This is a genomic window from Rhizobium mulingense, from assembly GCF_029194105.1.
Taxonomy (GTDB): domain Bacteria; phylum Pseudomonadota; class Alphaproteobacteria; order Rhizobiales; family Rhizobiaceae; genus Rhizobium; species Rhizobium mulingense.
In genome coordinates this window covers 1-114,801 of sequence record NZ_JARFVE010000007.1, presented here as the reverse complement: position 1 = coordinate 114,801, position 114,801 = coordinate 1, and the positions used below count along the sequence as shown (strand labels likewise).

The window sequence follows — 114,801 nt, the reverse complement described above, 5'->3', positions numbered from 1 at the left end:
CCACCAACAGCGCCAGCCTGTCCCGCGGCCACGGCCACTGACCGAATTCGCGCAGCGAGGCTTCGTCGATGTCAACCACGCGGACCGGCATCGGTTCGAAGCTTCTCGGAAGCAGCCGCTGATATTCGTCGAAGGTCACCCCGCGGATCAGCTTGAAAATCCCGGGATCGTCGGCCCGCAGCATTGTCAGCGCCGCCACGATCGCCAGGCCGATAACCACACCGATTTGCTGCGCGCGTGCCATCATCTCACCGACTGTCCCTCCCGCCGCCGACGGAGCGGCCTGCGTCTGCCGGCAGACAGGCTACGCCGCTTTCGGCCCGAATGCCATTCACGCACGCATCCCGGACGCTCCGTTTTCGACCCCTGGCCCTTCGTCTTTCCACTCAGCCGATAAGGAGCGGCCTTCAATGAGCCCCCCGGCTGCGATTTTTGGCCAGGCTTTTACCAGGATGACAAGGCTTCGACCTTGCCGGGCGCCCGGCGAAATGTTCATGTAGCGATCGAAAATCGCACGCTTTTTCAAGAGAAGGGTAAGGGTCGCCGTGATTTCCGAATCCGCCGCGCGCCGCAGCGGCTACTGGCTGATCGTCGTCGTGCTGGCCATGCTGGCCGGGCTGCCGCTTGCCGTCTGGCTCGACATCAGCGATCTCTCGGGAAATACCTTGCGGCGACAGGCGCGTGACATGAGTTCGCTGATATCGAGCATTCGCTCCTATTATTCGGCGAACGTCGTCGGACGTGTTTTGGCCGCGCATGCCAGCGGTGCGACCGCCGGCACGGTCGTCTCCCACAACTACCGCAATATTCCAGGCGCTATCCCGCTGCCGGCAACACTTTCGCTGGAGCTCGGCGGCGTCATCAAGGAACAGCAGGCCAATATCACCTATCGTTTCGTCTCCGACCTGCCGTTCAAGAGCCGCGCATCCCACGGGCTCGACGACTTCGAAAGACAAGCGCTCGCGGCGCTGCGCACCAATCCGCAACAGACGCTGAACGATCTCACGCGTGTCGGACTGACCGATACCCTGCGGTTCATCACCCCCGTTGTCATGGGTCAGGCCTGCGTTGCCTGCCACAACAGCCATCCGGAAAGCCCAAAGACCGATTGGAAGGTTGGCGATGTGCGCGGCATTCAGGAAGTGATCATCCGGCAGCCCTATGCGAGCAACGTCTTCGCCTTCAAATACCTGCTTTGCTACTTTCTTTTTGTCGCCATCATCGGCCTCAGCTTCATTCTGCTGCAACGGCAGCAGGCGCGCGCGATCCATAACGCCAACCAGGACCTGGAAGCGGCCAACGAATTCCTCGCCAGCGTCTCGCTGAAGATTTCACGCTACCTCTCGCCGCAGATCTACAAGAGCATTTTCAGCGGGCAGAAGGACGTGGTGGTCCATACCGAGCGCAAGCGCCTGACGATCTTCTTCTCCGACATCAAGGATTTCACCGCGACCACCGAGCGGCTACAGCCGGAAGCGCTGACGGAGATGCTCAACGAATATCTGACCGAGATGTCGAACATTGCCCTGGCGCATGGCGGCACGGTGGACAAGTTCATCGGCGACGCCATGCTTGTCTTCTTCGGCGACCCGGAAACGAAGGGGCCGGAGGAGGATGCGAAAGCCTGCCTGCGCATGGCCGTCGACATGCAGCGCCGCCTCGGCGAACTGAAGGACAGATGGCGCAGAAACGGCACCGAAGAGCCTTTCGTCGTGCGCATGGGAATCAACAGCGGCTATTGCAATGTCGGCAATTTCGGCAGCAGCGACCGCATGGACTATACGATCATCGGCGCGGAGGCCAATCTCGCGGCCCGCCTTCAATCGATCGCCCAGGGCGGGGAGATCGTCATCAGCTACGAAACCTATGCGCTGGTCAACGAGATCGTCGATGCCCATCCGCTGCCGCCGATCACGATGAAGGGCATACAGCGCGAGATCGTGCCCTATGCTGTGGACGGGCTGACGCTCGGCGCGGATCATAAGAGCCGCGTTCTGAGTGAACATCTCGCCGGCCTCGACCTGCATCTGGATATGAGCCGGGTGGAGCCTGCCGACCGACTTCGGGTCAGGACGGCGCTCAAGGAGGCGATTGCAGCTCTGGATGAAGCCCTGCCGGAGTCGGCGCGATCGAGACAGGATACCGGGCCGGTGTGATTTTTCCGCCTGCCTCCCATATCCGTCTGGACTTCCCCGACCCGATCTGCTATCCCGCATCACCAATCGCAAGGCTGCGGCCGCGCGAACGTTATTTTTTTGCCCCTGGCGCTGCGCCGCCTCAGGCATCAACCAAACCAAAGGAACGTGATTCTCGTGCAGGTACTTGTCCGCGATAACAATGTCGATCAGGCTCTCCGCGCTCTCAAGAAGAAGATGCAGCGCGAAGGCATTTTCCGCGAAATGAAGATGCGCGACTACTACGAGAAGCCGTCGCAGAAGCGTGCCCGCGAAAAGGCCGAAGCTGTTCGCCGCGTTCGCAAGCTGGCCCGCAAGCGCGCCCAGCGCGAAGGCCTGGTCGCACGCTAAGCGTTGCCGTCGTTTTTTCGACGTTTTCAGATGCATTGTGGCGGGGGCGATTGGTTCGCCGCCGCCTTTTTAGTTTGCCGCTGAAGATCGCATATCCCAGGATCGGATATGCCGCATGGGGAAAGCGAGCCCGAATGGCTGTTACCACCTTCAATCCGTCCCGCGCCTGGCGCCTGCAGAAAACCGCATTGCTGCCCGCTGTGGCGCTGGCCGCCATGTTCGGCCTTGCCGGCTGCGAAACGACCAATACGACCGACGCCGTGATCCGCATCGACAAGGCTCAGGGGTCGGAAGAGAACATCGCGTCGCTGACGGCGGTCATCAACGCCAACCCGAGGGATCCCGAGGGCTACAACGTCCGCGGCTCCGCCTATGGCCGCAGCGGCCAATTCCGTCCGGCGCTGAACGATTTCAACACGGCGCTGCAGATCAATCCGCGCTTCTTCCAGGCCTATGCCAACCGCGCCCTCGTCTATCGCAACATGGGTCAGCAGGCCCAGGCGATCGCCGACTATAACGCCGCGCTGCAGATCAACCCGAGCTATGACGTCGCCTATATCGGCCGCGGCAATGTCTATCGCATGGCCGGTCAGGACAACCAGGCGTTCAACGATTTCGACCGGGCGATCCAGCTCGGCACCACCGACGGCCGCGCCTACCACAATCGTGGCCTGATTTATCAGAAGCGCAATCAGCAGGATAAGGCGATCGACGACTTCTCGAAAGCAATCTCGCTCGCACCGAACTCGCCCGAGCCCTATAACGGCCGCGGCATTTCCTATATTGCGCTGAACGACGACGACAACGCCTTTGCCGATTTCAACCATGCGATCGAGCTCAACGGCAACATCGCCGAATCCTGGGCCAACCAGGCACTCGTCTACGAACGCCGCGGCGACAAGGCCAAGGCCGCCCGCTCCTATCGTCATGCAATCGGACTTGACCCGAAATACCAGCCGGCCCGCGACGGTCTCGCTCGCGTCGGCGCTCCAGCCGGCTAAGAGATGTGCATTGGGGCGGCCGGACCATCGGATGCTCCAAACCTTCCCGTTGCGAGAATCTCCGGCGGAGCCGCCTCACCTGTGACCGGCCCGATGCGCGTGCAGCGACCGCCCCTGACGTCGACGCTGTCATGAAGGCGGCTGCATCGTCTTGAAAAGAAAGGCGGAAGAAACATCCGTCGTCTTCGATAGCATGTCATACGATGTTGCAACCCGCTCTTGCTCCCCCTAACATGTCGCTGCTTCGATAGCCCCCTATCGGGCGTTGGAAAACGTGTTGAGGGCGTTTTGCGAGAGATACGGATCTTTGCGTTCCTGACCGCGAGCGAAAACTGTTGCGGGCAGCGCCCGCCCCAGCCCCGCGCAACGTCCGAGCGACGCAAGGGATGCGGCCATGTTTTGTGCTCGGCGATTTTATCCTTCGCTCGATGGGACTCGATGGATTGTGCGATGGCGCAGGCGGCGTGGCGCATTCAATGAAGATCGTTGCGCTGTTCTTTCCAAAGGCTTCGATCGGCACCTATCTCGTTGCCATGGCGGTGGCGATCGCGCTGCCGATTTTCGCCTTCGTGGCGCTGCTTCTGCTGCAGCTGGAGGACAACCAGCGTTCGGCGCTGAAGCGCGAGACGGTGCAGGACGCGCTTGCCCTTTCGCGCATCATCGACCGCCAGCTTCAGGACATGGCAACGACGCTGCGGCTGCTGTCGAGCTCGCCGGAACTTGAAAACGGCGATCTCGCCTCCTTCCACGAGCGCACGGAAACGGCTCTCCGCAACAATTCGCTCTACGTGCTTGCGGTCGACCGCACCGGCCGGCAACTGCTGAACACACGCCGGCCTTTCGGCACGCCGCTCGGAGAGATGGCAAATATCGCTGCCCTCGATGCCGCCATCAAATCCGGTCGCATCGAGGCATCCGATGTTTTTCGCGGCAGAACCAGCGGCGATTGGGTCTATAACGTCACGCTCCCGCGGGCGGCGGATGATCCGGTCGCCGCCCTCATCATCACGCAGGATGCCAAGGATCTCGGCAGGGTGGTGACGACTCAGGGCCTGGCTCCCGGCTGGTCGGCCGCCGTCATCGATCAAAGCGGTCACGTGGTCGTTGCCGCAGGCCCCGCAGCCCTGGAACCTGGCACGCCCTTCGATCCGCGCATCCTGCCGGCGCTTGGTTTCTCCCGCGGTGTGTTCGAAGACAAAACGATCCTGCCTCACATGCTTCTCGGTTATGCTCAAATTCCCGGCTGGTCATGGAAGACGGTGATCTGGGGGCCGGTAGCACAGGCTTCGATCCTCAGCACCTGGCGCTTCCTCATCATCGGCGGCGTGGCGCTTGTGCTCGTCGCGGTGCTCGCCGCCTATGCCGTCGCGAGGCAGGTGCGCACCACCATCCGCGATATCGCCGAAATGGCAAAGCGTATGGGCGACGGCCACATTGTCTCGCCGGTCGAGACCAGCGTCATCGAGGCGAACCAGGTGGCGATCGCCCTGTCGAATGCCTCCTTCGACCGCAGCCAGACCGAGGACCGGCTGCGTTTCGTCATGCACGAGCTCGTCCACCGCACGAAAAATCTACTGACGCTTGCCCAGGCAATGATGCGCCAGCTCGCCAAGCAGGCCGACAGTGTCGAGACCTTCCAGGCCGCTGTCGCCGACCGCCTCGAGGGGCTGGTGCGCTCGATCGAGCTCCTGACCAGCGAGCAATGGGGAGGCGTGTCGCTGCGGCGGGTCGTCGATATCCATCTGCAGGCCTTCCCGCAATCGCGTGAACAGATCGAAATCACAGGTGAGGATTTCGTCCTGAAGCCGGATGCGGTGCAGAATCTCGGTCTGGCGCTGCATGAGTTGGCCACCAATTCGGTGAAATACGGCGCGCTTTCCGTTCCGCAAGGCCGTGTCCGCTTCGAATGGCGCGATGTCAGGGAAGAAAACAAGCCGGATGCCCTGCTCCGCTTCACCTGGCAGGAGCGTGGCGGCCCGCCGGTGATAGAGCCATCACGCACGGGCTTCGGTACGACCGTTATCAAAGCTCATGCGGCCTCCGCCTTCCGCGGCACAGTTGAGGTCGATTTCTTGCCTGAAGGCCTGTTGTGGGTGTTGACCGCGCAGCGCGCCACGCTGGAACGGGACTGACCCATGTCACCCGGAGGCGCGCAGGGGTTCCTGAAAGCCAAAGCGCCGGACCGCATCCCATAAATCACGTTTCATGCGGCGTGCTTCAGCCTCCCGGAACAATCGCCACCTGCACCCGTTTCGAACAGGTCGTTCCCAAGGAGAAAGACCATGTTCAAGCAAACCATCATCGCAGCCGCGGCTCTCACGGCCGCAGCCTGGGCAAGCCCGGCGGGCGCGGAAAACTATGTCACGCTTGGCCGCCTGGTCTGCGGATCGGATGGCGGCCAGGGCCTGATCATCACGTCGCAGAAGAACCTGATCTGCACCTACACGCCGGCATCCGGCGGCGCCAAGGCGGTCTACGCCGGCAAAATCGAGAAGTTCGGCCTCGACATCGGTCAGACCGGCAAGAGCGTGATGATTTGGCAGGTTATGGCGAAAACCGGCACGGATATGCCGCAATACGCCTTGGCCGGTGAATATTATGGCATCGGGGCGGATGCGAGCATCGGGGCAGGCGCCGGCGCCAAGGTGATCGCCGGCGGCACGAACAAGGCTTTCATGCTGCAGCCGTTGAACGTGCAAGCCCAGGAAGGACTGAACCTGGCGATCGGGGTTGAAAAGATGACGCTCGTACCGGGCGATGTATGACCGGAGGAGCGTTGTTTGCGGCAAGGTGAGACCGAGCTTGCATTGCACGGACCGGCCGCCATGAATCAAACAGCCGCCCAATCGGCGGCTGCATCTGGCTCGATCAATGCAAAATCGCCTTGTTGATATCCTCGGTCATTTTCTTCGCATCGCCGAGCAGCATCATCGTGCCGTCCTTGTAGAACAGCGTATTGTCGATGCCGGCATAACCGGAGCCGAGTGAGCGCTTGACGAACAGGCAGGTTTTTGCCCGATCGACGTCGAGGATCGGCATGCCGTAGATCGGCGAGGTCTTGTCGTCGCGCGCGGCAGGATTGGTGACGTCGTTGGCGCCGATGACATAGGCGACGTCGGCCTGGGCGAATTCCGAATTGATGTCCTCCAGCTCGAAGACCTCGTCATAGGGAACATTCGCTTCGGCGAGCAGCACATTCATGTGGCCAGGCATGCGGCCGGCGACGGGATGAATGGCATATTTCACCTCGACGCCGTTCTTCTTGAGGTTGTCGGCGAGTTCACGCAAGGCATGCTGGGCCTGGGCAACCGCCATGCCGTATCCCGGCACGATGATGACCTTCGACGCATTCGCCATCAGATAGGCCGCGTCCTCGGCCGAGCCGAGCTTGACCGTCCGGTCCGAGGTGTCGGGTCCGCCGGACGCCGTCTCGCCGCCGAAACCGCCGAGAATGACGGAGACGAAGGAACGGTTCATGCCCTTGCACATGATGTAGGAGAGGATTGCGCCGGAGGAACCGACGAGCGCGCCGGTGATGATCAGCGCCAGATTGCCGAGCGTGAAGCCGATGCCGGCCGCAGCCCAGCCCGAATAGGAATTCAGCATCGAGACGACGACGGGCATATCGGCGCCGCCAATCGGCACGATCAAGAGAACGCCGAGCGCCAGCGACAGCGCCACAATGGCCCAGAAATCGAAATGACTTTCGGTGACGGCAAGCCCGATGATGAACAGAATGATTAGCGCTAGCAGGGCCGCATTGATCACATGCCGGTAGGGCAGCAGGATCGGCTTGCCGGACATGCGCCCGTCGAGCTTCAGGAAAGCGATGATCGAGCCGGTGAAGGTAAGTGCCCCGATCGCCACGCCGAGCGCCATCTCTACACGCGCCTCGGTGTGGATATGACCGATCTCGCCGATGCCGAACGAGGCCGGCGTATAGAGCGCCGAAGCCGCGACCAGGACGGCCGCAAGTCCGACCAACGAATGAAAGCCGGCGACGAGCTGCGGCATCGAGGTCATGGCGATGGTGCGGGCGACATAGGCGCCGACGCTGCCGCCGATGGCAAGCCCAAGGATGATCAGCACAAAGCCGCCGAAGTCAGGCGTCGCCAGCACCAGCGTCGTCAGGATAGCGATCCCCATGCCGACCATGCCGTAGAGATTGCCCTTGCGGCTGGTGGCCGGATGCGAGAGACCCCGCAGCGCCAGGATGAACAGAACACCGGAGACGAGGTAGAGAAAGGCTGCGATATTGGTCATCGGTCGCTCACCGGTCCTTCTTGCGGTACATCGACAGCATCCGCTGCGTGACGAGGAAGCCGCCGAAGATGTTGACCGAAACCAGCACGAGGGCGACGAAGCCGAAGCCGGTCGCAAGCCCGCTCGTCGAGATGCCGACCGCCAGAAGCGCGCCGACGACAATGACAGAGGAGATCGCATTGGTGACGGCCATCAGCGGCGTATGTAACGCCGGCGTCACCGACCACACGACGTAATAACCGACGAAGATCGACAAGACGAAGATCGCGAATTGAAAGACGAAGGGATCGATCGCCCCGCCAGTAGCGGCACTCGCCGCTTCCGGCGCCTGGGCCGCCGCCGTGACGACGGCGGTCACCGCCTGGTCGAGCTGTTCCAGCGCCCTGTCCATTGCTTCACTGGCCATCAGATGTCTCCCTTCTTCGCGCCGCCGAAGGCGGGATGAACGACGTCGCCGGCATAGGTCAGCATCGTCGCCTTGACGAGCTCGTCGTCGAGGTTGACAACGACGCTGCCCGTTTCCTTGTTGACCATGGTCTCGAGGAAGGTGACGAGATTCTTGGCGTAGAGCGCCGAGGCGCTTGCTGCAACCCGGCCCGGCATATTGGCAAAACCGATCACCTTGACGCCTTCGACATCGGCGATTTCGCCGGCAACGACGTCCTCGATATTGCCGCCGCGCTCGACCGCAAGGTCGACGGCGACAGCACCCGGCTTCATCGAGGCGAGCATGGCGCGTGAAACCAGACGCGGCGCAGCGCGGCCGGGGATCAATGCCGTGGTGATGACGATATCCTGCTTGGCAATATGTTCGGCCACGAGTGCGGCCTGCTTGCCCTGATAGTCGGCCGACATTTCCTTGGCATAGCCGCCGGCCGTTTCCGCCGCCTTGAACTCCTCGTCCTCGACGGCGATGAACTTGGCGCCGAGCGAGGCAACCTGTTCCTTGGCGGCCGGGCGCACGTCGGTGGCCGAGACCGCAGCACCCAGGCGCCGCGCCGTGGCGATCGCCTGAAGACCGGCGACGCCGGCGCCCATGACGAAGACCTTGGCGGCCGGGACGGTGCCGGCTGCCGTCATCATCATCGGCATGGCGCGGTCATAAACCGCCGCCGCTTCGATGACGGCCTGGTAACCGGCGAGATTAGCCTGGGACGAGAGCACGTCCATCGATTGGGCGCGGGTAATGCGCGGCATCAGCTCCATCGCGAAAGCCGAAAGCCCAGCGCCGGCGAGGGCCGCGATCGCCTCCTCATTGCCATAGGGGTCCATGATGGCGATCACCACGGCGCCGCTTTTATAGGATGAGATTTCCTGTTCGCTCGGACGGCGCACTTTGAGCACAACGTCGGCCGAAGCGGCATCCGCCGAACTGCCGATCCTGGCGCCTACTGCCTCGAACTCTCGATCAGGGATACGTGACCCCGCCCCCGCGCCGGCTTCGACGACGACGTCAAAGCCGAAACTCTTCATTTTCTTTACTGTCTCGGCCGAGGCCGCGACACGCGTCTCCCCGCCGGCAATTTCCTTTGCAACGAAAACGATATTGCCCAACTGCCCCCTCCTCCGGGTCAGCCAGACCGCCGCAGGCTTCCCTGCGCAGGCCAAGCACCTAAGCATGTCGCGCAAAACTGTACGGCGGTTTTGCGATAACGACGTGCCAGAAAATTCAGACCTGAAGCGCGAGGAGCGAATCTGAAAGATCGCGACGCGCTTCAGTCACAAAGCTGCGGAAAAAGCCCCTCCTCCCCTTACCGCGATCAGCGGACCAGGAAGATGCCGGCAGCGAGAAGAATGATGAAAACGAAGAGGCCACCGAGAAGGCCGGCGCCGCCGAAGAACCCGGCTGTCATGGCAAGCAGCAGGACGATGAGAAGCATCGAGCCGTATTTCGTGGCCGCGATGAACATGTCGTAGGTCTTTTCATGTTCCCGGTAATCCATCGGCGCGCCGGTCTCGACCGGTCCGGTATGATGTTCGGCCATAAATATCGTCTCCCTCAAATGCCTCTGCGCTGCCTGATTCCCTCGCTTATGCCGAGGGAAATCCCTGCCTGCAGGAATTACACAATGAGAGGCGAAAGCGCAATGCATGAGAATGCCGCAGCCAACGCATGTCGCTCCCGAGCGGAAAGAAGCATGAGCGCGACGACTGCGGTGGTGTCGTCGCCCCCTTTTCTCACTCGGATGCTTTCTTCGCGAGAGTAGACGAAATCAGAGCGGCAGGTCTGTGCCGAGTTCGCCTTGCGGGACGAAACGCGCCGTCGGGATAATGGTAAGCGGCGGCAGGGTGTCATTCGGATTGCGCGAAAACATCATGCGCTGCTCGCTGGCACTGGAGATGAAGAAGGGGTAACGCGTCAGAAGCTTGCGCCCGACTTCAATCACGTTGGTCGCCATCAGCGTCACGTCAACCCCGTAACTCTCCGCCAGCCGACCGGGCACAATGGTATCGGCATAGAAAACCCGCTTGTAAAAGGCGGCATGCGGGGGCCGGACGGACTGAATAACGCGGTCCGCGCGGAAATATGCTGCCGCAACGATGGCGGGTCTCAGCGTCAGATAGGGAACCCATGGCATGTTGGCGGTGAGCTCCGGATCGGCCGCGAAACGCGCCGGGTCGATCAAGGTCAGCCCAGCGTCCAGAAGTTCGTCCATCGCCTCGGGAAAGGCCTCTCCGGACCGGCTGATACGATGCTCGGGTGTCACATAATGAATTCGGATCGTACTGACCAGTTCACCATAATAATACAGTCCGAAGATATAGGCATGGCTGTCGAAATCGACCTCGTCCAATAGGCCTTCCGGGGCAAGCGACAGCGCGCCATGGGCCTTGTAAGCCTTGTAGCGCAGCCGCTCCACCTCCTCCATGTCTTCGCTGCTTTCGACGCGGCGGTACTCGACATGATCCAAGATTTCCAGAATTTTTGTACTGAAATCGCTACGACTGAATAGTATTTCCGACATTTCCTCGATCCGCTCGTTAACGGATCATTAATCATATGCCAGTGTGATTTAGGCAAGAAAATCTGATAATTCGGGCTGTTTATAAAATATTAAGGTTAACGGCGCGGGGGGATCACTGCGGAAAGGCGGCCGCTGCGGAGCGCTCAGGCGACCTTGTTGCGCCGGCGCTGGACGGGGCGGCGACCGATGCCCTGCTGCAGCAGCGGGATGTTCTGGGAAGGCACCGCCTGAGAGAAAACATAGCCCTGGACGAGATCGGTGCTGCGGTGCTTGTTGAGCAGCGCGAGCTGCTCCTCGGTCTCGACGCCCTCGATGACGATCTTCAGGCCGAGTTCGCGGGCGAGATGGACGGTGCCGCGCAACAGTTTGAGACGGCGGGTATCCTCGACGATGTTGCGCACGAAGGAACGGTCGATCTTGACGATATCGAGCGGCAGCGTGTCGAGATAGCTGAGGCTGGAGAAACCGGTGCCGAAGTCGTCGATGGCGATGGTAATGCCGCGGGCCCTCAGCTCCGCCAGAATGGCGCGCACGGCCTGCGGCTCGTCGATCAGGCAGCTTTCGGTGACTTCGAGATGCAGCCGCGCCGCATCGAGACCGGAATGAGCCAGCGCATCGGCGACCACCGAAAGGATATCGGCATCGCGCAGGTCGCGCGCCGAGAGGTTGACCGAAACGGCGATATGGTCCGGCCAGCTCATGCACTCCGTGCAGGCCTTGAACAGGACGAAACGGGTGATGTCGGAGATAATGCCCATCTCTTCGGCAAGCCGGATGAACACGTCGGGCGGGATCGAGCCCTTCTCCGGATGCACCCAGCGGGCCAGCGCTTCGGCGCATTCTATCCGTGTGCCATCAGCTCGGAACATCGGCTGGAAGACGAGATGCAGCGCCTGCGCCGAAACCGCTTCGCGCAGGTCAGCCTTCAATTTCTGCTGCTCGATATAGCGCCCGTCCATCTCCCGTTCGAAACCGGATATGCCGCCCTTGAGGCGGGACTTGCTTTCGAACAATGCAAGATCCGCCTTGACGCTCCACTCGTCCATCGCAAAGGCCGAGCTTTCGAGGATCGCGTAGCCGGCGCTGAGCGAAACGAGGAAGGTCAGCTCGTCGACCTCGTAATGGCCCTGGATCGCGGCGTGCACGCGGCGAATCGAGAGCTCGAGCGCGGTGGGCTCCTTCGCATGTGGGAAGAACAGAATGAACTGATCGCCCATCAACCGGCCAAGGATGGCATTGCCGCAAGCCTGCTTGATGCGAGCGGCGATGGCGCAAAGCAAATGGTCGCCGGTGACGTGACCACGCATGTCGTTGACATGTTTGAACTCGTCGATATCGAGGACCATGAAGCCGAGCGGGCCGGACTTGCGCGGGTGTCTGGCGAGATATTCCTGTACCAGCTGTCCGAAATATTCGCGGTTCGGCAGGCCGGTCAGCGCATCGAAGCGGACCATGTGCATGATCTTCTGCTCCGCCTTCACCCGGCTCGAAACGTCTTCGAAGATCAGAACGGCGCCGCCGTCGGCCCTCCGGCTGGCGGAGAATTCGAGCGACAGGTCCTCGGGGAAATGGATGAGCGTGCGTGACAGGTTGCCGTCGGCGACCTGGGTGAGCTGGCGCAGGATGAGCTCCGGCTGCGAGGCATCCATGAAGCTGTAGCGGGCGCCGTAGCGCAGCACGGCGCCGAGCTCGCGGTCCTTCAGCCGCTCAGGCGCACCGATCTTCAGAAGTTCGCACGCCTTGCGGTTGATGACCTGAACGCGGTTCTCGGCATCGACCATGACGAGACCATGCGGCATGTTGTTGAGCGCCGTATCGAAACGGTCGGCAATGATGGTGATTTCCCGGCGCGCGATGACGTTCTCGTAAAGAAATTCGCGCACGCCGTTGGCCATCGCCCGCGTCGTCAGCCAGAAGGGGATAAGGAAGATCGACAGCACCCCGCGATAGAAATCCATTGCCAGCAGGCTGCAGACAATCATCGGCAGGCAGCAGAAGAACGTCTGAAGGTCGACCGCGAAGCGCGAGCCGTAGTTGCGACCGACGACGGAAACCATCGTCGCCATGGTGACGGAAATGCAGGCAAGTTCGGCAAAAGAATCGTGGACGACGAAGATGGCGTAGCCGCTGGCAAAGCCAAGCAGGGCCGTGGTGCAGGCCCCGCTGGCAACGAGAATCCGTTCCCAACGCTCGATTCCGGCAGGCGACAAGCTCTCCTTGTCGACACGATCAAACTGCCGGAAGATGGCCATGCGGGCGGTGAAAACCAGAAGGAAGGCAACCGACAGCGGAATGTAGATGAAAGATTGTGTTTTGGCGGCGACGGCAAGGCACGTCGCAATATGTACGATCACGCCGACAAGAAGCGTCATGCGATTCCCGGAAAGGGAACTCACAAACGATAGATACACATCTAAAGGGACCCTGTTCGGGCTATCTGGCTTCATCCACACTTTCCCTGTGCGCGGGAATTCTAGTGGCAACCCTTTAAAAATTGATTTCAATCGAATCAAACATTTGGTCAAATTTTCTAAAACCCAAGGATGAGCGCCACAGCCTCGGCGTGATATTGCAGCCTTTTCGCGAGATTGTTGAAATAATCATCCACGCCTGGGTTGTTAAAATAACTGCCGGCCCCTGGGGCCGGCCATCTAAAGCGCCGCCTCAACCCCGAAAATCGGAATCGTTTTCGGAAAAATCCGAAGCGCGCGCGGAAATGACGAGACGGCGCTGTACGACTATGCGCCTATGCGCGGCATTTATCCTTCCAATTTCGAAGGTCGTGGTCTACACCGATTCCAAAGAGGGGAAAGCTGCCGAATAACGGCAGGACAAGAATAAGGGAAACGCATGTCGGGACTTCTGGCGGCAAGCCGGCTGATCGATTCGGTCAGTCGGATCATGGGCAAACTTTCCGAATATATGGTGCTGTTCTGCTGTCTGATCAGTGCCGGAAATGCCATCGTCCGCTATGCCTTCAACTACAGTTCGAATGGCTGGCTGGAAATCCAGTGGTATCTGTTCGCCTTCGTCGTCATGCTCGGCGCCTCGCATGCGCTGCGCAACAATGAGCATGTCCGTGTCGATCTGATCTATGGCGCCGTGTCCGACAAGGCGAAGATCTGGATCGACATCGTCGGCCTCATCCTGTTCCTCATCCCCGTCTGCATCTTTCTCACCTGGCTCTGCTGGCCCTTCTTCGCGCTGTCCTACCGGCAGGGAGAAATATCGGGCAATGCCGGCGGATTGATCCGCTGGCCCGTCAAGCTGATCCTGGTCGCAGGCTTCGGCCTGCTGTCCCTTCAGGGCGTTTCCGAGCTGATCAAGCGGATCGCCGCCCTCACCGGCCATATCAGCATCGACACGAAATACGAAAAGCCGCTGCAATAGCGCCCCCGGGGAGGAACGGATTTGTTTGATTTCGGCATTATTCCGCCGGCCATGTTCCTGGGCATGGTCATCTTCATGCTCTACGGCTTTCCGGTCGCCTTTTCGCTCGCCGCCGTCGGCCTGTTCTTCGGCATCATCGGCATCGCCACCGGCCATTTCAGCGAAGCCTTTCTGCAAGCGCTGCCGCTGCGCTTTTTCGGCATCGTCTCCAACGACCTGCTGCTCGCCATTCCCTTCTTCACCTTCATGGGCGCGGTATTGGAACGCTGCGGCCTTGCCGAGGATCTGCTCGAAGGCACCGGCAAGCTCTTTGGCGGAATTCCCGGCGGCCTCGCCTATGCCGTCATCCTCGTCGGCGCCGTCCTCGGCGCCATCACCGGCACGGTGGCCGCCTCCGTCATCACCATGGGCGTGATCTCGCTGCCGATCATGCTGCGCTACGGTTACAGCCCGCGCCTTGCCACCGGCGTAATCGCCGCCTCCGGCACCATCACCCAGGTGATCCCGCCCTCGCTCGTGCTCGTCGTCCTCGCCGACCAGCTCGGCAGATCGGTCGGCGACATGTATCTCGGCGCGATCGGCCCCTCGATCCTGCAGGTGACGATCTTCGTCCTCTTCATTCTGGTGATGTCGATCATCCGGCCGAAATCGATGCCGCCGCTGCCGAAAGAGGTGCGCGGCGATCTCAACTGGGCGCTACTCGCCAAAGTGCTGATGGGCATGGTGCCATCGATCGTGCTGATCTTCCTGGTGCTCGGCACGATCTTCATGGGCCTTGCGACGCCGACGGAAGCCGGCGCGCTCGGCGTCGTTGGCGCCATGCTGCTCGCCGCCTTGCATCGCCGTCTCACCTGGCCGCTGATCCGCGAGGCGATGACGTCGACCACCCATATCACGTCGATGGTGGTGATGATCTTGATCGGCTCCACCTGTTTCAGCCTGGTCTTCCAGGGCATGGACGGTTCGCGCTGGATCGAGCACATGCTGTCGGGCATCCCAGGCGGCCCGGTCGGCTTCCTGATCTTCGTCAACATCTTCATCTTCGTGCTCGCCTTTTTCCTTGATTTCTTCGAAATCGCCTTCATCGTCATCCCGATGCTCGCCCCCGTCGCCTCCAGTCTCGGCATCGACCTGATCTGGTTCGGCGTGCTGATCTGCGTCAATATGCAGACGAGCTTCATGCATCCGCCCTTCGGCTTCGCGCTCTTCTATTTGCGTTCGATCGCCAGCAAGGACGTCAAGACATCCGATATCTATATGGGCGCTCTGCCCTGGGTCGGCATGCAGATCATCCTGGTGGCAATCGTGATCTTCTGGCCGCAATCGGTCACCTACTGGCTGGACCATGGCCCGAAGGTCGACCCGAATTCGATCAAGATCGAAGTGCCGGGCTTCGGCGGCCAGCTCGGCCTGCCGCCGTTGGGCGGGGGCGGCAATGGCGCGCCGCAGCTTCCGGGCCTCGCCCTGCCGCCGCTGAACGGTCTGCCGGGATCGCCGCCACCTGCCAAATAACGTGGAAAAGCAAAACCCCCGGACGGAAAATCCGGGGGTTTTGCTGCCGGCCCTCATCAGGCGTCGGCGAATGCCGCTGGCGGAAAGCTTAAAGCTTGCCGGCCCGCTGCTGGATCATCATGAACGTATCGAAGGTGTATTCCGAGAGCTGCATCCAGAGATAGGCATCACGCTTGAAGGCCGTCTGGTCCTCGTAGATCTTCTTGAAATACTGGTTCGTGCCCGAGATCTCATTGTAAATGCCGGTCGCCGCCTGGAAGCAGGCCTCCATGATCTCCTGGCTGAACGGGCGCAGCGTCGCCCCTTCCGCAACCAGTTGCTTCAGCGCAGTCGGGTTCTTCATGTCGTATTTCGCCAGCATGTTGGTGTTGGCGAAGGCGCAGGCATCGGTGAGCGCTGCCTGATAGTGCTTCGGCAGGCCGCTCCATTTTTCGAGATTGAAGAAGGCGTGCACCGTGGGTCCGCCTTCCCACCAGCCCGGATAATAGTAGTACTTCGCCACCTTGTGGAAGCCGAGCTTCAGGTCGTCATAGGGGCCGACGAACTCGGCCGCATCGATCGTGCCTTTTTCCAGCGCCGGGTAGATGTCGCCGCCGGCGATCTGCTGCGGGATGACGCCGACCTTCTCCATGATGCGGCCGGCGAGGCCGGCGATGCGCATCTTGACGCCCTTGAGGTCATCGAGTGTATTGATTTCCTTGCGGAACCAGCCACCCATCTGCGCCCCGGTATTGCCGGCCGGCAGCGCATACATGCCCTGCGTGGCGTAGAATTCGTTCATCAGCGTGTTGCCGTTGCCCTCATAGAACCAGGCATTGGTCAGGCGGCTGTTGAGGCCGAAGGGAATGGCCGTGCCGAAGGCATAGGCCGGATCCTTGCCGACGAAATAATAGGAGGTGGTATGTGCCGCCTCGACCGTGCCGGCAGCCACCGCATCGACGGCCTGCAGGCCCGGCACCACTTCACCGGCTGCGAAAGGCTGGATGGTGAAATTGCCGTCTGTCGCGGCGGCAACATGCTTGGCGATATCCTCGGCCCCGCCATAGATCGTGTCCAAGCTCTTCGGAAACGACGACGTCATACGCCATGCGATCTTCGGATTCTCTTGCGCGATCGCAGGCGCTGCCAGCGCCGTTGCGGCAACGGCGCCGGCGCCGGCGGTTCCCGCCTTCTTGAAAAACGAACGACGATCCATCAAAAACCTCCCGTATAGATGGCACTGCGCGGCCAATCCATCCCTACCCGCAGCGAGGGCAGAGCTAAGCATGGAGGGGGCCGCGATTCAAGCTTTAGTCTATTAGCCTTTGGCATCAGGATAGCAATAGGTAGCGCGCGAGGCGCCTATCAAAATCAGCAGCTTAGCGCGAGCCCCCGAACCGCGGCGCCGTTTTCGGCGCAATTGGTCATCGGACAAAGCCAGGCGTTGACTTCACCGCCGTTCTAGCGGCAAAAACGACGAGCAGAAGATTTTACCGGTGCAAACATGACGAAACCGATCGTTGCCATTCCTGCCGATATCCGCAGCTTCGACGGCGCAACCTGGCATGCCGTACAGCATCAATATCTCAGTGCCGCATTGAATGCGGCCGGCGTCATGGCCTTCTTGATTCCCGCCTTTGAGGCAGGCTACGATTCCGACGCGGTGCTCGACCGCATCGATGGTCTGCTGGTATCAGGCTCAGCCAGCAATGTGCATCCCTCGCTTTACGGCGCCGAGGCGACCGACCGGGACGGCCCCTTCGACCGCGCCCGCGACGCCACAAGCCTGCCGCTCATCCGCCGTGCCATCGACCGCGCCATCCCGCTGCTCGCCATTTGCCGTGGCATTCAGGAGCTGAATGTCGCTCTCGGCGGCTCGCTGGCAAGCGAGATCCACGAGCAGCCCGGCATCTGGGACCATCGCCGGCCGGACGGTGTCGACCGTGACGGCATGTACGCCATCCGCCAGACTGTCCACGTCAAGGAAGGTTCCTGCATCGCCGGCATCCTCGGCCCGGGCGATATCCGCGTCAATTCGCTGCATCGCCAGGCGATCGCCAGGACCGCGCCGCGCCTGCAGGTGGAAGCCACCGCCGAAGACGGCACCGTGGAGGCCGTTTCCGTCATCGATGCCAAGGCCTTCGCCGTCGGCGTGCAATGGCATCCGGAATATTGGGCCGAAACCGACAAGACATCGAACCGGCTGTTTGCCGCCTTCGGCGACGCCGTCCGCAGTTATGCCGCCGCCAAATTGCCAGCGGCAGCGGCGCAGGCAATCGCCTGAAGAGGCCAAAAGCGCCTTGCATCAAATTTGATTCATGCGACTTTGATTCATGCGACGCGCTTTAGGCCCTTGTTTTTACGCATGTCGTTGTCCCGGAGCCGCTGCACACGTCCGGGCGACATGCATAAGAACTCACTTTCCCTCGGCCTTTTGCGGCGTCTCCGGCACCGGCGTCAGCGCCGTCCCCTTCTCGAACCAGGCAATCAGATTGTCGGCCACGAGATCGGCCATAGCATTGCGCGTGGGCACTGAGGCTGAGGCGACGTGCGGCAGCAGCACGGCATTGGCCGGTTCCATGAGCGTCGCCGGCACGGTTGGCTCTTCATAGAAGACGTCGAGGCCGGCCGCGCCGAGCGCGCCTGACGCAAGGGCCGCACTCAGCGCCTCTTCATCCACCGTCCAGCCGCGGCCGACATTGACGAGGATGCCGTTCGGACCGAGAGCGGCGAGGATATCGGCATCAATCGTCTTATGCGTCTGCGGCGTCTTCGGAACGATGGCGATCAATGTGTCCACCGCCTCGGCCAGTCCCTTCAACGTTGGGTAATATTCATAGGGGGCATCGGCATGGCGCGATCGGGTGTGATAGCTGATCTTCACCTTGAACGGCTCCAGCCGTTTGGCAATCTCGAGCCCGATGCGGCCGAGGCCGTAGAGGCCGACATGACGGCCCTTGAGCGAGAAACGCGACAGCGGATAGGCCGTGCCCGGCTTCCAGTTGCCCGCACGCAGCCATGCTTCGGCCCGCGGCAATTCGCGGATCGTATTCAAAAGCAGTCCGATCGCCGTATCGGCGACCTCGTCGTTCAGGACATCAGGCGTATTGGTGACGACGATACCCTTTTCGGCCGCGCGCTTTACGTCCATGCCGTCATAACCGACGCCGAAACTGGCGATGACCTCGACACCAGGCAACTGATCCATCCAGGCGCCGGGAAAAGCACCGGAGACGGCGACGCCACGGATGCGGCCGGCTGTCTCACCGTCGATCCCCAGCTTCTCCTCGCGGGCGGCGGCGATGATCTCAAAACGATCCTTCAGTCTTTCGAGAACACGCTCGTGTATCTTCCCAGGAACGAGAATGGCGATGCGGGACATGGCTTTTCCTCTTGGATGGGCTTTGTTCAGGCGCGGGGCCGATGGGGACTGGTCGACTGGCGAATGCGCATCTCCGGCTTGATGAGATGCATGCCGTCAGGTTCGTGACTGCCGGCGAGACGATCTAGAAGCGCGCGCGCAGCCAGGCGGCCGACTTCGGTCTGTCCGTTCCAGACGGTCGTCAGCGCCGGCGTGGCGATCGAGGCTTCCTCGAGATCGTCATAACCGGTGACGGAAATGTCGCGCCCCGGGACCAGGCCGGCACGGGCTATGCCGTTCATCAGCCCGATTGCGACGAGATCGTTCCAGCAGACGGCCGCCGTCGGCTGCTGCGGTAGCGAGAGGAAGTGCACCGCGGCCTCGAAACCGCCCTGCTTCGAGCGCGGGCCGGGAATGCGCAGGTTCGGATCGACCTCGATGCCGGCCTTGCGCAGCGCATTGACATAACCCTGGTAGCGGTCGCGGCCGGTGGAGGTCTGGTCGGTGCCGCCGATCATCGCGATCGAGCGGTGACCGAGGCCGATCAGGTGGTTGGTGGCAAGTGAAATGCCGTAACTGTCGTCACCGCGATAGGTCGGCAGCTCCAGGCCGTCCATCGAGCGAGCGACAAGGATTGCCGGCATGCCGTTTTCCTCCGCCAGCTGCAGATCTTCCGGCGGCGTGCCGATCGCCGGCGACATGATGACGCCGTCGCCGCCGAGCTGCAGGAGCGTCTCGATGAAGGTGCGCTGCTTTTCGACATTGTCGTAATGGTTGGAAAGGATGAAGGTGTGGCGGCTGCGATCGAGCTCGCTTTCGATCGCCTTCAGGATCTCGCCGTAGAAGGGGTTCATGATGTCGTGCACGACGACGCCGATGATGCCGGAGCGCGAGGTGCGCAGGCTGGCGGCACGGCGATTGTAGATGTAGCCGAGCGCGCGCGCCTGTTCCTTGATCTTCTCCCGCGTATTGCCGGCAACCAGCGGACTGTCGCGCAAGGCGAGCGATACGGTCGCCGTTGAAATGCCGAGCGTTTCGGCGATTGTCGAAAGCTTGATCTTCTGGACCACGTGTCCTCCTCCAGGCAGCACGCAAGACAGCAGACCGCATCGGAAAGCCGGCGCGGTCCCTTAAAATGTTTAATTAAAAGATTTAACAGGCGGAGGCAATTCGTCTTTTCAGCGAAATTTCAGTCTTCGTCAGGTTCTTCCAAAGGAAGCGCTTCGGCCTGCAGATTGGCGTCGATCGCCTTCAGCAGACGCACGAGATTGCGGATTTCCTTTTCTGAAAACTCCAGCGTCGCCAGCCTGTCGCAGGCCGCGGCCGCCATCTCGATCGCCCGCACGCTGTCACGACCGAGCGCCGTGAGATAGACCTTGGTCAGGCGCGCATCCTCGGCGTCGGGCTTGCGCTCGAGAAAGCCCTGCGCCTCCATGCGGCCGATGGTGCGGGTCATCGTCGGCGCCTTAACGCCGAGCTTTTGGGCAAGACCGCCCGCCGTCATGCCGTCGCTCTCGGCGAGCGAGAGAATGACGCCGTCCTGGCCGGCATAGAGGCCGCTTTCGAACAAGTTGCGAGAGAGCACCGTACGCATGGAACGAGCCGCCTGGGTCAGCGCCGGCGAGAGATCGACGAGCGTATATTCCGTCTGGTCCTTCTTCTTGGACTTGCTCTTCTTGCCGTCCTTATGCTTCTTTCCCATAGCCATCCCTTTGATCTTTAAGCCCCGACGCCGCTGCGATATGACATTGCCCAGGATCTCGTCATAAACAAGAGGCAACGACCGGATGATGACGCCTTCGCCCCGCTTCGACGAGAGCCACCCGGCCTCGGCCCCGCGCCGCCCCATCGCCGTGTTGCCGCTTGGCGCTCATGAGCAGCACGGCCCTCATCTGCCCTTCGAAACCGACACGCTGATTGCCCAAGGCATCGCCCAACGATTGAAGGCGGCCCTGCCCGCCGGCCTGCCGGTCACCTTTCTGCCCGCCGAATCGGTCGGCTACTCCATAGAGCATATGGATGTTGAAGGAACGAAGACGCTCGCTTTCGATGAGGCGGTTCACCAATGGCTAGGCATCGCCGAAGACCTGGCCACGCAGGATATCCGTAAATTGGTGATGCTGAACGCCCATGGCGGCAACTCGCCCCTGATGACCATCGTTGCAACCGAGGCCCGGGTCCGCTTTGCCATGCTGGCCGTGGCGACGAGCTGGACCCGCTTCGGCCTGCCGGATGGGGTGATCCCTCCCGGGGAAAAGGCGATCGGCATTCATGGCGGCGACATCGAGACCTCGGTCATGCTGGCGCTTCATCCTGACAGGGTCGATATGGCGAAGGCCGCAGATTTCCCTTCGCGACAGACGGAATTTGCCGAACGCTTCAAACATCTGCGCGCCTACGGGCCGCACGCCTTCGGCTGGAAGATGTCGGATCTCAATGCCGAAGGCGTGGCAGGCAATGCCGCGGCGGCGACGGCTGAAAAGGGCGAGGCGCTGATTGCCCATGCGGTGAGGGGCCTGGTGGAACTGCTGGAAGATGTCGACGCCTTCGACGTCGGCGAGCTCCGGTGAACACGACTGATTTTGCACGGGCAGATGACGTGATCTTATAACATTATAAAACCCTTTGAACTGCCGTGCCCATGCCATTATATGAGACCAACCGTTTAAGCAGCCGATCCAAAGCCGCTCGGCCGCACGCCTAATCCTAGAGGTTCTCATGACCGACGCGACAGCCACACAGAAGCCCATTCCCGTCACCGTGCTCACCGGTTATCTCGGTGCCGGCAAGACGACGTTGCTCAACCGCATCCTGTCGGAAAATCACGGCAAGAAATATGCGGTCATCGTCAATGAATTCGGCGAGATCGGCATCGACAACGACCTGATCGTCGAGTCGGATGAAGAAATCTACGAGATGAATAATGGCTGCGTCTGTTGCACGGTGCGCGGCGACCTGATCCGCGTCGTCGAAGGCCTGATGCGCCGCCCCGGCCGTTTCGACGGCATCATTGTCGAAACCACGGGCCTTGCCGATCCGGTGCCGGTCGCCCAGACCTTCTTCATGGATGACGACGTGCGCGCCAAGACCGAGCTCGACGCCGTTATCGCTCTTGTCGACGCCAAGCACCTGCCGCTGCGCCTGAAGGACAGCCGCGAGGCCGAAGACCAGATCGCCTTCGCCGACGTCGTCGTCATCAACAAGAGCGACCTAGTGACTGCGGAAGAACTTGACGTGATCGAAGACATTGTCCGCGCCATCAACCCGGCCGCGCGCGTCTACAAGACCAGCCGCTCCGGCGTCGAGCTTGCCCGTGTGCTTGATCAGGGCGCCTTCAACTTGGAACGCGCGCTCGAAAACGATCCGCATTTCCTGGAGCATGGCCATGACGACCACGTCTGCGGCCCAGATTGCGATCACGACCACCACCATCATGATCATGATCATGATCATGATCACGGCCATCATCACCATGGCGCCATGTCGGCGATTCATGATGTGACGGTGCAGTCGGTGTCGCTGCGCGGCGGTCAGATGAACCCGGAGCGCTTCTTCCCCTGGATCCAGAAAATCACCCAGACGCAGGGACCGAACATTCTGCGCCTCAAGGGCATCATTGCCTTCAAGGACGATCCCGAGCGTTATGTCGTCCAGGGTGTGCACATGATCATCGAGGGCGATCATCAGCGGCCGTGGAAGGAAGGCGAGAAGCATGAAAGCCGTCTCGTCTTTATCGGTCGCGATCTCGACCGCGAAAAGCTCGAGGCCTCCTTCAAGGCCTGCGAGGCAGCCGCCTGATGCCGACAGTTGCACCGCTTGATCTCGACGGCCACGTTCTGGCCGTCGAATTTTTAGGTGACATCCCCTTCTTCGCAAACGCAAACGGCACGTTTCATCGGCTGGACGGCGGCGAGAGGGTTTGCGAAGCCCATCAGGGCATGCTCACCGCCATCCGCGATCCCTACAGCGACAGCCTGATCTCGGGCGGCGAGGACGGCAAGGTGCTGCGCATTGCCGCCGACGGCAGCGTCAGCGAGCTCGCGACGGTGCCGCGCAAGTGGATCTCGCAGGTCGCAGCCGGGCCGCAGGGCGCCGTCGCCTATTCTCACGGCAAGAGCTCGCTCGTCCGCCTTGCCGACGGCACGATCAAGGAATTTCCGGAGGAACGCACGGTCGAAGGCATCGCTTTCGCGCCGAAAGGCCTGCGCATCGCCGCCGCCCGTTACAACGGCGTGTCGCTGCATTGGGTCGGCACGAGCGCCAAACCGGTCGATCTCGAATGGAAGGGCGCGCATACCGGCGTCACCTTCTCGCCTGACGGCAATTTTCTCGTCACCTCGATGCAGGAAAATGCCTTGCACGGCTGGAAGCTCGACAGCAAACCCGGCGCCGAGGCCCGGCACATGCGCATGACCGGCTATCCCGCCAAGGTGAAATCGTTGTCCTGGTCGGTGAAGGGCAAATGGCTCGCCTCCTCAGGCGCGCCCGCAGCTATCGTCTGGCCCTTCCAGGGCAAGGACGGCCCGATGGGCAAGGCGCCGCTCGAACTCGGCACCCGCGCCAATATCATGGCGACCTCGGTGAAATTCCATCCGCTGGAAGACATCCTTGCCATCGGCTTCATCGACGGCATGATTCTGGCCGTACGCATCGCCGACAGCAAGGAAGCGCTGCTGCGCCGCCCCGGCAAGGGCGCGATCACGGCGATGAGCTGGAGCGCAAACGGCAAGCTGCTCGCTTTCGCCTCCGAAGCCGGCGATTGCGGTGTCATCGATATTTCGGCGTGAGCTCCTGTTGCCGGCAATGGGCGACGCCGTGACCGAACCGGAGATCGTGGCGCTTGGCGCCGAGCATATGCAAGCGGCGGCGGCAATCAGGCGCGTCGCCCTGTGGCGGCAATTGCCCTGGCTGCCGGATCTGCATACGCCTGAGGAAGAAGAGCAGTACTGGCGCACGCATCTCCTGCCGAATTGCACCATCCTCGGCGCCGCAATCGGAAACCGGCTGGTTGGCGTCATCGCCTTTGGTGACGGTTGGATCGAACAGCTTTACGTTCTCCCCGATTTCCAGAATATCGGCATCGGCTCGCTGCTGCTCGGCTGCGCCCGGGAGGAGATGAACGAAATCAGGCTCTGGACGTTCCAGCGCAATAGCGGCGCCCGCGCTTTCTACGAGCGATACGGTTTTTCCGTCGAGGAAAAGACCGATGGTCTCGACAACGAGGAAAAGGAGCCCGACGTGCTCTATCACTGGCGCCGGCTTCCGGAGCGGACGCCTGGCCTACAGCCGTCTGATCCAGGGCCGTAGAACATCGGACTTGCCAAATGCCTTGGCCAGGCGAAACATGAACCGCGCGCAGGAAGTGGCTGCGCTGTCGCTGACAGAGGAAACGGGAATGCCGAAATCGACCGGCCTCGGTTTGGCCGAACAACAGCCACCTTCTCCGGACAATGCCTCCGTCTGGGCGATGATCCGCGCCGAGGCGGCCGAACTTGCCGTGCGCGAGCCGATCTTGCGACGGCTGCTGACCACAGAGGTAACGGATGCCACCGGCAACAATGAGATCATCGCCCGGGTGCTGGCGGCGCGGCTCTCGGTAACGCAGGTGGAAACAGGCAATCTGTTCGATCTTATCCTCTCCACCCTCACCGACGATACCATGCGGAAGATCGAAGCCGATCTCGCAGCCGTGCGCGAGCGCGACCCGGCCTGCACGACGTTCCTGCACGCGCTCCTCAACCTTAAGGGTTTTCATGCGCTGCAGACACACCGCATTGCCCACGCGCTCTGGAACGCCGGCCGGCCGGAAATCGCCACCTGGCTCGCCAATCTTGCCTCGCTGGTCTTCGGCCCGGATATCCATCCGGCCGCACAGATCGGCGCTTCCATCATGCTCGATCATGGCTCGGGCATTGTCATCGGCGAAACGGCAGTGATCGAGGACGAAGTGTCGATCCTGCAGAATGTGACGCTCGGCGGCACCGGCAAGGAAACCGGCGACCGCCACCCCAAGATCCGCCGGGGCGTGATGATCGGCGCCGGCGCCAAGATCCTCGGCAATATCGAAATCGGCGCCTTCAGCAAGATCGCCGCCGGCAGTGTCGTGCTGAAGCCGGTTCCCGAACATTGTACGGTCGCCGGCGTGCCGGCCACCCTCGTGCGCATCCACCGCGCCGACGAAATCCCGGCCGAGACGATGGATCAGAATATCTAGCTAGGTCTTTCCGAAATGTGCCTCGGTCGTTACGCGGCCTGCTGATTTCCAAGATGCACAGGCGCCGCAATCAGGCGGCCCGCACCGCGCCGATGATGTCCGCCAACAGACCGTGCAGCAAATCCCGGTAGCCGTTTCGGGCGGACGGGCCGCTCTCTTCCGAAGTCATGACGACCGTCAGATCGAGCGACGGCACGATATAGAGCATCTGTCCGCCGTAACCCCAGGCGAAATGCACCTGCTCGCCGCCGATCTGCCGTGTGAACCAGCCATAGCCATATTCGTCGCCCGAAAAGCGTGAGTTGGTCCGGTGCTGCCACGATTGGGAGATCCAGTCGGCCGGGATGACCTGGCGGCCTTCGGCGGTCTTGCCGCTGTTGCGATAGAGTTCGCCGAAGGCAAGCAGGGAGCGGGCGCTCATCGCCATCTGGTTGCCGCCGAGATAGATGCCCTGCGGATCGCGCTCCCATGCGCCGATGCGGAAACCGTCGACCGGACCCAGCCATTCCTGCGCCAGGGCCAGCGTCGACCGCCGGCTGACCTTGGTGAGAATGGCCGACAGCAGATGCGTGGATGCGGTGGAATAGAGCATTTCTCCACCGGGCTGATCGACGAAAGGCTGCGAAAGGGCAAAACGCACCCAGTTGCGCGAGGAGACCCAGCGGCCGTAATTCGGCCCCGACATGCGATCGAGCCCAGTCTGCATGGAGAGAAGATTGCCGATGGTGATGTCGTTGAGGCGCGGATCGGGTGATTCGGGCAGATCGGCCTTCAGGATCGATGCGATCTTCTGATCCGGCCCCTTCAGCAGGTCTTTGTCGATAGCGATACCGACCAGCGCCGAAATGATCGACTTCGAAGCGGATTTGATATTGGTCGATTCTGCCGGTGAATGACCGTGGAAACCGCGTTCGGCAAGCACCCGCCCGCCGCGCGCGACGATCACCACCTTGAGCGGCCGCATCGCCGGGTCATCAGCCGCCTGATCGAGACGCGGGTCAAGCCCGGTGCTGGCGCGGGCTACGCTCTGGGCAGTGGCCGGCGCCGTTGCGGCAAGCGGCAGAGAGAAAAGAAGCAGAAAGGAGAGAACACGGAGCATGCGGCGCAAGATAGGATATCTCAGCGATGTCTTCGCGGGCCGGCGGCACTTTTCACGCGATTGTGTTGCCGCGTGCGCCGGTGATCATGCGCCGCGTCGGCCGCCAAAAGGACAATCCGCGCCGCAACCACGGCAGGCCCGCTTGCCTCCATGATCAAACGGCGCGGATATTGCCGGCCGGGGTAAGGACGTTCCACCCCGGCCAGCCGATCGGCACAGCTTCAGGCGGCGCGGCGAACCGGCGCGCCGGCCAGCATGCGTCCGGACGGGACGATCACGCCGGCCGCGCCGTCAAGCCAGCCTTCCGTGAGCTCGAGCGCAAGAAAGCGCGAGCGTTCGAACGGACCCGGCATGACAAGATGGCGAGCCTTTTCGGCGAAGAAGCCGAAACGCTCGTAATAGGCGGCGTCGCCGACGAGCAGGACAGCGCCATGTCCGCGGTTCTTTGCCTCGAGAATCGCCGCCCGCATCAGCGCCGAGCCGACGCCCTTGCCACCGTGGTTGGGCGCAACGGCGAGCGGACCGAGCAGCAGCGCATTGATCGGCGTGCCTTCATCGTTGACGCCCGCCTCGATGTTCCAGAGCCGCACCGAGCCGATGACATGGCCGTCGCGATCGCGCGCGACGAGCGCGAGGCCTTCGGCCGGAATCCGGTTGCGGCGGATCTTCTCCGACGATTTCTTGCGGCGATCCGGCCCCATGACGCGGTCGAGCAGGTTTTCACGCGCAACGACATCCGACGGATTTTCGACGTCGATGGCGAAGGTGGTGGGCGCAAAGAATGCGCGGACAGAATCAAGAACAGCGGCCATCTCGGCCTCCCGTACCCAATACCGTTATCAGCGGCGATGAAGGAACATGTGAAGTTGCCGCCCCGGCTGGTTACCGGGCCGGCGGAAACGACCTTAGATGACGTAGGCCTTCAGCGGCTCGAATCCGTTGAAAGCGACCGCCGAATAGGTCGTCGTATAGGCGCCGGTGCCTTCGATCAGGACCTCGTCGCCGATCGAAAGGGAGATCGGCAGCGGATAGAGGTTCTTCTCGTAGAGCACGTCGGCCGAATCGCATGTCGGGCCGGCGATAACGCAGGGCTCCATCTCGTCGCCGTCGTGCTCCGTGCGGATCGGATAGCGGATGGCTTCGTCCATCGTTTCGGCGAGACCGCCGAACTTGCCGATGTCGAGGAAGACCCAGCGGGCATCGTCATTGTCCGACTTCTTCGAAATCAGAACGACTTCAGCCTTGATAACGCCGGCATTGCCGACCATGCCGCGGCCCGGCTCGATGATCGTCTGCGGGATCTGGTTGCCGAAATGCGTGCGCAGCGCCTGGTAGATCGACTTGCCGTAAGCTTCTGCGGACGGAACGTCGCGCAGATACTTGGTCGGGAAGCCGCCGCCCATGTTGACCATCTGCAGGTGGATGCCCTGCTTGGCGAGCGAGACGAAGACGCGCTTGGCATCGGCGAGTGCCGAATCCCAGGCATCGACCTTGGTCATCTGCGAACCGACATGGAACGAGACGCCGTAGGACTGCAGGCCGAGCTGATGGGCGTAGACGAGAACGTCGACGGCCATCTGCGGAACGCAGCCGAACTTGCGCGACAGCGGCCATTCGGCGCCTTCGCCATCGGTCAGCACGCGGCAGAAGACGCGGGCGCCGGGAGCGGCGCGCGAGATCTTCTCGACTTCCTCGTGGCTGTCGACCGCAAAGAGGCTGACGCCAAGCGCATGCGCGCGGGCGACGTCGCGTTCCTTCTTGATCGTGTTGCCGAAGGAGATGCGGGCAGCGGTCGCGCCGGCTTCGAGCGCCATTTCGATTTCGGCAACGGATGCGCAATCGAAATTGGAGCCGAGGCCTGCGAGCAGCTTCAGCACCTCAGGAGCCGGGTTGGCCTTGACGGCATAGTAGATGGCGCTGTCCGGCATGGCGTGACGGAAGGCATGGAAATTGTCGCGAACGACGTCGAGGTCAACCACCAGGCAGGGACCGTCGGGACGTCGGGTTGCGAGAAAGTCGCGGATGCGCTGGGTGGTCATATCGATTCCCTCTTCCAATTCCAGAGCTCCGGCATGAACCGGAGGACAAAGGGCATACGAAAACTCGCACTGGAACCAGCCGGTGGAGACCCCGGAACCATAGCAAGCGCTCGATGCGCGGATAGTGAACCAACGCCGCGATGCGGTGTAAGTTCGGCTTTGTCTGCCATGGATTGGAGGGAGAATCCCAACCGCACTTCCGGCAATGATGGTGTGCCTCTTCAGTAACCCCCGCTGATGGAAAGCAGGGAGAGAACAAAAAGGCCCGCACCGTCGTTGCTTCAGGCGTCCTCGCATTTTCCGGTTGGCCGGAATAGCGACTGGAGGGGTTAATTCCAGGTACCTTACCGATTTCCTCACCAATTCGAGGGTTCGGCGGACACCCATGGGCACGTGCGACTTTGGGCTGACGTGGAAATAAGAATATTCGCCTTCACAATCAAGCGTTTTTTTTGATCTGGGGGTCAAAAAAATAATTGAACAGATCGGGCCAATTTGTTCAACGTTTCGAAACAGCTTGGGGAAGCGCCATGGACACTCTGACCCGCATACGCGCCTTCATCGATGTCGTCGAGGCCGAAGGCTTTTCCGCCGCGGCACGGCGCACCGGTCGCTCGAAGGCGCTGCTCTCCAAATATGTGCGCGAATTGGAGGATGAGCTCGGCGCCCTGCTGCTCAACCGCACCACCCGGCAGTTCTCGATGACCGAAGCCGGCCACACCTATTATCGCACCGCTTCCGATATCCTTAAGGAGATTGACAACCTCGCCGATCTCGTGCGCGAGAACAATGCGCAGCTGAAGGGGAAGCTTCGCGTCTCGGTGCCGCGCACCTTCGTCGATGCCGACGTCGGTCAGTCGCTGATCGATTTCGCCCGGGAAAATCCCGACTTGTCGCTGGAGATCGCCGCCGACGATCGGTTCGTCGACCTGATCGAGGAGGGCTTCGATGTCGCGATCCGCATTACCAAGCTCGAAGATTCCGGCATGATCGCCCGCAAGATCTCCGATTTCCGCGTCCATCTCTGCGTCACGCCTGAATTTCTCGAGCGCCATCCCGATCTTGAGCATCCGAGCGACATTTCCAATGTCCCCTTCATCGTCGATACCAATTCGCGCACGCAGGGGAGCATTCGCTTCTACAATCCTGATAACACCACCTTCGCCGTCGCCGTCTCCGGGCCGATAGAGGTCAACAGTCCGCATGCGACATTGCGCGCAGCCCTCGCCGGCATCGGCATCGCTCTCATCCCCGATTTCATCGCTCGCAAGCCGATCGAGAGCGGGGAGCTGCTGACGCTGTTTAACGACTACATCCCGACCGACCGCGGCATCTATGCCGTCTATCCGCACCGGCGCTACCTGCCGGCCAAGGTGAGGATCTTCGTCGACTACCTGCACAACTGGTTCAAGAAGCATCCGTGAGGCTACGCCGAAAGACCCCCGACTGGGCGATCGGACGTCGACGATCGGCATCGACCGCAAGCCGGTCCCAATTCCGTCCCAATTTCTGGCAAGAACTCGGATCGAGCGAACAAGACAGCGGGACGCATGAAAAAATCCATACCATTGATAGCCGCGCTTCTTTCGCTGGCGCCGGCCGCCGCCCTTGCGCATCCGCATATCTTCGTGGAGGCGCGGCTCGAAGTCGTCGCCGGCGCCGACGGCAGCATCGAGGAACTGCGCAATGTCTGGCGCTTCGACGAGGTCTTCTCCTCCTCGGTCGTCATGGATTTCGACAAGAACACCGATCTGAAGCTGGAGCCGAACGAACTCGCGCAGGTTGGGAAAACGGTGAAGCAGTCGCTTGCCGATTACGACTACTACATGAATCTGACGGTCAACGGGAAGAACGTCACAGTCCAGCAGCCTGACATCATCCATGTTGATTATAAAAACGGCCAGCTCCTGATGTTCTTCGCGGTCAAGCCAGCGGAGAAGATGCCGCTCAAGGGCAGGCTCACTTTCGGCGTCTACGACCCGACGCTCTATACGTCGATCGACTTTCCGACAGACAACGAACTCTCCACGGTCGGCGACAGCTTCAAAGCCTGCAAACACCAGGTGGTGAGACCGGATGCCGACGAGGTGATCTCGCAAAACAAGCAGTCGCTGACCGACGCCTTCTTCAACGATCCCACCGGCACCAACATGTCCAAGCTCTTCGCCACCCGGCTGGAGATCACATGCTGATAAAACGCCCCCTCATCCTTTCCGCAGCACTGCTTGCGCTCGTGACGGCGGCAAGCCTTGCCCATGCGCAGTCGCCGCTCGGCATCGGCACGGCCGAACCGAGTTTTCAACCGACCGGTGGGCCGTTCGCACCGCTCTTCCTCTATGTGAACTATGAACAGCAGGCCTTCTACCGGGCGCTGACGGATGCCTTGAAGGGCATGCGCGAGGATCCGTGGCAGCTGACATCGCTGATCGGTCTTTCCTTCGCCTACGGCGTCTTCCATGCCGCCGGCCCCGGCCACGGCAAGGCGGTCATCTCCTCCTATATGATCGCCAATGAGGTCGAGCTGAAGCGCGGCGTGGTGATTTCCTTCATTTCGGCGTTCATCCAGGGTGTCGTCGCCGTGGCGCTAGTTGGCGGCGCCTGGCTGGTGCTGCGCGGCACCGGCATTACGCTGACGGCCGCGACCCATGCGATGGAAATCGCAAGTTTCGTCATGGTCATCCTCTTCGGCGGCTGGCTGCTGTTTCGCAAACTGCGCTCGATGGCGGGCAATTTGCCGCGCCGCCGGCTGATGGCCACGTCCGCCGGTCCGGTCAGCATGATGCTCGACTGGAAGGACAATGCGGCCGAACGCCAGGCCTATGCCTTCAACGGCAAGGCGCAGGCCGTGGAAGCCGGCCATACCTTCGTTCCCGGCATGGCCTGCGAGACCTGCGGCAATGCCCACGTGCCCGACCCGGCGCTGCTCGGCGGCGACAAGTTCAGCGCCCGCGAGGCCTGGTCGGCGATCGTCGCCGTCGGCCTTCGCCCCTGCTCCGGCGCGCTTCTGGTCATGACCTTCTCGCTGCTGAACGGGCTCTATCTCGGTGGCGTGCTGTCGGTCGCCGCCATGTCGCTCGGCACGGCGATCACCGTTTCCGTGCTCGCAACCCTTGCCGTCACCGCCAAGGGCGCTGCCGTCCGCCTCTCAGGACGCGGCTCGACCGCTTCGGTCTGGGTCGGCAACGCCATCGAAATCCTCGGCGCCGTACTTGTCATCCTGATGGGCGCCCTGTTGCTCGGCGCCTCCCTGCAGGGCTAGCCTTACTTGCCTCTGCCCCGCTGATAACGCGCCCGCAGCCAGAAGACCGCAAAAAACGCCATGATCAGGCAAATGCCGACGACGATCGCCAGCGCCGGCGAGAAATTGCCGATCCACAGGACGATGGTCGGCAAGAAATAGAGGACGAGGCCGGCGCCGAGCAGGATGATGGCGGCGGCGGTCGCCTGGGAGCGGCTCTCGGGGGTCACGCGAGCCTTTCCTTCTCCAGATCGGCGCGGATATCCTGCAGGCGACGGATCTGGCTGCCGGCGGCGTCGAAATTTTCAGGCGAAAGCCAGGCTTCGAAGGCATCGTTGATCAGCGGCCATTCGGCATCGATCATCGAGAACCAGGCGGTGTCGCGATTGCGGTGCTTGGAAATCATATGCTGGCGGAAGACGCCTTCGAAGCTGAAGCCGTAGCGCAGGGCCGTCGTCTTGCTCGCTTCGTTCTTGTTGTCGCATTTCCATTCGTAACGGCGATAGCCGAGATCTTCGAAGACGTGCTTGGCCATCAGATAGTGCGCCTCGGTGGAGAGCGGCGAACGCTTCATGTCGGCGCCATGCGCCACTCCGCCGATCTCGACGACGCCGTTTGCCGGGTCGGCGCGCATATAGTTCGCCATGCCGACAATCTTGCCGGTGGCGTTGTCGCGGAAGATATGGGTGAGCCAGCCGGACTTGGTGGAGACGGCCTCCAGCCAGTTGGCGAAATCCTCGATGCCGGAAAAATCGTCCTGCGCGAAATAGAGCAGCAGCGGGTTGATGCCCATGCCGCCGAGACCTTCCCACAGAGCTTCGAGATGCTCCGCCCGCCGATAGGGCTCGACGGTAACGAAGCGGCCCTTCAACGTCACCGGCGTCGGCGCCCGACAGCCTTTGAAATTCGCAAGATCGCGCATATCCACTCCCCTGTTCTGAGGAGTGGATAGGCCAGCCGCCCGACAAAGGCAACCGGCGTGGATGTTACTGTGACAAGGTCGTCTTGGCGGACGACACCGTCGCCTCGATGTGATCGACCAGCTGATCGGCGAGACCGAGCCGGCCGGCGAGCAGATCGAGATAACCGCGCTCGGCGCGCGAATCCGGATCGATGGTCAGCCGCGAGGCAGTATAGAGCTCGACACGCTGTTCTTCCGTGACCGCCGCGGCGACGAGCGCATCGATATCCGTCGGTGACGCGAGTTCGCGCTCGATGAAGGCGGCGGCCTCGCCACTGACGTCGGCGGCGGTGATCTTGTCCATGATGAGCGCACGTTCGGCGGCGTCGATATGGCCGTCGGCTTTCGCGGCGGCGATCATCGCGCGGATCAGGACCAGCACAAATTCGTTGCTGCCGGCGGGTGAGGCCGGTCCGAAACCGGATTCGGCCGGCGGCAGCAGAACCGGATTATTTGCCGATGGCGCATCCGACGGGGCTGCCGGCGCCTGCCCCGACTGGTAATTCTTGTAGGCCTGGTAGCCGAGGCCGGCAATTGCGGCAAGCCCGCCGATCGCCAGCGCGTTGCCGGCAATGCTGCGACCGGTCTTGGTACCGAGAAGCACGGCTGCGAGCGCACCGGTCTTCATCGGATTGTTCCGTGCCGTCTGCATGGCCTCGCCCGCCCTGTCGCGGACCGAACCGCCGAGACCCGGAACCTGCGAACCCAAGAACTGGTCGAGAAGCTTCTTCGCGTCGAACATTCCTCGTCATCTCCTGTTTGAGGCTGGAGCAGAACATAGGTTTGCGACGGTGGAAATACAAATATGGGGGCTCGCCGAAAAGCCACGACGGGGAGGAAAGGCTAACCTCCTGCCGACATCCCCCTTGTGGGGGAGATGTCCGGTAGGACAGAGGGGGTCCACATCCACCTAAGAAAATACGATCTCAGGCCTTCAGCGCTGCCGCTTCCGCCGCGAGCTTGGCAATGCCTGTCCAATCGCCGGCAGCGACCAGTTCCTTCGGCGCCACCCAGGAGCCGCCGACGCAGATAACGTTCGGCAGCGACAGATAATCATTGGCGTTCTTCAGCGAAATGCCGCCGGTTGGGCAGAACAGCGTGCCGGCAAGGGGTGAGGAAAGCGCCTTCAGGAAGGCGGCGCCGCCGGCCTGCTCGGCCGGAAAGAACTTCAGCACCTGGTAGCCTTCTTCGCGCAGCGCCATGACTTCGCTGGCGGTGGCAGCGCCCGGAAGCAGTGGCACGTCGGAATCGGCGGCGGCGTCGAGCAGCTCCTGCGTCGTGCCCGGGCTGACGATGAACTTCGAACCAGCCTCGACGGCGGCCCGCCAATGGGCGGCATTCAGGATCGTGCCGGCGCCGACTTCAGCACCCTCGACCTCGGCAGCGACGGCCCGCACCGCCTCGAGGGCCGCCGGCGTGCGCATGGTGATCTCGATTGCCTTCAGGCCGCCTGCGACGAGCGCGCGCGCCAGCGGCACCGCCGACTTGGCATCATCGACGATCAGGACCGGGACAACCGGCTGGAGTTTCAGGATGGAAAGGAGTTTCTCTGTTTTCTCGCCCATGGTCGCGCGACCTCCTTGAAACGATTGAAATTGCATCCCGAATAACGCCCCCGCCGACCCTTGTCGAGATAAAACCCGGCCGCATGAGAAGATGGGTATGAAATGCGGGTAAATTGGTCTACCGTTGCGGCGATCGTCACAAAAGGTTCACTGGCATGGCGAAAGAGATCGAGCGGAAGTTTCTGGTGCGCAGCGATGGATGGCGATCCGCCGTCGAGACGAAATCCGAGCTCAAGCAGGGTTACATCGCCTCAATGGACGACCGCTCCGTCAGGGTGCGCATCCTCGACGGCCGGAAGGCGAAGCTGACGATCAAGATTGGCCGCAGCGCCATCACCCGGGACGAATTCGAATTTGACATCCCGATTGCAGATGCCGAGGAACTGTTGGAGAATGCGGTCGGCATCGTCATCGAAAAAACACGTTACCGCGTTCCGTTTCAAGGTTTCGTCTGGGAGGTCGACGTCTTTGCGGGGGCGCATCGCGGGTTGGTGATCGCCGAAGTGGAAATGACGGCGGAAACCGACGACCCGGCCCTGCCCAGCTGGCTTGGCCGCGAAGTGACCGGCGATTTCCGCTATTCAAACCAGGCCCTCGCCACAGAATACGGGCACGACAGGCATGGCCTATCGCATTCGGCCTGATTGCGATTTCACCGAGGCATTCCGGAGCGTTGCGACCGAGCAGCTGGAAAGCGCCATCACGGTTCTTGAGGAGCGGCCGGACGGCGCGCATGAGGCGATCCATTCCTTCCGCAAGAACCTGAAGCGATTGCGCTCGCTCTACCGGCTCGTGGCTCGCGAGGTGCCCGAATTCCAGGAGCATGAAAATGCAAGGCTGCGCGATGTCGCACGCTCGCTGTCGGCAATCCGCGACGCAGCCGCTCTTATCGGCACGGCGCAATATCTGCAACAGTCGGCCCGTGAGCCAGAGGAGAACGAAGCGCTCGGCCGGATTGTCACCATTCTCGAAGGCCGCCGTGACTGGATGGCGGAGGCGGAAAGCGGCCTAGAGCAGCGGCTCGCGGAAACCTCGCACGTTCTGAAAGAAGCGATTGCCGCCGTCTATACAGTCTCATTTGATGGCGGTCACCGCAAGAATGCCCGCAAGCTGGCGAAGAGCTGGCGCCGCACCGCGCGAAAGGCCAGGGCAGCACTCGCCGCCTGCCACGGCGAGGCGTCGGCCGACGACTTCCATGTTCTGCGCAAACGCACCTACGATTATCGACTCTATCACGCCCTGTTGCGCGACATATGGCCGGGCGCGATGAAGGCCAAGCGCGATGCGGCCAAGGAGCTCGTCGAGGATCTCGGCCATATTCACGACCTGGCAGTGCTCTGCGAACTGGTGGAAGCCGAACCGCAGCTCTTCACCCGCAACGACGATCTGGCGCATCTGCTCGACGCCATCATTTTCCGCCAGCAGGAAGATCGGCGGCACGCGCTTGTCACGGCCGAAGCCATCTTCGCCGATGATCCCGACGAGGAAGCGCAGCGTATTGAGCTTCTCTGGCTGACGGCCGCAAGTTGAGCGGCGGCGTCATTATTCGATTGCGCCAGCGCTTCTGAAATTTCACAAGAAAGCCCATTGACCTCAACTGTTCTTGAGGTCCTACCCTCCGGTGGCTGAACCAGCAGACTTGACCGGAGGAAAAAATGATTGCCGAAAACGCCGCGATGCCAAAGCTGCTCGGGCTCTACGAGACCCATCTGACCGTTTCCGACCTCAAAACCTCCACGACTTTCTACCGGGATGTCGTCGGACTCGAACCGGCGGCCTCGTTCGAGGAGCGCAAAGTCGCTTTCCTCTGGGTGGACGACAGGAAGACTGGCATGCTCGGCCTTTGGGAAACCGGAACCGGACCCCTGCGGATGCGGCTGCATATTGCCTTCCGCATGACTGTCGAAGGCGTGCTGCAGGCGCCCGCCGCTCTCAAGGCAAAGGGCGTTGAACCTCTCGGCTTTACCGGCGAACCGGCGGCGGAGCCGGTGGTTCTCGGCTGGATGCCGGCCCTATCGATCTATTTCAAGGATCCGGATGGACACTCGATCGAATTCATCAGCATTCTCGACGACACTCCCAACCGAAGCTTCGGCGTGCGGCCGTTTTCGGAATGGAAGGCGAAGCATAATCGGTAACCGTCAAAGCCGCTATCGGCGAAGGCAATTGCGCGAGCCGCGGATTTTCTGTATTTCCCGGCCATGACCGACAGCCTGACACACACTAGCCCGTTCCTCGTAGCGGCGCTCTATCATTTCGTTTCCGTAGCGCGCTTTGCCAGCTTGCAGGCGCCCTTGCAGGCGCTTTGCGAAGAGAACGGCGTCAAGGGAACGCTGCTCTTGGCGCATGAGGGCATCAACGGCACGATCGCGGGACCGGATGTCGGTATTGGTGCCGTGCTTGCCTTCCTGCGTGCCCAACCGGAATTTGCGGGCCTGGAGCACAAGGAAAGCCGCGCGTCGAAAATGCCTTTCCTGCGGCTGAAGGTGAAGCTGAAAAAGGAAATCGTCACCATGGGCGTCGAAGACATCGACCCCAACAAGGTGGTCGGCACCTATGTGGCGCCTCAGGACTGGAACGCGCTGATTTCCGATCCCGATACGATCGTCATCGACACCCGCAACGAGTATGAAACGGCAATCGGCACTTTTCGCGGCGCGATCGATCCGAAAACGAAGACGTTCCGCGAATTTCCGGATTGGGTGCGTCAGAATTCCGGCCTGCACAACAAGCCGAAGATCGCCATGTACTGCACTGGCGGCATACGCTGCGAGAAGGCCACGGCTTTCATGAAGGCTGAGGGCTTCGACGAGGTCTTTCATCTGAAGGGGGGCATCCTGAAATATCTGGAGGAGGTTCCGCAGGAGGAAAGCCTCTGGGACGGCGCCTGCTTCGTCTTCGATGAGCGTGTGTCCGTCGAGCACGGGCTGAAAGAGGGTGAACACAAGCTCTGTCACGCCTGCCGCAATCCAATCAACGGCGAGGAAATTACCTCGCCGCTCTATGAGGAAGGCGTTTCCTGCAGCCACTGCTATCACACCCGTAGCGAAGAGGACCGGTTGCGTTACCGTCAGCGGCAGCATCAGATCGCGCTGGCAAGAAAACGTGGCCAGCGGCATATCGGCAACTGACCTGTTTCTGTTGGACGGGCTTGCTGTTCGAGAATTTCGTCGTCAGGCCGCGCCGAGATGGCGCTGGGCCGCTGGCTCCGCGGCGCGCAGCTCGTTGAGCATGTCGGTAATTCGCTCGGCCACCATCGGCTTTCCGAACAGATAGCCTTGCAGAGAGTCGCAGCCGAACAGGCGCATGGCGACCGCCTGCCCCTCGGTCTCGATGCCTTCGGCCGTCACCGGAATATCGAGCGAGCGGGCGAGCGCCACCGTCGCCTGCAGCATTTCGCGCTGGCGCTTGTCCTCGTTGACGCCCATCACCAGCGAGCGGTCGATCTTGATGCGGTCGAAGCCGAACTGCCTGAGATAACCGATCGAGGAGAAGCCGGAGCCGAAGTCGTCGAGCGCCACTTTCACTCCCAACCCCTTCAGCCGTTCGATCGACTGGCGGGTGCGCTGCGGATTCTGGATCATGTAACCTTCGGTGATCTCCAGCGTGATGCGGCTGGCCTCGATCTCCGTCTGCTTCAGGACGTAGCGCACATAATCAGTGAAGGCGGGATTTCGGAACTGGCCGGGCGAGACGTTGACCGAGACGTTGAGTTCCGGCCACTGCTTGGCCGTGTCGCAAGCTTTGCGCAGGACGAACAGGCCGAGCGATTCGATCAGCCCGCTGGTCTCGGCGATCGGAATGAATACTTCGGGCGAAACAGGGCCGTAGCCCGGGCGGTTCCAGCGCACCAGCGCCTCGACGCCAGTCAGCGCCTGCGTGGCTGCATCGACCAGCGGCTGATAGGCAAGCGTCAGGTCGCCGCTTTCAATGGCGATTCTGAGATCAAGTTCCAGCGCATTGCGCTGCTCGCGGTCCGCATCCATCGACGGATCGTAGAGCGTCATGCGCGCGCGGCCGGCCTCCTTGGCCTTGTACATGGCAAGGTCGGAGCGGCGCACCAGTTCTTCGCGATCGATCGCGCCGGCAGGCGACATGGCGATGCCGATGCTGGCGCCGACGACGACGACGCGGCGGCCGATCTCCAGAGGTTCGACCAGAAAATCGAGAATCTGCTCGGAAAGCTGCAGCGCGGCGGCATTCTCGCCGTCGGAGAGAAAGGCGATCGCAAATTCATCGCCGCCGATGCGGGCGAGAACCGCGCCTCGTGGGATCAGCACCTTAAGCCCGGCCGCGACCGCGCGGATCAACTGGTCGCCGGTGCCGTGTCCATAGCTGTCGTTGACTTCCTTGAAACCGTCTAGGTCGAGATAGAGGAGAAGCACATTGCGCTTGCTCTGACGGGCTTCGGCGACAAAGCGGTCGACGGCCAGCCCGAGACCTTCGCGATTGGACAGCCCGCTCAGCCTGTCGCGCAACACCTCCTCGCGGGCCCTGTTTTCCTCTGCCTTCAGGCGGCGGCCGGCGAGCCAGCCGATGGCCAGCAGCACCACGAAAAACAAGCCGACCAGACCGAGAGCCTCGATGACCATCGGCCGCACCTGCGCATAGGCGATATCCCCCGGTGCACGCGAGGTCCAGACGAGCTTGCCGAGCGTTGCCCCCATCGGATCGACGATGGGCACGAGATACTCGGCTTCGAAGCTCGGCGGCGCCAGCCGCAGGCCACCGATGACATAGGTCTGACCGAGCGCGCTCACCCTGTCCTCATCGAGATGCCGGGCGAAAATAAGATAGCGATGTTGACCGGCCGGCACATCGAGCGCCCCGGATTTTTGCCGCACCAGCGCCACGCCGGCAGCGGCAATCCCCCGTTTGGTGCGAACGAAGCCGACGGCCTGAGGCCTATCGGCCGGGCCGGCCGCCTTCACCGTGTCGAGCAGCGTCCAGAGAGAAGGCGCGAAGAAATCTAAGAGTGGCTCCTCCATCGGCTTGCCGTCGCGATAGGCTATGATCGACTTCTTCGCGTCATCGATGACGATCGCCATATCGAAAAGCGAGCTATTGACCGACATCTCGCCGTAGTTGCTGACCGTCCACGCCATTCCATCGGCTGCGTAAACCTTGGCGGCGGCGTCGTCCCAGGCGGCATAATCGTCGAGCGTCGCACCGAGCTGATCCTCAAAGGTCTTCAACGCGCCGATCGTCGTTTCACGCGAGCGCGCTTCATCAAGGACATTGGCATTTTCAGCCACGCGTTCGATTGCCGTCATCACCATGACGGTGGCAACCGCGACGATGACAGCAAAGGAGAACAGGACAGCCGTGACAGTGATGTGACGGCCTATTCCCGATCCCTTGCCCTGCAACTTTCCGAGTATCTGCATTACCGCTCCCTAACCATCGGACTTTGCCAGCCAAGGGTTCAGAAACGTTTAAGCAACCGCCTGTTGCAGATTTGGTCGGTCTATTTTTTTGCCCGCCGCCGGCCCGAAGGGGCCTGTGGCCGCCGGTAGAATTCGCGCTCAGACAGACCCCTGACCCGGCTTATGGTTTCCTTTCGGAAATTGCCGCGCGAGGTCGCGATACCATTTGCCGCTCTTCTTCACCGTGCGGCGCTGCGTCTCGTAATCGACATGGACGAGCCCGAAGCGCATGCGGTAGCCTTCCGCCCATTCGAAATTGTCCATCAGGCTCCAGGCGAAATAGCCACGCATCGGATAGCCGTCCTTGATGAGATCGGCCACAACGTCGAGATGGTCGCCGAGATATTCGAGGCGCATCGTGTCGTCGACCTCGCCATCGGCGACATCGGTATTGTCGCAGGCACCGTTCTCCGTGATATAGCACTCCGGCAGCTCGTAGCGGCGGTAAAGGCCCTCGACCAAGAGCTTCAGGCCCGGCGCATAGATTTCCCAGCCGATGTCGGTCTTGACGTCGCTTACCGGCGGCGCTTTCTCGGTCCAGGGAAAATCGCCCTTGCGCTCGGCATCGTCGGCGACGCGCTCTGGCGTGTAATAATTCAGCCCCCACCAATCGAGCTTCTGGCTGATGAGCTTCAGGTCGCCCTCCTCGACAACGGGCATGCGGTCACCGAGCGCCTCGACGAATGCCTTTGGATATTCGCCCTTGAAGACCGGATCGAAGAAGGCGCCGTTGTGGAACTGATGCGCGCGCTCGGCGGCGGCGAGGTCGGCAGGGCTGGTAGAGCCGGGAATGATCGAGGCAGCGTTGAGCACAAGCCCGACTGGCACGTTCGGGGCCTCCGAACGGATCGCTTCCACGCCGAGGCCGTGGGCGAGGTTTATATAATGCATGGCGTGAAGGGCGGCCTGCATGCTGCGCTCACCCGGCGCGTGGATGCCGTAGAGATGACTGAGCCAGACGATGCACCAAGGCTCGTTGAAGGTCGCAACGGCGTCAAGACGGTCGCCGAGGCGGTTCATCACCGTCTTGGCATAACGCTGAAAGGCATAGGCCGTCGAGCGCGCCGTCCAGCCGCCGTCACCGGCGAGCAGCAACGGCAGGTCCCAGTGGTAAAGCGTCGCGAAGGTCTTGATCCCGCGCGCCTTGCAGCCGTCGACAAGACGGTCGTAGAAATCGAGGCCGGCCTCGTTCACGGGGCCTGTACCGTCAGGGATGATACGCGGCCAGGCGATCGAGAAGCGATAGGCCTCGGCGCCCATCTCCTTGATGAGGTCGAGGTCCTGCTCCAGCCGGTTGTAATGGTCGCAGGCAATATCGCCATTGTCGCGGTTATGGACCCGGCCGGGCATATTGCAGAAAGCGTCCCAGATCGACGGCTTGCGGCCATCGGCCCTGCTGGCACCCTCGATCTGGAAGGCGGCGGTGGCGACGCCAAAGGTGAAACCACCGGGAAAGCGGCCTGCAAGCGTCTTGGCATCGATCATCTGTAATCCCCGTCTCTCACTATTCGGACTGACCGTCGGGCGGATTTAGCCAAGCCGCAAAGCAAAGTACAGGTCTCCGGGACGAAAAACTGCAACGTTGCAGTACGAAAGGCAGAGCGGCCATACGGCATTTTTTCTCGCTCTCAATTGCCTTGTTTTCCGCCCCAGCGCTTTCATAACGCGAATGTCAGCAGTCGTGACTTGCTGTCGCGCCCATGATCGCTACAGAGCGGAAGACATTCGTAAAACATGAAAGGAATCCAATGCTGTCTTCGATCCACCTGTTGCAGCCCCACCTGCTGAGCCTGCTGCGCATCGTCTCGTCGCTCGTGCTTTTCAGCTTTGGAACGCAGAAGATCCTGCACTTTCCGGCCGCGGCAAGCGTGCCGCCGATGGGCTCTCTCTCCTGGATCGCCGGGCTGATCGAACTTACCCTCGGCTTCCTCGTCCTTGTAGGATTCCAGACACGCATCGCAGCCTTCGTACTCTCGGGGCTGATGGCCTTCGCCTACTTTATCGGCCATGCGGGAAAGAGCTTCTATCCCGCGCAGAACGGCGGCGTCGCGGCGATCCTGTTCTGCTTCGTGTTTCTTTATCTGGTGGCGGCGGGCGCCGGGCCGCTCAGCGTCGACAGCCTGATGAAGCGCGACCGCGCTGCGGCCTGATGAATGACGGACGGGCCGAGGCGGTCAATGACCGCCTCGGCAATTTCGCGAGCTCCGTGCCGACCCAGGCGCGGATCGCCAAGCCTCAGAGCTTGATCCAGGCGCCGTTCTTCTTGGACGAGGCAACGCAAGCCTCGACGAAGGCCACACCCTTCACGCCGTCGTCGACCGTGGGATAGACCACAGCCTTGTCGACTTCCTGGCCTTTTTTGCGGGCGTTGATCGCATGCGCCGCTTCCGTATAGATCGTCGCGAAAGCCTCGAGATAGCCCTCCGGATGCCCTGACGGCACGCGCGAGACGCGACCAGCCGCCGCGCCTGCGCCGGCGCCGGCACGGGTGATCAGCCGCTTCGGCTCGCCGAACGGCGTGTACCAGAGGTAATTCGGGTCCTTCTGGGTCCATTCCAGCCCGCCCTTTGTGCCGTAGACGCGGACCATCAGACCGTTCTCATGGCCGGGTGCAACCTGGCTGCACCAGAGCATGCCCTTGGCCGGCTTCTCCGAGCCCTTCGCCTTGAAGCGCAGCATGACATGGGCATTGTCATCCAGCCGGCGGCCGGGGACGAAGCTGTCGAGATCGGCGGCCAGGCTGTCGAGTTCGAGACCAGTGATGAAGGAGGCGAGATTATAGGCATGCGTGCCGATATCGCCGGTCGAGCCGCCGACGCCGGACTGGGCCGGATCCGTGCGCCAGGCGGCCTGTTTCTGCCCGGTCTGCTCGACCGCTTCCGTCAGCCAGTCCTGCGGATATTCGGCCTGGACGACTCTTATATCGCCGAGTTCGCCGTTCGCGATCATCTCGCGCGCCTGGCGGACCATCGGATAACCGGTGTAATTATGCGTCAGCACGAAGAGCGCGCCGTTTTCGTCGGCGACCTTTTTCAGCTTCTTGGCATCGGCAAGGTTTGAGGTCAGCGGCTTGTCGCAGATGACGTGAATGCCGCGCTTCAGGAATTCCTTGGCTGCGTCGTAATGCACATGGTTCGGCGTGACGATCGACACCGCCTCGATGCCATTCTTCAGCTTCGCCTCGCGGATCGCCATCTCGCGGTAGCTGGAATAGGTCCGCGACGGGTCGAGACCGAGGTCGCGGCCCGACTGCACCGCCTTGTCAGGCGTCGACGACAGCGCCCCGGCGATAAGATCGTACTGATCGTCGATGCGCGCCGCGATGCGGTGCACCGCACCGATGAACGCGCCGGCGCCGCCGCCCACCATGCCGAGCCGGATGCGCGGCTCGCGGGTCTTTTCCGATGATGCTTCGATTGCCATTCTTGTCCTCCTGAAATCTTTTTCCCTTCTCCCCGGTGGGGAGAAGGTGGCCCGAAGGGTCGGATGAGGGGGCGGCACGACAGACATCGCCTTTCGCTTGCCGCTCAAGGCATTCGTCGTTATCGCTCCTCATCCCCCTCATCTGCCCTGATGGGCATCTTCTCCCCGCTGGGGAGAAGGGAAATGAAAAATTAAAGCCCCAGCATCCGCCGGTTCGCTGCCTGGTCGGTGCCGCTGCCGGCAAAATCGTCGAAGGCTTTTTCAGTGACGCGGATGATATGGGCGGCAACGAACTCCGCCCCTTCGCGGGCGCCGTCCTCGGGATGCTTCAGCGCGCATTCCCATTCGACCACGGCCCAACCGTCGAAATTATTGGCTGTCATCTTCGAGAAGACCGCGCCGAAATCAACCTGGCCGTCGCCGAGCGAGCGGAAGCGGCCGGCGCGTTCGACCCAGCCCTGATAACCGCCATAGACACCCTGGCGCCCGGTCGGATTGAACTCCGCATCCTTGACGTGGAACATCTTGATGCGGTCCTTGTAGATGTCGATATTCTCAAGATAATCCAGGCACTGCAGGACATAATGCGAAGGATCGTAGAGCATGTTGGCGCGCGGATGGTTCTTCACCCGCTCCAGGAACATCTCGAAAGTGATGCCGTCATGCAGGTCTTCACCGGGATGGATCTCGTAGCAGACGTCGACGCCATTCTCGTCGGCATGATTAAGGATGGGTGTCCAGCGGCGAGCAAGCTCGTCGAAGGCGGTCTCGACCAGGCCCGCGGGACGCTGCGGCCAGGGGTAGATGAACGGCCAGGCAAGCGCACCGGAGAAGGTCGCATGCGCCTTGAGGCCGAGGTTTTTCGACGCGGTCAGCGCCATCTTGACCTGCTCGACCGCCCATTGCTGGCGGGCCTTGGGATTGCCGCGCACCTCGGGGGCTGCAAACCCGTCGAAGGCTTCGTCATAGGCCGGATGAACAGCGACCAGTTGGCCCTGCAGGTGGGTGGAAAGTTCGGTGATCTCGATGCCGTTTTCGCGGGCCTTGCCGGCGAATTCGTCGCAATAATCCTTGGACGTCGCAGCCTTCTTCAGATCGATCAGCTGGCTCGCCCAGGTCGGCACCTGCACGCCCTTGTAGCCGATGTCGGCTGCCCATTTGGTGATTGCGTCCCATGAATTGAAAGGCGCGGCATCGCCCGCGAACTGGCCGAGAAAAAGGCCCGGGCCTTTGATCGTCTTCATGTCAGATTCCTCCCTGAATATCGACCGTAAACGTTTCTGGAAACTTGTAGCACGCAATTCGGCTGGCGCAAGGCGCCTCTTCGCCCTGGCTCTCGGATCTGGCGTGAGGCCGGATGCGATGCGGCTGCGAGCTAATCATGATGGGCTTTGGCGGGCAAGAGGTACGTGCAGCATTTTCGACTGCGCGCCGGAGGGAAGCAAAACCGCGCCCATCCTTTCGAATGGGCGCATATTTCCAATTGCTATCAGAAGGGTGAATCCGGGAAGTAGAAGTTCTTGGCATTCTCCTTGGTGACGAGCGTCGCGTCGAGGATGTAGTTACCGTGGACTGGGACCTGATCGTAGAGTGCGGCGGCCGTGAGTTCCATCGCCGTGCCGACCATTGCCGGCGGATAGAGAACGTCGACCGGGATCAGCTTGTCGCCGTCCATGACCTTCTTGACCATGTCCTTGGAACCGGCGCCGGCAACAACATACTGGATGTCGGTGCGCTTGGCCTGCTCGATTGCCTGCAGGACGCCGACGGCCATGTCGTCGTCCTGGCACCAGACGACGTCGATCTTCGGGTACTTCGTCAGATAATCCTGCATCACCTTGAAGGCATCGTCGCGGTTCCAGTTGCCGTATTGGCGGTCAAGGACCTTGACCTTCGAGCCGGCAATGCCCTTGTCGAAACCGTCCTGGCGCTGCTGGTCGATCGGGATCGGCAAGCCGCGGATGACGACGACTTCAGCCTCTGGCGTCTTTTCGGCAATATATTTGCCGGCGACTTCGCCGAGCGCCGGATTGTTGCCGGCGACATAGAGGTCGCGCACGGAGTTGTCGTTATTGGATGGTGCGCGGTCGACCAGCGCCACGAACTTGCCCTTGTCCTTGACTTCCTTGATGGCGTTGACGAGCGGATCCGGATCCGATGGCAGGATGACGAGGGCGTCGATACCCTGCGTATCAAGGTCCTGCACGGCATTAGCCTGTGTCGCGGCATCCGGCGAAGTCTTGACGATAACGTTCAGGCCCGGATGTTCGGCCATCAGCTTCTTGGCAATACGCTCGGCGTGGAACACGACCCCGGAAGTCCACCCGTGGTCGGCGGCCGGAATGGATACGCCAATCGTGTAGTTCTTGTCCTGGGCGTAGGCTGCACCGGCAAAAGCCACCCCCACAACCGCCAGACCCAACATGAGCTTGCGCATGCTATTTCCTCCCAAAAATATCAGGGACTTGTCCAATTCGAGCCGGGTGCCCTGTAAAGCCCGACCAATTCGAAAAGCCGGCTTGCCTTACGATTTGCGCACCAGTGACCGCTGCACCAGCATGGCGATGATGATGATCGCACCCTGGATCGCGCCGATCAGATATTCGCTGATGAAATTCGAAAGCAGCATGATGTTGCCGACGAGTTCGAGAATGAAGGCGCCACAGATCGTGCCCCAGACACGGCCGGCGCCACCCTTGAGAGCCGTGCCGCCGACAACGACGGCGGTAATCGCCTGCAACTCCCACAAGATGCCGGTGGTTGCCGAAGTGGAACCGAGACGCGGCACGTAGAGCAGCACGGCGATCGCAACACAGAGGCCCTGGATGACGAAGGCAATAGTGCGCACGCGATTGACCGCAATGCCGGAATAGCGCGCGACGTCACTGTTCGAACCGACAGCGACGACATGGCGGCCGTAACGCGTGCGGTACAGGATGAAGGCTGCAATCGCGGTCACGACGAGGATCACCACGATCGGAACCGGAAGACCGAGGATATTGCCGAAATAGGCCGGACGGTACAGCGTCTGGATGTCGCTCGAGCGCAAGGTGATCGCGCCGCCCTGCGACAGCCAGGTGGTCAGGCCGCGATAAATGCCCATGGTGCCGAGCGTGGCGATGAAGGGTTCGATCTTGCCGACCGTGGTGATGAGACCGTTGGCGAGGCCGCAAAGAGCCCCGGCAATGACCGTGAACAGCACGGCAGACGTCAGCATTAGCACCGGATCGGCAATGACGCCCGAATTGATCAGCAGGATCATCAGACTGGCGACGAAGGCCACCATCGAGCCGACGGAAAGATCTAGGTCTCCGGCCGAGATGACGAACGTCGCGCCGACGGCGATAATGGCGATGAAAGCGCAGCGGGTCGCGACGTTGGCCAGATTGGTGATGCCGATGAAATTCGGATTGACCAATGCGCCAACGATGAGAAGCAAGGCCAGGGCGGCAAAGGGTGCAACCGCGCGTAGATCGACGTCACGCCAGGACCTGCGCCGGATTTCCCTGGTCTCCTCGTTAACACTCATGTCCAAAACCAACCTCCCGTCCCAGACTGCCTGGGCATCTATCTATTGTCCGCTTCGGCCAAGTCCCGCTTCGCCCTCACGCGGCCGCCTTTTTTTTGAGCCCGGCGGCGTAGCGCATGATCTCCTGCTCGGAAATCTCGTCTCCCTCGAGCACGCCGACGATATGCCCTTCGCGCATTACCGCCACCCGCGTGCAGAGACCGATGACCTCCGGCATCTCCGAGGAAACGACGATGATCGACCGGCCGTCGCGGGCAAGCGCCGAGATGAAATGATAGATCTGCTGCTTGGTGCCGACGTCGATGCCGCGCGTCGGCTCGTCGATGATGACGATATCGGGATCGGTCTCCATGACCTTGGCAAGCAGCAGCTTCTGCTGGTTCCCGCCCGACATGCGACCGGCGATGATATTGCCGTCGCGAACCCTGATGTCGAAGCGTCGCTTGGCCTTCGCCAGCGCCGCCGCTTCGCTGCTCGGGCTGAGATAGCCATGGCGAGAATGCCGCCCGAGCGATTGCAGCGTCAGATTGGCCATCATGCCGGAACGCAGCAGCAGGCCCTTCGACTTGCGGTCCTTGGTCATGTAGGCAAGCCCGCAGCGATTGGCGGCATGCACGTCGCCGGAGGGAACGGTTTGCCCCTTGATGACCACTTCACCCTCAAGGCGGGTTCGCAGGCCGGCGATCGCCTCCATCAATTCAGTGCGGCCGGAGCCGATCATCCCGGAGAAGCCGATGATCTCGCCCTTGCGCACTTCGAAGCTCGCATCCCTGATATAACCCGTCGACACCGAAGAAACCCTGAGGACAACCTCCTCGTCGACATCGGGTTCGACCTTGGCGGGATAGAGGCTGGAGAGCTCGCGGCCAACCATCAGCTGCGCGATCGATTCCCCGTCGAGGATTGATGTCGGCGAGGTCTTGATCCACTGGCCGTCGCGCAGCACCGTCACCCGATCCGTCAATTCCATCACTTCATCGAGCTTATGGGAGACGAAGACGAAGCTGGTGCCCTGGTCGCGCAGCTTGCGAACCTGCTTGAAGAGCATGCTCGTCTCTTCCCGCGACAAGACGGCCGTCGGCTCGTCCATGAACACAACGCGCGCATCGCGGCTGATCGCCTTGGCGATCTCGACCATTTGCTTGTCGGCGATGGAAAGCGTGCTGATCAGCGCATTCTCATCGACATGTGAACCGAGCACGTCGAGGACTTTGCGTGTCTCGGAGCGCATATATTTGCGGTCGAGCACACCGAAACGCGTGACCTCACGCCCGAGGAACAGGCTTTCCGTCACGGTCAGATGTTCGGCGAGATTGAATTCCTGATGGATGATGACAATGCCGAGCGCTTCCGCCGCACCATTGGGTGGCAGGATAACGGGCTGGCCGTCGAGCAGAATTTCACCGGAGCTCGGCTGCTCAAAGCCGGACAATACCTTGACGAGGGTGGACTTGCCGGCGCCGTTTTCACCCATCAGCGCATGGATTTCGCCGGCACGGAGATCGAAATTGACGCTGAAGAGCACCTGCACGCCGCTGAAGGATTTGCATATGCGCCTGGCGGACAGCACCACGGGTGCGGTGTCGGCGATCTCCACGGTCATCATGCCCTCCCCAAGAGCGCCTTGCATCCGGCAGAACGCGCCGGCGCCGCTCCATCACCTTGAAGAACTAGCGCACATTTCCATTCTGAAAACCGTTCTCGATCCTCAGAGCTCTGCGCTTGCGGCTCCCGTCCGCTTTGAGTCTTATGTAAACCTTTACATCATGCATGTAAAGGTTTACATCGTGGATTTACACAGATCCGCTGAAGCTTGCCTTTGACCTCTCGGCGAGTCTGTGTAGTGTCGCGGCGAACAGCCCCAAGGCAGAGCGCAGTGTCGAATTCCACGCCCGCAACAATCGAAGACGTCGCCCGGATCGCCGAGGTCTCCATCGCGACGGTTTCGCGTGCGATCCACACCCCGGAGAAGGTCGCCAACTCGACGCGGCTTAAAGTCAATCAGGCGATCGCCGTCACCGGCTACACCACCAATGCCATGGCGCGCAGCCTGAGGCTCGGTCGCTCCAACATGATCCTGGTCGTGGCGCCGGACATCGGCGATCCCAATTTCTCCAACATTCTCGTTGGACTGGAGAACGAGGCGCGCGCCCACGGCTACGGCATCCTGATCGGCCACACCCAGAACGACGCCCAGCGTGGCCTGGAATATCTGAAATTCTTCAACTCCAACCAGGCCGCCGGGCTGATCCTCTTCACCGGCATCCTGCCCTTCGGCCATCAGACGATGACAGCCCGGTTGCCGCCGAGCGTCGGCGTTTTCGAACCGGTCTTCAACGGCGGCATTCCCTATGTCGGTGTCGACGATACCGAAGGCGCGCGAAAGGCGGTGGATCTGCTGCTGGCCGAAGGCCATCGCAAGATCGCCTTCATCGGCGATTCGCGCACCCGGCTTGCCTATGTCAGGCGCCGCATGGGTTACGATGCCGGCCTCGACGCCGCCGGCGTCCCGCCGGATCTCAGGATCGTGCTCGAAGGCGACGGCACGATCGAAAGCGGCCGGCATGCGGTCGAACAGCTCTTCATGCGCGACACGCTCCCGACCGCCTTCATGTGCGTGAACGACCAGACGGCAATCGGCGTCATGATCGGGCTCGGTGCGCGAGGTTACGACATTCCACGGGATTTCTCGGTGACCGGATTTGACGACGTGCCGCAGGCCGTCTTCATCTCCCCGTCGCTGACGACGATCCGTCAGCCGCGAACGGCGATCGGCAAACAGGCGATGGCGCTGCTGTTGGAACTCTTGTCCGATGGTCGGCCGGCCGAGACGGAAATCCTGCTGCGGCCGGATCTGGTGGTTCGAAACTCGGTCTCCGCACCGTCGCGCCAATGGTTGAAGCGCTGAAGACGTTATAATTGCCGGCTACAACGAGCTGCGCCGGCGACCGCTGGCCGCCGGCGCACCTTATCAGACGTAACGGTTGACGACGTTCTCGAGCAGTTCCTGCTGACCGGATCTCGGCTGCGGGTTGACGTTCTTGGTCTCGACCCAGTTGGTGATCTCATCCAGCGAGTATTCGCCGCGGAACAGTTTCTGCGCCTCGGCGGTTTCCCAGCCGGCATAACGATCAGCAAGCGGCTGCGACAGCGCCTTGTCCTCGATCATCTTGGCGGCGGCCTTCAGGCCGCGAGCGCAACAATCCATACCGCCGATATGGCCGATGAGCAGATCCGCCGGATCGAGCGACTGGCGGCGCAGCTTGGAGTCGAAGTTGGTACCGCCGGTCTTGAAGCCGCCGCCTGCCAGAACGTGGTAATAGGCAAGCGCCATTTCCGGAACATTGTTCGGGAACTGGTCGGTGTCCCAGCCGGACTGATAGTCGTTGCGGTTCATATCGATCGAGCCGAAGATACCGAGCGCATTGGCGAGCGCCAGCTCGTGCTCGAAGGAATGGCCGGCAAGGATCGCATGGCCCTGCTCGATATTGACCTTCACTTCGTTTTCCAGCCCATGCTTCTTGAGGAAGCCGTAGACGGTCGCGACGTCGTAGTCATACTGGTGCTTGGTCGGCTCCTGCGGCTTCGGCTCGATCAGGATCGTGCCCTTGAAGCCGATCTTGTGCTTGTATTCAACGACGAGGTTGAGGAAGCGGCCGAGCTGGTCGAGTTCGCGCTTGAGGTCGGTGTTAAGCAGCGTCTCGTAGCCTTCGCGGCCGCCCCAGAGCACATAGTTCTCGCCGCCGAGCTTCTGCGTGGCGTCGATGCAGGTCTTCACCGTCGCGGCGGCGAAAGCAAAAACATCGGGATCCGGATTGGTCGCAGCACCCGACATGTAGCGGCGGTTGGAGAAGAGGTTGGCCGTGCCCCACAGCAGCTTGGTGCCGGTCGCAGCCTGCTTCTCGGCGAAATAATCGACGATCTCGTTGAGGTTTTTGGTGTTCTCGGCGAAGTTCTTGCCCTCGGGGCGCACGTCGGCGTCGTGGAAGCAATAATAGGGTGCGCCGAGCAGTGAGAAGAATTCGAAAGCGACGTCGGCCTTGAGCTTGGCAGCCTTCATCGTGTCTTCGAACCACGGGCGCAGGAAGGTCTGGCCGCCGAAGGGATCGCCGCCCGGCCAGGTGAAGGTATGCCAATAGGCCACCGCAAAACGCAGATGGTCTTCCATGCGCTTGCCGAGAACGATCTCGTCCGGCTGGTAATGACGGAAGGCCAGCGGATTGGTGCTGTCGGGGCCTTCATATTTGATTTTCTGGATATCGCCGAAAAATCCGGTGCTCATGTCAGGTCTCCTTGGGTTCGTAGTTCAGTCTTGTCGTTTGTGCCGTCTGGCCTCCTCATCCGACCCTTCGGGCCACCTTCTCCACCAGGGGAGAAGGGAAAGAGGCACCGCCGCGAATCTCTTCTCCCCAGCGGGGAGAAGGTGCCGGCAGACGAATGAGGGGGCCGCTGGCTCCAGTTTCAATGCGCCAGCGATTTGATCGCCGGATAAATTGCCCGGTAACGCGTATAGGCATCCTCGTAAGCGCTGCTCAGCGCCGACACCGGTTCGATCGTGCCTGATGTCACCGGCGGCGTGCAGACGGAAATCGGATCGGCACCCGTTGCCGCGATCAGACCGAGGCGAGCAGCGCCGAAGGCCGCGCCGAAATCGCCGTCGGCGGGCAGGTCGACCGGAACGCCGAGGGCAGTGGCGATCGACGCCAGCCAGTAGCGCGAGCGCGAACCGCCGCCGATCGCCGTGACACGGGAGATGCCGGTGCCGGCCGACCGCAGCGCTTCGAGATTGTCGCGGATGGCGAAGGCGACACCTTCGAGCACGGCCTGGGTCAGCACGGCGCGGCTGCTTTCATGTTCCAGCCCGATGAAGGCGCCGCGGATGATGGCATCATTGTGCGGCGTACGCTCGCCGGAGAGATAGGGCAGGAAGGTGACGCCGGTCGGCGCCTTCAGCGTCTCGCCGAGTTCGCCGGTGAGATCGGCGGCCGACTTGCCGGTCACGTCGGAATGCCAGTTGAGCGCATCGGTCGCCGACAGGATGACACCCATCTGGTGCCAGGTATTCGGCAGCGCGTGGCAGAAGGCATGCACGGCGCTTTCCGGCTTCGGCAGATAGGAGCCGTTGGCGGCAAAAAGCACGCCGGAGGTGCCGAGCGAGACGAAGGCGGCGCCATCGCTGACGGTCCCCATGCCGCAGGCCGATGCGGCATTGTCGCCCGCGCCGCCGGCAACGACGACATTGCCCGATATGCCCCACTGTGCCGCGAGTTCGGAGCGTAGTCTGCCGGCCGGTGCCGTGCCTTCGACAAGCGTCGGCATCTGCTCCTCGGAAAGTTGAGTGGCGGCGAGCAGATCGGACGACCAGGCGCGCTTGCCGGTGTCGAGCCAGGAGGTGCCGGCCGAATCCGACATTTCGGAAATATACTCGCCAGTCAGCCACAGACGTAGATAGTCCTTCGGCAGCAGCACCTTAGCGATCTTCGCGAAAATGTCCGGCTCATGCTTCCTGACCCAGGCGAGCTTCGGCGCCGTGAAGCCGGGGAAAACGATATTGCCGGTGAGCGCGCGAAAGCGCGGATCGGCATCCAGGGCCGCGGCCTCGACATGGCTTCGCGTGTCGTTCCAGAGAATGCAGGGGCGCAGCACCTTGTCGGCGGCATCGATCAGCGTGGCGCCGTGCATCTGTCCGGACAGGCCGATACCCCTGACCGCGGCGAGTTCTTTCGGATGTTTTGCCTTGAGGCCGGCGACAGCCTCTTGCGCGGCGCGCACCCAGTGGGCCGGATCCTGTTCCGACCAGCCGGAATGCGGGCGCGAAACGTCGAGCGAACCGTTGGCCGAGCCGACGATCGTCTGATCGCCGTCGATCAGCATCGCCTTGACGCCGGAGGTTCCGAGATCGAGACCGAGATACATGGGGTTGCTCCTTTGCCGTTACGGCAGATTGTCTTTCAGGAATATATCGAGACGGATGCGCTCCTGAGCGTCGATCATTGGCAGCCCGTCCGCTTTGGCTTTCAAGACGCGGATGGCGCTGCGCACTTCATGGCCGGCGTCCTGATTGAGAATCGCATCGATCGTATTGTCGATAAGCGCCGCCCGCGTATGGGTGGTCAGTTCATGGGCGATGACGGTCAGCGTCCGGTCGACGGCCTTTTCCTTCAGCGCCCGGATGAGGCCGCGATTGCCGGCGCCGAGGCTGTAGACGCCGACAATGCCGGCATTCCTGGCAAGCGCGTCGGCGACGAGCATATGGGCGATCTCCGGATCGTCACGGCCTTCGAGTACCGGCAGGATTGCCAGATCGGGAAACTCCTCGGCCATGACCGCGGTGAAGCCCTCCAGCCGCTCGCGATGGTCACGCACCAGCATGGACCCGGCGAGCACGGCGATCTCGCCCTTTCGCGGCCCGAGAAAGCGGCCGAGCAGACGGGCGGCCGTGCGGCCGGCCGCGATATTGTCGACGCCGGCATAATGATGGCGCAGGGAGCCCGTAAGGTCGGACACCAGCGTGACGATGGGAAAGCCCGCATGCACCAGCCTGTCGACAGTGGCGCGCACCTCAGGTGCATCAGTGGCGACCATGGCAACCCCGCAAGGTTTTCCTTGAGAGAGCTCTTCGAGCACAGCAACGAGAGCCGCCGGATCGAAGGCCGGCACCTCGATGGTGCGAATATCGGTGCGCTCGGCAGCTGAACGCAGGATCGCTTGCCGGATTTCCCCATTAAGCCCGTGCATGAAGGAATTGTCGCTGGCCGGCAGGATGAACACCAGCGGATAGGTGCGGCCCTTGGCGAGATTGGCCGCAGCCACGTCTCTGATATAACCGAGCTCGCGGATCGCAGTCTCGACCTTTTCCCGCGTGACGTGGCGCACGCCCGGACGCCGGTTGAGAACCCGGTCGACGGTCGCAAGACTGACCCCGGCAGCGGCAGCGATATCGTGAACTGTTGGCCTCATCATTCCTCCTGACGAGACCATTAACGCCAATTTTGATGTACGTAAATCAAAAAATCGAGCGGGTGATTCGCCCATCACGTTTCCCGCGTCGCCGCCGGCCGGGAGCCGGTCAGCAGGACGATTATTGGCTGATCGCATAGAGGCCGGAAAACTGCAAACAAAAAGGCCCTCCGGAGAGGACCTTTTCATGGGGCGGCAGGCCGGAGGTCAGTGGCCGCCACCGCCTCCCCCGCCTTGCGGCGCGGGTTTCTGGATCATCGCGACTCCAAGGATCATCGCGACGAAAAGCGCGGTCAGGATCAGGAAGACATCGCTGAAGGACAGGATGACCGCCTGTTTGGTGGCAAGCCCGACCATCTGCTTGATCGCAACCGAGGCGCCATCCATGCCGTAGCTGTTGAAATTGGCGGCCATGTTGTTCATCTGGTCGATCGCCGCCGGATTGCCCCAGTCCATATTCTCCCGCAGCCGCTCATAGTGCACGTCCTGCCGGTTGGTCAGCACGGTATTGATGACGGCAAGGCCGACGGCGCCGCCGAGGTTTCTGGTCAGGTTGAACAGGCCGGACGCACCGCGGATGCGAGAGGGCGGCATTGTGCCGAGGGCGATGTTGTTGATCGGCACCATGCACATCATCAGCCCGAAGCCACGCAGAACCTGCGGGATGAAGAGCTCGTAGAAATCCCAATCAGCCGTCAGATGAACCATGATGTAGGTGCCGGCAGCGAAGCTGATGAAGCCGATCACCATCATCAGGCGCAGGTCCATCTTGGTCGACAGCCGGCCGGCGATCGGCGCCGTCAAGAACATCGCAAGCCCCGAGACGAACATTGTCTCGCCGATCATCAGTGAATCATAGCCCCGGATGCGGCCGAGATAGACCGGGTAGATGTAGGTGAGGCCATAGAGGCCAATGCCCATGACGAAGGAGAAGACCGAGCCGAAGGAGAAATTCCTGTTCGCAAAGGCCTTGAGATCGACGACGGGAAACTCCACCGAGAAGGCGCGGTAGAAGAAGACGATAGCCGCGGCACCCGAGGTGACGGCGGCAATCGCGATCGAACTGTCGTTGAACCAATCGTTCGAATTGCCCTCTTCGAGCACATATTCCAGCGTGCCGAGGAAGATGCCCATCGAGATCAATCCCCACCAGTCGAACTTTTTGAAGAGCGACAGCTCCGGCTTGTCGAAATCGATGAAGTTCCAGGTGACCAGCGTGACGATGATGCCGGGAACGATATTGACCAGGAATAGCCAGTGCCAGGAGAAGGCGTGGCTGAGATAGCCGCCGACGGTCGGGCCGATGGTCGGTGCCAGCGTCGCGATCAGTCCGATGATCGGCGAGACGATGCTGCGCTTCGACGGCGGGAAGATGGTGAAGGCGGCCGCAAACACCGACGGGATCATGCCGCCACCGATGAAGCCCTGGATGGCGCGGTAGACGATCATCTGGTCGATATTCGTCGCCGTCGCCGCAAGCGCGCTCGCCATGGTGAAACCGGCCGCCGAAATCGCGAAGAGATAACGCGTCGAGATGATGCGTGCCAGCGTGCCCGAAAGCGGGATCATGATCACTTCGGCGATCAGATAGGCCGTCTGCACCCAGCCGATCTCGTCAGAGCCGGCCGAAAGGCCGGCCTGGATTTCCGCAAGCGAGGCCGAGACGATCTGGATGTCGAGGATCGACATGAACATGCCGAGCACCATCGCGAAGAAGGCAATGAGCTTCCTCGGATCCATGCGATCCGCGGCATGGTCAGGTAACGCCGGAATCGTGCCCGTCGCTGCTGTCGCGCTTCCGGCCATCTGACCACCTCCGCCTTATTGAGGCTACTTGCTGGGCGCCGTACGGGTGTCGACGTCGACGACGACGCTGAGGCCCGCGCGCAGACGCCCGCTGTCGAGCGCCTCCTGCGGCAGCGCGATGCGCACCGGCACGCGCTGGATCACCTTGGTGAAGTTGCCCGTCGCATTTTCCGGCGGCAGCAGCGAGAAAACCGAGCCGGACGCCGGCGAGATCGATTCGACGGTGCCGACGATCGGATGGTCGTCATAGGCGTCGACATGGACGTTGACCTTCGAGCCGGCAACGAGATGCTGGATCTGCGTTTCCTTGAAGTTGGCGTCGATATAGAGCTCACGCACCGGAACGAGCGCCATCAGCCGCTGGCCGGGCGAGACGAGATCGCCTTCCTGGACCGAGCGATTGCCGACAATGCCGTCGTAAGGCGCCTTGAGCACGGTGAAGGAGAGATCGCGGGCGGCCTTGTCGCGCGAGATTTCCAGCGCCCGGACCGAGCCTTCGGCTTCCTTGCGCTGCGCCTGAAGAATGGTGATATTGGCCTGCGCGGCGGTGATGTTGGCGTCGCCGCCGGCAAGATTGGCTTTGGCCTGGTCGAGCGCGATATTGGCGTTGTCGAGATCGGCAGCGGTGCCAACCGACTTCGCCTGGAGCTCGCTCTGGCGTTTCTGGGTGATTTCGGCACCACGAACGGCCGCTTCGAGTGCCACCTTTTGCGCCCGCGCCTGCGCAAGGCTTGCATTGGCGCCTTCGATCTGCGCGTCGATACGCTGCAGTGAAAGCTGTTCGGTGGCGATCTGGGCCTGCGCCTGATCGAGGGCGTTCTGATAATCGCCGCTATCAAGCGTGGCAAGCACGTCGCCCGCTTTGACTTCCTGGTTGGCGACCACATTCACCTTAGCGACGTAGCCCGTGACCTTCGGCGAAATCGTTGCGATATCGCCCTCGATATAGGCGTCGTCGGTCGACACCATGAAGCGGCCGTTCGTCCACCATTCATAACCATACCAGCCGCCGCCCGCCAGAAGAGCGAGCACGAGGATCGGCAGCACCGGACTGCGGCGCTTCTTCGCAGCCGCGGGTGCTGCGACCGGAGCCGGCGCCGACTGCGCGGGGGCGGACGGCTTTTCCAGGGCTTCCGCCGTCGGAGCCTCCACAACAGCCGCGACCTCGGTCTTGACCTCTTCGGCTTCGGCCTTTTCGCTGACGATACGCGCGACGTTGCTTTTCTGGTTGCTCGACATGGGGGCACTACCGATCTTGGAGTAAATAATCGAACTGAACGGTTCGGTTCAGTTGACATAAACCTGTTTTACCGTCATATCAAGTGTATAGAACCAATCGGTTCGATTTCTTTAAGGAAAATACGAAACCGTGAACACGGTTAAGGAGAAATGACGCTGAAACCTGACAACGCTGCCGTCTTCAGCCCTCCCGTTAGCGGAGGCCGATTTGCTGCGGGCGAAGATCCGACAAAGCGCCAGCAGATCCTCGCCGGTGCCAAACGTGTCTTCATGAAGATGGGTTTCGACGCTGCTAGCATGAACGACGTGACGCGTGAGGCCGGCGTCTCCAAGGGAACGCTCTACGTCTATTTCACCAACAAGGAAGAACTGTTTTCGGCGATGATCGAAGCCGAGCGCGCCGCTTTCGTGGCGGCCGTGCGCACCGCGCTTGCCGAACATGACGATCCCGAAGCCGGCCTGTACGAATTCGGGATCAACTTCGTCACCCATATGACCGATGAAAAGGTCATCACTGCGATGCGCACCGTGCTCGGCGTCCGCGACCGCATGCCGGTGCTCTGTCAGCGCTTCTTCAAGGGGCCGGTCAATCTGCGCACTATCATGCGCGACTTCCTGGAACGGCACGTCGCGGAAGGTACGCTTGTCATCGACGACATCGATCTGGCCGCCGGTCAGTTTCTCGATCTTGCCAGCGGCAGTTTCTTCAAGCTGCGTCTGTTCGGCAGCATGGAGGAGCCGCCGAGCCGCGAAGAAATCGACCGCGTCATCCGCGGTGCGATCAAGGTCTTCATGGCGGCCTATGGCGCGCGCCGGCACCACACCGCCTGATACGCTTTCTTGACTGCTCGCTTGCATCGGCCAAAACTCCGCAAGAACGATCAAACCCCGCTTTCGACTTTTCTCTAAGGAACAAGCCGCAACCCCGGGGAGTGAAAATGAGCGCCATCGCACGGGCGATCTGGTTCATAGAGAGCCATTTCGAAAGCGACATATCGCTGGAAGAGATATCGGAAGCAGCCGGATTGTCGCGCTACCATCTGTCGCGCGTCTTCGGGCTGGTCACCGGCCATTCGATCAGCGGCTATATCAGGGGGCGGCGCCTCAGCCGCGCCGTACCCGCGTTGGTCAGCGGCTCATCCACCATCCTCGAAGTTGCGCTTTGCGCGGGCTACGGATCCCACGAAGCTTTCACCCGTGCCTTTCGCGACCAGTTCGGCATGACGCCGGATGCAGTGCGCAGAAAGGGGCACGCCCGTAACCTTGTCTTGCTGGAGCCGATCAGAATGGACCCCACTCACCTCAACGACCTTGAACCGCCCCGCTTCGAAACGCTGCAGCCGATGCTCCTTGCCGGCTTGCAGGAGACCTATCCCTACGGCGGCAATGCCGCCATCCCGTCTCTCTGGCAGAAGTTCAATGCCCATTTCGGCCACATATCAGGCCAGAAGGGTAATGTCGCCTACGGCGTCTGCACCCATATCGACGGCGAAGCGGAGAAATTCCGTTATATGGCCGCGGCCGAAGTCTCCGACGTCAGCGATCTACCGGCGGATTTTACGACGCTCAAGCTTCCAGGCCAGCGTTACGTGGTCTTCACCCATCGCGGCCATGTCTCCGGCATTCCTGCGACGATGAACCGGATTTTCGGCACATGGTGGCCGACTTCCGGCTTCGAACACGGCGCCACACCCGATATGTTCGAACGCTACGACGAGCGCTTCGACCCCTATACCGGCATGGGCGTCACCGAAATCTGGTTGCCAATCAGAGCATGATGTCGAAAATCGTGAGCGGTTTTCGGACGATATCATGCTCTAACCTCTTCAATATAGCACAGGATTCAAATTTAAGGCCGACCCGGCCTTAAATCATCCTGTTCTGAGGAATAAAATTCATATCGGTTTCGTATACCCCTTGCGGCGCTTGCGCGGCAGGCCGCCGACATTACATTGCGCGCGTCATTCATTCATGTGACGCAAAGGGGTATATGCTGATGCAGGACATCATGACGCTCATTCAGGATCCGGCCGCCTGGGTGGCGCTCATCACACTGGTGGTGATGGAAGTCGTTCTCGGGATCGACAACCTGATCTTCATTTCCATTCTGACCAACAAACTGCCGCCCGAACACCGGGAAAAGGCCCGCAAGATCGGCATCGGCCTTGCGCTGATCATGCGTCTTGCTCTGCTCGGCACCGTCGCCTGGATCGTCCAGCTGACCGAACCGCTGTTCGAAGCCTTCGGACACGGCTTCTCCTGGAAGGATCTGATCCTGATCGCCGGCGGCCTGTTCCTCGTGTGGAAAGCCACCAAGGAAATTCACCACAGCGTCGATCCGATCGACCATCAGGAGGATTTCATCGCGACGTCGGCAACGACCGGCTTTGCATCGGCGATCGGCCAGATCCTGCTGCTCGACCTCGTCTTCTCCGTCGACAGCATCATCACCGCCGTCGGGATGACGCCGCATCTGCCGATCATGGTGATCGCCGTCATCGCCGCAGTCACCGTCATGCTGGTCGCCGCCACCCCGCTTGCCAACTTCATCGAGCGGAACCCGACGATCGTCATGCTGGCGCTCGCCTTCCTGCTGATGATCGGCACGACGCTGATCGCCGAAGGCATGGGCTTCCACGTGCCGAAGGGCTACGTCTACGCCGCCATGGCCTTCTCGGCGTTGGTCGAGGTGCTGAACATGTTCGCGCGCAATGCCCGCAAGCGCAAACGCGAGGGCGCTCACTGAGACCGAAGCAAGGGGGCGCGTCGTAACCGGCGCGCCCCCTCCCAGCGTCGTCAGGCCCCTTGCAGGCGCGGTTTTTCTTGACGCGCCGGATTGAATATGGCCTAAGGCCAGCCGAACGGACGATCGGCGGATAGTGCGGGCGCATGCCCTTTTTCCGGCCGGTTTGCCGAAGATATCTGCATCCTTCCGGCCGAACGTCGCTTTCCCGTGAAAGCCGTCCGGCATTCATTGACGGGCACATACTATGACAGCTTCCGGCGTCCGCGTCCGCATCGCTCCCTCGCCGACCGGCGAGCCGCATGTCGGCACCGCATACATCGCTCTCTTCAATTACCTTTTCGCCAAGAAGCACGGCGGCGAGTTCATCCTGCGCATCGAGGACACCGATGCGACCCGCTCGACCCCGGAATTCGAGACGAAGGTGCTGGACGCGCTGAAATGGTGCGGGCTGGAATGGAAGGAAGGCCCCGATATCGGCGGCCCCTATGGCCCCTATCGCCAGTCGGACCGCAAGCCGCTGTACCAGCCCTACGCGCAGGAGCTGCTGGACAAGGGCCATGCCTTCCGCTGTTTCTGCACACCCGAGCGGCTGGAGCAGATGCGCGAGGCGCAGCGCGCTGCCGGCAAGCCACCGAAATATGACGGTCTCTGCCTGACGCTGAAGGCTGAGGAAGTCACCTCACGCATGGCAGCTGGCGAAACCACCGTCATCCGCATGAAAATCCCGACCGAAGGCTCCTGCGACTTCACCGACGGCGTTTACGGCGACGTGTCGATCCCCTGGGATTCCGTCGACATGCAGGTCCTGATCAAGGCCGACGGCATGCCGACCTATCACATGGCCAACGTCATCGACGACCATCTGATGCAGATCACGCATGTGGCCCGCGGCGAGGAATGGCTGGCTTCGGTGCCCAAGCACATCCTGCTTTATCGCTATTTCGGCTGGGACCAGCCGGTCTTCATGCATTTGTCGCTGATGCGCAATGCCGACAAGTCGAAACTGTCGAAGCGCAAGAACCCGACCTCGATCTCCTATTATTCCGCGCTCGGCTATATCCCCGAAGCGCTGATGAACTTCCTCGGCCTGTTCTTCATCCAGATCGCCGAAGGCGAGGAACTGTTGACGATGGCTGAGCTCTCCGAGAAATTCGATCCCGATAACCTTTCCAAGGCCGGCGCGATCTTCGATATCCAGAAGCTCGATTGGCTGAACGGCCGCTGGATCCGTGAAAAGCTCTCCGAAGAGGAGTTTCAGGCGCGCGTGCTGACCTGGGCAATGGAAAACGACCGCCTTAAGGAAGGTCTGCGCCTGTCGCAGACACGCATTTCCAAGCTCGGCGAGCTGCCCGATCTGGCCGGTTTCCTGCTGAAGTCCGATCTCGGCCTGCAGCCGTCCGACTTCGCCAAGATCAAATCGCCGCCGGAAGAGATTCTCGAGATCCTCAACACCGTTCAGCCGGATCTCGAAAAGATATTGGAATGGAATGTCGAGACCATCGAGGCGGAGCTGCGCGCCATCGCCGACCGCATGGGCAAGAAGCTGAAGGTCGTGGTCTCCCCGCTCTTCGTCGCCGTCTCCGGCTCGTCGCGCTCGCTGCCGCTCTTCGATTCCATGGCGATCCTCGGCCGCTCAGTCGTGCGCCAGCGCCTTAAGCTCGCCGCGCAGGCGGTCGCCGCTCTCGTCGGCTCGAAGTAAAAACAGTCAGAGGATTTCGACAGTGGCTGACAACAAGACCGAAAACACTCTTTCTTCCGACGCGACTGAGGTGCGGGCTCAGAAGCTGAAGCTGCTGCGCGAGCAGATCGGTGACGTCTATCCGGCGCATTTTCACCGGACGATGACCAATGCCGAACTCGGCGCCAAATATGAAGCGCTGGACCCCGATGTCGAGACGCAGGACATCGTCACGGTGGCTGGCCGGGTCTATTCCTCGCGCAACTCGGGCATGTTCATGGATATCCATGACGCCTCCGGCAAGATCCAGATCTTTTCGCATAAGGACGTAACAAGCGAGGAAGCCCGCGCCCTGCTGCCGATGATCGACATTGGAGACATCATAGGCGTCACCGGCATCGTGCGCCGCACCAAGCGCGGCGAACTGACGATCAACGCCCAGAAGATCGAGATGTTGACCAAGTCGCTGCTGCCGATGCCGGAGAAGTGGCACGGCCTCTCCGACATCGAACTGCGCTACCGCAAGCGCCATCTCGATATTATGACCAACGAGGATTCGAAGCTGCGCTTCCAGCAGCGCTCGAAGATCGTCTCCGGCATCCGCCGCTTCATGGAAAATGACGGCTTCATGGAAGTCGAGACGCCGATGCTGCAGTCGATCTATGGCGGCGCCACCGCCGAGCCGTTCAAGACGCATCACAACACGCTGAAGCTCGACATGTACCTGCGCATTGCGCCGGAACTGTTCTTGAAGCGCACCCTGGTCTCCGGCCTCACCGACAAGGTCTTTGAAATCAACCGCAACTTCCGCAACGAAGGCGTCTCCACCCGGCACAATCCGGAATTCACCATGATGGAGTGCTACTGGGCCTATGCGGATTACGAGGACATGATGGACCTCGTCGAGCGTCTGTTCGAGACCTTGGCCCTCTCCATTCACGGCACGACGGAATTCGATTTCGGCGACAAGCGGCTGTCCTTCAAGGGACCATTCAAGCGCGTACCGATGCCCGACGCCGTCAAGGAAGCAACCGGCATCGATTTCCTCGCCATCAAGACCGATGAGGAAGCGCGCGCCGCGGCCAAGTCTGCCGGCTTTGCGGTCGAGAAGGATTGGACCTGGGGCGAATGCCTTGCCTTCATCTTCGAGGAGAAGGTCGAATCGACGCTGATCCAGCCGTCCCACGTCACGCACTTCCCGAAGGACATCTCGCCCTTCGCCAAGGAAGTGCCGGGCGAGCCGCGCCTCGTCGAGCGCTTCGAGACCTATTGCAACGCCTGGGAACTCGGCAACGCCTTCTCCGAGCTCAACGATCCCGAAGAGCAGCGCCGCCGCATGGTCGAACAGCTCGAACAGGCGCATGCCCGCGGCGAAAAGGAAAAGCAGCTGGACGAGGAGTTCCTCGATGCGATCGACCAGGGCATGCCGCCCGCCGGCGGCCTCGGCATCGGCGTCGACCGTCTGATCATGCTTCTGACCAATGCGCCGTCTATCCGCGACGTCATCCTCTTCCCGGCCCGCCGCAGCAAAGCCGACTGACAGGAAGAGACGTCGGAAAACGAAAGCGGGGTGCCACTGCATAATTCCTTAGATCGGAATCGATTTAAGGAGAGAATTATGCAGCCATCCAAAAGTGCTACAGCGTCCTTTGCGCATCCGATAAGACGCACAGGCGCTGTAGGGGCGCTCCACTTTTTTCATGCTGAGGTCAGTGTGTCTTTGGAGCTTCCGCCGGCGGCTCTTCGGCCGGCGCCTCAGCCACCACGTTGGGGCTGCCGCTCTCGCCGGCGGGCACGGCTTCGCTTTCGGCATCGGATGCCGCGCCATGTCCGCCGCCGGCATCCTTCTTGCCCTTTTCCTCGTTCTTGGTGGAGGCGACGGCGACCGGGTCGACACAATCCTCAGGATCCTTGAACGAGGCGCTGATCATGGCGATCTCGTCGGCCGGCATGTCGATGCGCTCGCCGAAGAACAGCCCGTTCTCGCTGGCCTTGCCGTCATAGTAGCGCGCCGTATAGGGCTTGTCGTCGAGACCGGGAACCGTCTTGTCGGGATGCGGGATGTAGACGACGTCGGCGCCGATCGCCCGGCCGCGAATATCGGCGCGCAGCGTCGGGCCGTTCTCGTCGAGCACCACCACCTGCACCAGATCCGGTTTCTGTGCGGCATAGACGGCTTGGGCGACACGCAGCGCGGTCCTGACCCGCGTCATGCCGTCGGTCGGTTCGGTCTTGATGTATTTGCGCACCCAGACGTGATCCTGCTTCTTGATCGTCACCAGGTTGACGTCGGAGCATTCGAGTCCGTAGCCGCCGCCCGAGACACCGATCAGCCTGTCCTTGCCGACATAAAGCGCTGCACCACCGGAAACGCCCGCCAGAAGCGCGACGCCGCCGATGATGATTGCCAATTTCCGGGAAGGCCGGAATATGCGCAGTAAGGCCTTCACGCCAACTGCTCCGCCATCTCAAACTCCAACGCAGGACAGGTGCTGAGATGCTAGAGAAATGACGTTTCCGAAAGTTTAAGTGAGCATGCCAAGCCTGCTCCATTTTGAATAAAGACCAAAAAAGGTCCGCCTTTTTCAACCGCTTGCCACGGCACATTCCGCCATGCTCTAAACGCTGATGGCCTTCACGCTTCGCCAGATCCAATATTTTGTCGCCGTCGCCGAACAAGGTTCGGTAACACGCGCCGCGCAGAACCTTTCGATCTCGCAATCCTCTGTGACGGAGGCGCTGAAGGAGCTCGAAACCGACCTCGGCGTCGAGCTCTTCGAGCGCCACCCGCGCGGCCTGACGATCACTCACAATGGACACCAGTTCCTCCGTCACGCGACCAAGATCCTCGCCTCCGTCTCCGATGCGCGCACCAGCTTCTCCGGCCGGCAGAGCGCCCTTTCCGGCACGTTGAACATCGGCGTCACCTCGCTGGTCGCCGGCTACGTGCTGTCAGACTTGCTGGCGCGATACCGGCGCGCCTGTCCGGGAGTCGAGGTCAGTGCGATCGAGGACAATGGCGGCTATCTCGAACACCTCCTGGTCGGCGGCGAACTCGATGTCGCCGTCATGGTGATATCCAACCTGCGCGACCGCATGGCGCTGCAGGCGGAAATCCTCGAGACCTCGCCCTATCGCCTGTGGCTGCCGATGGGCCATCCGCTGGTCTCCGCCGACATCATCTCGGTCGCCGATATCGCCCGCGAGCCGCTGATCATGCTGACGGTCGATGAAATCGAGGAGAATACCGGCAAGCTGCTGTCGGCGCTCGGCGCCCGCCCGCATGTCGCCTTCCGCACCCGCTCCGTGGAAGCGGTGCGCAGCCTAGTCGCAACCGGCGCCGGCGTGGCGCTGCTTCCCGACCTCGTCTACCGCCCGTGGTCGCTCGAAGGCGACCGCATCGAGAGCCGCGACGTCTCCGGCTCTCTGCCGGTCGTGCAGGTCGGCATGGTCTGGCGCAAGGGCTCCAGCCTGCCGCAGGCGGCGCGCGATTTCGTCGGGATCGCCGAAAGCATGCGCTCCGGCCGCATGCGTTGATATCGGAGTTTCCGATATCGCCTTTCTGATAAATGAATTTGCGAAAGCGACTTTTTCGGCTCACCTTCATAACCGGGAACGAACGGCCACGAAAAGTGGCACCAAACCGGGAGACGGATGATGACGAATCTCTTGAAATCCTGCACGGCAGGACTCGCCTGCCTGAGCTTCGCGACACAGGTGACCGCCGCCGAACCGTTGAAGGCGCTCGGCAAGGGCGAAGGCGCCGTCAGCATCGTCGCCTGGGCCGGCTATATCGAGCGCGGCGAAACCGACAAGAATTACGACTGGGTCACCGATTTTGAAAAGAAGACCGGCTGCAAGGTCTCCGTCAAGACCGCCGCCACCTCGGATGAAATGGTGTCGCTGATGAACGAGGGTGGCTTCGATCTCGTCACTGCATCGGGCGACGCGTCGCTCCGCCTCATCGCCGGCAAACGTGTCCAGCCGATCAACACCGATCTGATCCCGAGCTTCAAGAATGTCGACCAGCGCCTGCAGAACGGCGCCTGGTATACGGTCGGCGACGTGCATTACGGCGTGCCCTATCTCTGGGGCCCGAACGTGCTGATGTACAATACCGATGCCTTTAAGGACAAGGCGCCGACCAGCTGGAACGTCGTCTTCGAGGAACAGACGCTGCCCGATGGCAAATCGAACAAGGGCCGCGTCCAGGCTTATGACGGCGCGATCTATATTGCCGACGCGGCCATGTATCTGATGGCCCACAAGCCGGACCTCGGCATCAAGGACCCTTACGAACTGACCGAGGATCAGTACAAGGCCGCCCTCGATCTGCTGCGCGGCCAGCGCAAGTTGGTCTCGCGCTACTGGCACGATGCGATGATCCAGATCGACGACTTCAAGAACGAAGGCGTCGTCGCCTCCGGCTCCTGGCCCTTCCAGGTCAACCTGCTGCAGGCCGACAAGCAGAAGATCGCCTCCACCTTCCCGGAGGAAGGCGTCACCGGTTGGGCTGACACGACAATGCTCCACGCCGACAGCGAACACCCGAACTGCGCCTATATGTGGATGGAACATTCACTGCAGGCCAAGGTCCAGGGCGACGCCGCCGCCTGGTTCGGCGCCGTCCCCTCCGTTCCCGCCGCCTGCAAGGGCAACGAACTGATGGGCGATGCCGGCTGCGCCACCAACGGCTTCGATCACTTCGACAAGATCAAGTTCTGGAAGACCCCGGTCGCCAAATGCGCGACGCAAAGCGAATGCGTGCCGTACCATCGCTGGGTGTCGGACTATATCGGCGTGATCGGCGGGCGGTAACAGCCAAGTCGGCTTGTGTGGTTGAAGACCCCGCCCCAACCCCTCCCCACAAGGGGAAGGGGCTATGAGGCACCGCCTTACTCCTCTTTGGATGCCGAATTCTTCGCGAGGGTGCGGCAGATTAAGCCCTTCCCCTTGTGGGGAGGGGTTGGGGCGGGTCTTCATCAGCCAAGACCGAAGCCCTCTCTAAGCATTGCAAGACCCGGAGCGCTCCAATGACGTCAGCCGTCCGTTTCCAGCAGGTATCGCGCCATTTCGGCCAGGTTCGCGCCGTCGACGGCGTCGATCTTGAGATCGCGCCCGGTGAATTCTTCGCAATGCTCGGTCCGTCCGGCTCCGGCAAGACGACGTGCCTGAGATTGATCGCCGGTTTCGAGCAGCCGAGTGCCGGCCATATCCAGATCTTCGGCGAGACAGCCGATGGCGTGCCGCCCTATCGCCGCAACGTCAACACCGTGTTCCAGGACTACGCGCTCTTCCCGCATCTGAACATCCTCGACAACGTCGCCTATGGGCTGATGGTTAAGGGCGTCGGCAAGGCGGAACGGCTGAAGGCGGCGAATGATGCCCTGGAGCTCGTCAAGCTGCCGGGCTACGGCGCCCGCCGCCCCGGCCAGTTGTCCGGCGGTCAGCGGCAGCGCGTGGCGCTCGCCCGCGCTCTCGTCAATAAGCCGAAGGTGCTGCTGCTCGACGAGCCGCTCGGCGCGCTCGATCTGAAGCTGCGCGAGCAGATGCAGGAGGAATTGAAGAGCCTGCAGCGCGCGCTCGGCATCACCTTCGTCTTCGTCACGCATGATCAGGGCGAAGCCCTGTCCATGGCCGATCGTGTCGCCGTCTTCAACAATGGCAACATCGTCCAGGAAGGCACGCCGCAGGATATTTACCGCCGCCCGAGGACCCGCTTCGTCGCCGATTTCGTCGGCTCCTCGAACGTGATCGCGCCGGATCTGATAGCCGCGCTCGGCGGCGAGAAACGCTGGGCGAGCCTGCGGCCCGAGGCGATCCGCCTGGCAGGCGACGGCATCGAGGCGACGGTCGAACATGCGAGCTTCCTCGGCGCCGCCACCCGTCTCGGCGTCGATCTCCGCGGCAGCCGGCTGCATGTGATGCTGCCGGCCGGCGCGCCCGTGCCCGATGTCGGCGCCGGTATCCGGCTTGCCTGGCAGCCGGCCGATATCCACTATATGGACGATGCGGCATGACGGCGCTCACCCTCTCCGACGCCAAGACATCGATGCTGCCGGGACGCAGCGGGCTGTTCGGCCGGATGTCGGATGTCTTCTGGCGGCACCCGAAGCTGTTGCTCTTCCTGATGCTGACGCCGCCGCTGCTCTGGCTCGGCATCATCTATATCGGATCGCTGATCGCCCTGCTGCTGCAGAGCTTCTTTTCGATCGACGATTTCTCCGGTCTGGTGAATTACGAATTCACCCTTGCGACCTATGCCCAGCTTCTGAGCCCGACGAATTTCGACATCATCATCCGCACTGTCGCGATGTCCGCGCTCGTCACCCTCGCTTCCGCGCTGATCGCCTTTCCGATCGCCTATTACGCGGCACGCTATGCGCAAGGCAAATGGAAGGTGCTCTTCTATCTCGGCGTTATGCTGCCGCTCTGGTCGAGCTATCTCGTCAAGGTCTACGCCTGGAAGCTGATCCTCGCCAAGGAAGGCATCCTGACCTGGCTCTTCGAGGAGTTGCACCTTTCCTGGCTGCTCGACGGTATCCTCAATCTGCCCGTCGTCGGCGGCAATTCGCTCTCGGTGAGCTATCTCGGAACCTTCATCGTCTTCGTCTATATCTGGCTTCCCTACATGATCCTGCCGACGCAGGCGGCCCTCGAGCGTGTGCCCGGCAATCTGATCGAGGCCTCGGCCGATCTCGGTGCCACGCCGCGCCAGACCTTCCGCATGGTGCTTCTGCCGCTGGCGCTGCCCGGTATCGTCGCCGGTTCGATCTTCACCTTCTCGCTGACATTGGGCGATTACATCATCCCGCAGATCATCGGCTCGTCCAGGCTGTTCATCGGCCAGGCCGTCTATGCCCAGCAGGGAACGGCCGGCAACGTGCCGCTCGCCGCCGCCTTCTCCGTCGTGCCGATCGTCATCATGGCGCTTTACCTGTCGCTCGCCAAAAAGCTGGGAGCCTTCGATGCGCTCTGACCTCAAGACATCGCCGCTGCCCTTGAAGATCGCCGCCGCCGGCGGACTGCTCTTCCTGCACCTGCCGATCCTGCTAATCTTCGTCTATGCCTTCACGACGGAGGAAAAGAGCTATCAATGGCCGCCGCCCGGCCTGACGCTGCAATGGTTTGCCATCGCCTGGAACCGGCCGGATGTCTGGTCGGCGCTCGGTCTTTCCGTCCAGGTCGCCGTCATTGCCACCGCGATCGCGCTCGTCCTCGGCACACTATGCGCGGCGGCCGTCAGCCAGACGAAGTTCTTCGGCCGCGAGGCGATCTCGCTGCTGGTCATCCTGCCGATCGCACTTCCCGGCATCATCACCGGCATTGCGCTGCGCTCCGCCTTCAGCCTGTTCGACATCCCGTTTTCGGTCTGGACCATCGTACTCGGCCACGCCACCTTCTGCGTCGTCGTCGTTTACAACAATGCCGTCGCCCGCTTCCGCCGCACCTCCGGTTCGCTGATCGAGGCCTCGATGGATCTCGGCGCCGACGGCTTCCAGACCTTCCGCCACGTCATCCTGCCGAATATCGGCACCGCCCTTCTGGCCGGCGGCATGCTGGCTTTCGCGCTTTCCTTTGACGAGGTCATCGTCACCACCTTCACCGGTGGCCAGCAATCGACCTTGCCGATCTGGATGCTCGAAGAACTCATCCGCCCGCGCCAGCGCCCGGTCACCAATGTGGTTGCCATGGTGGTGGTGCTCGTCACCTTCCTGCCGATCCTGGCAGCCTATTACCTCACCCGCGACGGCGACCAGATCGCCGGCGGCGGCAAATAACAGGGAGAACATCATGGATACCCAGATGCTGATCGGTTCGCGCTTCGAAAAAGGCACGGAGACGGAAGAACACATCCTGAACCCGAAGACCGGCGAGACGGTGATCGACCTTGCCGAAGCCTCGCTGTCGCAGATCGACGACGCCGTAAATGCCGCCGAAAAAGCCTTCGCCGGCTGGTCGCAGACGACACCGGGCGAGCGCTCCGGTTATCTGCTGAAAATTGCCGACGCCATCGAGAAGGATGCCGCAGCCTTCGCTGCGCTGGAGGCGTTGAATTGCGGCAAGCCGATCAAATCAGTGCTGAACGACGAGATCCCGGCGATCGTCGACTGTTATCGTTTCTTTGCCGGCGCCGTGCGCAACTTGCACGCTCCGGCCGCCGGCGAATACCTGCCCGGCCACACCTCGATGATCCGCCGTGATCCGATCGGAATCGTTGGCTCGATCGCGCCGTGGAACTACCCGCTGATGATGATGGCCTGGAAACTGGCGCCGGCGATCGCCGGCGGCAATACCGTCGTCTTCAAGCCTTCGGAGCAAACGCCGCTGACGGCACTGAAGATGGCGAAGCTACTATCCGAAATCCTACCCGAAGGCGTCGTCAACGTCATTCTCGGCCGCGGCGAAAGCGTCGGCAACGCGCTGATCAATCACCCCAAGATCGGCATGATCTCGATAACAGGCGATATCGCCACCGGCAAAAAGGTGCTGCAGGCCGCCGCCAAGACGGTCAAGCGCACCCATCTGGAACTCGGCGGTAAGGCGCCGGTCATCGTCTTCGATGATGCCGACATCGATGCCGTCGTGTCAGGCATCCGCACCTTCGGCTATTACAATGCCGGCCAGGACTGCACCGCCGCCTGCCGCATTTATGCCGATGCCAGGGTTTACGACAATTTCGTCGCCGATCTCTCCTCGGCCGTCGCGAGCATCCGCTTCAACCACGCCGACGATACCGAAAACGAAATCGGCCCGCTGATCTCCCGGCGCCAGCGCGACCGCGTCGAAAGCTTCGTTGCCCGCGCCTCCGAACACAAGCACATGGAGATTACCACCGGCGGCAAGGTCTCCGGCGATAAGGGCTTCTTCTTTACGCCAACAGTCATTGCCGGCGCGCTTCAGGACGACGAGATCGTCCGCCGTGAGGTATTCGGGCCGGTCGTCTCGGTCACCCGCTTCTCCGACGCCGACGACGCCATCGCTTGGGCGAACGACAGCGACTACGGCCTCGCGTCCTCGGTCTGGACCAGGGATATCGGCCGCGGCATGAAGACCGCCGCCCGGCTGCAATATGGCTGCACCTGGATCAATACCCATTTCATGCTGGTCAACGAGATGCCGCACGGCGGCCTCAAACAGTCGGGCTACGGCAAGGACCTGTCGACCTATGCTCTGGAAGACTACACCGCCGTTCGCCACGTGATGATCAATCACGGCTAACGGCGTAAGGCAGAATCTGGGGAGGCTCGGGCAGTCCAGCTGTAGGCGTCGGAAAGCGCCGACCGCCGCGCAAGCGTTTTGTCCGGCAACATCGAGACCTCCGCCAGCATTCTCCGGCTGATCGCCAGTCGACGATGTGGAACAATTTCCCGGCTGCGGCGTCTTCTCAGGCAAAAGCAAAGGATGACGCCATGCTGAAATGGGCTCTGATATTTTTCGTGATTTCGATCGTCGCCGGCTTCTTCGGATTTTCCGGTGTTTCCGCAGCCACGGCGACTATCGCCCGCGTGCTCTTCGGCATCGCCCTGGTGATCTTCCTGATCTTCCTCGTCCTTGCACTGATGGCTGGACAGGCGGTCCTGTAAGCGGCTCCGGCCGGCAGCATTTGGCAAGCCGCCGGCCTGAAGCCACGTCTCTCGCTCTCTATCCGGACTTTCGATGGCAGCGGCCAGGATCGCGCCTGCTATAATATCGCCCTTAGCCAGGGGTGCATATGGTCCGTCCGTTTTTTCAGCAGATGGCTGATCGATATCGATCCCGCGCCCGCAGCCACCAGGACGAACATGCCGCCGGCAATCGCCAGATCCTTCTCGAAATGCAGGAGCTCGTTCTGGCTTGCAAAGTTGGTGTGGAAGAGAACGGCGGTTGCCAGACAAAAGAGCGCCAGCGCCAAGGCGCCGAGCCGGCTGAGGAACCCGGTCGCAACGCAAAGGCCGGCGCCGACCTGAAGGACGATGGTAGCAAAGGCGATCGGCGCCGAAAGACCGAGCTTTTCGAAAGCGTCCACGGTTGCGGCGAGATCGGCCGCAAGCGACAAGCCCTCGTGCAGGAAGATCAGCGACAGCAGGAGCCTGCCCAGGAGAAGAATGAGATCGGCCGGCCGCAGCCGGCTTGAGGCGCTTTCCATCTTAACCTCCGGTCGAAGAGCGGCGATCGGCCAGCCGCTCGTTCTTGAGCTTCCTCGTCCATCCTATCTTGGGCCAGCCGGTTCTCCGATCCTCGCCGCCGCTGTGGCAACCGCATTATAGCAGGCTTGCGCCGACATTGATCGCCAGTGCCAGGATCGTCGTATTGAACAGGAAAGACAGCACGGCATGCAACAGCGTCAGCTTACGCATGCCGGTCGACCCGACTGCGATATCCGCCGTCTGCGCCGCAACACCGATGGTGAAGGAGAAATAGAGGAAGTCCCAATAGCTGGGCTCTTCGATCCCGTCGGGAAACTTCAAGCCGCCCTCTTCGTCGGCACCACCATAGAAATAGTGGGCGTAGTGAATGGTGAAGAGTGTGTGCAGAAAAACCCAGGAGATCAGGATCGTCAGCACGGCGCCGCCTGCCCGCGTGAGCGCGACGTCAGGTGTAGCCTCCTTGATCGAATGAAGCTCGAGGCCGATGCCGGCGATGCTGGCAACCGCCGCGCCGATCGAAAGGACCAAAAGGACCGTATCGGAAAAATCGAGATCTGCGGCGCGTTCGCGGATGCTTTCGACCGTCGCCCGTAGCATCTTGCGCCAGCTGAGCACGATGAACACGCCGGCGCTCGCATTCCACCCGAACAGGATGTTGCGGGCGCTGACCTCGCGCGATGTCACCAGCATAAAGACCGCCAGCCCGGCCACGAAAGCGATGATGAAACTTGCATGTCTTCGGAAAAATGTCGCCAAAGAACTTGCCCGCTTCTCTTGCACTATCGTCGCCTCCGGCCGCATAGGCCGTTGATATCAGCACGAAAAAGGCGCGGAGGCCAGCCGGCCTCCGCGCCTAAAATTTGTTTGCGCACCTCGATCAGGCGGCAGCGAGCTGCAGTTCCTTCTGCACCATAGTGCGCAGCGTCGTCAGGTCCTTGGCGAAGGCACGGATGCCTTCGGCGAGCTTTTCCGTCGCCATCGCGTCTTCGTTCATCATCCAGCGGAAGGTCTTCTCGTCGACCGAGACCTTGGCGTCGGGCTTGCGGCTCTCGGGCGAGAGCTTGCGCTCCAGCTTGCCTTCGTCCTTGGAAAGTTCGTCAAGCAGGGCCGGGCTGATGGTCAGCCGGTCGCAGCCGGCAAGGGCTTCGATTTCGCCGGCATTGCGGAAGGAGGCGCCCATGACGATCGTCTTGATGTCGTTCGCCTTGTAATAGTTGTAGATATCACGCACGGAGATGACGCCCGGATCTTCCTCGGCGGTGTAATCCTTGCCGGTCGATTTCTTGTACCAGTCGAGAATGCGGCCGACGAAAGGCGAGATCAGGAACACCTTGGCATCGGCGCAGGCGATCGCCTGGGCCTTGCTGAAGAGAAGCGTCAGGTTGCAGTCGATGCCCTCCTTCTGCAGCACTTCGGCGGCGCGGATGCCCTCCCAGGTGGACGCGAGCTTGATAAGAATGCGGTCCCGTTCGATGCCGCGGTCCTTATAGGCTGCAATGATCGAGCGCGCCTTGGCAAGTGAAGCCTCGGTGTCGAAGGAAAGGTCGGCATCGACCTCGGTCGAGACGCGGCCGGGGACGAGCTTCACCAGCGCAGCGCCGACCGAGATCGCGAGGCGATCGGCGACGGCGGAGGAGACGGCTTCGGGATTGCCGCCCTGCGTCTTGCCCCAGGCGACGGCTTCCTTGATGGCATCGGCAAACATCGGTGTGCCGAGCGCCTTCAGCACGATGCTCGGATTCGTCGTGCAATCGACCGGCTTCAGGCGCGCAACCGCCTCGATGTCGCCGGTGTCGGCGACGACGGTGGTAATCTGGCGGAGTTGGTCAAGCTTGGATGTCATCGTCAATAATCCTTGTTGAACTTGGCTGCGACCGGCGCGAGTTCCGCCCGGCAAAGGTGATCTACCGACAGGTGGCCGGCATGCTTCTGGCGAAAATGCGCACATCCGTCACCGATGATTCGTAAACGTGAAGGACAGTGGCCGTGTTCCCGCGGGCAAACCGCACGCCGAACGCAAGCGATGTGGCCTGCGGCTGCAAGGCCGGTCGTGACTTTCGGCATGCTCGCACTATGTCCTCCTCGGACGGACAAAAGGACTTCGTGTCGGCCGGACTATCGCCGTTCGCCCGAGGAAAAGTCAAGGACATTTGTGCATTTCGATTGACATAAGTGTCACACCCGTCATTATCCCCGCAACAAATGCGCCGCGACAGCCCTTCATCCCTGATGGGATTTAGGGCAGGAATTCGGCTGGAGGACATGTGGTCAAACTCAAACGCGGCACGCATACGGCCTATTCGGAGGCATCCTCGCTGCGGCTGCGGGCCGCATGGCTCTATTACAACGAGGGCCTGACTCAGAAGGATGTCGCCGAACAGCTCGGTATCAGCCGCACCACCGTCATCCGACTGCTCGACGAGGCGATGAAGCGCAGCGAAGTCCAGATCTGGATCAACGATTCGATCGGCGATTGCGTCGAGCTTTCGGTGAAGCTGGAGCGCGCCTACCGCCTCGACGAGGCGATCGTCGTGCCGGCGCCGGTCCATGGCGACGTCGCTTCGCTGGCGAAGAATGTCGGCCTGGCGCTTGGCCAGTTCCTTTCCGAAGCCATCCCGGACGACTATACGATCGGCGTCGGCTGGGGCCGCACGATGACAGCCTCGTTGTCGAGCTTCCGGCCGCCGCGCCGCGCCAATTGCAAGGTCGTGTCGCTGCTCGGCGGCATCGTCGCCGTCCACCAGACGAACCCGATCGATTATACGTGGCGGCTGGCAAATCAGCTCGGCGCCGAATGCTACATGTTCCTGGCGCCGCTTCTGGTCGATTCCGTCGAAACCAAACGCAATCTCATCGAGAAGTGCGGCTTGGACACCATCTACCGTCTCGCCGAGAATCTTGATCTGGCGATCGTCAGCTGCGGCGATATCGGCCCGCATTCGACCTCGCTGTCGGAAGGCTGGATATCGAAAGCCGAACTGCAGGAACTGATCGACGCCGGCTGCGTCTGCGACACCATGTTCAACTTCCTCGACAGAGATGGGAATTCGGTCGACCACTCGATCAATCGTCGGGTGATGTCCGTCGATCTCGACACGCTGAAGGAAGCCAAGCACATCGTACTCTCCTCCGGCGGCGCCCATCGTGCCGTCGCCATCCGCGCCACGATCAAACGCATCGGCTGCAACACGCTGATCACCGACGAAAGCGCGGCGCGGGCACTGTTGGAATTGGCTGAGACATCACCGCCAATCTAACCGCCAGCCTCTTCTCCCCAGCGGAGAGAAGTACCAGAGCGATAGCGGGGGAATGCAGTGGTGGGCGGCGGCGACGAATGAACCTGCCGCTCCCCTCAGGCGTGCGCTGATTCCCAGCCGAGCATGGCCCGCTTGCGGGTCAGGCCCCAATGATATCCGGTCAATGCTCCGTTCTTGCCAAGCGCGCGATGGCAGGGCACGACGAAGGAAATCGGATTGGCCCCGACGGCAGCCCCGACAGCGCGCATGGCGGTCGGCCGGCCGATATCCCTGGCGATATCGCTATAGGTCACGGCTTTGCCGAATGGGATCTTCAGCAGGCTCTGCCAGACTCTGACCTGGAAATCCGTTCCGATCAAGACGACCCGCAACGGCTGGTCCGATGTCCAGCGGCCCGGTTGAAAGATGCGCTCGGCGTAGGGAGCCGTCCCCTGCCGGTCCTCGATGTATTCCGCATTCGGCCAACGGCAGGTCATGTCTTCCAGACAGGCCTTTTCGTCGCCGCTGTCGCTGAAGGCAAGGCCGGCGAGGCCGCGATCCGTGACCATGACGAGAGCCGCACCGAAGGGGCAATTGTGGAAGCCGTAGCGGATCGTCAGGCCGCCGCCCTTCGCCTTCCATTCGCCCGGAGACATGGCCTCATGGGTGACGAAGAGATCGTGCAGGCGGCTCGGGCCGGAAAGCCCGACCTCGATGGAGGTTTCTAGCAAGGGCATCTCTTCCTTGCGCAGCAGCCGCTTGGCATGGTCGAGCGTGACGGCTTGCAGAAAGGCCTTGGGAGAGAGGCCGGCCCAGCGGGTGAAGGTCTTCTGAAGCTGCGTTGGGGACTGGTTCAGCCGCGCCGCGATCGCTTCCAGCGAGGGCTGGTCGCGATATTCTTCGCTGATGAGTTCGATGACCCGACGGACGGTATCGTAGTCGGGGCCGCCGGGGGTGATATCTGTGTCGAGCTTCGCGATCATATTCATCGTTTTTCTCCTTTAGACAGGAGATAATCAAGGGCGGACGGCCAAGCCACCCGATTCTTGCGCCTCCGGCAGATCGGTTCAAAGACGCTGCTTGACCGTGGCGAGCGCCCCTTTGAAAGCCTTGGCGAAACTCTCGCGATCATCAGGGTTCAGGAAGGAGCCGACATCCGTACGCCGGCCCTCGCCGAAAATCTGCATGGAGAGGATGCCGATTTCCTGATGCCGCCGGACAAGGAAACGCGCCCAGAACGGGTTAAAATGATGCTCCACCATCCGCCCCGACGGCGCAAACTTGCGCACCGAAACATCCGTGCGCGACACCGTGATTTCCTCGCGTGCCCTTCCGGAGCGGTAACTCAGCCAGAACGCACCGTAAAGCAGGACGAAATCCAGTCCGAAGAAGAAGCCGATCGGCCAGGCGCCGGTCACGGTGAAGAACATGCCGTAGAGAAAGCACACGGCGCCCGACAAAATGAGCAGCACCTTGAAGCCCTTGCGCCCGAGCGATCGGTGGGGAAAGAGTTCGGCTGCGAAAACAGGCTTTTCGTTGAAGTCGTCGACGTTGCTTTCCATCATGGCCGTTGAGTATAGATTCTCCATGGCGAATCCGAAACTCAAATCCGTTGGCAAACCATCCCAAAACTCGAATGTCATCACCCGCCGCAAACCGGCAGCGGCGGTGAAAACCGCCTATTCCGTGGCTGAGCGCGAGGAGATCTTCCGCCGTTTCTCGGTGCAGCGGCCGGAACCGAGGGGCGAACTCGAGCATACCAACCCCTTTACCCTCGTCGTCGCCGTGGCGCTTTCGGCCCAGGCAACCGACGCCGGGGTCAACAAGGCGACGCGGGCGCTCTTCAAAGTCGCCGACACGCCGCAGAAAATGCTTGATCTCGGCGAGGAGAAGGTCCGCGATTACATCAAGACGATCGGCCTTTATCGCAACAAGGCAAAGAACGTCATCGCGCTTTCCCAGATGCTGGTCGACGAATTCGCGGGCAAGGTACCGGAAACGCACGAGGAACTGGTCCGCCTGCCGGGCGTCGGGCGCAAGACCGCCAATGTCGTGCTCTCCATGGCCTTTGGCCAGGCGACGATGGCGGTCGACACCCACATTTTCCGCATCGCCAACCGCATCAGGCTGGCCCCCGGCAAGACGCCCGACGAGGTCGAAGCGCGGCTGATGAAGGTCGTGCCGAAACAGTACCTCTATCACGCCCATCACTGGCTGATCCTGCACGGCCGCTACACCTGCAAGGCGCGCCGCCCCGAATGCGAGCGGTGCGTCATCGCCGACATCTGCAAATCGCCGGAAAAAAGCTCGGATATTCCGGCGCCGCTCGTCGAGTTACCGCCGCAGGTGATCGGCGAGGCCGTCGAGTAAGGCCGCAATCGCCCGCTCGTAATCTCGCCGCTCCCCACCGGCTTCGATCGAGATCGCGGCACGGTCGAAAGACGCCGACAGCAGCGATGTCAGCGGGTCGAGCAAGGCGCCTGCCTCCGGCAGAAACGCCGCAAGTCCTTCCCGTAAACTCGCCTCCGCATTCTCCGCATCCAGTGCCGCGACCGCCGGCGATCCGAGAACGGCAGGTGCTTCCATCAGCAGCAGCCGTGTCCGCCCCGGCTGCGCCATCGCGGCGAAATAGGCTGAAGCGCCGGCGATCAGTGCAGCCCGCGCCCCATGCTCCGGCGCCGAAGCCGCCTCGATTGCCTTGGCCACCGCTTGCGCCTCGCACGCGATCACCGCCTGGAACAGTGCCTTCTTGTCCTCGAAATGATGGTAGAGCGCCCCGCGCGTCACGCCTGCCGCCGCAACGATCTCCGGCGTCGCGGTTTCGGCATAACCTTTCTCGACGAAGATACGCCGCCCGGCGTCGACCAGCGCCTGCCTTGTCTGTTCGGTTCTCTCGCGATTGCTGCGGCTCATACCGTCTGTTTACATACAAACTGCATGTATGTTAATACACAAAAACATACAGACTGTATGTAAAAAGGAGGGAAGATGAAATCGACCAGCTATTATCCTGTCATCATGACGGGCGACGTTGAGGGCACCGCCGCCTTCTACTGCGCCCACTTCAGCTTCAAGGCCGTTTTTGAAAGCGATTGGTACGTTCATCTGCAATCGGCCGAGGCGGAGCATGTCGCGCTCGCCATCCTCGACGGCAGGCACGAGACTATCCCTGCCACCGCGCGTGGTGAGGTTCGCGGCTTGCTGCTCAATTTCGAGGTCGAGGATGTCGATCGCATCTACGAGGCCTGCCGGAACGCAGGTCTGCCGATTTTGAGAGAGATCCTCGATGAGGATTTCGGTCAGCGGCACTTCATCACCGCTGATCCGAACGGCGTGCTGATCGACATCATCAAGCCGATCCCGCCGAGTGCGGAATTCGCTGCGATGTACGACGCCTCCGCCCTGCCCGGCTGAGCCTCAGGCGCGCGACCCGGTGTCGCGCGCCGAAATCAGCTTGTGCAGATGCACCATCATGCCGGCAGCAAAGAGCGGCGTCAGCAGATTGACGAACGGGATCATCAGAAACAGCGCAATCACCAGCCCGCCGAGAAAGACGGTGGGCGCATGCTTGGCGCGAAAAAGCCGCGCCTCCTGCGGCGGGCGGAAGCGCATGGCCGCGAATTCGAAGAATTCCCGTCCAAGCAGGTAGCCGTTCACCAGAAAGAACGCGACCAGATTGACGCCGGGGATGAACAACAGCAGCAAGGCGACAATATTGCCGAGGATCACCACGCCGAGGAACTTGATCGAGCTTGCCATCGCCGGTCCAAAGGGCATTGCGGTGCCCGGTGCGTCCGTGGGATAGTCGCGTTTTTCGATAACATCGGCGACATCGTCGAGAAACAAGCCTGCGATCAAGGCCGTGACCGGCGAAAGCAACAGCGCCAGCAGGAGCGCAAGGCCGATGCCCGCAAGGATCGTAAACACCAGGGTGAACCACCCCGCCCATTCCGGCAGATCGGGAAAGAAGCCCGTCAGCCAGGGAAAGAGAAAGGCCATGAAGGCTCCGCGCAACGCGAACCACAGGCCGACCAGCACCAGAATCGTCAAGCCTAGCACTTTCCAGAAGACCGACCGCGTTTCCGGCGCGAACAGGTTGGCGAGGGATAGTCGAGCAGCGTCAAGGATCATTTCTTCAGCGTCTCCGGTTGCGCAGAAGATGTAGGAAAGGCGAATGCGACCGACAAGTGAGAATAAAATTGCAGGCTGTAATAGAAACTTGTCGCAATATAAGTGCTAATATAATATTATATCCAATAGAAATAAGCATGGGCCTGAGAAGCAGCTTCCGACAATAGTTGCAAAGACAAGGGATCGCGATAGCGCATCCACGGAACGCCTCTGAGGGAAGACGGGGGAGGCTGACGTGGAAGACTTTGTGCACAAACTCAGGCAATACGTTAAAAGCGGCACACCGGCCGAGCGCCGTATCGCGAAATATTTCTCCGAACACCTGAATGACCTGCCGTTTGAGACGGCGGCGTCCGTCGCCGATCGCCTGGATCTGTCGCCGATGACCGTCGGGCGCTTCCTGCGCGCGCTCGGTTACCAGGGGCTGGACAGCGTCAAGGTGGAGATCCGCGAGACCGTGACGACATCGCCGGCGCAGTTGCAGAGCGCCATGAGCGAGTTGCATGCGGATGCTGCGGAAGGCAAACCGCTCGCCATGCTGGTCGCTGAACAGATCCAGGCGCTCCATCATATCTATCATCTGACGGCGCAGCCGCACTGGTCCGAAGCCGTCAGCCTGATCAGCACCGCCCGTGAAGTGTCGATCGCTACCCACGCGCGGCTTGCAAGCCTCGCCAATCATTTCTGCCAGCGGCTGACACAGGCCCGAGACGGGGTGCACACGCTCGACGGCGCCGACAACCGTTTTGCCGACCTCTTTGCCCGGCCGGCGGTCGACGACGCGCTGCTCGTCATCATCGACTGTCGCCGCTTCGCCAAGGCGCGCCTGCTGGCCAGAACCGCGCGGCGCTACGGCTACAAGGTCATCCTTATTTCACCGCAGCAGGCGGATTGGATGGCAGATCAGTCGAACGTCATGCTGCCTCTGCCGCCCGCACGCGCCCCCGATCTCGACAATCTTCCACCGCTGATCGCGCTGCTCGATTGCCTGTCGGAATCGGTCATTCTCGAAGTCGGGGAAGAGGCCGCCCTTCGCCGCCGCCGCATGCTGGAATTCGCAACCGTCCTCGGCGAGACGGCCAACCACTGAAACAGCTTCAAACCGCGCGTTTCGGCGGCTACCGCATCGCTTCCAACTCGGCGCGGTGCCGATACATCGCCAAAAGGCGGCGGTAATCGCGGTCGTAGAGGGCCTGCTTCGCCCTATCGGGCAGCCGTTCCTCGCCGCCCGGATACATCGCTTCGCCAGCAGCCGCCAAATCCTTGTGCAGGCCGCAGGCAACCGATGCAGCGATCGCCGTGCCGAGTAGCACCGCCTCGTTCATCTTCGGCACCACGACCTTGCAGCCGGTGGCATCGCTATAGAGTTCCATCAGCACCGGGTTTTTCACATGCCCGCCGGCGACATGCACCGTATCCGCCACATAGCCATATTCCTTCATTTTCTCAAGGATATGGCGAATGCCGAGCGCAATAGCCACTGCAGACCGCCAATAGAGCGCACAGAGCCCGTCGAAGGAGGTATCGAGCGTCAGCCCGCTGACGACGCCGACCGCATGCGGATCGGCGCGGGGCGAACGGTTGCCGTGAAAATCCGGAAGCACGAAGATGCGCTCCCCGAAAGAATCGCCTTCCTCGGCTCGCAATTCGGCAATGCGCGCGACGATCCTCTGGTGCAGCGCCGCCGTCGGCTCACCGCCGGCGGCATGCATGCGCACCATATGGTCGAGCAGCGCCCCGGTCGCCGATTGCCCGGCCTCCACCAGCCAGGACTGCGGGAAGACTACTTCGTAATAGGGACCCCACATGCCGTGGCTCGTTTTGCGGTCCTGCGAAAAGGCGACGATGCAGCTCGACGTGCCGGCGATCAGAGCGAGCTGATGCTCGCGTTTGACGGCATCGGCGGCATAACCGCCGAGTGCGCCGAGCGCGCCGGCATACGCGTCGATCATCCCGGCCGACACGTGGCAATCGGTGGTCAGCCCAAGGGTTGCCGCCGCCTCCGGCGTCAGCCGGCCGACGCTGCCGCCGACCGGCGTCGTCTCATCCGGCAGGCACCCGCGCGCCTGAAGGTCTTCGAGACCGATGCGCTGCAGGAAATCCTGCTGCCAGCCTTTTTCGAGATGGGCGAGATAATTCCATTTTGCCGTCAGCGTGCAGCGCGATCGGGCGGGCGAGCCGGTCGATTTCCATGTCATGAAATCGGCGAGATCGAAGAAGTAACCGGCCTTTTCCCAAGTGGCGGGCAGCTTCTTCTTCAGCCACATCAGCTTCGGCATTTCCATTTCCGGCGACATCACGTGGCCGGAATGCTCAAGCACCGCGTGCCCCGTCGCCGTGCAGAAATCGGCTTCGTTCAGAGCCCGATGGTCGAGCCAGACGATCGTGTCGAAACGCTGCTCGCCGCCGGTGGAAACGCTGATCTGGCGGCCCTCGGCGTCGCGCACGACAAGCGAACACGTGGCGTCGAAACCAAGTGCGCCGACCGAGGCGGCGGCGATGCCGGATTGCGCCATCGCGCTACGCACCGCCGTGCAGGCGGCCGACCAGATGTTTTCGGAATCGTGCTCGGCGTGGTTTTCGCGCGGCCGGTTCATTGCGATCGGATGTTCGGCCTTGGCGAGCAGACGGCCGGCGGCATCGAAGACACCCGCGCGTGCGCTGCCAGTGCCGACATCGACCGCAACCACATGATCAGGCATCAAATCTTGGTCCCGTCCAGCTTATGGTTGCGGACAAGGTGTATCAAATGCGGCATGGCGTCAAACACCACATCAGGCGAAAGCCGGTCGAGTTCGGCACGGTATCCTGCGAAATTCGCATGCGATCCGCCGGTGAAGGCAAAGACCGTCATACCCGCCGCCTTGGCGGCGGCAATGCCGGCCGGACTGTCCTCGACGACAACGCAGGACCCAGGTTCGACTTGCATCTCGTGCGCCGCATGCAGGAAGAGATCGGGCGCCGGTTTGCCGCGCTTGACCATGGTCGCGCTGAAGATGTCGGGCAGCCTGTCGAGAAGGCCGGTGACGGAAAGCGACAGCCGGATTCGCTCCATCTGGCTGGACGAGGCGACGCAGCACGGTATGCCGAGCCGGTCGATCGTCGCGGCGATGCCGTCGATCGGCTTCAATTCGGTGCGGAAGCGAGCGTAGAGATCGATGCGGATGCGTTCGAGGAATTCCTCGCTGGCATGGACGTTGAATTCGGTTTCCAGCGTATCGATGAGCGTCGACAGGCTGCGGCCGAGAAAGCGCTCATAGGCCTGATCTTCGTTGATCGAGACGCCGAGATCGTTCATCGCGCCGACGAGGACGCTGATCGAGATCGGCTCGCTGTCGACGAGCACGCCGTCGCAATCGAAGATGACCAGCCTTGGTTCAGCATCAGCCATGAAAGACCCAACCTGAGTTCAATTCGCACGCACGTCCGTGCCGCTCGCAGACCGGACCGGATGGCGGCGCGAATGCCGCCATCCGGTCCTTACACCGCGAGCTTGCCGTCGAGATAGAGCTGCAGCGTCGCCCGCGTGCCCTTTTCCCACAGGGTTTTGAGCGCATGGGCGAAACGCTTGCGGAAGAGCTCGGATTTTGCCACCTCACCGAAAATATCGTCGAAGGCGAGGAAGGCGGACGGCTCGTCCTTGGCCTTCAGCGCCGCCGCATGCAGGCGCTCGGCGCTGGCGTCGTTGAAGACGATATCCTTGCCGCTGTCGGTCTTGCCGGCGAAATAACGGCACCATAGCGCCGAGACCAGCGCCAGGCCGACGACATCCCTGTTCTGGCGGAGATTGTCGAGCGTCGACGGCAGGATGAATTTCGGCTGGCGGTTCGAACCGTCCTGGGCCAGGCGCGGAATGGTATCGGCTATCTTCGGATTGAGCAGGCGATGCTCGATCAGCGCAAAATAATCCGTCAGCGACGTGTTCGGCACCGGCGGCACGATCGGAATGATCTCGTCTTTCTCAAGCTTGGCGAGGAAGGCGCGAATCACAGGATCTTCCATGGCGTCATGCACGAAATGAATGTCCATCAGCGCCGCCGGATAGGCGATCGCCGCATGTCCGCCGTTGAGGATGCGGATCTTCATATGCTCATAGGGGGTGACATCGGGCACGAAGGTCACGCCCACCTTTTCCAGCGCCGGGCGGCCGGCGGTGAACTTGTCCTCGAGCACCCACTGCTTGAATTCCTCGCAATAGACCGGCCAATTGTCCTCGATCTCGAAATTGTCCCTGAGGAAATCGATCTCCCGCTGGCCGGTCGCCGGGGTGATGCGGTCGACCATCGCATTCGGAAAGGCGACGTTTTCCCGGATCCAGTCGGCAAAGGCGGGATCTGAAAGTGCCGCCGTGCCGACCACGGCATTGGCCGTAACGATGCCGTTATGGGGAATGTTGTCGCAGGACATGACGGTGAACGGACCGATGCCCTTTTTCCTGCGGGCCTTCAGGCCGGCGACGATCAGCCCGAACACCGTCTTCGGCGCGTCGGGACTGCTTCCGTCGGCGGCGATATCAGGATGGGCCGGATTGAATGTGCCCGATGCATCGATGAAGTAACCGCCCTCGGTGATCGTCAGCGAAACAATGCGGATCTCGGGATCGGCAAGCCTGGCGATGATTGCGGCGGGATCGCCGACCGGCAGGATGTCGATCATTGGCGCGGTGACGCGCGCCCCGGTCTTGTTATTGTCCTGCTCGACGATGGTTGTCAGGAAATCCTGGGCCGCAAGCTTCTCACGCATGGCGGCATCGGACGGCAGCACGCCGGCGCCGACGATCGCCCAGTCGTGATCCGTGCCCGCGTTGAAGAGATCGTCGAGATAGATCGCTTGGTGGGCGCGGTGGAAGTTGCCGACCCCGAAGTGCACGATGCCGGCTTTCAGCGACGCCCTGTCATATCGGGGAATGGCAGCAGTGCGCGCCGCGTCCGGAAGCGTTGCCAGCGATAGTTTGCACGTCATGTTCCAGTCCTCTTGAAGGTCTTGCCGAAACGGCCGGGCGCCATCGCCCAGCTCGCATGCCTCCCCCAGCCGGCCGCCTGCCTCAGATGGCAAGGCCGCCCTCGTTGAATTTGTGAATGCGCGAACGGTCCGGCGTCAGGTAGACCGTATCGCCGGCCTTGGCGGCAAAATCGCCGCTGCCGCGTGCCGTCACCATGCCGATGCCACCGGCATCTATATGCAGAAAAGTGTCGGAGCCGAGATGCTCGGCGACCACCACCCTGCCCTTCCAGTCACCGCTCTCCATCGACAACAGCATATGTTCGGGACGGATGCCGATCGTGTGGGCGCCGAGCTGGGCGGCGTTCTGGCCCCTGATGAAGTTCATCTTCGGCGAGCCGATAAAGCCGGCGACAAAAAGGTTGCGTGGCCGGCTGTAGAGTTCGAGCGGCGAGCCGACCTGCTCGATATTGCCCCGGTTCAAGACGACGATCTTGTCGGCCATGGTCATGGCCTCGACCTGGTCGTGGGTAACGTAGACCATCGTCGTCTTCAATTGCTGATGCAGTTCGCTAATTTCCAGGCGCATGTTGACGCGCAGTGCGGCGTCGAGGTTCGACAGCGGCTCGTCGAAGAGGAAGGCCGAAGGCTGGCGCACGATGGCGCGGCCGATCGCAACGCGCTGACGCTGGCCGCCGGAAAGCTGGCGCGGCTTGCGCTCCAGATAGTCGGTGAGATTGAGCACGCGGGCGGCATCGGTCACCTTGCGGTCGATCTCAGCCTTGTCGACGCCCGCCATCTTCAGCGGAAAGGCGATGTTGTTGCGCACGCTCATATGCGGATAGAGCGCGTAGGACTGGAACACCATGGCGAGGCCGCGTTCCGACGGCGCCTTTTCGGTGGCGTCCCTGCCGTCGATGACGATCTTGCCGCCGGAAACGTCCTCGAGACCGGCGATCAATCTCAGCAGCGTGGACTTGCCGCAGCCCGACGGGCCGACGAAGACGACGAATTCGCCATCCTTGATATCGAGATCGATCGAAGGGATGACCTTGGCTTCGCCGAAGACCTTGGAAACCTTCTGAAGGGTAATACTGCCCATGTTTGTCTCCCTTTTCTTATTTCACTGCGCCGAAGGTCAGGCCGCGGACGAGTTGCTTCTGGCTGAACCAGCCGAGGATCAGGATCGGCGCGATCGCCATGGTCGAGGCCGCCGAGAGTTTGGCGTAGAACAGGCCTTCGGGGCTGGAATAGGACGCGATGAAGGCCGTCAGCGGCGCCGCCTTCGAAGCGGTGAGGTTGAGCGTCCAGAACGCCTCGTTCCAGGCAAGGATGATGTTCAGGAGCAGCGTCGAAGCGATGCCGGGCACCGCCATCGGCGTCAGCACGTAGATGATCTCCTTCATCAGCGACGCTCCATCCATGCGCGCCGCTTCGAGGATCTCGCCGGGGATTTCCTTGAAGTAGGTGTAGAGCATCCAGACGATGATCGGCAGGTTGATCAGCGTCAGCACGATCACCAGCCCGGTGCGGGTGTCGAGCAGGCCGGAATTGCGGAACATCAGATAGATCGGGATCAGTGCGCCGACCGGCGGCATCATCTTCGTCGACAGCATCCACATCAGCACGTCCTTGGTCCGCTTGGTCGGCGAAAACGCCATCGCCCAGGCGGCCGGCATTGCGATGACCAGCCCGATCAGCGTCGAGCCGAAGGAAATGACCACCGAATTCATGAAGTGACTGAGATAGTTGGAACGGCTCTGCACTTCGGCATAGTTCTCCGCCGTCCAGTGGAAAAACAGGAACTGCGGCGGCGACGCGATGGCGTCAGCTTCCGATTTGAAGCTGGTCAGGAACGTCCACAGGATCGGGAAGAAGATCAGGATGCCGAGCGTCCAGGCAATCGCGGTGACGATGACCTTGTGCTGCGTTGTGACTTTTCTGGCCATCTCAAGCCTCCAGATTCTTGCCGACGAGGCGCACGAGGAAGATCGCGACGATATTGGCAAGCACGACCGCGACGATGCCGCCCGCCGAAGCGCCGCCGATATCGAATTGCAAGAGCGCCTGCGCATAGACGAGATAGGTGAGATTGGTGCTGTCGGTACCCGGCCCGCCATTGGTGGTGACGAGGATTTCGGCGAAGACCGAAAGCAGGAAGATCGTCTGGATCAGGATCACCACGGTGATGGCGCGGGCCATGTGCGGCAGGATGATATAGACGAATTTCGAGATCGCCCCGGCGCCGTCCATCTCGGCCGCCTCCTTCTGCTCCTCGTCGAGCGACTGCAGCGCGGTCAGCAGGATGAGGGTGGCAAAAGGCAGCCACTGCCAGGCGACGATGAGGATTACTGACACTAGCGGCGCAGTCGCCAGCCAGTCGATCGGCTGCAGGCCGAGCGCCTTCGCAAGATGCGCAAACAGGCCGTTGACCGGATTCATGAACATGTTCTTCCAGACGAGTGCTGCAACCGTCGGCATCACAAAGAACGGGGCGATGACAAGGATGCGCACGATGCCCTGGCCGTACATCGGCTGGTCGAGCAGCAGCGCAAAGGCGACGCCGCCGACGACGGTGACGACAAGAACGCCGGCGACAAGCAGCAACGTATTGAGCAGCGCGGCGATAAAGGCTGGATCGGAAAGGAAATATTCGTAGTTCAGCAGGCCGACAAAGCTCTCCATGCCGGGGCTGAGCAGATTGTAGTTCAAGAGCGAGAAATAGATCGTCATCGCGAGCGGAACGATCATCCACGCGAAAAGGAACAGCACGGAGGGCGCAATCATCAGGCGCGCCGCGGAGCGAGTATGTAATGTTGCCATGGCAATCACCGATCTGATCTGAAGCGGGGAGCGGCCGCAAGGCAGCTTTGTCGGGAAAAGAGGCCGCCGATGCGGTTCGGGCGATCGGCGGCCCAGAGGGGCGGATTGTCAAGGATCCGCTCCTTCTCAGGAGGTTTACTTAATGTAGCCGGCTTTGGTCATTTCGCGGGTTGCCAGCTGCTGCGCGCTCTTCAACGCCTGATCGACCGAAATCTGGCCGGCAAGGGCTGCCGAGAACTGCTGCCCCACCGCCGTGCCGATGCCCTGGAATTCCGGGATCGCCACGAACTGGACGCCGACATAGGGGACCGGCTTGACGGTCGGCTTGGTCGGATCAGCCGAGTTGATCGAGTCGAGCGTCATCTTGGCGAAGGGAGCGGCCTTCTGATACTCCGCATTCGCATAAAGCGAGGTGCGGGTGCCGGGAGGTGCGTTCAGCCAGCCTTCCTTCTCGGCGACGAGGTTGGTGTAGTCCTTGCTCGTTGCCCAGGCGACGAACTTCTCGGCGGCTTCGACCTTCTGCGAGCCTGCCGGAATGGCTAGGTTCCAGGCCCAGAGCCAGTTGCCGCGCTTGCCGAGGCCCTTGTCCGGAGCGAGCGCGAAGCCGACCTTGTCTGCGACGGTGGATTCCTTCGGGTTGCTGACGAAGGACGCAGCAACGGTCGCATCGATCCACATGCCGCACTTGCCGGTTTGGAACAGCGCCAGGTTTTCATTGAAGCCGTTGGAAGAGGCGCCCGGAGGGCCGGCTTCCTTCATCAGGTTGACGTAGAAGTTCAGCGTGTCCTTCCACTCGGGCTGATCGAACTGCGGCTTCCACTGTTCATCGAACCAGCGCGCACCGAAGGAGTTCGACATCGCCGTGAGGAAGGCCATGTTCTCGCCCCAGCCGGCTTTGCCGCGCAGGCAGATGCCGTAGATTTCCTTGTCCTTGTTGGTGATCTTCTTCGCAGCGTCTGCGATGAAGTCCCAGGTCGGCGCATCGGGCATCTTTAGGCCGGCGGCGTCAAACAGATCCTTGCGGTACATGACCATGGAGCTTTCGCCGTAGAACGGCGCGGCATAGAGCTTGCCGTCCATGCTGATGCCGCTGCGGATGGCCGGCAACAGGTCGTTGGCGTCGTAAGCGTCGCCGAGATTGTCGAGCGGCAGCAGCCAGCCCTGTTTTGCCCAGATCGGAACTTCATAGGTGCCGATCGTCAGAACGTCGTACTGGCCGCCCTTGGTCGCGATGTCGGTCGTGACCTTCTGGCGCAGCACGTTCTCTTCGAGGGTGACCCATTCGAGGTCGATGCCGGGATTCTTTGCCTTGAAATCATCCGTCAGCTTCTGCATCCGGATCATGTCGCCGTTGTTGACGGTCGCGATTGTCAGCGTTTCGGCCGAAGCCATGCCGGCAAACGCCAATGCCGAGCAGGCGCCCAGCAGGAAAGTTCTCAATGTCATATCTTCCTCCCAGAAGACGAGATGTGAGCATTCGCTTTGCTCATGAGCAATTACTCACAACACGACCGAAAATGTCAATCGGCAATCGTTGCTGCAATGCCGAACATCCTAGCTATCCAATTGATTCAGAAGAAGAATTTTTTGCTCAGTTCTTGAGCAAAAACTCGGCAGTCTCTTCGTCGGTGATCAATCCATTGATCTGATGGCCGACGACGGCAGCCTTGATCGCCTTGAATTTACGTTTGCCCTTAGCGAGCCCGATGACCATCGATGCCTCACGGGACGGGATCGGCGCGGACGCGACGCGCTCGTTGATCGGGTTGTCGAGCAGCCGGCCGTCGACATCGAAAATCCACCCGCATATTTCGCCGACCGCGCCCCCGCGCATCAGCTCCATCATCTCGTCCTTCTCGAGAAAACCGTCGACGCAGAGCGGCCCGTCGATGCCGAGTTCGCCGATGCCGACGAAGGTGACGTCGGCCTGTGCGCTCATGTCAAGCGTTGAACGTACAAGCTGCTGGCCGTGCAGCAGTTCCCGCTCCTCGGCTGAGGTGACGAGAACCGGCAGCGGCATCGGATAGTGCCGCGCCTTCACCGCATCCGCCATGCTGAAGATGACGTTGTAATAGGCGGCCGATCCGTCCGGCGCGATATTTCCGGTCAGCGAGACGATGCGGTGATTCGGACATTCGATGGCCGGAAGCTGGTCCACGGCCGCCTTCAGCGTACGGCCGGTGCCGACCGCAAGCACGATCGGCTCCGCCCGCTTCAGCCAGCGCTCGATCTCGGCCGCCGCCGCCTCGGCGATGCCGATGGTGGTCGACGAGGAGCCCGGATCGCTCGGCACCACCTCCACATGTTTCAGTCCAAATTTCCGCCGCAACTGACTGCCGAGTTCAAGACACGCGGCGATCGGATGATCGAGCCGCACCTTGATCAGACGTTCGGCGACCGCGAGCGACACCAGCCGCTGCGCCGACTGCCGCGAGATCCCCATCGAGGCGGCGATTTCGTCCTGCGTGCGCCCGGCGACGTAATAAAGCCAGCCGGCACGCGCCGCATCGTCGAGCCGTGCAGGGGTCTCGGATCTTTTTGCCATATGATGTCTACCACGCAAATTGAGCCGGCTTGCCGCCCGCCGGATATGATTTCGAGTCTGTACCGCACCAGATCAAAACAAAATTCCTGAGAATGTCGAGCCTGTTGACAAAAGCCTTGTCCGAATAACCGCTGCCAATCAGGCAAACCATTGCATCACCAGATAGACCCCCGCCTTTACGAGGCTGTAAATCACGCCGCCGGCAATGACGAGCGACACGGCGGTCATGATGAAGCCGATGAGCGCGAAGAGCCCGTCGCGGCCCATGATGCCGAAAGCGAAGACCGAGATCGTGATCGCCGGCAGGATATTGCCGAGCGGAACCGGCAGCACCAGCACGATCGACAGCAGCAAGCATGCAAGACCGGCGAAATTCTCTGCCGGCGGTTCGGCGAAGATGGCAAGCCTCGGCTTCAGCATGCGTTCGGCCCAGGCCAGCCAGCGATGGATGCGGACGACGATGCTCTCGAAATCCTCCCGCAGCACCGAACGGTCGGCGATCGCCCTGGGCAGCCAGGGTTTTAACCCGAAGGTCAGCTGCGCCGCCAGAAAGACCAAAGGCGCACCGAGCAGGGCGGAGGTGCCGGGCGGAGTGGGAAACGCGTTCGGCAGCGCGAAGATCAGCATCAGCGCGCTGATCGCCCTGTCGCCCATCGTCTGGAACAGATCACCGATCGAAATCCGCTCCCGGCTGCGGTCGGCGGCCAACTGCCGCAGGATGGATGAGAGGCGGCGGCCTTTGGGTCGTGGCGGACGTGGTCTTCGGCGTTTGCTGGAATCGGCGTTTTCGATTGTCATGATACCGGTGGATGATGGAAGTGCGGGATTCGATTTTGACCGCGCAATATGCCAATTGAATGACTTATAGGGTCAGAATTACGGCACAACCCTGAAGCCGAGAAGGGAATGAAGTCTTGTAATTCCCCGCCAACAGTGCGAGCAGACGGGCCAGACCAGGAAAGCGGCAGAGTGGCAATGATCATTTCGTTCGACATCGGCGGCTCCGCCATCAAGGGCGGCATCGCCCGCTCCGAGACAGACATCGTGCCGCTCGGCCGGCGCCCGACGCCGAAGGAAGATTTCGCCGCTTTCGTCGACACCCTGCGCGCCATCATCGCCGAAACCGGCGAAGCGCCGAGCCTCATCGCGCTGTCCATTGCCGGCGTCGTCGATCCCGATACGCAGCGGCTGATCTGCGCCAACATTCCCTGCATCCATGGCCGCGCACTGGCGGCCGATCTCGAAGCCGAACTCGGCCTGCCGGCGCTGATCGCCAACGACGCCGATTGCTTCGCCATCGCCGAAGCCGGCCTCGGCGCCGGTCGCGGCCACCGCATCGTCTTCGGCGCCATCCTTGGCACCGGCGTCGGCGGCGGACTGGTCGCCGACGGGCGCCTCGTTAACGAAGCCGGCGGCTTTGCCGGCGAATGGGGTCATGGCCCGATCATCGCGTCTGCAGCCGGCAATCCGCCAGCCGTCATTCCTGTCTATGCCTGCGGCTGCGGCCAGAAAGGCTGCGTCGATACCGTCGGCGGCGCCCGCGGCCTGGAGCGCCTGCACAAGACGCTGCACAATCTCGATCTTTCGAGCGAAGAGATCATCGGTCAATGGCAGCAAGGCGAGGAGAAGGCGACACGCACCATCGACGTCTATGTCGATCTCGTCGCCTCGCCCTTGGCGCTGACGATCAACATCACCGGCGCGACCATCGTGCCGGTCGGCGGCGGCCTGTCCAATGTCGAACCCTTGCTTGCAGAACTCGACCACGCCGTGCGTGCCCGCATCCTGCGCAAGTTCGACCGCCCGCTGGTGGTGCGCAGCCAATGCCGCATCGAACCCGGCCTGATCGGCGCCGCGCTGCTGGGGCTGAAAGCCGAAGCAGCCGCGCTTTAAAGCACCGGCCACATCCGCACGATTGCTGCGAACCGATCCCAGTCCTTGCGTGTCAACGGCGTCCACGCCGCTTCGGCGATTGCCGGAAGGCGGGGGAAGACCAGCCGGTTGAAATGGGCGCGTGAGGCGATGTTGCCGCTCCAGATGCAGGCCTGGACGCCGCGCATCTTTTCCCTCAGCGCCTCCGGCAGCTCAGCCTCATAAGCATAGGTGCGCTCCGGCGGCGTAAAACCCGCCGAGCTTGCGCCGGGCTCGGCCCAGGCTTCGGCCTGCGCCATGTCGAGATAATAGGCCTTTCCTGGTGTCATCACCACGTCGTAGCCGTCCTCAGCCAGTTCGGGGCCCGTTTCAGGCTTTTCCCAAGCCATCAACAGCGTGCCGTCGCGGTCGACGCCGCCACCGTGCGCCGCCTCGTTCCAGCCGGCGAGCTTCTTGCCGCGCTCCGACAACATGGCCTTGATGCGCCTCAGGAAATAGGATTGCAGCTCGGCGGTGCCAGCAAGTCTCTCCCGCTTCATCAGTGTCCTGCAGAGCGGCGAAGAAAGCCAGGCCTCCTCTGCCACCTCGTCGCCGCCGACATGGACATACTCGCCGGGAAACAGCGCCGCCATCTCGTCGAACACCTTGCCGAGGAATTCATAGGTGAATTCGACCGCCGGGTTGAGGGCGTTGTTGGCATAGCCCTGCGGCGAGCGATAGCTGTCCGCCGGCTCCTGCCGGTCGACAAGATCGGCCAGCGCCGAGAGCGCTGCGGTGCTGTGGCCGGGAATATCGATTTCCGGCACCACCTCGACATGCAGCGAGGCGGCATGCGCAACGATGCGCCTGACGTCCTCCTGCCTGTAGTGGCTGATGCGCGCTTGCGCACCGTCGTTGAAGTCAGACATGGGCCTTTCATCCGTCCCGCCTCCTGCGCTGATTTCCGTCAGTTCGGGATAGGCCTTGATCTCCAGCCGCCAGGCCTCGTCGTCGGTCAGGTGCCAGTGGAAGATATTGAACTTGTTCCAGGCGAGGATATCGATCAGCCGCATGACATCAGCCACGGGATAGAACTGCCCCGCCACGTCCAGATGGCAGCCGCGCCAGCCATGACGCGGCTGATCGGCGATCGTGCCGAAATTCGGGAATTTGAAGACATCGCGATCGGTGCGGGCGCCGTGCAGCAGTTGCGCCAGGCTGATCAGCCCATAGTGCCGCCCCGCTGCATCCGCACTCGAAAGCACGATCTCCCGCGCGCTGAAACGCAGTTCGTAAGCAAAGGCGGCGATCGACGATTCGGTGACGAACCGAATGGCCCGCCCGCCCTTGACGGCAGCAAGCGAGAACGGCGCCGCCTCGGCAGGATAGAGCCGCTGGTAAAGCGCAAGAAGCAGAGAGAGCGCCTTGATCGCCTCCGGCCGGGTCCTTTCGGCAGGATAGAGGACGGAGGGCAGGTCTCCCGCCCTCAGCCCGACCGACAGCGGCCAAGGCAGCAGCGCAAAGGGCTCCTCAACCCGGCCCGGCGGCAGCAGCGGCGGCGTCAGACCGCCGTCCCCACCTTCGAGTAAGAGATCGCCGAAGCCGACCGCAACGCGGCGGCCGTCGCCGAGCGTCAGACAGGCCGATTTGATGCCGTCCGTCCGATGTTTCGGTTCGTCGGCCAGCCCCTCGACGGTGAACCGCCAGCGCCCGCCCGGGGGAATGCTCAGCCCCTCGGGCGGCAGGAATTCATGGAAATCCGCGACTTGCCGCGTCAGGCTGGCACCGTCGCAGACGTGGGTGTCGGCAATCCGCGTCGCTGACCGATAGGTAAGCGAGAAGCCGGAGAGCGGCTCGGACGAAAGGTTGAAAAGTGTCAGGGTCAGGCGTCCGGGACCCGCTTCGACCGGGCTCCAGCTCGCTTCCAGATGGTAATCGGCCATGGTCGTGCCTCCCTCCGCGAATTGATCCGCGGTTATGCATGGCCGCGATCGCGGCGGATCTCTGGGCATGCATTCGCAAGCTTAGCTTTTTCGAGACGGCAATGGAATCGGCCGTCCGAGTTCACGGCGGAGCGGCCTGCGCGGGTTACAGGAATTACAGCGCATTAGCGGGTGGGCGGTCCGCGTGTGCGTGAACCGCCCGAATCTCGCTTGGAAAAGGATAACGGCCCCGCAAAGGAAAACGGCGCGGCTTTCGCCGCGCCGTCCTCACTCAGCTGCCAACGCCGGCGGATGTCTGTCATCCGCCTCTTCCTGGATGGCGTCGGCATCTCGGCCTGACGCGTCCTTCGTCTTCGGCTCACGGCCGAAGAAAAGCGCGTAGCCGGCAGGCAGAACCAGGATGGTGAGCACTGTCGCAACCAGGATGCCGCCCATCATCGCGTAGGCGAGCGGACCCCAGAAGACGCCGCGCGAGATCGGGATCAGCGCCAGCACCGCGGTCAGCGCCGTCAGCATGATCGGCCGGAAACGCCGCACGGCGGCACCGACGATCGCCTCCTGCCGGTGCATGCCGGCCTTGATATCCTGGTCGATCTGATCGACCAGGATGATCGAGTTGCGCATGATGATGCCGAGCAGCGCGATGACGCCGAGGATCGCCACGAAGCCGAAAGGCGCGCCGCTGATCAGCAAGGCGGCCGCCGCACCAATGATACCGAGCGGGCCGGTGGCGAGCACGAGCATCGCCTTGCCGAAATGCTGCAACTGTATCATCAGCAGCACGACGATGACGGCCAGCATGATCGGCGCCTTGGCGGCGATCGACATCTGGCTTTCCGCCGCATCCTCGGCGCCGCCCTGAATCTCGACCTTGTAGCCGGCCGGCAGACTGTCGCGCAGGTCCTTCATGTCGGCATACATCTTCATCACCACGTCATTCGGCTGCACGCCATCGGGCAGCGTCGCACGGATGGTGATGGTCGGCAGCCTGTTGCGACGCCATTCGATACCCTGCTCCATGACGGGCACGACCTTGGCGACCTGCGAGACCGGCACAAAGCCGCCGAAATCGGTCGGCACATAGACGGAATTGACTGCCGACAGCAGCGAGCGGCTGGAATCCGGCTCGCGGGCGACGATCGAAACCGTCTCCTCGCCGTCACGGAAATCGTCGAGCGGCGCCCCGGACATGGCGGTCTGCAGCATCTGCCGCACCCGCTGCGAGGTGACGCCGAGTGCCCGGGCGCGGTCCTGGTCGATCACCAGCTTCATCGCCGGCACCTGTTCCAGCCAGTCGTCGTGGATGGCGCCGAGCATCGGATTGGCCTCAAACCGCGCCTTCACCTGGTCGGCGATCGCTCGCACCTCCTGGCGGTCCGGTCCCATGACGCGCATCTGCACCGGCCAGCCGGTCGGGGGCCCGAGGAAGAGGCGGTCGACCTTGCCGCGGATCGACGGGAAGTCTTCGGCAAGGGTCGTGCGCAGCTTGACTATCAGCCGTTCGCGTGCCGGTTCGTCATTGGCCATGACGAGGAGCTGAGCGAAGTTCGGGTTGCGCAGTTGCTGGTCGAGCGGCAGGAAGAAGCGCGGGGCGCCTTCGCCGATATAGGTGGCGATGAACCGCTTGTCGGGATCATCCATCATCTTGGCTTCGAGCGCCTTGGCCTGGACTTCGACTTCCTTGATGCTGGTGCCCTCGGGCAGCCAGAGATCGACGAGGATTTCCGGCCGCGACGATTGCGGGAAGAAATTCTGCGGAATGAACTGGAAGGCCCAGAGGCTGGTGACGAAAGTGCCGAGCGTCAAGAGCAGCACGATGACCCGATGGCGGACCGCCCAGCCGACGGTGCCGCGCAGCCGGCGATAGAAGCTCGTGTCGAAGGCGTCGTGGTGCTCGCCGGCATGATGGCGCTGCTTGAGGATCATGTAGCCGAGCCACGGCGTAAAGTAGACGGCGACGAACCACGAGGTCACCAGCGCGATGCCGACGACATAAAACAGCGAACGAACATATTCGCCGGCCGTCGATGCGGCAAAGCCGACCGGAATGAAGCCGGCCGTGGTGATCAGCGTGCCGGTCAGCATCGGGAAGGCGGTCGAGGAATAAGCAAAACTTGCCGCTTCGATCTTGACCAGCCCCTCCTCCAGCTTTCGCTCCATCATCTCGACGACGATCATCGCATCGTCGACGAGCAGGCCGAGCGCGATGATCAGCGCGCCGAGCGAGATGCGCTGCAGGTCGATGCCGAGTTCGTACATCAGCGCAAAGGTGGCAGCGAGCACCAGCGGAATGGCGATGGCGATGACGAGGCCCGAGCGCCAGCCGATCGACAGGAACGAGACGACAAGCACGATGACTAGGGCTTCGCCGAGCGCATGCATGAATTCGCTGATCGCCTCCGTCACCACGTCGGGCTGGTTGGCGATCTGATCGACGGCGACGCCGTAAGGCAGCGAGTCCTCGAAGCGCTGATAGGTCGCCTCCACGCCCTTGCCGACATCGGTGACATTGAAGCCCTTGGCCATGACGACGCCGACCTGGACGCTTTCATGGCCGTTGAAGCGGTACTTGCGCTGATAAGGATCCTCGAGGCCGGAACTGACGGTGGCGATATCGCCGAGGCGCGTCACCTGGCCGCCGGCGCGAAGGCGAAGCTCGCGGATATCGGCCGCCTTCTTGACGTCGCCTTCGACGGAGATGCGCACCGAGCGCAGGCCGGTGTCGACGGAGCCGGCCGGATCGACATTGTTCTGGCCCTTGACGGCGTTCTGCAGGTCGAGGATCGTCAGGCCGCGCTCGGCGAGCGCCTTGGATGAGACGTCGATATAGATTTTCTCCGGCTGGTCGCCGATGATGACCGCCTTCTCGACGCCCGGCGTCGTCAGCAGCATGTCACGCGCCTGGATCGCGAATTTCTTCAGTTCCGGATAGGAATAGCCGTCGCCGCGGATCGAGTGCAGCGTGATGAAGGTATCGCCGAACTCGTCGTTGAAATAGGGGCCGAGCAGTCCCTGCGGCAGCTCGCTGGAGATATCGCCGACCTTCTTGCGCACCTGGTAGAAGGCATCGGCCACGTCTTTCGAATTCGTGTCGCCCTTGACCTGCAGGGTGATAATCGCGCTGCCCGCCCGTGTATATGACTTGACCCAGTCGATATGCGGCGTTTCCTGCAGCTTGCGCTCGATCTTGTTGACGACCTGGTCTTCCATCTCCTGGATGGAAGCGCCCGGCCAGATCGCCTGCACGACCATGACGCGGAAGGTGAATTCCGGATCCTCGCGCTGGCCCATGCGCATCAGGCCGAGCACACCGGTGATGATGATCAGGCCGAAGAGGAAGCGGGCGATGCTCGGATGGCCGATCGCCCAGCGCGACAGATTGAAGGGCCGCTTTTCAGTGGTGGTGGCATCCATGATCTTCTTCCCTTTGCGACGCGATCAGCGGACCGTCTGGTCCGTGGAGGCCAGGGCCGATTGCTGGTCCGGCACCTTCACCTTCAGATTTTCGCTCATGAATTGCGTGCCAGCGGCAACGACGAGATCGCCGGTATCGAGGCCCTCGGTCACATGCACACCGTCGCCGGTGAAATCGGCGACCTGGATGTCGCGGCCATGCACGGTCGCCGTGTCGCGGTCGACGGTCCAGACCATTTGCTTGCCGTCCTTTTCAGCGAGCGCGCTGAGCGGAATCGAGACGTAGCTGTTGCCGTTGCTGATATCGGCCTCGATCGTCGCCGTCATGCCGAGAAGCACGCGCGGATCGTTCGGCAGGCTCACCCGAACCGCAAAGGTGCGCGACTGCTGGTCGGCGCTGCCGGAAACCTCGCGCACCTTGCCGTCGAGCACCAGCCTGTCGTCGGCCCAGAAGCTTGCCTTGACCGTCTTGCCGGGCTTGAATTCGGCGATGTCGTTTTCCGGGACAGCGATCTGCACTTCCTTCTCGCCGTCCACGGCAACGGTGACGACGGGGGTGCCGGATCCGACCACCTGGCCGATATCGGCATTGATCGATGTGACGATGCCGCTCTGGCCGGCCTTGAGATCGGTGTAGCTCACCTGGTTCTTCGCCTGATCGAGCGCCGAGAGCGCGGCATCGCGCTGCGAGATCGCCTGGTCATGGCTGAGGGCGGCCTGTTCGAGCTGCGACTTCGGGGCGACGCTTTTGTCGAACAGCTGCTCGGCGCGTTTGTTGGCCAGATCGGCGGTTTCAACGCCCCTTTCGGCCGCGGCGAGATTGGCTTCCGCCGTCTTGACCGCCAGCTGGTAATCGGTGGCATCGATGCGAGCGAGAACGTCGCCCGGCGTCACCCGATCGCCGATATCGACGAGGCGTTCGGTGATCTTGCCGGCGACCCGAAAGCCGAGGTTCATCTCCGTGCGCGCCTTGACCGAGCCGGAATAATCGAGCTTGCGGGTGTCGCCGGCCCTGGCGATCTCGACGACCTTCACCGGCCGGATGACCTCTTTCACCTCAGCCTTTTCCTCCGAGCAGGCGGAAAGGCCGATGCCGACGGCGCTGACGAGCACGAGGCTGGCGACGGACGGCACGCGGTGGCTGAGGGTCTTGAGCGAAAACATCTTCCGCACTCCTGGATCGTTTCGGGGGATTCGGCGGCGGCTGCCGCCCGTTATTTCTTCAGCGCCCTGATCACATAATCGATCAGTTCGTCGACGCTCGCGCGGTTGGTTTTGGAAAGACATTGCGCCACCATCTGCGGGTGGCAGAGATTGATCGTCGCCGCGCCGAAGCAGCGCGAGGCAACGACCGGGTCCTGCTCGGCAAACTCGCCGGCCGCGATCCCTTCGGCGATGATTTCGGCAATGAGATCATGGACGCGGTCGATATGCTTCTCGATGACATGCCAGTCGCGCTCGATCGCGACGATGATCATCTCATGCACCTTCATCTCGTCGAGCATCAGATCGAGCGTCAACTGATGTTGCGTCTCGACATAGCGGCGCAGCCGCTCGCTGGCGCTGATCGGCTGATGCCGGATGTCGTAGGCAATTTGATAGGCCGTGGCGAGCATGCGGCCGCAGAGCGCCTGGTGGATTTCCACCTTGGAAGCGAAGAACCGATAGATATTGGCCGGCGACATGCCGAGATCGCGGGCAATGTCGGCCACCGTCGTCTTGCTGTAGCCATAGTGGCGAAACAGCCGCTCGGCCGCATCGAGAATGCGGGTGACATTCTCCTGCCGGGTGACGTCGAGCGTATTTTCCGCGATATCGTTCATGGTTTTCGGAGTCCGAATTACGACTGACGATTTTCGAATTTCGTCAGTCGTAAAATATCAGCCGGCATTTGTCAATATACCGGCACGGGAATGCGGCGTGAGGGCTAACTGCCATCGAGCAGCGCGGCGAATATCGGGAGTTCTTGGAAAGACGTGAGAAAATGGAAAGTGCCGCGACGGAGAGGCGCGGCACATCGTCGGCGGCAGCAGCAATCAGGCGAGCTTGACGTCGAGCGTGATCGGAACGGCGGCGAGCGCCTTGGAAATCGGGCAGCCGGCCTTCGCCTTATTGGCGAGTTCGGTAAAGGTCGCCTCATCGGCGCCGGGGATGCGGCCGGAGAGCGAAAGATGGATGGCGGTGACGGCAAAGCCGCCCTCGACGCTTTCGAGCGTCACCTTGGCAGAGGTTTCCATATGCTCGGCGGTGAAACCGGCTTCACCGAGGATCAAGGACAGCGCCATGGTGAAGCAGCCGGCATGGGCAGCACCGATCAGCTCTTCCGGGTTGGTGCCGGGAATGCCCTCGAAGCGGCTGGCAAAGCCGTAAGGGTAGTCCGTCAGGGCGCCGCTCTGCGTCGAGATCAGGCCTTTGCCGTCTTTGAGGCCACCGGTCCAATGAGCCGAAGCCGTGCGATTGATCTGCATGCCGTCCTCCTGTTTCGATTGTGTTTTCGAGCAAGCGGCAGGGTGCCGCTCCATGCCTGCGGGAGATCAGATAGTCTTCCCGATGGCAATATAATGCTCTATCGCCAGAAGACGACAGGCCCGTAAAAATCAGCCGGCTTGAAGCCCTTTCACGCGGAATGCTGCAGCACGCTGAGGCCGCCGTCGATCGTCAGGCAGGTGGCGTTCATGAACGGGCACTCGTCGGAGATCATGAACACCGCCGCCATCGCAATCTCCTCCGGTGTTGCGATCCGCCCGCCGGGATGCAGCTTCATCGTCGCGGCCTTTGCCGCTTCCGGATCGGGAAAGCTGTTCCAGTAATCGATCACTTTCTGCGTCGATACATAGCCCGGCGCCAGCGCGTTGACCCGGATATTGCGGGCCGCATATTCGAGACCGAGCGATTTCGTCATGCCCAGCAATGCATGCTTTGCCAGCGGATAGGGAAACGTGTGCGGGATGACGGTAAAGGCATGCGTCGAGGCAATGTTGAGAATGACGCCGCCGCCCTGTTCGATCAGACCCGGCAGCACCGCCTTGCAGCAATTCCATGCACCCTTGAGGTTGATGTCGAAACAACGGTTCCATTCGTCGTCCGTCGTCGCGAGCGGCTCGGCAAAGACGTTGACCCCTGCATTGTTGACCAGCGCGTTCAGCGGACCGATCTCCTCATTCGCCTCGGCAACCACCCGCGCGATCGTTCCGGCATCGGTTATATCGGCTGGCAGATAACCGACGCGGGCGCCGGTGCTTGCGAGATCCGCCGCTGCCCGAGCCAGCAGCGCCGCATCGCGATCAACGAGATAGACGGCCGCATATTCGCTGATGAACGCCTTCGCGATTGCAAGGCCGATACCTTGCGCAGCGCCCGTTATCAGGATGTTCTTGCCCTGTAGGCGGTTGCTCATCATCTTCCCTCCGGTTGAACCGGCAGCGGCGACAGTTCGATCGTGACCTTGCCGGAAAGAACCTCACCCGGCGAAAGCGGTATGAGGCCTCCGAGTTCAGGCAGGTGATGGCCGTTCGGCAGATGGCTCATCGGCTCGAGGCAGAAGAAATCCGTGCGGTCGATCCGCATATAAAGCATGAATCGGCCGAGCGCGGCATCGGCTTCCAGCGCCGCCTGAATTGAAAGCTCCGGCCAGGCGATGGCTGCCCGCCCGTCCCATCCCTCGAAGGCATTGTTCATCCAGAGCCGCGGCAGCGGCTTGCCGGACCTGAAATCGAAATCATCAGGGACCGGGCCGGGTTCTCCGGGGAGGTGGTCGTGCCGCTCGTTCCAGAACCGCTCGGCGGCAATCGTCAATCGCGTTTCCGGCGTCCTGACGAAAAAAGGATGCTGACCGAGTCCGAAGGGGAGATCCGTCTCACAGCGGTTCTCAACGGAGAGCGCCACCGCCAGTCGATTGCCGGCAAGACGGATCTCCTGGCGGGCAAGATAGGCGTAGGGCGAAATGCCATCGGCATTTCGCGAAAAGCTGAGCTGCACATGCTCGGGGCTCGATTCCTCTAGCTGCCAAAGGCTGATCCAGCCATCGCCGTGCAGGTAGAGAGGATCGTGACAATTTCGCTGGAAGGCATAGTCGCGTCCGCCGAAGGACATGGCATTGCCTTCGACCCGATTGCCGAACGGCACCATAGGAAAATTCGCGAAATTTCCGCCTGGGCCGCCGGCTGGAAGGAGAAAGGGCCTGCCCCGAAACGTTGCGGCGGTGACGGCAGCGCCCCGGCGGCTGACCTTGACCGAGAGATCGCCGTGGCTCAGCTCGATTTCATCTCCACCATGTCCGTTGTTCATCCACGTCGTCCCGCGGCCGAAGATCTCAAATTGTCGAGCAGCACCGCGATCAGCAGGATCAGCCCGCGCACGACATACTGATAGAATGCCTGGATATTGAGGAGATTCATAACGTTTTCGGCAATGCCCATAATCAGCACGCCGACGATGACGCCGCTCATCGCCGCCCGGCCGCCGGCCAGCGAAACCCCGCCAAGAACGCAGGCGGAAATGACCGACAGCTCGAGCCCGGTGGCCGCATTCGGCTGGCCGGAGGTGATGCGCGAGGCAAGCAGGATGCCGGCAATGCCGCAGACGAGGCCCTGCAGCGCAAAGATCCAGATGCGCGTATTGACGACATTGACCCCGGCAAGCCGCGAGGCCTCGGGATTGCCGCCTATCGCCAGCGTATTCTTGCCGAAGACGGTGCGATTGAGCACGAAGCCGAAGACGACGAAAAGGATCAGCATAATCCAGATCGGCGTCGGCACGGTGACAAAGCGCGACAGGGCGAGTTGATAGAAGGCCGGATCGTTGATGCCGACGGCGCGGCCATCCGAGGCGATCAGCGCCAGCCCGCGCACGATCTGCATCGTCGCAAGTGTGGTGATCAGCGCATTGATGCGAAAGCGGGCAATGACGATGCCGTTGACGAAGCCAACGACGGCGCCACACAGCAGGGCGGCCAGCAGACCGACCGGAATCGAGCCGGTCGCATTCGAGACCATCACGGCAATCATGCCGGAGAAGGCGACGATCGAGCCGACCGAAAGATCGAAATCGCGCGATGCCAGGCAGAACATCATCGTGCAGGCGACGATGCCGATGGTAACGACCGACTGCAAGAGCCCCAGCATGTTTCGCTCGGTCAGGAAGTTCGGGACGAAGAGTGAGACGACCACGAAGGCGACAGCGAAGATCACCACCAGCCCCTGTTCGCCGAGAAGGGTTTTTTTCAACGCATTCATTGTCCGTATTCCTGACCTTAAATGGTGCCGGCGGCATTCTTGTCGGGCAGTGCCGCCGTCAGAATGCTGCGCTCGTCGAAAACCGGCCGGGCGACGTCGGCCGCCACCCGGCCCTGACACATCACCATGATGCGATCGCAGATGCCCATGACTTCGGGCAACTCGCTCGATATCACTAAGATCGCCATGCCGCCGGCCGCCAACTCATAGAGGATGTCGTAGATTTCCGACTTCGCCCCGACATCGATACCGCGGGTCGGCTCATCGATGACGAGAACCTTGATGCCCTGCTCGGAGAGCCAGCGCCCGAGAATGACCTTCTGCTGATTGCCGCCCGAGAGATTGACGATGTCCTGCCGGCGCGACGGCGTGCGCACCCGAAGCTTGGCGATAAATTGGTCTGCCTGTGCTGCCTCCATCTTCGGCTTCAGAATGCCGAAGGGCGAAAAGTGCCGGCGTGATGAAATCGCGATGTTCTCTTCAATCGACCGACCTTGGACGATACCGTCGAATTTGCGATCCTCGGGGCAGAGCACCATGCCGGCCTTGATCGCCGCTTTCGGATTGTGGGGCGATACGGCAATGTTGTCGATCGTGACCTGGCCCTGATCTCTGGCATCGGCGCCATAAAGCAGCCGCGCCATCTCGCTGCGGCCGGCGCCGATCAGACCGAAGAAGCCGAGAATTTCGCCCTGGCGCACGGAAAAACTGATCGGATTGCGCAGCCTCGGCCCGGACAGGCCCTTGACCTCCAGCCTTATGTCGCCGAGCGTGCGTTCGCGCCATCCCCAGATATTGCTGATCTCGCGCCCGACCATTTCCGAAATGATCTGTTCGCGCGTCGTCTCGGCGATCTTCGGGTGATGGGCGGCAAGCTTGCCGTCACGCAGCACCGTCAGGCTGTCGCAGAGCCGAAAAATTTCGTCGAGACGATGCGATACGTAAAGGATGACGGCTCCCCTCGCCTTCAGCCTGCCGATAAGCGAAAACAGGATTTCGCTTTCACGCGAGGAAAGCGAGGAGGTCGGCTCGTCGAGCGCGATCACCCGCGCGTCGAGCATAACCGCCTTGGCGATCTCGATCATCTGCCGCGCGCCGATCGAAAGCGAGCTGACCTTGGCGGAAGGATCGACGTCGATGCCGATTTCCGCGAGCTTCGTGCGCACCGTCTCGATCAGCGTCTTCGAATGGATGACGCCGCCCCTGGCCGGAAAACGGCCGAGCCAGAGGTTTTCGGCGACCGTCAATTCCGGAACGAGCTGCAGCTCCTGGTGGATGACGACAATGCCGGCGTGGAAGGCGTCACGCACCGAGCCGTATTTCTGCTCCTCGCCGTCGATGAAGATGCTGCCGTCATCGGCGGCCTGATCGCCGGAAAGCACGCGGATCAACGTTGATTTGCCGGCGCCGTTTTCGCCCATAAGGCCGTGGACGGCACCCTTCGCGACGGTGAAGGAAACATTCGCCAGCGCCTGCACGCCGGGATAGCCCTTGGAGATATTGTTGAATTCGAGGAAAGCCATCACCGCTCCGCCGAGAAGGATCCGGCAGCATGCTCGCCTGCCGCCGGATTGACATCATCCGGAGATGATCACTGGATGCCAAGATCCTTGCGGACCTTCTCGTAATCGCCGCGCAGTGCCAGCGACCCGGAGGTCAGCGTTAGCTTGGCCGGCTCCTTGCCGTTGGCGATCCAGTCGTACATGTTCATCGCTGTCTCGTAGCCATGACGCTTCGGCGAGATGATGACGGTTCCGAAGAAACCTGTCGCGGCCGGCTTCTTGAATTCGTTGATCGCAGATTCTGCCCCGCCGATGCCGACGCCAATGATGTTGGTCGCGGGAATGCCGACCGATTCGGAAGCACGGACGGCGCCGAGGACGGCTTCGTCGTTGAGGCCGAAGGCGACCCAGTATTTCACATCGGCATGTTTGTTGAGAACCGTGGTCGCGGCATTGAGTGCCGCTTCCGTATCGGTCTTCGCCTGCGGCGCGTCATATATATTCTCGGCCGGGAAGCCGGCTGACTTCAGCACCGAAATCGCCCCCTCGACGCGATCGACCGCGGTTGGGAGCTGATCGTAAGAAACCCGGATCGCGCCGACATTCTTCATGTCCCAGCCACGCTTCTTGATCTCGTCGACGATGGCCTGCCCGACGGTCTCGCCGATCTTGGTGGCCGAAATGCCCATATGCGGCACGTCCTCCAGCGGTTTGCCGTCGGCGCTGACAAGACGGTCGTCGACCGTCATCAGCTTCAATTGGTTGGCTTCCGCCTTGGCGACGATGCCGGGGCCGAGCTTGACGTCGGGCGTGCAGACGATGAAGCCCTGCGCACCCTGAGCGCCGAGATTGTCGATCGCCGACTGAACCTTCTCGCCGTCTTCGGCGCCGATCTTGACGACCGTGAAGCCTTTTTCCTTCGCGGCCTGGTCTGCGAATTTCCATTCGTCCTGAAACCAGGGCTCTTCCGGCTGCTTGACGATGAAACCGATCTTGACGTCCGCGGAAAATGCCGAGCCAGCTGTCAGAATGGCGAAAGTGCCAGCCAGAATAGCTGCTTTGAACAAGCGCATGTCTCTCTCCCTAAACTCTGAAATCGAGCAACTGCCTCCCAGGCAGCGTCCAATGAATTACGTTAAATCATCATACCAGTCAATTGCCAATGTATGATGATTGGAGTAGTAGGACAGTGACGGGAAACGGATGCAGCCGTCGCAAACTGGATCGAATTCGGATAATCAGGTTTGGTTGCTGCAGGGAGAGAGAGCGGAGAGGTGAAGTTGGAATCGACCGAGGAACAGGGCCGAATGGAAAGCCCGGGCAGCGGACGCCGCCCGCGCGTACGCCGCAACATCACGGCGGCGATCGCTCAGCACATCTGCGCGGACCGCTATCCCTCTGGCTCGGCGTTGCCCCGCGAGAACGACCTCTGCGAACTCTATGGCGTTAGCCGCACGGTGATCCGCGAATCATTGAAGGTCTTGGAATCCAAGGGCCTCGTCCGCGGCAAACCGCGGGTCGGAACGACTGTTTGCGACAGGGACGACTGGAATATCCTGGATGCCGAGGTGCTCGATTGGATGGGGCCTTACATCAAGGACTTCGACCTGTTGGGCTGCATTCTCGAAGCCCGGCGCACCATAGAGCCGGCAGCCGCCGAATATGCCGCCGAACGCGCCAGCGCCCAGGAGATTGCCGACCTCGACAAGGCCTGGCGGCAGATGCGCGACAGCGCCGGTGAACCGGAAAGCTTCACCGATGCCGATGTGATGTTTCACATCGTGCTGCTCACCGCCAGCCACAACCAGGTCTTCCGCCGCCTGTCGAGCGCCATCCATGCGGCGCTGAAATATGCATTGCATGCCTCCAATATCGCTGTCGAAAACCGGGAGGATGCGGTGCTCGTTCACGGCCAGCTAGTCGAGGCTTTGCGCATGCGCGACAAAACGGCTGCCCGCGAATGCGCCAACCGCATGCTCGACCTTGCAGTGCGCGACCTTGCCGCCGCCGAAAAGGCGATCGGCAGAACGAAATGATGGTTCCTGAGGAGCCGCTTGAAACATGAGAAGAGACCGAAAGAACCGCGATGAAGATCACCAAACTCACCACCTATATCGTTCCACCGCGCTGGCTGTTTCTGAAGGTCGAGACCGACGAAGGCATCGTCGGTTGGGGTGAGCCGGTCGTCGAAGGCCGCGCGCTGACGGTCGAGGCCGCCGTCCACGAACTCGAAGACTACCTGATCGGCAAGGACCCCTTCCTGATCGAGGACCATTGGACGGTGATGTATCGCGGCGGTTTCTATCGCGGCGGTGCCGCCCATATGAGCGCGATCTCCGGCATCGACCAAGCGCTCTGGGACATCAAGGGCAAGGCGCTCGGCCAGCCGATCCATTCGCTGCTCGGCGGCCAGCTGCGCGACCGCATCAAGGTCTACTCCTGGATCGGCGGCGACCGTCCCGCCGATGTCGCCAACAATGCCAGGGAGGTGGTCGCCCGCGGCTTCAAGGCGATCAAGCTCAACGGCTGCGAGGAGATGCAGATCGTCGATACCAATGAGAAGGTGGAGAAGGCGGTCGAGACGATCGCCGCCATCCGCGAGGCGATCGGCCCTCATATCGGCATCGGCGTCGATTTCCACGGCCGCGTTCACAAGCCGATGGCCAAGGTTCTGGCCAAGGAGCTCGAACCTTACAAGCTGATGTTCATCGAGGAACCGGTGCTCTCCGAAAACAAGGAAGCGCTGCGCGATATCGTCAACCACACGTCGACACCGATTGCGCTCGGCGAACGGCTTTATTCCCGCTGGGACTTCAAGCAGGTCCTTTCTGACGGTTACGTCGACATCATTCAGCCGGATCTTTCGCATGCCGGCGGCATCACCGAATGCCGAAAGATCGCAGCGATGGCCGAAGCCTATGACGTGGCGCTGGCGCCGCATTGCCCGCTCGGCCCGATCGCGCTCGCCGCCTGCCTGCAGGTCGACGCCGTCAGCTACAATGCCTTCATCCAGGAACAGAGCCTCGGCATCCACTACAACACCGGCAACGACATTCTCGACTACATCTCCAACAAGGAGGTGTTCCATTATGCCGATGGTTTCGTGTCGATCCCGCAGGGACCTGGTCTCGGCATCGAGGTCGACGAGGCCTATGTCATCGAGCGCGCCAGGGAAGGCCATCGCTGGCGCAACCCGATCTGGCGCCATGCCGACGGCAGCTTCGCCGAATGGTAAAGATTGGAGGGGCCGCGCAAGCGGCCCTTTTTCATGCGCCGTGTCGGATATCGCCGATCTCATCCGTCATAGTGGAAACTCAAAGAGGAGATTTCAGAATGGCCAGAGCAATCGCAATCATCGTCGCCCGCGTCATCTTCAGCTTCATCTTCTTCATGGCCGCCGGCTTCAAATTCGCCGATATCGGCGCGACGGCGGGCTATATCACCGCCGCCGGTTTTCCGATGGCGACATTCCTGACCTGGGTCGCGGCCTTCTTCGAGATCGCGCTGGCGCTCGCCTTCATCTCCGGGGCCTTCTTTGCCGAAGCCAGCCTGCTCGCAGGCATCTACGTGATCTTCCTCGCCTTTGCCTTCCACGGTCCGTCTCATTGGCAGCAGAACCAGGCCGAATTCGGCTTCTTCGTCGATCACTTCACCTTCCTCGCCGGCCTGCTCTACGCCGCCGTCCATGGGCCGGAGAGATGGGCCCTCAAGCAGACGCTTCTCAGATAGGCGTGACAACCCGCGCCCCTTCCGGAACCAACTGCCGCGCCGGACATTGGCATACGGCGGAACCTCAAGGAGAGCGTCCATGGAGCTGAAGGGAAAGATCGCGTTGGTAACCGGCGCCGGTTCCGGCATCGGCAAGGCAGCCGCGTTGAAACTCGCTGCCGAGGGAGCGGCGGTCGCTGCTTTGAGCCGGACGGCAGACGAAGTCGAAAAGACCTGCGCCGAGATCACGGCGCTCGGCGGCGACACGATCGCGCTGACGGCCGATACCAGCGACGAGGCTCAAATGCGAGCCGCGGTGCAGAAACTTACGGATACCTTCGAGGGCCTGGACATCGTCGTCGCCAATGCCGGGATCAACGGCGTCTGGGCACCGATCGACGATCTGAAGCCGGACGAGTGGGACAAGACGATCGCTGTCAACCTGCGCGGCACCTATCTGACACTGCATCTGACGGTTCCGCATTTGAAGCGTCGCGGCGGCTCGATTATCGTCATCTCCTCGATCAACGGCACCCGCACCTTCACCACGCCGGGCGCCACTGCCTATACAGCCACCAAGGCCGGCCAGGTCGCGATGGTCCAGCAGCTCGCTTTGGAACTCGGACGGCACGGCATCCGCGTCAATGCCGTCTGCCCCGGCGAGATCGAAACAAATATCAACGCCAATACCGCCAGTCGTGGTCGTGAAGAAACCGAGGTTCCGGTCATCTGGCCGGAAGGCGATATTCCGATCGCAGGCGGCAAGGCGGGCAAGAGCGAGGATGTCGCCGAGACCATCCTCTTCCTCGCCTCCGAGCGCGCCCGGCACATCACCGGCACCCCGATCTGGATCGACGGCGGCCAGGGCCTGCTGCGATAGCCGCGCGTCGTCAGACGGTCAGTCGGCAAGCCGCGCGCTGTCCAAGGTGTAGAGTTCCTGTGCGCGCTGCACCCCGCGCAACGCATAGCGCCCGACGCAGGCGAGCGCGGCGCGCTCTTCCTCTGGAATGGCCGAAGCAAAATCGGAGGAGATCAACAGGTTGAGATCGACCGAACGGCACATGGAGGCAATCCGGCTGACCTCGTTGACGGCCGGGCCGATCACTGTGAAATCCAGCCGGTTCTGGCTGCCGATATTGCCGTAGAAGACATCGCCGATATGCAAGCCGATATAGACATCCGTCGTCGGCCTGCCGTCAGCCGCGCGCGCGGCATTCAGGGTGACGAGCTTCTCCCGCAGCAGCGATTCGGCGCTGAGCGCTGCACGGCAAGTCTCCGCCGGCACCTCGCCCTTGAAAATGGCGAGCACGCCGTCGCCGATCAGTTTCAGGACGTTGCCGCCCGCCTCATGGATCGCAGAGATTGCCACCTCGCTGTAATCGTTGAGCAGCGGGATGATTTCCTCCGGCGGCACACGGTCGGAAATCTTGGTGTAGTTCAACAGATCGGAAAACCAGAGCGCCGCCGAAATCCGCTCCGACTTGCCGCGGCTGATCTTGCCTTCCATCACCTGGCGCGCCGCGTCCTCACCGAGATAGACTTCGGCGATGGTGCGGGCGATGCGCCCGAGCGCGATGCACTTGATCGCCAAACCGAGGACCGGCACCAGCTTGCGCAGGATGGCGAGATCGTGATCGGAAAAGCCTTCAGGATGTTTCGTCGCGAAATGCGAGAAGAAGCAATCCATCTCGCCGATCGTGCCGGCCTCGCTGAAACGATGCATCATCGCCACGAAATCCGTGTGGCCGGCTTCTGCAATCTTGTCGAGCATACTGAAATCGGTCGGATCGCCGAAGCCCAGGCGTCGGCGCACCTCCCGCTCGTTGCCCGACCAGAGATGGTAGAAGGCCGAACGCTGCCAGTTCGCGGCCGCTTCGCCTGAGCTCGTCGGACCATACTCGAATTCGGCTTCGATCTCCTCCACGCTGTCCCAGCGGAAGGCGCGGCCCTCATGTACGGGGTGCAGCGTGTCCATCAGCGCCAGACCCCGGTCGAGCGGCAGGCCGGCATTCCGGCAGGCTGCGCAGAAGCCGGTCATCAATTCTGCTTCCGAAACGCCCTTCAGTCCCTGCTCCGTAACCCAAGCCGCAATTGTGCTGACGTCGCTGTAATCCATGCCGCTTACCTCGCTCACATCAGCTTTAGCCCAAATCCGGCATCGATTGAAAGCCGATAAGCTCAATCGCTGGCCGGCATGTTGTAGGGCGTGATGATTCCAACCGCTGAAAGCAGGGCGGGAACTGCCCGCCGGGCTGAGACCCCGCGGCTCATGATCGCCCTGAAAGCCGACCGCGCGTCGGCTCTGCGATCATAATGGAGCACGAAGCCGATTCCGGCCCGCACCAGGCAAGGCTCGATTGTCGACATCGAGATCATAGGCGACGAAGACGTGGACAGGACGGTCGGCCGCATCGAAAGCCGCCAGCCGGCGCGGTTGCCGCCGATCGGTTAGACGGCGTTGATCGCAGGATCGGCCACCGCGCTGCCGCGAAGGCGATGTCCTTGACGAGAAAAACACGCGCCATAGGAATCCTTCTGATGGTTTTTTGATGGATTGCTGATCTATATCACCGCGCATCGCGGCGTATAGTGCCTCCATCGGAAGAGGGAGGAGCCCATGATGAAAACCGACAACCTGAGGAAAATGCGCGCCGACCGTGTTTGGCTCTCCGAAGACGCCAGCAATCTTGCTGATTTTCGCCACTTGGCGGAAAAGACGACCGTGCTTGCCGATTATCCCACCGCGTCAGCGTTCGAGAAGAACATCCTGATCTACGACAGCCGCAAGGTGACGGCGGCGGCCGCGACGGTAGAAGATAAACGCGCCATGCTGGCTGAAATCTGCGAACCCTTGGGCGAAGGCCCCGGCGTGGTCGTATTCAAACATGCTTACGAGGATACCGGCATCATCGACCGCGCCAGCGCCATTTTCGATGCAATCATTGAGGAGCAGCATCGCACCTCGACCGGCGGCGGCGATCACTTCGCCAAGCCCGGCGCCAACGACCGCATCTGGAATTCGCTGGAAAAACATTGCCTCGCCGAACCGGAAAATTTTGCCGAATATTACGGCAATGCCATCGTCGCAATGGCAAGCGAAGCCTGGCTCGGCCCAAGCTACCAGATGACGGCGCAGGTCAACCGCGTCAACCCGGGCGGCGCCGCGCAGTCGGCACATCGCGACTACCATCTCGGCTTCCAGTCGTCTCAGGTGATCGAGCAGTTTCCGGCGCATGTGCACCGGCTTTCGCCGGTGCTGACGCTGCAAGGTGCGGTCGCCCATTGCGACATGCCGCTCGAAAGCGGTCCAACACTCTTCCTGCCGCACAGTCAGACCTATGTTCCAGGCTATCTCGCGCTGAAGCGCCAGGAGTTCCGCGATTATTTCGAAGCCAACCACGTGCAGCTGCCGCTCGAAAAAGGCGACGTCGTCTTCTTCAATCCCGCACTTTTCCATGCCGCCGGCACCAATCGCTCGGCCGACATCAAGCGCGTCGCCAACCTCCTGCAGGTCTCCTCGGCCTTCGGCCGGGCGATGGAAACCGTCAACCGCGAGAGGATGAGCGCCAGGCTCTTTCCCGCCTTGAAGACCTTGCAGGGCAGGCTCTCCCCCGATGAAATCACCAACGCCGTCGCCGCCTGCGCCGAAGGCTATTCCTTCCCAACCAATCTCGACCGCGACCCGCCGCTCGGCGGCCTGGCGCCGAAGACACAGGCGCAACTGATGCACGAGGCGTTGAAAGAAGGCTGGAGCGACGAAGTCTTTACGGCAGCGCTTGCCGAGCAGGCGCGGAAGAAATTGAGCTGAACTTGGGGGCTGGAGCCCGCCCCCTCATCCGCCCTACGGGCACCTTCTCCCCCATGGCTAGAAGGGGGAATAGGGACGACGCGGCATATCTCTTCTACCCATCGGGGAGAAGGTGCCGGCAGGCGGATGAGGGGCCACTCGCACCAACAGAACCGCCTCCCGCACCTTGTGGGAGGCCATTCGCATATCACTACCATGGAGGAACCACATGAGCACAGATCACGGCCGCCTCGACGGCAAGATCGCCATCGTCACCGGCGGTACGCAAGGCTTGGGCGCCACTATTGCCCGTCTCTTCGCCGAACGCGGCGCGAAAGGCATCGTCATTTGCGGGCGCAATGAAGCCAAAGGCAAGGCGAAAGCTGCCGAGATTTCCGCCACCACCGGCGTGCGGGTCGTCTATGTCAAGGCCGACCTCGGCAACGTCGAAGACGCGCGGAATGTCGTTCACGTCTGCGACAAGGCCTTCGGCCGGGTCGACGCGCTGGTCAATGCCGCCGCCATCACCGATCGCGGTACCATCCTCGATACCAGTCCTGAACTCTTCGACGCCATGTTCGCCGTCAATGTGCGCGCGCCGTTTTTCCTGATGCAGGAGACGGTGAAGGTCATGCGCCGCGAAAAGACCGAAGGCACCATCGTCAATATCGGCTCGATGTCCGCCAAAGCCGGCCAGCCCTTCATCGCCGCCTACTGCGCCTCCAAGGGCGCGTTGGAAACGCTGACGAAAAACACCGCCTATGCGCTCCTGCGCAATCGAATCCGCGTCAACGGCCTCAATATCGGCTGGATGGCGTCGGAAGGCGAGGACCGCATCCAGCGCGAATATCACGATGCCCCCGCCGACTGGCTGGAAAAGGCGGCCGCCAACCAGCCCTTCGGCCGCCTCGTCGATCCGCATGAGGTGGCGCGCGCTTGTGCTTACCTGTCGTCGGCCGAATCCGGGCTGATGACCGGCTCGGTCATCTGCTTCGATCAGTCGATCTGGGGTGCTTACGACGGCTCGCCGCATCCGGTCGCCGCCCTCTGAAAAACCGGACCCGGCATTTCCACTGGCCTGGCCCTGGCACCTTCCGGCATTTGTCGCTAGGAAAAGAGCGGCAGCATTCAGGGAGGAACTGGCGTGGCCGACAATCCGCTTTATGACATCCGCGATGAACGTTTCGGCGCTCTGGTCATCGGCAGCGCCGCGCTCGAGGAACTCTATTGCGGCTGCCGCTGGACGGAAGGCCCGGTCTGGTTTTCCGACCTCGACTGCCTGCTCTGGAGCGATATACCGAACGAACGCATGATGCGCTGGACGCCCGACGGCACGGTCTCGGTCTTCCGCTCGCCCTCCAATTACGTCAACGGCAACACCCGCGACCGGCAGGGCCGGCTTATCTCCTGCGAACACGGCGGCCGCCGCGTCACCCGCACCGAGACGGATGGCAGCATCACCGTTCTTGCCGACAGCTACAAAGGCAAACGGCTGAACTCGCCGAACGACGTCGTCGTCCGTTCCGACGGTTCGATCTGGTTCACCGATCCGACCTACGGCATCCTGTCGGACTACGAAGGGCACAAGGCCGAGTCCGAGCAGCCGACCCGCAACGTCTATCGGATCGATCCTTCAAGCGGCGCGATCGAGGCCGTCGTCGAGGACTTCATCCAGCCGAACGGCCTTGCCTTCTCGCCCGACGAGACGAAGCTCTACATTGCCGATTCCGGCTCGGCAAAACATGCCGTGCCACGCCATATAAGAGTTTTCGACGTCGTCGACGGCCGAAGGCTTACCAACAGCCGCTATTTCTGCAGCCTCGATGTCGGCAATCCCGACGGCTTCCGCTTTGATGTCAGCGGCAACCTCTGGACGAGCGCGGGGGACGGCGTGCATTGCTTCGCGCCCGATGGCACGCTGCTCGGCAAGATCAAGGTGCCGCAGACGGTGTCCAACCTCACCTTTGGCGGCCCCAAGAAAAACCGGCTCTTCATCACCGCGACGCGCTCGGTCTATTCGATCTACACGAAGACCAACGGCGCGCAATTTCCGTGAGGATCAGGACCGGCTTGAAGAACGCCGTTCCGGGATGACGACTTGCATAAAAAAAGCTAAAGCGCGTCTCACGAATGAGATTCGATGTGCGTGCTTCAGAGCATGATGCCGAAACCTGTGAGCGATTTTCGGATAACATCCTGTTCTGGCAGCCCGCACATCCATTGCATCAAGAAGGGATGTCCCGATGACCCGATTTTCACGCGCCGAAGGCCGCCGTACCACTTCTGATGCCATGACCGGGAGAGCCTGAGATGCGTTCCGTCGTTTCTTTCAACGAAGGCTGGAGTTTCCATGAGGGCTTCGGACAGCGTCTGCTCGAAACCTTCGACGCCGCCAAGTCGGTCAGCCTGCCCCATACCGCCGTCGAACTACCGTTCAATTATTTCGACGAGAAAAGCTATCAGCGCGCCTTCACCTATCAGAAAGTGCTGCGCTGGCTGCCCGAATTCGAGGGCCGCGAGGTTTGGCTCGTTTTCGACGCCGCCATGGCCGACAGCGTCGTCTATCTGAACGGCGAAGAGATCATCGCCCACAAGGACGGCTACACCCCCTTCGAGGCCCGCCTCACCGGCAGGCTCGTCAAGGGCGAGAACCTCGTGACCGTCAAGATCGACGGCAGCGAAAACCCTGAGATCCCGCCCTTCGGCGGCCGCATCGATTATCTGACCTATGCCGGCATCTACCGCGACGTCTGGCTGAAGGTCACCGATCCGGTGTCGATCCGCAATCTCAAGATCGAAACCGCGGACGTTCTCGCTCCGGAGAAATCGGCAACCATCCGCGTCGATATCGCCAATCCCGAGGGCCGCAGCTTCTCGGCGACCGTCACCGCCGCGCTGAAACAGGCCGACGGCACGGTGATCGCCACCGCAGCGACTGAAACGATCGGCAACCGCACGGCGCTTTCCTTCGGCGGCCTCACCGGCATTACCCTCTGGGACATCACCAACCCAACGCTCTATGAGGTCACGGTCGAACTCAGAACCGAGCACGGCTCCGACCGCCTCTCCAGCCGCTTCGGCTTCCGCACCGCCGAATTCAAGCCGGAAGGTTTCCTCTTGAACGGCAAGCCGCTGAAGCTGCGCGGCCTCAACCGCCACCAGTCCTTCCCCTATGTCGGTTATGCCGCCGGCCGCTCCGCCCAGGAACGCGACGCCGACATTATGAAGAGCGTGCTGAAGTGCAATATCGTCCGCACCTCGCATTATCCGCAGTCGAAATGGTTCCTCGACCGCTGCGATGCGATCGGCCTGCTGGTGTTCGAGGAGATCCCCGGCTGGCAGCATATCGGCGATGCCGACTGGCAGAAGGAATCGATCGAGAACGTCCGCCGCATGATCGAGCGCGACTGGAACCACCCCTCGATCATCATCTGGGGCGTGCGCATCAACGAGTCCCAAGATAACCACGATTTTTACGCCGAGACCAATCGCCTCGCCCGTGAGCTCGACAGCACCCGCCAGACCGGCGGCGTGCGTTACATCACCGAGAGCGAACTGCTCGAAGACGTGTACACGATGAACGACTTCATCCTCGGCAACGAGGAACTGCCGGGCGCCAATCGCCCGCGCACCGCATTGCGCGGCCAAGAGGAAAATACCGGTCTGTCCCGGAAGGTGCCGTATCTCATCACCGAGTTCAACGGCCACATGCACCCGACGAAAATTTATGACCAGGAGCAGCGCCAGGCCGAGCATGTGCGCCGTCACCTGGAGGTGCTGAATGCCGCCTATGGCGACCCCGATATCTCGGGCGCGATCGGCTGGTGCATGTTCGATTACAACACCCACAAGGATTTCGGCTCCGGCGACCGCATCTGCTATCACGGCGTCATGGATATGTTCCGCGAGCCGAAATTCGCGGCCTACGCCTATATCAGCCAGTGCGACCCGTCCGACGAGATCGTCATGAAGCCGGTGACCTTCTGGGCGCGCGGCGAGCGCAATATCGGCGGGGTGCTGCCGCTGATCATCCTGACCAATTGCGACGAGGTTGAACTGCAATATGGCGGGCTCAGCAAGCGCATCGGCCCGGACCGCGAGAATTATCCGCATCTGCCGCATCCGCCCGTCGTGCTCGATCATCGCCACTTCACCGCCGACGAGCTCGGCACCTGGGGTCTCGAATGGATCGACGGCACCTTGACCGGCTATATCGGCGGCGAGCCGGTGGCGAGCCTGACGTTTGCCGCCGATCCTCTGCCGACGACGCTGGAAATCGTCGCCGACAGCCACACGCTGAAAGCCCGGGAACGCGACAGCACCCGCGTCATCATTCGCGCCCTCGACCAATGCGGCCAGCGACTGCCCTTCATGAACGACAGCATTTCGCTGAATGTGCATGGACCCGGAAAAATCGTCGGCCCGGCCAACGTGCCGCTACAGGGCGGCACCGCCGGCTTCTGGCTGGAGGCGACGGGTTTGGTCGGCGAGATCACCGTCGAAGCGGTCTCCTCGCGTTTCGCGCCGGTGACCCTCACTGTGACGTCCGCCGCCTGACAGCCATCACGCGATCCGCATCTGGCTGTCTGGATCGAAGAACACGGCCTTGTCGAGATTGAAGGCAAGGCGGGTATTT

At 61.7% G+C, this 114,801-nt stretch carries 105 protein-coding genes and 1 pseudogene (1 of these 106 only partly in view); 47 read left to right on the top strand and 59 right to left on the bottom strand.

Translation table 11 applies throughout. The annotated features are described in order from the left end of the window. Positions 1-244 carry the 5' end (the start) of a CHASE2 domain-containing protein gene (locus PYR71_RS17850; protein WP_275620423.1) on the bottom strand. The gene continues 1,937 nt to the left of window position 1, outside the view, so the window shows 244 of its 2,181 coding nt (coding positions 1-244); the start codon lies at positions 242-244; its stop codon lies beyond the left edge, outside the window. A 301-nt stretch (positions 245-545) separates the two neighbouring features. Between PYR71_RS17850 and PYR71_RS17845 the strand changes: the two genes are divergently transcribed. The 5 genes from PYR71_RS17845 to PYR71_RS17825 all read left to right on the top strand — a co-directional run bounded on the left by PYR71_RS17845 (position 546) and on the right by PYR71_RS17825 (position 6,291). Beyond that, the gene (locus PYR71_RS17845) at positions 546-2,156 is read left to right on the top strand and encodes an adenylate/guanylate cyclase domain-containing protein (protein WP_275620281.1); all 1,611 of its coding nucleotides are present in this window, start codon (positions 546-548) and stop codon (positions 2,154-2,156) included. Between the two features lie 156 nt (positions 2,157-2,312). Then, on the top strand, positions 2,313-2,525 hold the full coding sequence (gene rpsU, locus PYR71_RS17840; RefSeq protein WP_003585885.1) for a 30S ribosomal protein S21: 213 nt from the start codon (positions 2,313-2,315) through the stop codon (positions 2,523-2,525). 134 nt (positions 2,526-2,659) lie between these two features. Then, a complete protein-coding gene (locus PYR71_RS17835) occupies positions 2,660-3,526 on the top strand; it encodes a tetratricopeptide repeat protein (RefSeq protein WP_183917883.1) in 867 nt (288 codons plus the stop codon). A 476-nt stretch (positions 3,527-4,002) separates the two neighbouring features. Next, positions 4,003-5,658 (top strand): sensor histidine kinase, encoded by a 1,656-nt coding sequence (locus PYR71_RS17830; RefSeq protein WP_275620280.1) that lies wholly within the window; start codon positions 4,003-4,005, stop codon positions 5,656-5,658. A 150-nt stretch (positions 5,659-5,808) separates the two neighbouring features. Beyond that, complete coding sequence (locus tag PYR71_RS17825) at positions 5,809-6,291, top strand: DUF992 domain-containing protein (RefSeq protein WP_275620279.1); 483 nt, start codon at positions 5,809-5,811, stop codon at positions 6,289-6,291. 103 nt (positions 6,292-6,394) lie between these two features. Here the strand turns inward: PYR71_RS17825 and PYR71_RS17820 are convergent, their stop codons facing one another. The 6 genes from PYR71_RS17820 to PYR71_RS17795 all read right to left on the bottom strand — a co-directional run bounded on the left by PYR71_RS17820 (position 6,395) and on the right by PYR71_RS17795 (position 13,202). Further along, positions 6,395-7,789, bottom strand: a complete 1,395-nt coding sequence (locus PYR71_RS17820; RefSeq protein WP_275620278.1) for an NAD(P)(+) transhydrogenase (Re/Si-specific) subunit beta — start codon at positions 7,787-7,789, stop codon at positions 6,395-6,397. Positions 7,790-7,796: 7 nt separating this feature from the next. Then, the gene (locus PYR71_RS17815; protein ID WP_183917873.1) at positions 7,797-8,195 is read right to left on the bottom strand and encodes a proton-translocating transhydrogenase family protein; all 399 of its coding nucleotides are present in this window, start codon (positions 8,193-8,195) and stop codon (positions 7,797-7,799) included. After that, positions 8,195-9,343: a Re/Si-specific NAD(P)(+) transhydrogenase subunit alpha gene (locus PYR71_RS17810; protein WP_275620277.1), complete on the bottom strand. Its 1,149-nt coding sequence runs from the start codon at positions 9,341-9,343 to the stop codon at positions 8,195-8,197. Before PYR71_RS17810 ends, PYR71_RS17815 begins: the two co-directional genes overlap by 1 nt. A 206-nt stretch (positions 9,344-9,549) precedes the next feature. After that, positions 9,550-9,774 (bottom strand): aa3-type cytochrome c oxidase subunit IV, encoded by a 225-nt coding sequence (locus PYR71_RS17805; protein WP_038691333.1) that lies wholly within the window; start codon positions 9,772-9,774, stop codon positions 9,550-9,552. Positions 9,775-10,002: 228 nt separating this feature from the next. Beyond that, positions 10,003-10,755, bottom strand: coding sequence for an N-acyl amino acid synthase FeeM domain-containing protein (locus PYR71_RS17800; RefSeq protein ID WP_275620276.1), 753 nt, complete (start codon positions 10,753-10,755; stop codon positions 10,003-10,005). Positions 10,756-10,898: 143 nt separating this feature from the next. Then, complete coding sequence (locus tag PYR71_RS17795) at positions 10,899-13,202, bottom strand: putative bifunctional diguanylate cyclase/phosphodiesterase (protein WP_275620275.1); 2,304 nt, start codon at positions 13,200-13,202, stop codon at positions 10,899-10,901. 403 nt (positions 13,203-13,605) lie between these two features. Between PYR71_RS17795 and PYR71_RS17790 the strand changes: the two genes are divergently transcribed. Together PYR71_RS17790 and PYR71_RS17785 are read left to right on the top strand one after the other, a co-directional pair. After that, positions 13,606-14,145, top strand: a complete 540-nt coding sequence (locus PYR71_RS17790) for a TRAP transporter small permease subunit (protein WP_222139416.1) — start codon at positions 13,606-13,608, stop codon at positions 14,143-14,145. Positions 14,146-14,166: 21 nt separating this feature from the next. Next, a complete protein-coding gene (locus tag PYR71_RS17785; protein WP_183917865.1) occupies positions 14,167-15,657 on the top strand; it encodes a TRAP transporter large permease in 1,491 nt (496 codons plus the stop codon). Positions 15,658-15,745: 88 nt separating this feature from the next. Here the strand turns inward: PYR71_RS17785 and PYR71_RS17780 are convergent, their stop codons facing one another. Further along, the gene (locus PYR71_RS17780) at positions 15,746-16,852 is read right to left on the bottom strand and encodes a TRAP transporter substrate-binding protein (RefSeq protein ID WP_183917863.1); all 1,107 of its coding nucleotides are present in this window, start codon (positions 16,850-16,852) and stop codon (positions 15,746-15,748) included. Positions 16,853-17,140: 288 nt separating this feature from the next. Here PYR71_RS17780 and PYR71_RS17775 point away from each other — a divergent pair, with 288 nt between their 5' ends. Then, entirely contained in the window at positions 17,141-17,920 is a 780-nt protein-coding gene (locus PYR71_RS17775; RefSeq protein WP_183917861.1) for a gamma-glutamyl-gamma-aminobutyrate hydrolase family protein, read from the top strand. Between the two features lie 132 nt (positions 17,921-18,052). Here PYR71_RS17775 and PYR71_RS17770 read toward each other — a convergent pair whose 3' ends face one another. The 3 genes from PYR71_RS17770 to PYR71_RS17760 form a co-directional block, all read right to left on the bottom strand. Further along, positions 18,053-19,018 carry a 2-hydroxyacid dehydrogenase gene (locus PYR71_RS17770; RefSeq protein ID WP_183917859.1) on the bottom strand — a complete coding sequence of 322 codons (966 nt, stop codon included), beginning with the start codon at positions 19,016-19,018 and terminating at the stop codon, positions 18,053-18,055. Positions 19,019-19,044: 26 nt separating this feature from the next. Then, positions 19,045-20,067, bottom strand: a complete 1,023-nt coding sequence (locus PYR71_RS17765) for a LacI family DNA-binding transcriptional regulator (protein ID WP_029532233.1) — start codon at positions 20,065-20,067, stop codon at positions 19,045-19,047. A gap of 119 nt (positions 20,068-20,186) precedes the next feature. Then, positions 20,187-20,699 carry a MarR family winged helix-turn-helix transcriptional regulator gene (locus tag PYR71_RS17760; protein WP_183917857.1) on the bottom strand — a complete coding sequence of 171 codons (513 nt, stop codon included), beginning with the start codon at positions 20,697-20,699 and terminating at the stop codon, positions 20,187-20,189. 85 nt (positions 20,700-20,784) lie between these two features. Between PYR71_RS17760 and PYR71_RS17755 the strand changes: the two genes are divergently transcribed. From PYR71_RS17755 to cysE, 5 genes are all read left to right on the top strand, one after another. Beyond that, complete coding sequence (locus PYR71_RS17755) at positions 20,785-21,567, top strand: creatininase family protein (RefSeq protein ID WP_183917855.1); 783 nt, start codon at positions 20,785-20,787, stop codon at positions 21,565-21,567. Positions 21,568-21,715: 148 nt separating this feature from the next. Then, positions 21,716-22,795 (top strand): CobW family GTP-binding protein, encoded by a 1,080-nt coding sequence (locus PYR71_RS17750; protein WP_275620274.1) that lies wholly within the window; start codon positions 21,716-21,718, stop codon positions 22,793-22,795. Continuing rightward, complete coding sequence (locus tag PYR71_RS17745; protein ID WP_275620273.1) at positions 22,795-23,784, top strand: WD40 repeat domain-containing protein; 990 nt, start codon at positions 22,795-22,797, stop codon at positions 23,782-23,784. The genes PYR71_RS17750 and PYR71_RS17745 overlap by 1 nt, the downstream gene beginning before the upstream one ends. A gap of 16 nt (positions 23,785-23,800) precedes the next feature. Then, the gene (locus tag PYR71_RS17740; protein WP_275620422.1) at positions 23,801-24,304 is read left to right on the top strand and encodes a GNAT family N-acetyltransferase; all 504 of its coding nucleotides are present in this window, start codon (positions 23,801-23,803) and stop codon (positions 24,302-24,304) included. A gap of 88 nt (positions 24,305-24,392) precedes the next feature. After that, on the top strand, positions 24,393-25,211 hold the full coding sequence (gene cysE, locus PYR71_RS17735; RefSeq protein WP_275620421.1) for a serine O-acetyltransferase: 819 nt from the start codon (positions 24,393-24,395) through the stop codon (positions 25,209-25,211). A 70-nt stretch (positions 25,212-25,281) separates the two neighbouring features. Here cysE and PYR71_RS17730 read toward each other — a convergent pair whose 3' ends face one another. From PYR71_RS17730 to odc2, 3 genes are all read right to left on the bottom strand, one after another. Further along, positions 25,282-26,310: a serine hydrolase domain-containing protein gene (locus PYR71_RS17730; protein WP_275620420.1), complete on the bottom strand. Its 1,029-nt coding sequence runs from the start codon at positions 26,308-26,310 to the stop codon at positions 25,282-25,284. 221 nt (positions 26,311-26,531) lie between these two features. Beyond that, positions 26,532-27,122 carry a GNAT family N-acetyltransferase gene (locus PYR71_RS17725; RefSeq protein WP_275620272.1) on the bottom strand — a complete coding sequence of 197 codons (591 nt, stop codon included), beginning with the start codon at positions 27,120-27,122 and terminating at the stop codon, positions 26,532-26,534. A 93-nt stretch (positions 27,123-27,215) separates the two neighbouring features. Next, on the bottom strand, positions 27,216-28,349 hold the full coding sequence (gene odc2, locus PYR71_RS17720; RefSeq protein WP_038691369.1) for an ornithine/lysine decarboxylase: 1,134 nt from the start codon (positions 28,347-28,349) through the stop codon (positions 27,216-27,218). A 530-nt stretch (positions 28,350-28,879) separates the two neighbouring features. Between odc2 and PYR71_RS17715 the strand changes: the two genes are divergently transcribed. The 3 genes from PYR71_RS17715 (at position 28,880) to PYR71_RS17705 (ending at position 31,608) form a co-directional block, all read left to right on the top strand. Then, positions 28,880-29,773, top strand: a complete 894-nt coding sequence (locus tag PYR71_RS17715; RefSeq protein WP_183917845.1) for a LysR family transcriptional regulator — start codon at positions 28,880-28,882, stop codon at positions 29,771-29,773. 126 nt (positions 29,774-29,899) lie between these two features. After that, a complete protein-coding gene (locus tag PYR71_RS17710; protein WP_183917843.1) occupies positions 29,900-30,541 on the top strand; it encodes a DUF1007 family protein in 642 nt (213 codons plus the stop codon). Beyond that, entirely contained in the window at positions 30,535-31,608 is a 1,074-nt protein-coding gene (locus tag PYR71_RS17705; protein WP_275620271.1) for a nickel/cobalt transporter, read from the top strand. The genes PYR71_RS17710 and PYR71_RS17705 overlap by 7 nt, the downstream gene beginning before the upstream one ends. A gap of 2 nt (positions 31,609-31,610) precedes the next feature. On the opposite strand, the gene PYR71_RS17700 is transcribed toward PYR71_RS17705, so the two are convergent. From PYR71_RS17700 to PYR71_RS17685, 4 genes are all read right to left on the bottom strand, one after another. After that, positions 31,611-31,817, bottom strand: coding sequence for a hypothetical protein (locus PYR71_RS17700; protein ID WP_088686337.1), 207 nt, complete (start codon positions 31,815-31,817; stop codon positions 31,611-31,613). Next, complete coding sequence (locus tag PYR71_RS17695) at positions 31,814-32,509, bottom strand: GNAT family N-acetyltransferase (protein ID WP_275620270.1); 696 nt, start codon at positions 32,507-32,509, stop codon at positions 31,814-31,816. The genes PYR71_RS17700 and PYR71_RS17695 overlap by 4 nt, the downstream gene beginning before the upstream one ends. A gap of 64 nt (positions 32,510-32,573) precedes the next feature. Next, the gene (locus tag PYR71_RS17690) at positions 32,574-33,290 is read right to left on the bottom strand and encodes a tellurite resistance TerB family protein (RefSeq protein ID WP_275620269.1); all 717 of its coding nucleotides are present in this window, start codon (positions 33,288-33,290) and stop codon (positions 32,574-32,576) included. 184 nt (positions 33,291-33,474) lie between these two features. Then, the gene (locus PYR71_RS17685; RefSeq protein WP_275620268.1) at positions 33,475-34,113 is read right to left on the bottom strand and encodes a 2-dehydro-3-deoxy-phosphogluconate aldolase; all 639 of its coding nucleotides are present in this window, start codon (positions 34,111-34,113) and stop codon (positions 33,475-33,477) included. Between the two features lie 155 nt (positions 34,114-34,268). Between PYR71_RS17685 and PYR71_RS17680 the strand changes: the two genes are divergently transcribed. The 4 genes from PYR71_RS17680 to trhO all read left to right on the top strand — a co-directional run bounded on the left by PYR71_RS17680 (position 34,269) and on the right by trhO (position 37,244). After that, a complete protein-coding gene (locus PYR71_RS17680; protein ID WP_183917830.1) occupies positions 34,269-34,757 on the top strand; it encodes a CYTH domain-containing protein in 489 nt (162 codons plus the stop codon). Further along, positions 34,735-35,643, top strand: a complete 909-nt coding sequence (locus tag PYR71_RS17675; protein WP_275620267.1) for a CHAD domain-containing protein — start codon at positions 34,735-34,737, stop codon at positions 35,641-35,643. Before PYR71_RS17680 ends, PYR71_RS17675 begins: the two co-directional genes overlap by 23 nt. 125 nt (positions 35,644-35,768) lie before the next feature. Next, positions 35,769-36,251, top strand: a complete 483-nt coding sequence (locus PYR71_RS17670) for a VOC family protein (RefSeq protein WP_275620266.1) — start codon at positions 35,769-35,771, stop codon at positions 36,249-36,251. 63 nt (positions 36,252-36,314) lie between these two features. Further along, positions 36,315-37,244 (top strand): oxygen-dependent tRNA uridine(34) hydroxylase TrhO, encoded by a 930-nt coding sequence (gene trhO, locus PYR71_RS17665; RefSeq protein WP_275620265.1) that lies wholly within the window; start codon positions 36,315-36,317, stop codon positions 37,242-37,244. Between the two features lie 42 nt (positions 37,245-37,286). On the opposite strand, the gene PYR71_RS17660 is transcribed toward trhO, so the two are convergent. Beyond that, positions 37,287-39,500 carry a putative bifunctional diguanylate cyclase/phosphodiesterase gene (locus PYR71_RS17660; protein WP_275620264.1) on the bottom strand — a complete coding sequence of 738 codons (2,214 nt, stop codon included), beginning with the start codon at positions 39,498-39,500 and terminating at the stop codon, positions 37,287-37,289. 138 nt (positions 39,501-39,638) lie between these two features. Next, positions 39,639-41,024, bottom strand: a complete 1,386-nt coding sequence (locus PYR71_RS17655) for a GH1 family beta-glucosidase (protein WP_275620263.1) — start codon at positions 41,022-41,024, stop codon at positions 39,639-39,641. A gap of 263 nt (positions 41,025-41,287) precedes the next feature. On the opposite strand from PYR71_RS17655, the gene PYR71_RS17650 reads away from it, so the two are divergent. Continuing rightward, positions 41,288-41,689, top strand: coding sequence for a DoxX family protein (locus tag PYR71_RS17650; protein ID WP_275620262.1), 402 nt, complete (start codon positions 41,288-41,290; stop codon positions 41,687-41,689). Between the two features lie 85 nt (positions 41,690-41,774). Here the strand turns inward: PYR71_RS17650 and PYR71_RS17645 are convergent, their stop codons facing one another. The 5 genes from PYR71_RS17645 to PYR71_RS17625 form a co-directional block, all read right to left on the bottom strand. Then, positions 41,775-42,962: a Gfo/Idh/MocA family protein gene (locus PYR71_RS17645; RefSeq protein WP_275620261.1), complete on the bottom strand. Its 1,188-nt coding sequence runs from the start codon at positions 42,960-42,962 to the stop codon at positions 41,775-41,777. A 191-nt stretch (positions 42,963-43,153) separates the two neighbouring features. Next, positions 43,154-44,206 carry a sugar phosphate isomerase/epimerase family protein gene (locus PYR71_RS17640; RefSeq protein WP_275620260.1) on the bottom strand — a complete coding sequence of 351 codons (1,053 nt, stop codon included), beginning with the start codon at positions 44,204-44,206 and terminating at the stop codon, positions 43,154-43,156. Between the two features lie 245 nt (positions 44,207-44,451). Then, entirely contained in the window at positions 44,452-45,399 is a 948-nt protein-coding gene (locus PYR71_RS17635) for a substrate-binding domain-containing protein (protein WP_183917812.1), read from the bottom strand. A gap of 87 nt (positions 45,400-45,486) precedes the next feature. Next, a complete protein-coding gene (locus tag PYR71_RS17630; protein WP_275620259.1) occupies positions 45,487-46,491 on the bottom strand; it encodes an ABC transporter permease in 1,005 nt (334 codons plus the stop codon). A 76-nt stretch (positions 46,492-46,567) separates the two neighbouring features. Continuing rightward, positions 46,568-48,094: a sugar ABC transporter ATP-binding protein gene (locus PYR71_RS17625; protein WP_275620258.1), complete on the bottom strand. Its 1,527-nt coding sequence runs from the start codon at positions 48,092-48,094 to the stop codon at positions 46,568-46,570. 273 nt (positions 48,095-48,367) lie between these two features. Here PYR71_RS17625 and PYR71_RS17620 point away from each other — a divergent pair, with 273 nt between their 5' ends. Beyond that, positions 48,368-49,399 carry a LacI family DNA-binding transcriptional regulator gene (locus PYR71_RS17620; RefSeq protein ID WP_183917807.1) on the top strand — a complete coding sequence of 344 codons (1,032 nt, stop codon included), beginning with the start codon at positions 48,368-48,370 and terminating at the stop codon, positions 49,397-49,399. Positions 49,400-49,462: 63 nt separating this feature from the next. Here PYR71_RS17620 and xylA read toward each other — a convergent pair whose 3' ends face one another. From xylA to PYR71_RS17595, 5 genes are all read right to left on the bottom strand, one after another. Beyond that, positions 49,463-50,773: a xylose isomerase gene (xylA, locus tag PYR71_RS17615; RefSeq protein ID WP_275620257.1), complete on the bottom strand. Its 1,311-nt coding sequence runs from the start codon at positions 50,771-50,773 to the stop codon at positions 49,463-49,465. Between the two features lie 179 nt (positions 50,774-50,952). Then, complete coding sequence (gene xylB, locus PYR71_RS17610) at positions 50,953-52,407, bottom strand: xylulokinase (RefSeq protein ID WP_275620256.1); 1,455 nt, start codon at positions 52,405-52,407, stop codon at positions 50,953-50,955. Positions 52,408-52,425: 18 nt separating this feature from the next. Next, a complete protein-coding gene (locus tag PYR71_RS17605) occupies positions 52,426-53,451 on the bottom strand; it encodes a LacI family DNA-binding transcriptional regulator (RefSeq protein WP_275620255.1) in 1,026 nt (341 codons plus the stop codon). Positions 53,452-53,658: 207 nt separating this feature from the next. Further along, positions 53,659-55,257, bottom strand: a complete 1,599-nt coding sequence (locus PYR71_RS17600) for a DHA2 family efflux MFS transporter permease subunit (protein WP_275620254.1) — start codon at positions 55,255-55,257, stop codon at positions 53,659-53,661. Between the two features lie 24 nt (positions 55,258-55,281). After that, on the bottom strand, positions 55,282-56,496 hold the full coding sequence (locus tag PYR71_RS17595; protein ID WP_275620253.1) for an HlyD family secretion protein: 1,215 nt from the start codon (positions 56,494-56,496) through the stop codon (positions 55,282-55,284). 150 nt (positions 56,497-56,646) lie between these two features. On the opposite strand from PYR71_RS17595, the gene PYR71_RS17590 reads away from it, so the two are divergent. The 5 genes from PYR71_RS17590 (at position 56,647) to lysS (ending at position 62,460) form a co-directional block, all read left to right on the top strand. Next, the gene (locus PYR71_RS17590; protein WP_183917795.1) at positions 56,647-57,327 is read left to right on the top strand and encodes a TetR/AcrR family transcriptional regulator; all 681 of its coding nucleotides are present in this window, start codon (positions 56,647-56,649) and stop codon (positions 57,325-57,327) included. Positions 57,328-57,434: 107 nt separating this feature from the next. After that, positions 57,435-58,274, top strand: a complete 840-nt coding sequence (locus tag PYR71_RS17585) for an AraC family transcriptional regulator (protein WP_275620252.1) — start codon at positions 57,435-57,437, stop codon at positions 58,272-58,274. 218 nt (positions 58,275-58,492) lie between these two features. After that, positions 58,493-59,242 carry a TerC family protein gene (locus PYR71_RS17580; RefSeq protein ID WP_246720440.1) on the top strand — a complete coding sequence of 250 codons (750 nt, stop codon included), beginning with the start codon at positions 58,493-58,495 and terminating at the stop codon, positions 59,240-59,242. A gap of 244 nt (positions 59,243-59,486) precedes the next feature. Next, complete coding sequence (gene gltX, locus PYR71_RS17575; protein ID WP_275620251.1) at positions 59,487-60,941, top strand: glutamate--tRNA ligase; 1,455 nt, start codon at positions 59,487-59,489, stop codon at positions 60,939-60,941. 22 nt (positions 60,942-60,963) lie between these two features. After that, positions 60,964-62,460 carry a lysine--tRNA ligase gene (gene lysS, locus PYR71_RS17570; protein WP_275620250.1) on the top strand — a complete coding sequence of 499 codons (1,497 nt, stop codon included), beginning with the start codon at positions 60,964-60,966 and terminating at the stop codon, positions 62,458-62,460. A gap of 169 nt (positions 62,461-62,629) precedes the next feature. On the opposite strand, the gene PYR71_RS17565 is transcribed toward lysS, so the two are convergent. After that, positions 62,630-63,370: a hypothetical protein gene (locus PYR71_RS17565; protein WP_275620249.1), complete on the bottom strand. Its 741-nt coding sequence runs from the start codon at positions 63,368-63,370 to the stop codon at positions 62,630-62,632. A gap of 178 nt (positions 63,371-63,548) precedes the next feature. On the opposite strand from PYR71_RS17565, the gene PYR71_RS17560 reads away from it, so the two are divergent. From PYR71_RS17560 to PYR71_RS17530, 7 genes are all read left to right on the top strand, one after another. Then, positions 63,549-64,457, top strand: a complete 909-nt coding sequence (locus PYR71_RS17560) for a LysR family transcriptional regulator (RefSeq protein ID WP_038691418.1) — start codon at positions 63,549-63,551, stop codon at positions 64,455-64,457. A 120-nt stretch (positions 64,458-64,577) separates the two neighbouring features. Then, positions 64,578-65,738 (top strand): ABC transporter substrate-binding protein, encoded by a 1,161-nt coding sequence (locus PYR71_RS17555; RefSeq protein WP_183917782.1) that lies wholly within the window; start codon positions 64,578-64,580, stop codon positions 65,736-65,738. Between the two features lie 215 nt (positions 65,739-65,953). Next, on the top strand, positions 65,954-66,940 hold the full coding sequence (locus PYR71_RS17550; RefSeq protein ID WP_275620248.1) for an ABC transporter ATP-binding protein: 987 nt from the start codon (positions 65,954-65,956) through the stop codon (positions 66,938-66,940). Then, positions 66,937-67,899, top strand: coding sequence for an ABC transporter permease (locus PYR71_RS17545; protein WP_275620247.1), 963 nt, complete (start codon positions 66,937-66,939; stop codon positions 67,897-67,899). The genes PYR71_RS17550 and PYR71_RS17545 overlap by 4 nt, the downstream gene beginning before the upstream one ends. Beyond that, a complete protein-coding gene (locus PYR71_RS17540) occupies positions 67,889-68,701 on the top strand; it encodes an ABC transporter permease (RefSeq protein WP_183917776.1) in 813 nt (270 codons plus the stop codon). The genes PYR71_RS17545 and PYR71_RS17540 overlap by 11 nt, the downstream gene beginning before the upstream one ends. A 13-nt stretch (positions 68,702-68,714) precedes the next feature. Next, entirely contained in the window at positions 68,715-70,142 is a 1,428-nt protein-coding gene (locus PYR71_RS17535) for a gamma-aminobutyraldehyde dehydrogenase (RefSeq protein WP_183917774.1), read from the top strand. A gap of 191 nt (positions 70,143-70,333) precedes the next feature. Further along, on the top strand, positions 70,334-70,507 hold the full coding sequence (locus PYR71_RS17530; RefSeq protein WP_020922323.1) for a DUF1328 domain-containing protein: 174 nt from the start codon (positions 70,334-70,336) through the stop codon (positions 70,505-70,507). Positions 70,508-70,605: 98 nt separating this feature from the next. On the opposite strand, the gene PYR71_RS17525 is transcribed toward PYR71_RS17530, so the two are convergent. The 3 genes from PYR71_RS17525 to tal all read right to left on the bottom strand — a co-directional run bounded on the left by PYR71_RS17525 (position 70,606) and on the right by tal (position 72,893). Next, positions 70,606-71,049: a DoxX family protein gene (locus tag PYR71_RS17525; protein ID WP_275620246.1), complete on the bottom strand. Its 444-nt coding sequence runs from the start codon at positions 71,047-71,049 to the stop codon at positions 70,606-70,608. 115 nt (positions 71,050-71,164) lie between these two features. Continuing rightward, entirely contained in the window at positions 71,165-71,833 is a 669-nt protein-coding gene (locus PYR71_RS17520) for a DUF1345 domain-containing protein (protein ID WP_275620419.1), read from the bottom strand. A 94-nt stretch (positions 71,834-71,927) separates the two neighbouring features. After that, positions 71,928-72,893, bottom strand: coding sequence for a transaldolase (gene tal, locus PYR71_RS17515; protein ID WP_275620245.1), 966 nt, complete (start codon positions 72,891-72,893; stop codon positions 71,928-71,930). Between the two features lie 421 nt (positions 72,894-73,314). Between tal and PYR71_RS17510 the strand changes: the two genes are divergently transcribed. Next, positions 73,315-74,307 carry a sugar-binding transcriptional regulator gene (locus PYR71_RS17510; protein ID WP_275620244.1) on the top strand — a complete coding sequence of 331 codons (993 nt, stop codon included), beginning with the start codon at positions 73,315-73,317 and terminating at the stop codon, positions 74,305-74,307. 95 nt (positions 74,308-74,402) lie between these two features. Here the strand turns inward: PYR71_RS17510 and PYR71_RS17505 are convergent, their stop codons facing one another. Together PYR71_RS17505 and PYR71_RS17500 are read right to left on the bottom strand one after the other, a co-directional pair. Further along, a complete protein-coding gene (locus PYR71_RS17505) occupies positions 74,403-75,275 on the bottom strand; it encodes a methylated-DNA--[protein]-cysteine S-methyltransferase (RefSeq protein ID WP_183917768.1) in 873 nt (290 codons plus the stop codon). Positions 75,276-75,353: 78 nt separating this feature from the next. Beyond that, complete coding sequence (locus tag PYR71_RS17500) at positions 75,354-75,851, bottom strand: DUF2244 domain-containing protein (RefSeq protein ID WP_275620418.1); 498 nt, start codon at positions 75,849-75,851, stop codon at positions 75,354-75,356. On the opposite strand from PYR71_RS17500, the gene nth reads away from it, so the two are divergent. Continuing rightward, positions 75,850-76,656: an endonuclease III gene (gene nth / locus PYR71_RS17495; RefSeq protein WP_275620243.1), complete on the top strand. Its 807-nt coding sequence runs from the start codon at positions 75,850-75,852 to the stop codon at positions 76,654-76,656. The two genes, PYR71_RS17500 and nth, sit on opposite strands and share 2 nt — an antisense overlap. Here nth and PYR71_RS17490 read toward each other — a convergent pair. Further along, positions 76,621-77,199 carry a TetR/AcrR family transcriptional regulator gene (locus PYR71_RS17490; RefSeq protein ID WP_275620242.1) on the bottom strand — a complete coding sequence of 193 codons (579 nt, stop codon included), beginning with the start codon at positions 77,197-77,199 and terminating at the stop codon, positions 76,621-76,623. The genes nth and PYR71_RS17490 overlap by 36 nt on opposite strands. Positions 77,200-77,274: 75 nt before the next feature. On the opposite strand from PYR71_RS17490, the gene PYR71_RS17485 reads away from it, so the two are divergent. After that, on the top strand, positions 77,275-77,700 hold the full coding sequence (locus tag PYR71_RS17485) for a VOC family protein (RefSeq protein ID WP_275620241.1): 426 nt from the start codon (positions 77,275-77,277) through the stop codon (positions 77,698-77,700). Positions 77,701-77,703: 3 nt separating this feature from the next. On the opposite strand, the gene PYR71_RS17480 is transcribed toward PYR71_RS17485, so the two are convergent. Further along, positions 77,704-78,417 carry a sulfate transporter family protein gene (locus PYR71_RS17480; RefSeq protein WP_275620240.1) on the bottom strand — a complete coding sequence of 238 codons (714 nt, stop codon included), beginning with the start codon at positions 78,415-78,417 and terminating at the stop codon, positions 77,704-77,706. Between the two features lie 235 nt (positions 78,418-78,652). Here PYR71_RS17480 and PYR71_RS17475 point away from each other — a divergent pair, with 235 nt between their 5' ends. Next, positions 78,653-79,507, top strand: a complete 855-nt coding sequence (locus tag PYR71_RS17475; protein WP_183917758.1) for a MurR/RpiR family transcriptional regulator — start codon at positions 78,653-78,655, stop codon at positions 79,505-79,507. Between the two features lie 28 nt (positions 79,508-79,535). On the opposite strand, the gene PYR71_RS17470 is transcribed toward PYR71_RS17475, so the two are convergent. The 9 genes from PYR71_RS17470 to PYR71_RS17430 all read right to left on the bottom strand — a co-directional run bounded on the left by PYR71_RS17470 (position 79,536) and on the right by PYR71_RS17430 (position 89,443). Further along, positions 79,536-81,119 carry an FGGY-family carbohydrate kinase gene (locus PYR71_RS17470; protein WP_275620239.1) on the bottom strand — a complete coding sequence of 528 codons (1,584 nt, stop codon included), beginning with the start codon at positions 81,117-81,119 and terminating at the stop codon, positions 79,536-79,538. Further along, a complete protein-coding gene (locus PYR71_RS17465) occupies positions 81,119-81,808 on the bottom strand; it encodes an HAD family hydrolase (RefSeq protein ID WP_183917754.1) in 690 nt (229 codons plus the stop codon). Before PYR71_RS17465 ends, PYR71_RS17470 begins: the two co-directional genes overlap by 1 nt. Before the next feature lie 89 nt (positions 81,809-81,897). After that, complete coding sequence (locus PYR71_RS17460; protein ID WP_183917752.1) at positions 81,898-83,379, bottom strand: mannitol dehydrogenase family protein; 1,482 nt, start codon at positions 83,377-83,379, stop codon at positions 81,898-81,900. Positions 83,380-83,461: 82 nt separating this feature from the next. Beyond that, positions 83,462-84,460: an ABC transporter ATP-binding protein gene (locus PYR71_RS17455; RefSeq protein ID WP_275620238.1), complete on the bottom strand. Its 999-nt coding sequence runs from the start codon at positions 84,458-84,460 to the stop codon at positions 83,462-83,464. A gap of 16 nt (positions 84,461-84,476) precedes the next feature. Next, positions 84,477-85,307, bottom strand: coding sequence for a carbohydrate ABC transporter permease (locus tag PYR71_RS17450; protein ID WP_275620237.1), 831 nt, complete (start codon positions 85,305-85,307; stop codon positions 84,477-84,479). 1 nt (position 85,308) lies between these two features. Next, positions 85,309-86,181: a carbohydrate ABC transporter permease gene (locus PYR71_RS17445; protein ID WP_183917746.1), complete on the bottom strand. Its 873-nt coding sequence runs from the start codon at positions 86,179-86,181 to the stop codon at positions 85,309-85,311. A 135-nt stretch (positions 86,182-86,316) separates the two neighbouring features. Then, complete coding sequence (locus PYR71_RS17440; protein WP_275620236.1) at positions 86,317-87,627, bottom strand: ABC transporter substrate-binding protein; 1,311 nt, start codon at positions 87,625-87,627, stop codon at positions 86,317-86,319. A 145-nt stretch (positions 87,628-87,772) separates the two neighbouring features. Then, complete coding sequence (locus tag PYR71_RS17435; protein ID WP_064683127.1) at positions 87,773-88,726, bottom strand: sugar-binding transcriptional regulator; 954 nt, start codon at positions 88,724-88,726, stop codon at positions 87,773-87,775. A gap of 138 nt (positions 88,727-88,864) precedes the next feature. Next, positions 88,865-89,443, bottom strand: a complete 579-nt coding sequence (locus tag PYR71_RS17430; RefSeq protein WP_275620417.1) for an exopolysaccharide biosynthesis protein — start codon at positions 89,441-89,443, stop codon at positions 88,865-88,867. A 258-nt stretch (positions 89,444-89,701) separates the two neighbouring features. Here PYR71_RS17430 and PYR71_RS17425 point away from each other — a divergent pair, with 258 nt between their 5' ends. After that, positions 89,702-90,619, top strand: a complete 918-nt coding sequence (locus PYR71_RS17425) for an ROK family protein (protein ID WP_183918204.1) — start codon at positions 89,702-89,704, stop codon at positions 90,617-90,619. On the opposite strand, the gene PYR71_RS17420 is transcribed toward PYR71_RS17425, so the two are convergent. From PYR71_RS17420 to PYR71_RS17375, 10 genes are all read right to left on the bottom strand, one after another. Beyond that, the gene (locus PYR71_RS17420; protein ID WP_275620235.1) at positions 90,616-92,520 is read right to left on the bottom strand and encodes a beta-N-acetylhexosaminidase; all 1,905 of its coding nucleotides are present in this window, start codon (positions 92,518-92,520) and stop codon (positions 90,616-90,618) included. The genes PYR71_RS17425 and PYR71_RS17420 overlap by 4 nt on opposite strands. A gap of 267 nt (positions 92,521-92,787) precedes the next feature. Further along, positions 92,788-95,934 carry an efflux RND transporter permease subunit gene (locus PYR71_RS17415; RefSeq protein WP_275620234.1) on the bottom strand — a complete coding sequence of 1,049 codons (3,147 nt, stop codon included), beginning with the start codon at positions 95,932-95,934 and terminating at the stop codon, positions 92,788-92,790. Between the two features lie 24 nt (positions 95,935-95,958). Beyond that, entirely contained in the window at positions 95,959-97,098 is a 1,140-nt protein-coding gene (locus PYR71_RS17410) for an efflux RND transporter periplasmic adaptor subunit (RefSeq protein WP_275620233.1), read from the bottom strand. A gap of 50 nt (positions 97,099-97,148) precedes the next feature. Next, positions 97,149-97,757 carry a TetR/AcrR family transcriptional regulator gene (locus PYR71_RS17405; protein WP_183917734.1) on the bottom strand — a complete coding sequence of 203 codons (609 nt, stop codon included), beginning with the start codon at positions 97,755-97,757 and terminating at the stop codon, positions 97,149-97,151. A 213-nt stretch (positions 97,758-97,970) separates the two neighbouring features. Continuing rightward, positions 97,971-98,402, bottom strand: coding sequence for an OsmC family protein (locus PYR71_RS17400; RefSeq protein WP_010028352.1), 432 nt, complete (start codon positions 98,400-98,402; stop codon positions 97,971-97,973). A gap of 149 nt (positions 98,403-98,551) precedes the next feature. Next, complete coding sequence (locus PYR71_RS17395; protein ID WP_275620416.1) at positions 98,552-99,331, bottom strand: SDR family oxidoreductase; 780 nt, start codon at positions 99,329-99,331, stop codon at positions 98,552-98,554. Next, positions 99,331-100,221, bottom strand: a complete 891-nt coding sequence (locus PYR71_RS17390) for an aldose 1-epimerase (RefSeq protein WP_275620232.1) — start codon at positions 100,219-100,221, stop codon at positions 99,331-99,333. The genes PYR71_RS17395 and PYR71_RS17390 overlap by 1 nt, the downstream gene beginning before the upstream one ends. After that, positions 100,218-101,168 carry an L-arabinose ABC transporter permease AraH gene (gene araH / locus PYR71_RS17385; protein ID WP_275620231.1) on the bottom strand — a complete coding sequence of 317 codons (951 nt, stop codon included), beginning with the start codon at positions 101,166-101,168 and terminating at the stop codon, positions 100,218-100,220. Before araH ends, PYR71_RS17390 begins: the two co-directional genes overlap by 4 nt. Positions 101,169-101,185: 17 nt before the next feature. Continuing rightward, the gene (gene araG / locus PYR71_RS17380) at positions 101,186-102,691 is read right to left on the bottom strand and encodes an L-arabinose ABC transporter ATP-binding protein AraG (RefSeq protein WP_275620230.1); all 1,506 of its coding nucleotides are present in this window, start codon (positions 102,689-102,691) and stop codon (positions 101,186-101,188) included. Positions 102,692-102,759: 68 nt separating this feature from the next. Continuing rightward, a complete protein-coding gene (locus PYR71_RS17375; RefSeq protein ID WP_275620229.1) occupies positions 102,760-103,743 on the bottom strand; it encodes an arabinose ABC transporter substrate-binding protein in 984 nt (327 codons plus the stop codon). 234 nt (positions 103,744-103,977) lie between these two features. On the opposite strand from PYR71_RS17375, the gene PYR71_RS17370 reads away from it, so the two are divergent. The 4 genes from PYR71_RS17370 to PYR71_RS17355 all read left to right on the top strand — a co-directional run bounded on the left by PYR71_RS17370 (position 103,978) and on the right by PYR71_RS17355 (position 107,258). Continuing rightward, positions 103,978-104,706: a FadR/GntR family transcriptional regulator gene (locus PYR71_RS17370; RefSeq protein WP_275620415.1), complete on the top strand. Its 729-nt coding sequence runs from the start codon at positions 103,978-103,980 to the stop codon at positions 104,704-104,706. A gap of 50 nt (positions 104,707-104,756) precedes the next feature. After that, complete coding sequence (gene dgoD / locus PYR71_RS17365; protein ID WP_183917725.1) at positions 104,757-105,905, top strand: galactonate dehydratase; 1,149 nt, start codon at positions 104,757-104,759, stop codon at positions 105,903-105,905. 98 nt (positions 105,906-106,003) lie between these two features. Beyond that, a complete protein-coding gene (locus PYR71_RS17360; RefSeq protein ID WP_275620228.1) occupies positions 106,004-106,399 on the top strand; it encodes a DoxX family protein in 396 nt (131 codons plus the stop codon). A 79-nt stretch (positions 106,400-106,478) separates the two neighbouring features. Then, positions 106,479-107,258: an SDR family oxidoreductase gene (locus tag PYR71_RS17355; protein WP_275620227.1), complete on the top strand. Its 780-nt coding sequence runs from the start codon at positions 106,479-106,481 to the stop codon at positions 107,256-107,258. Positions 107,259-107,276: 18 nt separating this feature from the next. Here PYR71_RS17355 and PYR71_RS17350 read toward each other — a convergent pair whose 3' ends face one another. After that, entirely contained in the window at positions 107,277-108,494 is a 1,218-nt protein-coding gene (locus PYR71_RS17350) for an adenylate/guanylate cyclase domain-containing protein (protein WP_275620226.1), read from the bottom strand. A gap of 62 nt (positions 108,495-108,556) precedes the next feature. Next, positions 108,557-108,853 (bottom strand): annotated as a pseudogene (locus PYR71_RS17345) (LacI family transcriptional regulator); the annotation flags it as partial. A gap of 145 nt (positions 108,854-108,998) precedes the next feature. Here PYR71_RS17345 and PYR71_RS17340 point away from each other — a divergent pair. The 4 genes from PYR71_RS17340 (at position 108,999) to PYR71_RS17325 (ending at position 114,722) form a co-directional block, all read left to right on the top strand. Continuing rightward, positions 108,999-110,186 carry a phytanoyl-CoA dioxygenase family protein gene (locus tag PYR71_RS17340; RefSeq protein WP_275620414.1) on the top strand — a complete coding sequence of 396 codons (1,188 nt, stop codon included), beginning with the start codon at positions 108,999-109,001 and terminating at the stop codon, positions 110,184-110,186. A gap of 208 nt (positions 110,187-110,394) precedes the next feature. After that, positions 110,395-111,216, top strand: coding sequence for an SDR family oxidoreductase (locus PYR71_RS17335; protein WP_275620225.1), 822 nt, complete (start codon positions 110,395-110,397; stop codon positions 111,214-111,216). 93 nt (positions 111,217-111,309) lie between these two features. Further along, entirely contained in the window at positions 111,310-112,221 is a 912-nt protein-coding gene (locus PYR71_RS17330; protein WP_275620224.1) for an SMP-30/gluconolactonase/LRE family protein, read from the top strand. Positions 112,222-112,475: 254 nt separating this feature from the next. Then, positions 112,476-114,722, top strand: a complete 2,247-nt coding sequence (locus PYR71_RS17325; protein ID WP_275620223.1) for a glycoside hydrolase family 2 protein — start codon at positions 112,476-112,478, stop codon at positions 114,720-114,722. The last annotated feature ends 79 nt before the right edge of the window (positions 114,723-114,801 follow it).

Bases quoted from the DNA above. Each gene is read 5' to 3' on its own strand.
- xylB (WP_275620256.1), bottom strand. From the start codon at position 52,407: ATGTATCTCGGTCTCGATCTCGGAACCTCCGGCGTCAAGGCGATGCTG.
- PYR71_RS17530 (WP_020922323.1), top strand. From the start codon at position 70,334: ATGCTGAAATGGGCTCTGATATTTTTCGTGATTTCGATCGTCGCCGGC.
- PYR71_RS17750 (WP_275620274.1), top strand. From the start codon at position 21,716: ATGACCGACGCGACAGCCACACAGAAGCCCATTCCCGTCACCGTGCTC.
- PYR71_RS17550 (WP_275620248.1), top strand. From the start codon at position 65,954: ATGACGTCAGCCGTCCGTTTCCAGCAGGTATCGCGCCATTTCGGCCAG.
- PYR71_RS17505 (WP_183917768.1), bottom strand. From the start codon at position 75,275: ATGAATATGATCGCGAAGCTCGACACAGATATCACCCCCGGCGGCCCC.
- PYR71_RS17435 (WP_064683127.1), bottom strand. From the start codon at position 88,726: ATGGCAAAAAGATCCGAGACCCCTGCACGGCTCGACGATGCGGCGCGT.
- PYR71_RS17350 (WP_275620226.1), bottom strand. From the start codon at position 108,494: ATGGATTACAGCGACGTCAGCACAATTGCGGCTTGGGTTACGGAGCAG.
- PYR71_RS17780 (WP_183917863.1), bottom strand. From the start codon at position 16,852: ATGGATCGTCGTTCGTTTTTCAAGAAGGCGGGAACCGCCGGCGCCGGC.
- PYR71_RS17830 (WP_275620280.1), top strand. From the start codon at position 4,003: ATGAAGATCGTTGCGCTGTTCTTTCCAAAGGCTTCGATCGGCACCTAT.
- PYR71_RS17590 (WP_183917795.1), top strand. From the start codon at position 56,647: ATGACGCTGAAACCTGACAACGCTGCCGTCTTCAGCCCTCCCGTTAGC.
- PYR71_RS17745 (WP_275620273.1), top strand. From the start codon at position 22,795: ATGCCGACAGTTGCACCGCTTGATCTCGACGGCCACGTTCTGGCCGTC.
- PYR71_RS17490 (WP_275620242.1), bottom strand. From the start codon at position 77,199: ATGAGCCGCAGCAATCGCGAGAGAACCGAACAGACAAGGCAGGCGCTG.
- PYR71_RS17640 (WP_275620260.1), bottom strand. From the start codon at position 44,206: ATGAAGACGATCAAAGGCCCGGGCCTTTTTCTCGGCCAGTTCGCGGGC.
- PYR71_RS17730 (WP_275620420.1), bottom strand. From the start codon at position 26,310: ATGCTCCGTGTTCTCTCCTTTCTGCTTCTTTTCTCTCTGCCGCTTGCC.
- PYR71_RS17650 (WP_275620262.1), top strand. From the start codon at position 41,288: ATGCTGTCTTCGATCCACCTGTTGCAGCCCCACCTGCTGAGCCTGCTG.
- xylA (WP_275620257.1), bottom strand. From the start codon at position 50,773: ATGAGCACCGGATTTTTCGGCGATATCCAGAAAATCAAATATGAAGGC.
- PYR71_RS17480 (WP_275620240.1), bottom strand. From the start codon at position 78,417: ATGATCCTTGACGCTGCTCGACTATCCCTCGCCAACCTGTTCGCGCCG.
- PYR71_RS17470 (WP_275620239.1), bottom strand. From the start codon at position 81,119: ATGCCTGATCATGTGGTTGCGGTCGATGTCGGCACTGGCAGCGCACGC.
- tal (WP_275620245.1), bottom strand. From the start codon at position 72,893: ATGACATCCAAGCTTGACCAACTCCGCCAGATTACCACCGTCGTCGCC.
- PYR71_RS17695 (WP_275620270.1), bottom strand. From the start codon at position 32,509: ATGCGCGATCTTGCGAATTTCAAAGGCTGTCGGGCGCCGACGCCGGTG.
- PYR71_RS17390 (WP_275620232.1), bottom strand. From the start codon at position 100,221: ATGAACAACGGACATGGTGGAGATGAAATCGAGCTGAGCCACGGCGAT.
- PYR71_RS17725 (WP_275620272.1), bottom strand. From the start codon at position 27,122: ATGGCCGCTGTTCTTGATTCTGTCCGCGCATTCTTTGCGCCCACCACC.
- PYR71_RS17375 (WP_275620229.1), bottom strand. From the start codon at position 103,743: ATGCGCTTGTTCAAAGCAGCTATTCTGGCTGGCACTTTCGCCATTCTG.
- PYR71_RS17335 (WP_275620225.1), top strand. From the start codon at position 110,395: ATGAGCACAGATCACGGCCGCCTCGACGGCAAGATCGCCATCGTCACC.
- PYR71_RS17455 (WP_275620238.1), bottom strand. From the start codon at position 84,460: ATGGGCAGTATTACCCTTCAGAAGGTTTCCAAGGTCTTCGGCGAAGCC.
- PYR71_RS17805 (WP_038691333.1), bottom strand. From the start codon at position 9,774: ATGGCCGAACATCATACCGGACCGGTCGAGACCGGCGCGCCGATGGAT.
- PYR71_RS17560 (WP_038691418.1), top strand. From the start codon at position 63,549: ATGGCCTTCACGCTTCGCCAGATCCAATATTTTGTCGCCGTCGCCGAA.
- PYR71_RS17645 (WP_275620261.1), bottom strand. From the start codon at position 42,962: ATGGCAATCGAAGCATCATCGGAAAAGACCCGCGAGCCGCGCATCCGG.
- PYR71_RS17445 (WP_183917746.1), bottom strand. From the start codon at position 86,181: ATGGCAACATTACATACTCGCTCCGCGGCGCGCCTGATGATTGCGCCC.
- PYR71_RS17605 (WP_275620255.1), bottom strand. From the start codon at position 53,451: ATGAGGCCAACAGTTCACGATATCGCTGCCGCTGCCGGGGTCAGTCTT.
- PYR71_RS17655 (WP_275620263.1), bottom strand. From the start codon at position 41,024: ATGATCGATGCCAAGACGCTTGCAGGCCGCTTTCCCGGTGGTTTCACC.
- PYR71_RS17625 (WP_275620258.1), bottom strand. From the start codon at position 48,094: ATGACCGTGGAGATCGCCGACACCGCACCCGTGGTGCTGTCCGCCAGG.
- PYR71_RS17525 (WP_275620246.1), bottom strand. From the start codon at position 71,049: ATGGAAAGCGCCTCAAGCCGGCTGCGGCCGGCCGATCTCATTCTTCTC.
- nth (WP_275620243.1), top strand. From the start codon at position 75,850: ATGGCCGTTGAGTATAGATTCTCCATGGCGAATCCGAAACTCAAATCC.
- PYR71_RS17595 (WP_275620253.1), bottom strand. From the start codon at position 56,496: ATGTCGAGCAACCAGAAAAGCAACGTCGCGCGTATCGTCAGCGAAAAG.
- PYR71_RS17630 (WP_275620259.1), bottom strand. From the start codon at position 46,491: ATGAGTGTTAACGAGGAGACCAGGGAAATCCGGCGCAGGTCCTGGCGT.
- PYR71_RS17355 (WP_275620227.1), top strand. From the start codon at position 106,479: ATGGAGCTGAAGGGAAAGATCGCGTTGGTAACCGGCGCCGGTTCCGGC.
- PYR71_RS17815 (WP_183917873.1), bottom strand. From the start codon at position 8,195: ATGGCCAGTGAAGCAATGGACAGGGCGCTGGAACAGCTCGACCAGGCG.
- PYR71_RS17415 (WP_275620234.1), bottom strand. From the start codon at position 95,934: ATGGATGCCACCACCACTGAAAAGCGGCCCTTCAATCTGTCGCGCTGG.
- PYR71_RS17545 (WP_275620247.1), top strand. From the start codon at position 66,937: ATGACGGCGCTCACCCTCTCCGACGCCAAGACATCGATGCTGCCGGGA.
- PYR71_RS17795 (WP_275620275.1), bottom strand. From the start codon at position 13,202: ATGAAGCCAGATAGCCCGAACAGGGTCCCTTTAGATGTGTATCTATCG.
- PYR71_RS17770 (WP_183917859.1), bottom strand. From the start codon at position 19,018: ATGTCCCGCATCGCCATTCTCGTTCCTGGGAAGATACACGAGCGTGTT.
- PYR71_RS17820 (WP_275620278.1), bottom strand. From the start codon at position 7,789: ATGACCAATATCGCAGCCTTTCTCTACCTCGTCTCCGGTGTTCTGTTC.
- PYR71_RS17405 (WP_183917734.1), bottom strand. From the start codon at position 97,757: ATGAACGATATCGCGGAAAATACGCTCGACGTCACCCGGCAGGAGAAT.
- PYR71_RS17395 (WP_275620416.1), bottom strand. From the start codon at position 99,331: ATGAGCAACCGCCTACAGGGCAAGAACATCCTGATAACGGGCGCTGCG.
- trhO (WP_275620265.1), top strand. From the start codon at position 36,315: ATGACCGACAGCCTGACACACACTAGCCCGTTCCTCGTAGCGGCGCTC.
- PYR71_RS17675 (WP_275620267.1), top strand. From the start codon at position 34,735: ATGGCCTATCGCATTCGGCCTGATTGCGATTTCACCGAGGCATTCCGG.
- PYR71_RS17540 (WP_183917776.1), top strand. From the start codon at position 67,889: ATGCGCTCTGACCTCAAGACATCGCCGCTGCCCTTGAAGATCGCCGCC.
- PYR71_RS17500 (WP_275620418.1), bottom strand. From the start codon at position 75,851: ATGATGGAAAGCAACGTCGACGACTTCAACGAAAAGCCTGTTTTCGCA.
- araG (WP_275620230.1), bottom strand. From the start codon at position 102,691: ATGGCTTTCCTCGAATTCAACAATATCTCCAAGGGCTATCCCGGCGTG.
- PYR71_RS17460 (WP_183917752.1), bottom strand. From the start codon at position 83,379: ATGACGTGCAAACTATCGCTGGCAACGCTTCCGGACGCGGCGCGCACT.
- PYR71_RS17440 (WP_275620236.1), bottom strand. From the start codon at position 87,627: ATGACATTGAGAACTTTCCTGCTGGGCGCCTGCTCGGCATTGGCGTTT.
- PYR71_RS17775 (WP_183917861.1), top strand. From the start codon at position 17,141: ATGACGAAACCGATCGTTGCCATTCCTGCCGATATCCGCAGCTTCGAC.
- PYR71_RS17635 (WP_183917812.1), bottom strand. From the start codon at position 45,399: ATGCGCAAGCTCATGTTGGGTCTGGCGGTTGTGGGGGTGGCTTTTGCC.
- PYR71_RS17400 (WP_010028352.1), bottom strand. From the start codon at position 98,402: ATGCAGATCAATCGCACGGCTTCGGCTCATTGGACCGGTGGCCTCAAA.
- PYR71_RS17685 (WP_275620268.1), bottom strand. From the start codon at position 34,113: ATGGGCGAGAAAACAGAGAAACTCCTTTCCATCCTGAAACTCCAGCCG.
- cysE (WP_275620421.1), top strand. From the start codon at position 24,393: ATGCCGAAATCGACCGGCCTCGGTTTGGCCGAACAACAGCCACCTTCT.
- gltX (WP_275620251.1), top strand. From the start codon at position 59,487: ATGACAGCTTCCGGCGTCCGCGTCCGCATCGCTCCCTCGCCGACCGGC.
- PYR71_RS17760 (WP_183917857.1), bottom strand. From the start codon at position 20,699: ATGGGAAAGAAGCATAAGGACGGCAAGAAGAGCAAGTCCAAGAAGAAG.
- PYR71_RS17535 (WP_183917774.1), top strand. From the start codon at position 68,715: ATGGATACCCAGATGCTGATCGGTTCGCGCTTCGAAAAAGGCACGGAG.
- PYR71_RS17710 (WP_183917843.1), top strand. From the start codon at position 29,900: ATGAAAAAATCCATACCATTGATAGCCGCGCTTCTTTCGCTGGCGCCG.
- PYR71_RS17825 (WP_275620279.1), top strand. From the start codon at position 5,809: ATGTTCAAGCAAACCATCATCGCAGCCGCGGCTCTCACGGCCGCAGCC.
- PYR71_RS17835 (WP_183917883.1), top strand. From the start codon at position 2,660: ATGGCTGTTACCACCTTCAATCCGTCCCGCGCCTGGCGCCTGCAGAAA.
- PYR71_RS17420 (WP_275620235.1), bottom strand. From the start codon at position 92,520: ATGGCCGATTACCATCTGGAAGCGAGCTGGAGCCCGGTCGAAGCGGGT.
- araH (WP_275620231.1), bottom strand. From the start codon at position 101,168: ATGAATGCGTTGAAAAAAACCCTTCTCGGCGAACAGGGGCTGGTGGTG.
- PYR71_RS17580 (WP_246720440.1), top strand. From the start codon at position 58,493: ATGCAGGACATCATGACGCTCATTCAGGATCCGGCCGCCTGGGTGGCG.
- PYR71_RS17555 (WP_183917782.1), top strand. From the start codon at position 64,578: ATGACGAATCTCTTGAAATCCTGCACGGCAGGACTCGCCTGCCTGAGC.
- PYR71_RS17340 (WP_275620414.1), top strand. From the start codon at position 108,999: ATGAAAACCGACAACCTGAGGAAAATGCGCGCCGACCGTGTTTGGCTC.
- PYR71_RS17755 (WP_183917855.1), top strand. From the start codon at position 20,785: ATGATGACGCCTTCGCCCCGCTTCGACGAGAGCCACCCGGCCTCGGCC.
- PYR71_RS17715 (WP_183917845.1), top strand. From the start codon at position 28,880: ATGGACACTCTGACCCGCATACGCGCCTTCATCGATGTCGTCGAGGCC.
- PYR71_RS17800 (WP_275620276.1), bottom strand. From the start codon at position 10,755: ATGTCGGAAATACTATTCAGTCGTAGCGATTTCAGTACAAAAATTCTG.
- PYR71_RS17600 (WP_275620254.1), bottom strand. From the start codon at position 55,257: ATGGCCGGAAGCGCGACAGCAGCGACGGGCACGATTCCGGCGTTACCT.
- PYR71_RS17465 (WP_183917754.1), bottom strand. From the start codon at position 81,808: ATGGCTGATGCTGAACCAAGGCTGGTCATCTTCGATTGCGACGGCGTG.
- PYR71_RS17740 (WP_275620422.1), top strand. From the start codon at position 23,801: ATGGGCGACGCCGTGACCGAACCGGAGATCGTGGCGCTTGGCGCCGAG.
- dgoD (WP_183917725.1), top strand. From the start codon at position 104,757: ATGAAGATCACCAAACTCACCACCTATATCGTTCCACCGCGCTGGCTG.
- odc2 (WP_038691369.1), bottom strand. From the start codon at position 28,349: ATGACCACCCAGCGCATCCGCGACTTTCTCGCAACCCGACGTCCCGAC.
- PYR71_RS17690 (WP_275620269.1), bottom strand. From the start codon at position 33,290: ATGTTCGACGCGAAGAAGCTTCTCGACCAGTTCTTGGGTTCGCAGGTT.
- PYR71_RS17790 (WP_222139416.1), top strand. From the start codon at position 13,606: ATGTCGGGACTTCTGGCGGCAAGCCGGCTGATCGATTCGGTCAGTCGG.
- PYR71_RS17680 (WP_183917830.1), top strand. From the start codon at position 34,269: ATGGCGAAAGAGATCGAGCGGAAGTTTCTGGTGCGCAGCGATGGATGG.
- PYR71_RS17325 (WP_275620223.1), top strand. From the start codon at position 112,476: ATGCGTTCCGTCGTTTCTTTCAACGAAGGCTGGAGTTTCCATGAGGGC.
- PYR71_RS17370 (WP_275620415.1), top strand. From the start codon at position 103,978: ATGGAAAGCCCGGGCAGCGGACGCCGCCCGCGCGTACGCCGCAACATC.
- PYR71_RS17485 (WP_275620241.1), top strand. From the start codon at position 77,275: ATGAAATCGACCAGCTATTATCCTGTCATCATGACGGGCGACGTTGAG.
- PYR71_RS17410 (WP_275620233.1), bottom strand. From the start codon at position 97,098: ATGTTTTCGCTCAAGACCCTCAGCCACCGCGTGCCGTCCGTCGCCAGC.
- PYR71_RS17705 (WP_275620271.1), top strand. From the start codon at position 30,535: ATGCTGATAAAACGCCCCCTCATCCTTTCCGCAGCACTGCTTGCGCTC.
- PYR71_RS17585 (WP_275620252.1), top strand. From the start codon at position 57,435: ATGAGCGCCATCGCACGGGCGATCTGGTTCATAGAGAGCCATTTCGAA.
- PYR71_RS17450 (WP_275620237.1), bottom strand. From the start codon at position 85,307: ATGGCCAGAAAAGTCACAACGCAGCACAAGGTCATCGTCACCGCGATT.
- PYR71_RS17660 (WP_275620264.1), bottom strand. From the start codon at position 39,500: ATGCAGATACTCGGAAAGTTGCAGGGCAAGGGATCGGGAATAGGCCGT.
- PYR71_RS17670 (WP_275620266.1), top strand. From the start codon at position 35,769: ATGATTGCCGAAAACGCCGCGATGCCAAAGCTGCTCGGGCTCTACGAG.
- PYR71_RS17425 (WP_183918204.1), top strand. From the start codon at position 89,702: ATGATCATTTCGTTCGACATCGGCGGCTCCGCCATCAAGGGCGGCATC.
- PYR71_RS17360 (WP_275620228.1), top strand. From the start codon at position 106,004: ATGGCCAGAGCAATCGCAATCATCGTCGCCCGCGTCATCTTCAGCTTC.